Genomic DNA, 115,343 nt, shown 5'->3' with positions numbered 1-115,343 from the left:
TAAATTAAGCGGCTAGCGCCCCTGCTGTCTGCGGTACAAATATGCATTTCACAACTAAGCCATTGTAGCAAGCGTGAAATAGATTGTCAACACTTAAATTACTTAGCTACGCTGTTTGCATCTACTTTTACAGCAGGTCCCATTGTAGTAGTAACGTTAAGTGATTTGATGTAAGTTCCTTTAGCAGAAGATGGCTTCGCTTTAAGAACTACTTCGTGGATCGCTTCTAAGTTTTCAGCAAGTTGGCTGTCATCAAAAGAAACTTTTCCGATTGGCGCGTGGATGATACCTGATTTGTCTGCACGGTATTCCACTTTACCAGCTTTGATTTCTTGAACAGCTTTTGTTACATCAAATGTAACTGTGCCTGTTTTAGGGTTTGGCATTAAGCCTTTTGGTCCTAATACGCGTCCAAGTTTACCAACTTCACCCATCATGTCAGGAGTTGCAACGATTACATCGAAGTCAAACCATCCTTGTTGGATTTTTTGGATATATTCAGCATCGCCGACGAAATCTGCGCCAGCTGCTTCAGCTTCTTTAAGTTTTTCGCCTTTAGCGAAAACCAATACGCTTTGAGTTTTACCAGTTCCGTTTGGAAGCACTACTGCTCCGCGGATTTGCTGGTCGTTCTTGCGCGTATCAATTCCAAGACGGAAAGCTACTTCTACTGTTGCGTCAAAGTTAACTGTGCTAGCTTTTTTCGCAAGTTCGATTGCTTCTTTTACATCGTACAATTTTGAACGGTCGATTAATTTTGCTGCTTCTTGCAGCTTTTTGCCTGTTTTAGCCATTTTAAATGTCCTCCTTGTTGTGGTCGAGCGGTTTTAAACCTCCCACGATTAAAGGCTGCGCGGTTCTGGCGAACGCGCGCAACCCATCCAAAAACAACTACTGTATTAGTCTTCGATTGTAATGCCCATGCTGCGAGCAGTACCTTCAACCATCAACATTGCAGCTTCAACTGAAGCAGCATTTAGATCTGGCATTTTAGTTTCTGCGATTTCGCGAACTTGGTCGCGTTTCACAGTCGCTACTTTATTGCGGTTCGGTTCGCCTGAACCTGATTCAATACCAGCTGCTTTTTTCAATAGAACAGCAGCGGGCGGAGTTTTCGTAATGAATGTAAATGAACGGTCTTCAAATACCGAAATCTCAACCGGAATGATCAGTCCTGCTTGTTCAGCAGTACGTGCGTTGAACTCTTTACAGAAGCCCATGATGTTAACACCTGCTTGACCCAATGCTGGACCAACCGGCGGCGCTGGATTAGCTTTTGCTGCAGGGATCTGCAATTTTACAACTTTAATCACTTTTTTAGCCACGAAACACACCTCCTTAAGTCCGTGATGTGGTAATAGGGTTTCCCCTCCCACTCAATATCTGTCTGTCAACTTTGTTGATAGAATTAGCTAAATTGTACAAATTGTCCTATGACAGTCTGACCTATGAAATAATACCACTTCTTCACCATAATAGCAAGTGGCTTTTATATTTTTTGAACCTGCTCGAAATCAAGTTCCATTTTTGTCTCCCGGCCGAAGATATCGATTGAAACTTTTACCTTGCCTTTTGTTTCATCGATTTCTTCCACTTTGCCTTGGAAGTTCGCGAATGGCCCTTCCATAACTTCGACCACGTCGGCCACAGCAAAGTTGATATCCACTTTGCGCGCTGTCATGCCCATCTGTTTCAAGATGAACTCAACTTCCTCATCCAATAAAGGCGTCGGTTTCGCGCCTCCGCCTGATGAACCGATAAATCCGGTTACACCTGGTGTATTCCGTACAACATACCAAGATTCATCTGTCATGATCAATTCCACTAAAACGTATCCCGGGAAAGTTTTGCGCATAACTGTACGTTTCTTTCCGTCTTTGAAATCCGTTTCCTGTTCTTCGGGAATGATGACGCGGAAGATTTTATCTTGCATGCCCATTGTTTCTACGCGTTTTTCCAAGTTTGCTTTTACTTTGTTTTCATAACCTGAATACGTATGGACCACATACCAATTTTTCTCCATAATCGTGCGGACTAGACGTCCATCCCTCCTTTTTTGCCAAATGAAAAAACCCGTTCTCTAAGAATGACGGGCTATTTTTTATGCGTTATTCTTGTTGAATACCTAAAATCAAAGTGCCAAGAACCAACGGAATAATTCCGAGATGCCAGTATCGACTAATGCGAAGAAAAGAGCCATAAAGATTACAGTTGAAAGAACAACTACTGTGTAGCGAGTCAGTTCTTTGCGTTTTGGCCAGCTTACTTTTCTCATTTCCGAAACGACATTTTTAAAGAAACCACCAATGTTGCCCATTGTTTTAAAAACCTCCGACTTTCAAAATTACTCTATATCGTCCGGCATTCAATTAAAATTCATAAGGTTTGTTGATGCACGGTATGCCCATTGCAGTGAGCACAGAATTTTTTGAGTTCCAAACGTGTACTGCGCCCTTCTTTCGAAGGTACCGTATAATTACGGGAAGCACATTTCGAGCAGCTTAAAACCATTTTTTTAGCCATTTTTCTCACCCTATTCGAGTTTGCAGCTTTTTCAAGGTTATCACCTTAAAACGGAGCTGTCAACTAGGCCTTAGGACATCTGGGTCTCGTCAAATTGAAGATGCCGCTCCAGTTTTCGTTTAACTCGCTGCAGCGCATTATCAATCGATTTAACATGCCGTTCCAATTTATCGGAAATTTCCTGATACGATTGACCGTCCAAGTACAAAGCCAGAACTTCCCGTTCCAAGTCACTCAGCACTTCACCCATTTTTTCTTCCATATACAAAAACTCTTCGTTATTGATCATCAACTCTTCAGGGTCATCTACACCAGTCCCAGTCAAAACATCCATCAACGTCCGATCCGACTCTTCATCATAGATCGGCTTATCCAAGGAAACATAGGAATTCAGCGGAATGTGCTTTTGCCTTGTCGCCGTTTTGATCGCCGTGATGATTTGGCGGATAATGCACAATTCGGCAAAGGCTCGGAAAGAAGACAATTTATCACTTCGGAAATCGCGGATCGCTTTGTATAAGCCAATCATCCCTTCTTGGATGATGTCTTCCTTATCAGCCCCTATTAAGAAATAGGAACGGGCTTTCATGCGAACAAAATGCCGAAACTTTGTAATCAAAAAATCCAAGGCTTCGGTATTTCCGCTGTGGACCAAACTGACAAGTTCTTCATCTGTCATTTCTGTGAATCGGTGCGTTTGAACTTGCTCATGATTTACCACGGCTATCCCTCCGGTTGCGTGAACCTCGATAACTTCAGTATACATGAAGAAAAAATTGAGCGTCAACCAGTCATTTCAGTCCACGTCGCCATTTTTCGAAAATTTCTGCCACTTCTTCGGATAGATGAATTTTTGAGAATGCACGCTGCTCTTGGATTTCTTTCACTTTTTTCGAAATATTCCGTTGAATTTCTTCCATCTCAATTTCCAGTTCCCTGGCTGAAATACGAAGAGCCCCTTTGCCAAAAATAACCCGTTGTTCGGTTTGATCAGAAGTGGCTACATAAATTTGGTCTCTGCGGTTGCTTAGACTCGTAGCCAACTTTTCAATCCGTTCATCCGCCGTTTCACTTTCCCGCGTAAAGATAACTTCAACTTCATGGTGCATATTCTTTGCTTCGATTCCCGGGACCAGATGCGCATCAAAAATGATGATGACCCGCCAGCCTTTGTAACTTTTATACTCAGCCATCCGTTCGATCAAACGGTCCCTGGCATCTACAAGCTTGTCTTTTTTTAATTCTCTAAGTTCCACCCAGTCTCCAATGATGTTATAGCCATCAACCAGCAGAATATCCATGGAATCACCCGAGTGGATGGCGCTTTCGATAAACTTCGTACATCAATAAACTCGCAGCCACTGATGCATTAAGCGAAGTCACATGCCCGACCATCGGCAATTGGTAAAGGAAATCACATTTATCGCGCAAGATTCGGCTCATGCCTTTCCCTTCGCTTCCGATGATCACAGCAAGCGGTAAGCCTGCATCCATGTTGCGGTAATCCGTAGACTCTTTTGCATCCGTCCCGGCAATCCACACGCCGCGTTTTTTCAATTCATCTACCGTTTGGGATAGATTATTGACACGCACGACCGGCACGTGCTCAATGGCGCCCGTTGATGACTTGGCAACAACGGCCGTCAAACCGACTGCCCGGCGTTTTGGAATTACGATGCCATGTACGCCGATTGCATCCGCAGTCCGCATGATTGACCCTAAGTTATGCGGATCTTCCAATTCATCTAAAATCAAAAAGAAAGGATCTTCTGAACGCGCTGCCGCTGCTTCGAATAAATCATCCAGTTCGGCGTAATTATAAGCAGCCACGGCTGCCGCGATTCCCTGATGGTTGGAATCCGTCAATCCATCCACTTTCTTTTTCGGCACAAACTGAACCAGGACCCCTTTTTCTTTTGCTAACTGCAGCAATTCCGTAATCCCTTTTTTCTGGACGCCTTCAGCAATCCAGATTTTATTGACATCCCGGTCAGCGCGCAAAGCTTCCAGTACGGGATTTTTGCCGCCGATAATTTCCGGTGTTAGTTCCTCAGTCATTTGACCGCTCCTCTCAGCTCTTCTATTGTGTTAATCGCATAGGCGATGATTTCATCGACCCGCTCCTGCTCGCCTTTTAAATACTGCCAGCCAAGGACCGCTTCGAAAGCGGTGCTGAAATTATAAGTTTGGACATCGGTGTTTTTCGGCACCGACCCTGATTTCGCATTTCGCCCTCTTCTCATTACAGCCAATTCTGCCTCGGTTAAAAACGTTTCCTCTGTCATTTTCTTTAATACTATTGCTTGCGCTTTTGCCGAAACGAAGGTGGTGGCTTGGCGGTGCAGAATATTGGGTTTGACGCGTCCAGAGCGCAGCAGATGTTCACGAACAGCCTGCTCGTATACAGCATCGCCCATATAAGCGAGAGCCAGTGCGTTCATCTGATCGACGTCCTGATTTCGTAAAACATTCACACCTTTACCCCCTTTTCCAACGCGTGCCTTGCGCCGTATCTTCTAAAATGATGTTTTTCTCTTTGAACAAGTCACGGATTTCGTCAGCTCGCGCAAAGTCGCGGTTCTTGCGGGCTTCAATGCGCTCTGCAAGCAGCGCTTCAATTTCCGCATCCAATAATTCTTCTTTCTGTTTGAACGGCAAGCCTAAAACGCCGGCCAATTCGTCGAATAAATTCAAGAAGGCTTCAAGCACTTCCGTCGAAGTTTGTTTTTCCAGTAAATACGTATTGGACAACCGCGATAAATCAAAGAGTTTTGAAATCGCATTGGCTGTATTGAAATCATCATCCATCGTTTCAACAAACTCTTCTTTAATGGCATTCATTTTAGCCAGCCAAATATCTGAATGGTCCCCGAGGCCCGCCGAAGTTTCCAAACGGTGCTTCAAGTTTCCATAAGCCGTCCGCAGGCGCTCAAGTCCGGCAATGGCGTCTTCGACCAGCTGCTGGGAATAATTGATCGGATGGCGGTAATGCACAGACAGCATGAACATGCGAAGGACCTGCGCGTCCAATTCTTTTAAAATGTCATTTACCAAAACGAAGTTATTCAGCGATTTCGACATTTTCTCGTTATCGATATTGATATAGCCATTGTGCATCCAGTAACGGGCAAACGTCTTGCCGGTATAAGCTTCAGACTGGGCAATTTCGTTTTCATGATGCGGGAAAGTCAAATCCTGTCCGCCTGCATGAATGTCGATAGTATCGCCCAGATGCTCGCGCGCCATGACCGAGCATTCAATATGCCAGCCTGGACGCCCCTTGCCCCAAGGACTCTTCCATGAAATTTCGCCCGGCTTTGCCGCTTTCCATAAAGCGAAATCCAAAGCATCTTCTTTCTTGTCGCCGGTTTCAATCCGTGCACCTACCTTTAACTCATCGACCGATTGATGTGATAATTTTCCGTAGCCTTCGAATTTACGCGTCCGGTAGTAGATGTCCCCTTGCGATTCGTACGCATAGCCTTTTTCCACAAGCGCCTCGATAAAATCAATGATTTGCGGCATATGGTCCATGACACGCGGATGCACATCCGCTTCGTCGCAGCCCAGCGCTTTCGTATCTTCAAAATAAGCCTGGATAAAACGTTCCGCGATTTCCGGCACTTCTACACCTAATTCATTGGCAGCCTTGATCAGTTTGTCATCGACATCCGTAAAGTTGGACACGTACGTAACGTCATAGCCGCGGTAAGTCAGGTAACGGCGAACCGTGTCATAGACGATAACCGGACGCGCGTTGCCGATATGAATGTAATTATAGACCGTTGGACCGCATACATACATTTTTACTTTTCCCTCTTCTAAAGGAATAAATGCTTCTTTTTGACGCGATAGCGAATTAAAAATTTGAATTGCCATTCGATTGCCCTTCTTTCTTTTATGCGTTTTTTAATCGTTCAATTTCCCGCTTCAGTTCAGCTATTTTCATTTCCATGCTTTCGCATTTATCCATCATCGGATCCGGCATATCTTGATGATTCAGATCCGGCTTCACTTTCACGCCGTCCTGGATCACCACTTTCCCGGGAATCCCTACAACCGTCGCATTGGCCGGAACGCTTTTCAGCACAACGGATCCTGCGCCGACTTTTGAATTTTCACCGATGACGATCGAGCCGAGGACCTTCGCGCCTGTAGCGACCAACACATTATCTTCAAGCGTCGGATGGCGTTTGCCGCGTTCTTTTCCCGTTCCTCCGAGCGTCACACCTTGGTACAAGGTGACATTATCACCGATGATACACGTTTCACCGATGACTACCCCCATGCCGTGGTCAATGAAAAACCGGCGGCCGATCACCGCTCCCGGATGGATTTCGATGCCCGTGAAAAAGCGGCTGATCTGCGAAATGACACGGGCAATGAAAAATAATTTCTTCTTGAAGAAAAAATGCGCTAAGCGGTGTGCCCAAATGGCATGCAGCCCCGAATAGGTCAAGATGACTTCCAGATAGCTTCGGGCAGCCGGATCCTGCTCAAACACAACGTCAACGTCTTCTTTTAAAAATTTCCACAAACTCACTCTCTCCTTTCTTGTGCAAAATAAAAAGCGCCTCTGCCATAAAAATGACAGAGACGCATGATTGCGCGGTTCCACTCTGATTAGAAAGGCGTTTGCCCTTCTCTCTCGAATGCCTTTAACGCAGGCGATACGTCTGGTCTACTTGATTCGACTCAGCACTCGGAGAGGCATTTCAACGCAGCAGCGGCCCGGATCATTTTCAGCCGGTGATGATCCTCTCTTTAGAGCTTGCTGCATTTACTTCTTCTCGTCAACGATTTACTAATAGTAAGTTCATTTTACACGCTTGCCGCCATAAGTCAATTTCTTGCACTCTCTGCGGCAACTACTCTCCTTATGCCTGTGCGAATTTAGCTAGGCGTGCAATGGTTTTTTCTTTTCCTAAAAGCGCAATGGAATCCGGCAATTCCGGTCCATGCATTTGCCCTGTCGTAACAACGCGGATCGGCATGAATAAATTCTTGCCTTTATGGCCAGTCGCTTTTTGGACAGCTTTGATCGCTGCTTTGATTTCCGCAGGTTCAAATGCTTCCAGGCTTTCAAGCTGCTCGATGAACGAAGCCATCACTTCCGGCACTTGCTCGCCAGCCAACACTTCTTTCTCTTCTTCGCCGAACGACAATTCTTCTGTGAAGAACAGATCCGAAATTTCCGTAATTTCAGCACCGTAGCTCATTTGATCATGATACAAAGCAATCAGCTTTTCAGCCCAAACAGTTTGTTCTTCTGATAATTCTTCAGGCAGTTTGCCCGCTTTCTGCAAATGAGGAAGCGCGAGTTTCACCACTTCATCAAGCGGCATTTGCTTGATGTATTGATTGTTCATCCACATCATTTTTTGCTTATCGAACATGGATGGCGATTTAGAAAGGCGTTTCACATCAAAGATGCGGATCAATTCCTCTTTCGAGAAAATTTCTTCTTCCCCTTCTGGAGACCAGCCAAGCAATGCAAAGAAATTAAACAAGGCTTCCGGAATATAGCCAAGGTCTTTGTATTGAGAAATGAACTGAAGAATCGACTCATCGCGCTTCGACAATTTCTTGCGGTCTTCGTTAATGATTAAGGTCATGTGTCCGAACGATGGATAATCCCATCCAAAAGCATCAAAAATCATCATTTGCTTCGGCGTATTCGACAAATGCTCTTCTCCGCGGAATACGTGAGAGATTTTCATCAAATGATCATCAATTACAACAGCAAAGTTATAAGTCGGGATGCCATTTGTTTTCACCAGCACCCAGTCACCCACATCTTTCGATTCGAATGAAACGGGTCCACGGACCAAATCTTCAAATGCATATGTTACGTTAGCCGGCACTTTCATGCGCAGCGTGTAAGGCATGCCTGCCGCTTCTTTTTCTGCCACTTCTTCTGCGCTTAAATTGCGGCATGTTCCGCTATACTGAGGGGCAGCAATTCCTGCCGCTTTTTGCTCTTCACGTTCAGCTTCCAATTTTTCAGGCGTACAGAAGCATTTATAAGCCGTTCCTTTTTGAAGCATTTCATCAGCATAGCCTTTGTAAATATCCAAACGTTCCATTTGGCGGTAAGGGCCGTATTCGCCGCCGATATCAACGGACTCATCGTATTCCAAACCAAGCCATTTTAAATTATCCAATTGCGATAATTCGCCTGTTTCGATATTGCGGGCAATATCCGTGTCCTCGATGCGGACGATGAACTTCCCGTTGTTGTGGCGTGCGTATAGATAATTAAAGAGCGCTGTCCGGGCTCCGCCGATATGTAAATGGCCAGTCGGGCTCGGAGCATAACGTACGCGTACTTCTTGTGTCATGTTTTTTCCTCCTAATTGAATAACAGTATGTTCTATTTTATCACTCTGGAGCATCCAGCGGAAGCGGGCGTTTTGTCAATAAGATGACTGCAAGTGCAGCGATCCCTTCTTCGCGGCCAGTGAATCCCAGGTGTTCGGAAGTTGTGGCTTTCACATTCACCTGTGAAATGTCCGCTTCCAATAAGCCTGCAATCGACTCGCGCATCTGCTCAATATAAGGGGCAAGCTTCGGTTTTTGTGCAATGACGGTGCAGTCGACGTTGCCCAGTTCATAGCCTTGTTCTTTTACATATTGCCAAATATGCGTGAGCAGCTTACGCGAATCCGCATCTTTGAATTCAGGGTCCGTATCCGGGAAATGCTTGCCGATATCGCCGCCACAAATCGCGCCAAGCGCTGCATCTGTAATGGTATGCAACAAAACATCTGCATCTGAATGGCCGAGCAAGCCTTTGTCATGCGGAATTTCAATGCCGCCTAAAATGAATGGGCGCCCTTCTGCTAATTGGTGAACATCGTATCCTTGTCCAATTCGTATCATTTTTGTTCCTCCTGTTTCCGGTTCTCTAAAATAGCCTTGCCGTAAATTAAATCTTCCGGTGTAGTCATTTTTACATTTTCGTACGTACTCTCCACAATTTCAACCGGATGTCCTAAGCGCTCCACGAGCATCGCTTCATCCGTTCCCAAAAAGCCATCTTTGGCCGCTGCCTGTGCAGCTGCCAAAATCAAGTCATATCGAAAAGCTTGCGGAGTTTGAATCATCCATAATTGCTCGCGGTTGACTGTTTCAGTAATGATGCCATCCCGTGCTTTTTTAATCGTATCTTTTACCGGTACAGCCGCAATCGCTGCTCCAGAAGCACGAGCGGTTCCCACCAGTTCCGAAATGACTGACGGGTCGATGAACGGCCTCGCTGCATCATGGACCAACACAACGCCACAAGGCGGAATCGCTTCAAGACATGCTCTAACACTGTCTTGCCGCTCCATTCCGCCTTCTGCATAGCCATGGACTTTCGTAATGCCGTATTGGTTGACGCAAGTTTCGATCAGTTCACGCTCATCCTTTTTGACAGCGAGCCAAATACTCTCGCAATTCGGATCCTGCTGGAACACTTCCAAGGTATAAAGGAAAATCGGTTTATCGAATAACTCGAGTAATAATTTATTCTTATTTGCCTTCATCCGTTTCCCACTGCCAGCAGCAGGAAGAACGACTGTATAATTCATATTGTGCCATCCTTTATCCATTCATTGTGACTTGGCGGCCTTCTCGCGGTTTCGCGAAAATCATCCGGCCCGCCGAAGTTTGAAGCACACTCGTTACCGTAACATCAATTGCTTGCCCGATAAACCCTTTGCCGTCTTCAATGACAATCATTGTACCATCGTCCAAGTAAGCAACCCCTTGATTTTGCTCTTTGCCGTCTTTGATCACGACCACATGCATATCTTCACCAGGGATCACGACCGGTTTCACCGCGTTGGCCAAGTCGTTAATATTTAAGACCGGAACATTGTGGAGCTCACAGACTTTATTTAAATTAAAATCATTTGTGACGACTTGCCCGCCCATTTTTTTAGCGGCGCGCATCAGCTTCAAATCCACTTCGCTGACTTCGTCAAAACTTTCTTCCGTAATCATAATAGCACCTTCGCGTTCACTTTGAAGGCGTTTCAAAATATCCAACCCTCTGCGCCCGCGCGTTCTTTTCAAAGTATCGGAAGAATCGGCGATATGCTGCAGCTCCGACAACACGAATTGAGGAACGACAAATGTCCCTTCCATAAATCCAGTCGCGGAAATATCGGCAATCCGCCCGTCAATGATAACACTCGTATCCAGAAGCTTATAAGAAGTCTTTTCAACGGCTTCCTCAATTTCCGGTTTTTTCGATACCACTAGACGTTGAGGCGTCAGCATTGCAATCATTTCTTCCCTTTTTTGGAAGCCCACTTGGAAGCCTAAATATCCCAATACCACCGACAAGATGATCGGAGCCGCTGTCGCCACTACCGGAATATCAATCGTGTTCAATGCAAAACCGATCAAGAAAGCGACAATCAACCCAATGATGAGTCCGACTGTACCAAACAGCAGATCCGGAGTGGGGGCATGAAGAAGCCTTTCCTCCATCCACTTCATAAACCTAACGATGGCATCCGCAAACAATAGAGACAAAAGAAAGAAGATAAGTGCACCAATCAAAGCAGATGCAATTGCATTATTGACCCAGGGATTGTCAAGAATAGGAATAAGTTCAAAACCGTATGGTAAAAATAGAATCCCGACAGTGGCACCAACAAGCAAAAATAACACTTGAATAATTCTTTTTAGCATAGACTCCACCTCCTTTATAATAATTATACACATTTTGGTGACGAAACGCTCTGCAGACCCTTTCAGGAAATTAGCTAAAGAAAAAGGAGGCAAATTGCCTCCTTTATTGTGGGAAAATCTCTTTTAACGCATCATTTACACTTTCAACGCCGACTACTCGGATTCCCTCCGGATAATCCCAGCCGCCAAGATTCGAAGCTGGAATAATGGCCCGTTTAAACCCTAATTTCGCAGCTTCCTGAACTCGCTGTTCAATACGGGATACCCGTCGGATCTCCCCTGTTAAACCTACTTCACCAATTATACAATCATAGACATTCGGCGCGAGATCGCGGTAACTTGAAACAATGCTCGCAAGTACGGCCAAGTCGATCGCCGGCTCGTCCAATTTTACGCCGCCTGCAACTTTAATATAGGCGTCCTGTGCCTGCAGCAACATGCCCATCCGCTTCTCAAGCACAGCCATTAAAAGCGACACCCGGTTTTGATCGATTCCCGTAGCCATCCGCTTCGGATAGTTAAAGCTTGAAGGCGTGACCAATGCTTGGATTTCAACCAAAATCGGACGCGTCCCTTCCATGGATGCTACAACAGTAGAGCCTGCTGCCCCGCTTGAGCGTTCTTGAAGAAATAATTCAGACGGATTCAGCACTTCTTTCAATCCGCCTTGCAGCATTTCAAAAATCGCGATTTCATTGGTCGACCCGAAACGGTTTTTGACACTTCGCAAAATCCGATACGTATGATGGCGTTCGCCTTCAAAATACAAAACGGTATCCACCATATGCTCTAAAATTCTAGGGCCGGCAATCTGCCCTTCTTTTGTTACGTGTCCTACCAGGAAAATAGCAATATTCTTCGTCTTAGCGATCCGCATTAATTCAGCCGTGCTTTCCCGAACTTGGGTCACACTGCCGGGAGCAGATGTCACTTCCGGATGGTGTACCGTCTGGATGGAATCGACAATGACGAAATCCGGTGCCACTTCTTCAATCGTATGATGGATCAATTCCAAATTGGTCTCCGCATAGATATAGAGTTCCGAAGAAGAGGCATTCAAACGCTGTGCCCGCAATTTGGTTTGGCGAATCGATTCTTCACCGGAAATATACAAGACGCGGCTTCCACTGTTCGCAAGCATCGCAGATACCTGCAGCAGCAAAGTCGACTTCCCGATTCCGGGATCTCCACCGATTAAAACAAGCGATCCGGGAACAATCCCACCGCCGAGTACACGGTTTAATTCTTCAAGTTCGGTTTCTACGCGCGGCTCTTCTTTTGTCTCAATGGCATTTATGGAAACCGCTTTTTGCGGAACTGCAGCCGAATGCTGAAACGCTCCTCGCGTTCCTTTAGGTGCAGCCACTTCCACTTCTTCCACCATCTGATTCCATTCTCCGCAGCCTGGACATTTCCCCATCCATTTAGCTGACTCATAACCGCACGACTGACAAACAAACTTCGTCTTTTTCTTAGCCATGGGTACCTCCTTTTCCAAATAAAAAACGCTCGCCGAAACTCGGCGAGCGGAAAATTTACCTTACTTCACTTCCGTAACCGCTTCATTGGTGCGAACAACGAATTCGTCGTCCTCCACATCAAATACAATGCGCTGACCTGCAATCGCTGTGCCTTTTAACAACTCTTCAGACAAACGGTCTTCTACATATTTTTGAAGTGCGCGACGAAGAGGTCGTGCTCCGTATTCAGGATCATACCCCTCTTTGGCTACTTTTTCAAGCGCAGCGTCTGTCAGTTCCAAATCAATGTTTTGTTCTTTCAAACGCTCCGTTAATTGCTTAGACATCAAGGTCACAATTTCGCGAAGGTTCTCTTTCTCAAGAGAATGGAAGACGATCATGTCATCAATACGGTTCAAGAATTCAGGACGGAAGGCTTTCTTCAATTCAGCCAACATTTTGCCCTTCATGTCTTTATAATCCGTTTTCGCATCTTCTAAATTGAACCCGACGTATTTATTGTATTTCAATTCTTCAGCACCGACGTTAGACGTCATGATGATGACGGTGTTGCGGAAATCTACTCGGCGTCCTTTGGAATCAGTCAAACGGCCATCTTCAAGCACTTGCAAGAGAATGTTGAAGACATCCGGATGCGCTTTTTCAATTTCATCGAGAAGGACGACAGAATAAGGTTTTCTGCGGACTTTCTCAGTCAATTGGCCGCCTTCTTCATAACCGACATAACCTGGAGGCGAACCGACAAGGCGTGAAGTCGAATGTCTTTCCATGTATTCGGACATATCGATGCGGATCATGGCGTCTTCATCACCGAACATTGATTCAGCTAGCGCACGCGCAAGCTCCGTTTTACCTACACCAGTAGGCCCAAGGAAAATGAATGAACCAATTGGACGTTTCGGATCTTTCAATCCTGCACGTGCCCGGCGAATCGCTTTAGAGATGGACGTTACCGCCTCTTCTTGGCCGATGACACGATTATGCAGAATTTCTTCCAAGTTCAACAATTTATCAGATTCTGTCTGAGCCAATTTCGATACTGGAATGCCTGTCCACATAGACACAACGGTTGCAATATCTTCCATTGTCACTTCAGACTCTTCTTTGCCTTGCTTTTCTTTCCATTCTTTTTTCGTTTTATCCAATTGATCTTTCAATTTCTGTTCAGCATCACGAAGCGAAGCCGCTTTTTCAAATTCCTGGCTTTGCACCGCTTCATTTTTCTCGGAACGAGCCGCTTCTAACTTCGCTTCCAACTCTTTCAAATCTGGTGGAGTCGTATACGAACGAAGACGGACTTTAGATCCTGCTTCATCAATCAAATCGATCGCTTTATCCGGCAAGAACCGATCCGAAATATAACGGTCAGACATTTTTGCTGCTGCTTCGATGGCTTCATCCGTAATTTTCACACGGTGATGCGCTTCATAGCGGTCACGAAGCCCTTTAATAATCTGAATCGATTCATCAACAGTTGGCTCATCTACTTGGATCGGCTGGAAACGGCGTTCTAAAGCTGCATCTTTTTCAATGTATTTACGGTACTCATCTAAAGTCGTTGCACCGATACATTGCAATTCACCGCGAGATAAGGACGGCTTCAAGATATTTGACGCATCAATTGCACCTTCTGCACCGCCAGCACCAATCAAGGTATGAAGCTCATCGATGAACAGAATCACATTGCCGGCTTGGCGAATTTCATCCATCACTTTTTTCAACCGGTCTTCAAACTCGCCGCGGTATTTTGTACCTGCGACAACTGTTCCCATATCTAAAACCATTACGCGTTTGTCGCGCAAAGTTTCCGGTACTTCATTATTTACAATTTGTTGTGCTAATCCTTCAGCGATCGCTGTTTTACCGACGCCTGGTTCCCCGATCAATACCGGATTGTTTTTAGTCCGGCGGCTCAAGACTTCAATAACACGTGTGATTTCTTTGCTGCGTCCGATCACTGGATCCAAGCTGCCTTCACGCGCTACTTGCGTCAAATCACGTGCCAAACCATCAAGAGTCGGCGTGTTTGCAGAAGCATTCGGGCTGCTTCCTGTAGACGCTTGTTCATTGCTGCCTAAAAGCTGCAAGACTTGTTGGCGTGCTTTATTCAAGCTGACCCCGGCATTTCCAAGAACGCGTGCCGCTACACCTTCACCTTCACGGATCAAGGCAAGCAGTAAATGTTCCGTTCCGATATACGAATGGCCCAGTTTACGGGATTCATCAACCGAAAGTTCAATCACTTTCTTCGCTCTTGGCGTATAGTGAACGATTGGGCCTACATCTTTCTCACCGACACCAACCAATTCTTTAACGCCTTCTTCGATCAATTGCGTGTTCACTTCAATCGCTTCCAAAGCTTTAGCGGCGATACCGCCACCCTCACGAATTAAACCTAATAGGATATGCTCAGTACCAATTGACTCGTGCTTCATACGAATAGCTTCTTCTTGGGCTAATTGAAGAACTTTTTGTGCGCGTTGTGTAAATCGATTAAACATCATGCAAAATCCTCTCCTCTGTTGTTAGTAACATCTTCATTATTTAAACGGTCCCGGAACAATTTGGCTCGGGCATAGTCTCTTTCCTTCGGCTGCAGCGGCTTGTCTGAATAGCGCTGTAAAAAAGCAGGCTGCATAAACACCATCAGCTCATTCAATATGGACATGTCCATGCCTTCAATCATTTTCAAGTCGATGCCAAGACGGACATCGGAGAGACAAGTGGCCGCTTCTTCTGTTGTCAGCAACCTTGCATTGGTCAGCGTGCCAAGCGAGCGATAAATTCGGTCTTCCAGAACAACTGGAGAGTTGCTTAAAATAGCTTCTCTTGCCCGGCGCTCTTGCTGGATAATCTGATCTGTCATATTTTCCAGATCCTGCAGAATCTCATATTCTGATTTCCCAAGCGTAACCTGGTTGGAAATCTGATAAACATTCCCAAGCGCTTCACTGCCTTCTCCGTAAATACCTCTTACTACCATTCCTAAACGTGATATAGCTGGAATAATGCGAGTGATTTGATGAGACATGGTCAACGCTGGCAAATGGAGCATGACAGATGCGCGCATTCCAGTTCCTGTATTCGTCGGACAACTTGTTAGATATCCATACTTTTCATGAAAAGCGTAAGATAAGTGTTTTTCGAGTAAAGAGTCTAACTCATTCGCTCGTTGATAAGCTTCCTGTAAATGAAAGCCTGACTGCAAACTTTGAATACGCAAATGATCTTCCTCATTTACCATAATACTGAGTTCCTCATTTTCCGAAATCAATACTGACCCCGAATGAGTGCCTTTTGCTAAATAAGGGCTAATCAAATGCTTCTCTACTAAAACTTCTCTTTCTAATTGAGGAGTTTCTTGAATACTAATATGAGTAAAGGAATGTTTCAATTCTTTTCCCTTATCGAGCAAGACAGCAGATATTTCCTTGTCTACTTTCAAAGCCTCATCTTCCGTATAAGCATAAGGAAATTTAAAATTGTTCAAATTTCGGGCCAGTCTAATTCTAGTACTCATTGCAATATCTACATTCTCACCGTCATTCGACATCCAACTGCTTGCCCTTGGCTGAAGAAAGCGCTCAATTGCCATCAGAAGCACCTCCTTCCAGCTGAACATTAAGAGCTTTTACCTGATCCCTTAACTTTGCAGCCTCTTCGAAATTCTCCTGCTCAATTGAAGACTTCATTTGCTTACGCAGCTCTTCAATCTCTTTTTTTATTTTTAAGGTACTTCCATAAGAAGCGGGTATTTTACCAGTATGCTCACTATTTCCGTTATGAAGTCTTTTAAAGATCTCATCCAATTGAGACTCGAATACTTCGTAGCATTCAGCACACCCGAATTTACCTAACTTTAGAAACTTATTAAATGTAAATCCACAGGACGGGCAAACAGCCACTTCTTTTTTTATTGGATTTGGAGAAGTTTGCTGGTTTGGAAACCAATTAGACAGTAATTGATGTATCGCTAGAGGATCCTGTTCAAAAACAATATTGAAATTGTGGTTTCCTGCTGCACATACATGGCATAACTGTCGTTCAGTCATTTGCCCATTGATATTCTGTTTTACTATCACGGAGGCAGGCCGTTCGCCGCATTGATCGCAAATCATATTACCACTCCTTACATGTTCGGCTGATGCTTTAAGGTAAACAGCATAGCAATTAATATTCTTGCTCTAATTTCATCACGGACCGGCAAAGGCATCAGCAATGTCGATCGGTCAACAGCACTCAAAATCAAGTTGGCCTCACGCTTAGAGACAATCTCTTCATCAAGCAACCGAAAGACAATGTCTTCAGCCATATTTTGTGTCGCACCCTGCTTCAATCGCTCAATAATCTCAGCAATAAAATCTGCCTTTTGATGAAAGCGAATCCGCTTAATTCGAATATAACCGCCTCCGCCTCTTTTGCTTTCAACGATATATCCACGGTCGACAGTAAAACGAGTATTTATAACATAATTAATTTGCGAAGGAACACATTGAAATTTTTGAGCAACTTCGCTGCGCTTTATTTCAATATGTTCTCTATCGCTTAATTCGATAACTTCTTTTAAATAACCTTCAATTACATCAGAAATATTCCGCATCGTCATCACCTCTTCGATACTAATATGTCAAAACTGACTTTGACTATATTTGACTTAATTATACACTATACATTTTGTGCATTTCAAATAGTATGATTCGATGCCAAAATAATTAAAAATGTCCCGAGAGTGATTCCCGAGACATTAAATGATTTTATTCTTGTTCAAGTATTTTTTTTACAAAGTCTTTTGCGTGGCTCGATGCTGACCTTGTTTCTTCTTCACGATATTCGGTTGTCCACTTTACGCCTTCTCTCCAAATTTCCACTACATCACCCTCTGAGACATTGTGCGTGAAATCGGCTACTGGAAAAGTAAAATGTTCCTTTTCTCCATCAATTGAAATGAGTAAAGCTGAGCGTTTATCAATGGTTTCTACTTTATATAAACCTGCTTTCATGATATTCACCTCATTTCAGTTTCCCCCGAATTGAAGTTTTTTAATCCTAAATTTTCTTGAATTATATAAGATAGTTTTACTTTTTATTTTAATAAAAACACAAAAAAGCCGTTACCGGCTACGGTAACGACTTTCCATGTGCCCAGCGACGTCCTACTCTCACAGGGGGAGACCCCCAACTACCATCGGCGCAAAAGAGCTTAACTTCCGTGTTCGGGATGGGAACGGGTGTGGCCTCTTTGCCATCATCACTGGACTATTTTTTTCAGAGTGACTTGTTCACTCAAAACTGGATATTCGACATTGAATACAGGAAACGCGCGCTTCAGAAAGCAATTTGGTTAAGTCCTCGATCGATTAGTATTCGTCAGCTGCACGTGTCGCCACGCTTCCACCTCGAACCTATCTACCTCATCGTCTTTGAGGGATCTTACTTGCTTGCGCAATGGGAAATCTCATCTTGAGGGGGGCTTCGTGCTTAGATGCTTTCAGCACTTATCCCGGCCACACATAGCTACCCAGCGATGCCCTTGGCAGAACAACTGGTACACCAGCGGTGTGTCCATCCCGGTCCTCTCGTACTAAGGACAGCTCCTCTCAAATTTCCTGCGCCCGCGACGGATAGGGACCGAACTGTCTCACGACGTTCTGAACCCAGCTCGCGTACCGCTTTAATGGGCGAACAGCCCAACCCTTGGGACCGACTACAGCCCCAGGATGCGATGAGCCGACATCGAGGTGCCAAACCTCCCCGTCGATGTGGACTCTTGGGGGAGATAAGCCTGTTATCCCCGGGGTAGCTTTTATCCGTTGAGCGATGGCCCTTCCATGCGGAACCACCGGATCACTAAGCCCGTCTTTCGACCCTGCTCGACCTGTACGTCTCGCAGTCAAGCTCCCTTGTGCCTTTACACTCTGCGAATGATTTCCAACCATTCTGAGGGAACCTTTGGGCGCCTCCGTTACTCTTTAGGAGGCGACCGCCCCAGTCAAACTGCCCGCCTGACACTGTCTCCCACCCCGATCAGGGGTGTGGGTTAGAATTTCAATACAACCAGGGTAGTATCCCACCGACGCCTCCTCCGAAGCTGGCGCTCCGGGCTCAAAGGCTCCTACCTATCCTGTACAAGTTGCACCAAAATTCAATATCAGGCTACAGTAAAGCTCCACGGGGTCTTTCCGTCCTGTCGCGGGTAACCTGCATCTTCACAGGTACTATAATTTCACCGAGTCTCTCGTTGAGACAGTGCCCAGATCGTTACGCCTTTCGTGCGGGTCGGAACTTACCCGACAAGGAATTTCGCTACCTTAGGACCGTTATAGTTACGGCCGCCGTTTACTGGGGCTTCAGTTCGCACCTTCGCTTGCGCTAAGCACTCCCCTTAACCTTCCAGCACCGGGCAGGCGTCAGCCCCTATACGTCACCTTACGGTTTTGCAGAGACCTGTGTTTTTGCTAAACAGTCGCCTGGGCCTATTCACTGCGGCTCTCTCGGGCTGTAACACCCTACCAGAGCACCCCTTCTCCCGAAGTTACGGGGTCATTTTGCCGAGTTCCTTAACGAGAGTTCACTCGCTCACCTTAGAATTCTCTTCTCGCCTACCTGTGTCGGTTTGCGGTACGGGCACCTCCCGCCTCGCTAGAGGCTTTTCTTGGCAGTGTGAAATCAGGGACTCGAGGATGAATCCTCTTGCCGTCACAGCTTAACGTATCAGGAATGGGATTTGCCTCATTCCACGCCTCACTGCTTGGACGCGCACAACCAACGGCGCGCTCACCTTATCCTTCTGCGTCCCCCCATTGCTCAAACGGCGGGGAGGTGGTACAGGAATATCAACCTGTTGTCCATCGTCTACGCCTATCGGCCTCGACTTAGGTCCCGACTGACCCTGAGCGGACGAGCCTTCCTCAGGAAACCTTAGGCATTCGGTGGACGGGATTCTCACCCGTCTTTCGTTACTCATACCGGCATTCTCACTTCTAAGCGCTCCACCAGTCCTTCCGGTCTGACTTCAACGCCCTTAGAACGCTCTCCTACCACGGACCTCAGATGAGGTCCATCCACAGCTTCGGTAATCCGTTTAGCCCCGGTACATTTTCGGCGCAGTGTCACTCGACCAGTGAGCTATTACGCACTCTTTAAATGATGGCTGCTTCTAAGCCAACATCCTGGTTGTCTAAGCAACGCCACATCCTTTTCCACTTAACGGATATTTGGGGACCTTAGCTGGTGGTCTGGGCTGTTTCCCTCTTGACTACGGATCTTATCACTCGCAGTCTGACTCCCAATCATAAATCACTGGCATTCGGAGTTTGTCTGAATTCGGTAACCCGGGATGGGCCCCTAGTCCAAACAGTGCTCTACCTCCAGGATTCTAAACGATTGAGGCTAGCCCTAAAGCTATTTCGGAGAGAACCAGCTATCTCCAGGTTCGATTGGAATTTCTCCGCTACCCACACCTCATCCCCGCACTTTTCAACGTGCGTGGGTTCGGGCCTCCAGTAAGTGTTACCTTACCTTCACCCTGGACATGGGTAGATCACCTGGTTTCGGGTCTACAACTGCATACTCATTCGCCCTATTCAGACTCGCTTTCGCTGCGGCTCCGCCTTCTCAGCTTAACCTTGCATGCAATCGTAACTCGCCGGTTCATTCTACAAAAGGCACGCCATCACCCATTAACGGGCTTTGACTACTTGTAGGCACACGGTTTCAGGATCTGTTTCACTCCCCTTCCGGGGTGCTTTTCACCTTTCCCTCACGGTACTGGTTCACTATCGGTCACTAGGGAGTATTTAGCCTTGGGAGATGGTCCTCCCGGATTCCGACGGAATTTCACGTGTTCCGCCGTACTCAGGATCCACTCGGGAGATCCGAACCTTTCAGCTACAGGGCTGTTACCTTGTCTCGCGGACCGTTCCAGGTCGCTTCGCTTAAATTCGGATTTTGTAACTCCACAATGAGTGTCCTACAACCCCAAGAGGCAAGCCTCTTGGTTTGGGCTGTTCCCGTTTCGCTCGCCGCTACTCAGGGAATCGCATTTGCTTTCTCTTCCTCCAGGTACTTAGATGTTTCAGTTCCCTGGGTCTGCCTTCTCATGTGCTATGTATTCACACATGGATACCGCCCCATTAAAGGCGGTGGGTTCCCCCATTCGGAAATCTCCGGATCATCGCTCACTTACAGCTCCCCGAAGCATATCGGTGTTAGTGCCGTCCTTCTTCGGCTCCTAGTGCCAAGGCATTCACCGTGCGCCCTTTCTAACTTAACCAAGTGGTTTGTTAAAAAGTGGATCCCAATTGGGATCGTGCTTACATGAATTGCTTGTTTTCATTTGTTTCAATGTCGTTTTATCCAGTTTTCAAAGAACAAGTTCATTTATAAAAAATGATTGGTGGAGCCTAGCGGGATCGAACCGCTGACCTCCTGCGTGCAAGGCAGGCGCTCTCCCAGCTGAGCTAAGGCCCCAAGAAGAAAAATTATGGTGGGCCTAAATGGACTCGAACCATCGACCTCACGCTTATCAGGCGTGCGCTCTAACCAGCTGAGCTATAGGCCCTCTTGGGAATATCAAAATTGAAAAATTCACATGAATCCTTCAAAACTGAACGCAAAACGTCAACACAAGATCTGGAGATCTTGTTTCCGAATAAATCCTTAGAAAGGAGGTGATCCAGCCGCACCTTCCGATACGGCTACCTTGTTACGACTTCACCCCAATCACCTGTCCCACCTTCGGCGGCTGGCTCCCGTAAGGGTTACCCCACCGACTTCGGGTGTTACAAACTCTCGTGGTGTGACGGGCGGTGTGTACAAGGCCCGGGAACGTATTCACCGTGGCATGCTGATCCACGATTACTAGCGATTCCGGCTTCATGCAGGCGAGTTGCAGCCTGCAATCCGAACTGAGAACGGTTTTCTGGGATTGGCTCCCCCTCGCGGGTTGGCTGCCCTTTGTACCGTCCATTGTAGCACGTGTGTAGCCCAGGTCATAAGGGGCATGATGATTTGACGTCATCCCCACCTTCCTCCGGTTTGTCACCGGCAGTCACCTTAGAGTGCCCAACTGAATGCTGGCAACTAAGATCAAGGGTTGCGCTCGTTGCGGGACTTAACCCAACATCTCACGACACGAGCTGACGACAACCATGCACCACCTGTCACCGCTGTCCCCGAAGGGAAAGCCTTGTCTCCAAGGCGGGCAGCGGGATGTCAAGACCTGGTAAGGTTCTTCGCGTTGCTTCGAATTAAACCACATGCTCCACCGCTTGTGCGGGCCCCCGTCAATTCCTTTGAGTTTCAGCCTTGCGGCCGTACTCCCCAGGCGGAGTGCTTAATGCGTTAGCTGCAGCACTAAGGGGCGGAAACCCCCTAACACTTAGCACTCATCGTTTACGGCGTGGACTACCAGGGTATCTAATCCTGTTTGCTCCCCACGCTTTCGCGCCTCAGCGTCAGTTACAGACCAGAAAGTCGCCTTCGCCACTGGTGTTCCTCCACATCTCTACGCATTTCACCGCTACACGTGGAATTCCACTTTCCTCTTCTGCACTCAAGTTCCCCAGTTTCCAATGACCCTCCACGGTTGAGCCGTGGGCTTTCACATCAGACTTAAGGAACCGCCTGCGCGCGCTTTACGCCCAATAATTCCGGACAACGCTTGCCACCTACGTATTACCGCGGCTGCTGGCACGTAGTTAGCCGTGGCTTTCTGGTGAGGTACCGTCAAGGTACCAATAGTTAGTTGGTACGTGTTCTTCCCTCACAACAGAGTTTTACGATCCGAAAACCTTCGTCACTCACGCGGCGTTGCTCCGTCAGACTTGCGTCCATTGCGGAAGATTCCCTACTGCTGCCTCCCGTAGGAGTCTGGGCCGTGTCTCAGTCCCAGTGTGGCCGGTCACCCTCTCAGGTCGGCTACGCATCGTGGCCTTGGTGGGCCGTTACCCCACCAACTAGCTAATGCGCCGCGGGCCCATCCTGCAGTGACAGCCGAAACCGTCTTTCCGTGAAGCCTCAGGTGAGGCTTCAAACTATTCGGTATTAGCACCGGTTTCCCGGAGTTATCCCGATCTGCAGGGCAGGTTGCCCACGTGTTACTCACCCGTCCGCCGCTAAACGCTTGGAGCAAGCTCCAAGTGTTCCGCTCGACTTGCATGTATTAGGCACGCCGCCAGCGTTCGTCCTGAGCCAGGATCAAACTCTCCATTATAGAGTAGTATTGATTGCTCAATGCTGGCGCATCGCCGCCTCCGAAAAGACGGGCGATTCGCTTTGATCTGGCAAAAGCCTGATCAGTAAGTTGTGGCGCGGGACCAGAAGGTCCGTTGCCGATATTGTTGACGTTTTGCTGTTCAGTTTTCAAGGTTCATTATAAAAATTGGTGGAGCCTAGCGGGATCGAACCGCTGACCTCCTGCGTGCAAGGCAGGCGCTCTCCCAGCTGAGCTAAGGCCCCATTGAATGGTCGGGAAGACAGGATTCGAACCTGCGACCCCTTGGTCCCAAACCAAGTGCTCTACCAAGCTGAGCTACTTCCCGAACTTAAATGCTGAGTGTAAAAATATGGCGCGCCCGAGAGGACTCGAACCTCTAACCGCTTGATTCGTAGTCAAGTACTCTATCCAATTGAGCTACGGGCGCTTATTCATGATGAAAACCTGACGGTTTTTTCTGCAAACAAAGATGGTGCCGAGGACCGGAATCGAACCGGTACGGTAGTCACCTACCGCAGGATTTTAAGTCCTGTGCGTCTGCCAGTTCCGCCACCCCGGCATGGGTCGGCTTTGAATTGCTGCAAAAAATTGGAGCGGAAGACGGGGGTCGAACCCGCGACCTCCACCTTGGCAAGGTGGCGTTCTACCACTGAACTACTTCCGCAAAAATGGTGCGGGTGAAGGGAGTCGAACCCCCACGCCCGAAGGCGCTAGATCCTAAGTCTAGTGCGTCTGCCAGTTCCGCCACACCCGCGTGGCAATAATGAAATTAAAATGGTGAGCCATGAAGGATTCGAACCTTCGACCCTCTGATTAAAAGTCAGATGCTCTACCAACTGAGCTAATGGCTCTCACGAAAAGTGGTGCCGGAGAAAGGACTTGAACCCTCAACCTACTGATTACAAGTCAGTTGCTCTACCAGTTGAGCTACTCCGGCGAAAGAGAAAAAATGGTGGAGGATGACGGGATCGAACCGCCGACCCTCTGCTTGTAAGGCAGATGCTCTCCCAGCTGAGCTAATCCTCCAGTATGTATGCCCAGCGACGTCCTACTCTCACAGGGGGAGACCCCCAACTACCATCGGCGCAAAAGAGCTTAACTTCCGTGTTCGGGATGGGAACGGGTGTGGCCTCTTTGCCATCATCACTGGACTATTTGATTTTTGAAAGACAAGTTTTATTATACCAATTCTGACCGGTATTTCAAGCTTTTTTTAAAAAAACTTTTGCCTTATTCTTTCAAAACTGGATATTCGACATGAAACAAAGGAAACGCGCTCTTCAGAAAGCCATTTTGGTTAAGTCCTCGATCGATTAGTATTCGTCAGCTGCACGTGTCGCCACGCTTCCACCTCGAACCTATCTACCTCATCGTCTTTGAGGGATCTTACTTGCTTGCGCAATGGGAAATCTCATCTTGAGGGGGGCTTCGTGCTTAGATGCTTTCAGCACTTATCCCGGCCACACATAGCTACCCAGCGATGCCCTTGGCAGAACAACTGGTACACCAGCGGTGTGTCCATCCCGGTCCTCTCGTACTAAGGACAGCTCCTCTCAAATTTCCTGCGCCCGCGACGGATAGGGACCGAACTGTCTCACGACGTTCTGAACCCAGCTCGCGTACCGCTTTAATGGGCGAACAGCCCAACCCTTGGGACCGACTACAGCCCCAGGATGCGATGAGCCGACATCGAGGTGCCAAACCTCCCCGTCGATGTGGACTCTTGGGGGAGATAAGCCTGTTATCCCCGGGGTAGCTTTTATCCGTTGAGCGATGGCCCTTCCATGCGGAACCACCGGATCACTAAGCCCGTCTTTCGACCCTGCTCGACCTGTACGTCTCGCAGTCAAGCTCCCTTGTGCCTTTACACTCTGCGAATGATTTCCAACCATTCTGAGGGAACCTTTGGGCGCCTCCGTTACTCTTTAGGAGGCGACCGCCCCAGTCAAACTGCCCGCCTGACACTGTCTCCCACCCCGATCAGGGGTGTGGGTTAGAATTTCAATACAACCAGGGTAGTATCCCACCGACGCCTCCTCCGAAGCTGGCGCTCCGGGCTCAAAGGCTCCTACCTATCCTGTACAAGTTGCACCAAAATTCAATATCAGGCTACAGTAAAGCTCCACGGGGTCTTTCCGTCCTGTCGCGGGTAACCTGCATCTTCACAGGTACTATAATTTCACCGAGTCTCTCGTTGAGACAGTGCCCAGATCGTTACGCCTTTCGTGCGGGTCGGAACTTACCCGACAAGGAATTTCGCTACCTTAGGACCGTTATAGTTACGGCCGCCGTTTACTGGGGCTTCAGTTCGCACCTTCGCTTGCGCTAAGCACTCCCCTTAACCTTCCAGCACCGGGCAGGCGTCAGCCCCTATACGTCACCTTACGGTTTTGCAGAGACCTGTGTTTTTGCTAAACAGTCGCCTGGGCCTATTCACTGCGGCTCTCTCGGGCTGTAACACCCTACCAGAGCACCCCTTCTCCCGAAGTTACGGGGTCATTTTGCCGAGTTCCTTAACGAGAGTTCACTCGCTCACCTTAGAATTCTCTTCTCGCCTACCTGTGTCGGTTTGCGGTACGGGCACCTCCCGCCTCGCTAGAGGCTTTTCTTGGCAGTGTGAAATCAGGGACTCGAGGATGAATCCTCTTGCCGTCACAGCTTAACGTATCAGGAATGGGATTTGCCTCATTCCACGCCTCACTGCTTGGACGCGCACAACCAACGGCGCGCTCACCTTATCCTTCTGCGTCCCCCCATTGCTCAAACGGCGGGGAGGTGGTACAGGAATATCAACCTGTTGTCCATCGTCTACGCCTATCGGCCTCGACTTAGGTCCCGACTGACCCTGAGCGGACGAGCCTTCCTCAGGAAACCTTAGGCATTCGGTGGACGGGATTCTCACCCGTCTTTCGTTACTCATACCGGCATTCTCACTTCTAAGCGCTCCACCAGTCCTTCCGGTCTGACTTCAACGCCCTTAGAACGCTCTCCTACCACGGACCTCAGATGAGGTCCATCCACAGCTTCGGTAATCCGTTTAGCCCCGGTACATTTTCGGCGCAGTGTCACTCGACCAGTGAGCTATTACGCACTCTTTAAATGATGGCTGCTTCTAAGCCAACATCCTGGTTGTCTAAGCAACGCCACATCCTTTTCCACTTAACGGATATTTGGGGACCTTAGCTGGTGGTCTGGGCTGTTTCCCTCTTGACTACGGATCTTATCACTCGCAGTCTGACTCCCAATCATAAATCACTGGCATTCGGAGTTTGTCTGAATTCGGTAACCCGGGATGGGCCCCTAGTCCAAACAGTGCTCTACCTCCAGGATTCTAAACGATTGAGGCTAGCCCTAAAGCTATTTCGGAGAGAACCAGCTATCTCCAGGTTCGATTGGAATTTCTCCGCTACCCACACCTCATCCCCGCACTTTTCAACGTGCGTGGGTTCGGGCCTCCAGTAAGTGTTACCTTACCTTCACCCTGGACATGGGTAGATCACCTGGTTTCGGGTCTACAACTGCATACTCATTCGCCCTATTCAGACTCGCTTTCGCTGCGGCTCCGCCTTCTCAGCTTAACCTTGCATGCAATCGTAACTCGCCGGTTCATTCTACAAAAGGCACGCCATCACCCATTAACGGGCTTTGACTACTTGTAGGCACACGGTTTCAGGATCTGTTTCACTCCCCTTCCGGGGTGCTTTTCACCTTTCCCTCACGGTACTGGTTCACTATCGGTCACTAGGGAGTATTTAGCCTTGGGAGATGGTCCTCCCGGATTCCGACGGAATTTCACGTGTTCCGCCGTACTCAGGATCCACTCGGGAGATCCGAACCTTTCAGCTACAGGGCTGTTACCTTGTCTCGCGGACCGTTCCAGGTCGCTTCGCTTAAATTCGGATTTTGTAACTCCGCAATGAGTGTCCTACAACCCCAAGAGGCAAGCCTCTTGGTTTGGGCTGTTCCCGTTTCGCTCGCCGCTACTCAGGGAATCGCATTTGCTTTCTCTTCCTCCAGGTACTTAGATGTTTCAGTTCCCTGGGTCTGCCTTCTCATGTGCTATGTATTCACACATGGATACCGCCCCATTAAAGGCGGTGGGTTCCCCCATTCGGAAATCTCCGGATCATCGCTCACTTACAGCTCCCCGAAGCATATCGGTGTTAGTGCCGTCCTTCTTCGGCTCCTAGTGCCAAGGCATTCACCGTGCGCCCTTTCTAACTTAACCAAGTGGTTTGTTAAAAAGTGGATCCCAATTGGGATCGTGCTTGCATGAATTGCTTGTTTTCATTTGTTTCAATGTCGTTTTATCCAGTTTTCAAAGAACAAGTTTGAAGTCACAAAACAGGCTCACGCCTGAAGGGTGAACCTTCAAAACTGAACGCAAAACGTCAACACAAGATCCGGAGATCTTGTTTCCGAATAAATCCTTAGAAAGGAGGTGATCCAGCCGCACCTTCCGATACGGCTACCTTGTTACGACTTCACCCCAATCATCTGTCCCACCTTCGGCGGCTGGCTCCACTAGGGTTACCCCACCGACTTCGGGTGTTACAAACTCTCGTGGTGTGACGGGCGGTGTGTACAAGGCCCGGGAACGTATTCACCGTGGCATGCTGATCCACGATTACTAGCGATTCCGGCTTCATGCAGGCGAGTTGCAGCCTGCAATCCGAACTGAGAACGGTTTTCTGGGATTGGCTCCCCCTCGCGGGTTGGCTGCCCTTTGTACCGTCCATTGTAGCACGTGTGTAGCCCAGGTCATAAGGGGCATGATGATTTGACGTCATCCCCACCTTCCTCCGGTTTGTCACCGGCAGTCACCTTAGAGTGCCCAACTGAATGCTGGCAACTAAGATCAAGGGTTGCGCTCGTTGCGGGACTTAACCCAACATCTCACGACACGAGCTGACGACAACCATGCACCACCTGTCACCGCTGTCCCCGAAGGGAAAGCCTTGTCTCCAAGGCGGGCAGCGGGATGTCAAGACCTGGTAAGGTTCTTCGCGTTGCTTCGAATTAAACCACATGCTCCACCGCTTGTGCGGGCCCCCGTCAATTCCTTTGAGTTTCAGCCTTGCGGCCGTACTCCCCAGGCGGAGTGCTTAATGCGTTAGCTGCAGCACTAAGGGGCGGAAACCCCCTAACACTTAGCACTCATCGTTTACGGCGTGGACTACCAGGGTATCTAATCCTGTTTGCTCCCCACGCTTTCGCGCCTCAGCGTCAGTTACAGACCAGAAAGTCGCCTTCGCCACTGGTGTTCCTCCACATCTCTACGCATTTCACCGCTACACGTGGAATTCCACTTTCCTCTTCTGCACTCAAGTTCCCCAGTTTCCAATGACCCTCCACGGTTGAGCCGTGGGCTTTCACATCAGACTTAAGGAACCGCCTGCGCGCGCTTTACGCCCAATAATTCCGGACAACGCTTGCCACCTACGTATTACCGCGGCTGCTGGCACGTAGTTAGCCGTGGCTTTCTGGTGAGGTACCGTCAAGGTACCAATAGTTAGTTGGTACGTGTTCTTCCCTCACAACAGAGTTTTACGATCCGAAAACCTTCGTCACTCACGCGGCGTTGCTCCGTCAGACTTGCGTCCATTGCGGAAGATTCCCTACTGCTGCCTCCCGTAGGAGTCTGGGCCGTGTCTCAGTCCCAGTGTGGCCGGTCACCCTCTCAGGTCGGCTACGCATCGTGGCCTTGGTGGGCCGTTACCCCACCAACTAGCTAATGCGCCGCGGGCCCATCCTGCAGTGACAGCCGAAACCGTCTTTCCGTGAAGCCTCAGGAGAGGCCTCAAACTATTCGGTATTAGCACCGGTTTCCCGGAGTTATCCCGATCTGCAGGGCAGGTTGCCCACGTGTTACTCACCCGTCCGCCGCTAAACTGGAAGGAGCAAGCTCCCCCAGTTCCGCTCGACTTGCATGTATTAGGCACGCCGCCAGCGTTCGTCCTGAGCCAGGATCAAACTCTCCATTATAGAGTAGTATTGATTGCTCAATGCTGGCGCATCGCCGTCTCCGAAAAGACGCACGATTCGCTTTGATCTGGCAAAAGCCTGATCAGTAAGTTGTGGCGCGGAACCCGAAGGTCCGTTACCGATATTGTTGACGTTTTGCTGTTCAGTTTTCAAGGTTCATGTTTATCACCAACTCGTAATGGCGACTTTTAAATATTACCAGCTCGTTAACCAGAAGTCAATAGCTTTTTAAAAATATTTTTTCGTGATTCAATTACTAAAAACACGACATCAATTATTGTAGCACCTCTTACACTTCAGCGCAACACTTATTTTTAAAAAATAATAGAGCTCTGAAATAGTACTATTTCAGAGCCCTATCTTATATAGCATCAAAGAGATTAATCACGAGGACGCATTTGCGGGAACAACAAGACGTCTCTAATAGATGCTGAATTAGTCAATAACATAATTAAGCGGTCAATCCCAATTCCTAATCCACCAGTTGGCGGCATGCCGTACTCCAATGCTTCTATGAAGTCTTCGTCCATTTCATGAGCTTCATCATTACCTTCAGCTTTTTCGATTAACTGCGCTTCAAAGCGTTCACGCTGATCTATAGGGTCATTTAACTCAGTGAAGGCGTTAGCGTGTTCACGACGAACAATAAACAACTCGAAACGGTCAGTAAAACGCTCGTCTTCTGGATTTTTCTTAGCTAATGGTGATATCTCCACAGGATGGCCGTACACAAATGTAGGTTGAACCAATTCTTCCTCAACCTTTTGTTCAAAGAACTCGTTTAAAATATGTCCTACTTCCATAGTAGGTTTTATTTCTACGTTGTGTTCTTTAGCTAAGGCTTGAGCTTGTTCTTTGGTCATTTGCTGCCAGAAATCTGCTCCTGTGTACTCTTTTACTGCATCTGCCATGTGCAGACGTTTCCAGCCTGGCGCTAAGTTGATCTGATCTTCGCCATATTGGACAGTAGTCGTGCCGAATACTTCTTGTGCAACATGAGCGATTAGGTTTTCCGTCAGCGCCATGATGTCTTTGTAATCTGCATAGGCTTCATATAGCTCAAGCATTGTGAATTCCGGGTTATGGCGAGTAGAAATTCCTTCGTTACGGAATACGCGGCCGATTTCGTATACTTTTTCTAATCCGCCAACGATTAAGCGCTTCAAATGCAACTCAATTGCAATCCGAATATACAATTCCATATCTAGTGCATTATGATGCGTAATAAATGGACGCGCCGCCGCTCCTCCGGCAATCGAATGTAACATTGGCGTTTCCACTTCTAAAAATCCTTGGTTATCCAAATAGCGGCGCATCGATTGGATGATGCGGCTGCGAAGGATGAACGTTTCTTTGCTTGTTTCACTTGTAAGCAAATCCAAATAACGCTGGCGGTAACGCTGTTCAACGTCTTTCAAGCCATGGAATTTATCTGGAAGCGGGCGAAGCGCTTTTGTTAAAAAGACAAATTCTTTCGCTTTAACGGATAATTCGCCTACATTTGTTTTAAAAACGGTTCCTTTGACCCCAACGATGTCACCCAAGTCTACTGAATTGTAGATTTCGTATGACTCATCGCCGATGGCGTCTTTGCGAACATAAATTTGGATTTGGCCTTGCAGATCTTGAACATGCGCAAATCCTGCTTTTCCTTTTCCGCGTTTGGTCATAATACGACCAGCAATCACAACTTCGTGTGGATTTTCTTCAAGTTCTTCTTTGGAAAACTCACCGTATTGATCGATGACTTCTTGAGAAGCGTGCGTACGTTCAAAACGTGCGCCAAAAGGATCCATTCCTTGTTCTCTGAAAGCCTGCATCTTTTGCCGTCTCACCAATAATTGATCGTTTAACTCTTCTGACATGTCCTACACTCCTTTATTTATAAAAACCACGCTCGTTCGTGTATTAATCTATTGTACACAATTTCTCTTCAATCTACATAGAAAGCTGCCATAAATTTGAGGCGGCTTGTACTTTCCGCTTGAATTGCATCTTTTTTTATCTTTTATTATCCAATAAAGTCTTCAAGACTAATGTATGTTTTCCATAAACGGACGCCTTGCGCCGATGGTTTGACTTCATCCTTTAAAAACGCTGCAATCTCTACTAAGGGGATGAGCACGAAATCTCTTTCGTACATGCGTGGATGCGGAACGACAAGCCGTTCTGTCTGAATCGCCTCTTGATTATAAAGCAAGATATCGAGGTCTATGGTCCGGGGGCCCCACCTGATGAGGCGCTTTCGATCCAAACTCTGTTCAATTTCTTGGCATACATCTAATAAGTCGATTGCTGTCATGTCGGTGTGAAGACAAACTACCATATTCAAAAACGGCTCCTGGTCTGTATAACCGACAGGATCTGTTTCGTACAAAGAAGAAATGCTTTGTACCATAATTCGTGGATGCTGATCCAATAATTTCACGGCTTGCTTCAGCATATCGAAACGGTCTCCCATATTCGAGCCTAGCGAGAGGTAACTGATATTCATGCGAACTCCCCTCGTGTTAAGTCAATCGCGACTGATTTGTAATGGCCCGGAATCGGAGGGTCGGGTTTAATCAACTGCACCCGAATTCCTTTAACAAGCGGAAATTCCGATAAGATGCGGCTTGCCACTTCTTCCGCGACAGCTTCTACCAGTTTTTTCGGTTCGCCTTCCACTACAGATTTACACGTTTCATAAACTTCTCCGTAATGCACCGTATGTTCCAGCGCATCCGTCTCGCCTGCCCGCCTTAAATCAACCGCCAGCGAAACCGTCAAACGAAAGCGCTGACCGAGTTTGGTTTCTTCCGGAAAAACTCCATGATATCCGTAAAACTGCATCTCATTTAGATGAATAAAATCCATTACTCCACCCCTTTATAATTTCGTTTACCAGTTAAGACATCCATCATATGCACCGTACGGCTTGTTTCTTTCACATCATGAACTCTGACGATATGGCAGCCTCGCTCAACGCCATAGCACACCGTCGCTAAAGATCCTTCTAAACGTTCGGCAACAGGCAAATCCAATACTTTACCGATCAGCGATTTACGGGAAGTTCCAAGCAGCACAGGATAGCCAAGCGCAACGAATTGATCGAGATGCTGCATCATTTCAATATTTTGAGCAGTCGTTTTCCCAAAGCCAATACCGGGATCTAGCCATATGTGCGCTTTTTGGACTCCCGCATCCAAAGCGATCTGGATGCTGTTCTCCATATCTTTCTGTACATCTTCCCAGAAATTAACGTATGACGTATCGTTACGGTTGTGCATTAGAATGATTGGCACATTCCACTTGGCTGCAACGGCTGCGATTTCCGGTTCGTATTTAGCTCCCCAAATATCATTGATAATGTGGGCGCCAGCTGCAATCGCCGCCTCTGCCACTGCCGCTTTATAGGTATCGACGGAAATAAGAGCATTTACCTCTTTGGCCAAAGCCTGGATAACCGGTACAACCCGATTGATTTCTTCTTCATCCGAAATCATGGTATAGCCCGGCCGGGTTGATTCACCGCCGACATCGATAATATCCGCTCCATCCTCCACCATTTGTTTAGCACGAAAGACTGCATTTTCGATGGTCGTGTAATTGCCTCCATCCGAAAAAGAATCCGGTGTAATGTTCAAAATCCCCATTACCCACGTTTTTTCTTCGAAGTTGATCTCCATTATGTACACCTGCACTTTCTAGTAGTTTCCATTGCCTTATCTTAACGCGAATGAACCCCTTTTTGCCACACAAAAAAGAGTATGCCAGAAGCACACTCTTTTTTCAGAAACACTTATTTTTCTTCGTCGAATTGGTAAAGCGGCGTGCTCAAATAGCGTTCGCCATTTGACGGGATGATTGCCAATACTTTTTTCCCTTTGCCCAGGCGTTTTGCTAATTGAAGCGCTGCATAGATCGCCGCTCCAGAAGAAACGCCGCCTAAAATGCCTTCTTCACGAGCTGCTTTGCGAGCCGTTTCATAAGACTGATCATTGGTTACTTGAATGATTTCGTCGTAGATTTTCGTATCTAAGATATCTGGAACAAACCCTGCGCCGATTCCTTGGATTTTATGCGGGCCTGGCTTGCCGCCTGAAAGAACAGGTGAATCTGTCGGTTCTACAGCCGCAATAAGGATTTCAGGATATTTGTCTCTTAACACTTGGCCAGCTCCGGTGATTGTACCGCCTGTACCGATCCCAGATACGAAAGCATCTAGTTGGTCACCCATTGTTTCCACGATTTCCGGACCCGTCGTTAAACGGTGGATTTCAGGATTTGCTTCGTTTTTAAATTGCTGCGGCATAAACCAGCCATTTTCAGCTACTAATTTTTCTGCCGTTTTGATGGCGCCATTCGGTCCGTTCATGCCGTCAGGGCCTGGAGTCAATACAAGTTCAGCGCCGTAAGCACGCAATAAATTCCGGCGTTCCATGCTCATCGTTTCCGGCATAACCAATACAGATTTGTAGCCTTTAGCAGCAGCAATCATTGCTAAGCCGATACCTGTATTTCCACTAGTCGGTTCAATAATCGTGTCGCCTTCTTTTAAATCGCCGTGCTTTTCAGCAGCTTCGATCATCGCTAATGCAATGCGGTCTTTCACACTGCTGCCCGGGTTGAAATATTCCAATTTCAAATAAACTTCTGCATCCTCCGAACCTGTCAGACGGTTTAACTTTACGATAGGTGTTTGGCCGATCAAGTCAGCCACAGAATTTCCAATACGCGCCATTTGTCAACACTCCTAATCCCTACTAATTTTATCTGCATTATACTTTCTTCATCGTATCAGTGTTTTTGGAACTCTGTCAAATTGTATGAATCGTTCAAAAAGGAGGCATCCCAAATTAATTTCGGGACACCTCCTTATCGAATTCATTAACAGCAAGGGGCTTTCCAATAAGTTTTTGCTCATTGAAAAACCCCTCATTTCACTCGCTATAAAACCATTCGGCATCAAATTCGTTCCAAAATGCTTCAGGCGTTACCGATTGCGGCAATTGCTCCAATGCCAGCTCGCGGCTAATATGCCCTGAAACTTCCTTGAAAGAAAAAGTTTGTCCATCCGCTTTTTCTGTAACAGTGATAATCGCGATATCTCCATTTTCCAAGGTCAACGGTTTTGACCATTTTCCGATATCCAATGAAGACGCTGTTTCAGAGATGACCGCATCAACAGAGGATTGCTTCGGAGAGATATACCCGATATCTCCTCCCAAACTGCCGCTCGCTGTATCAATCGAAAGCTCTCTCGCTAAAGCTTCGAAAGAAGAGCCGTCTTCAAGCTCAGCAATGGCTTCTTCTGCTTTTTGCATCGAATCGACCACCATCATGCGTGTACGATACGCATCTGGTACATCGTAAAGCGATTGATTTTCTTCGTAGAAGGCTTTGATTTGCTCCTCTTCAACGACGACGTCTTTTGTCAGCACTTTCTCTAGAATCAATTGCGCTTTCAATTTGTCACGTACCCGCTTCGAATCTCCTGCAAAAAGAGCGGTTTCGGTGCTATCTTGCGCAGAGCGCAGCATGGCCAGTTCAAGGTCCACTTCTTTATCCGTGACTTTGATGTCGTATTCCTTGGCCGCTGTCTCCATCACTTTCTGGTTGACCAATTCAAGCAAGGTATCCCGGCCGTGCTGGTCTTCCATTGCCGCCAACCACTCTTCGCGCGTGATTTCGTCACCACTGACAGAAGCCACTTCTTCATTGCTTCCGCCTTTGTCATTCGGAATCAGCCAAGCAATAAACCATAGTAAATTTCCGAGAAATAAAATGAGCAACAGGACAAGCAACGGCCCTGTTTTTAATTTTCGTCTTGGGCGCCCGGGTTCTGCCGGTGAAGGTGCGGGCCGCCGGCGATTAAGATTGGAGCTCATCGATGAACGCTTCTAATTCCTCTTTAGAATACTGGTACGTTTCCAGGCAGAAATGGCACTGGGCCTCAGCCATTCCATCTTCGCTGATCATCTGTTCAAGTTCCTTTTGCCCAAGGCCAATAAGCCCTGCTGCAAATCGTTCTTTTGAACAATTGCATTCAAATTTCACCGGCATTGTATCTAAGATCTGAATATTTCCTTCTCCAAGCACTTCTTCTAATATTTGCTGCGGGTTCAATCCGCGTTGAATCATTTTGGAAACCGGCTCAATCGAAGCTAAGCGTTTTTCCAATTGGCTGATGACTTCGTCTTCGGTATCCGGCATCAACTGAATGATAAATCCGCCTGCTGCCAAGATGGAATTGTCCGTATCGACTAAGACACCCAAACCGACAGAAGAAGGCACTTGTTCAGACACTGCGAAATAATAAGTGAAATCTTCCGCAATTTCCCCTGAAACGATCGGGCTCTGGCCCGTGAAGTTTTCGCGAAGGCCTAAATCTTTCACGACCGAAAGCATCCCTTCTTGCCCAACTGCCCGGCGCACATCCAATTTCCCTTTTTCATTCAAATCAAAATGCGTCTGCGGGTTTGTGACATAGCCGCGCACGCCGCCTGTCGCATCGCTGTCCACTAGGATGGTGCCAATCGGGCCTCCGCCATCAATTTTGATGGTGACTTTATTGTCTCCTTTGAGCATTGCCCCAAGCATAACGCCTCCCGTCATGGTGCGCCCTAATGCAGCCGAAGCTGTCGGCCACATCATGTGGCGCCGCTGCGCTTCAGCGACCGTTTCAGTCGTATCGACTGCAAAAGCACGGACACTTCCGTTAAAAGCCAATCCGCGCACTAAATAATCTCCCACTGTGATCGTTCCTTTCTTTACGCTTGATTGCGTTTGTATATTAAATATAACCCTTTTAACGTCAAAAATGGGTCCACTTTATCGATTATGGCGGATTCGTTGGCAATTAGCGAGGCCATTCCGCCTGTTGCAATTACGGTTGGCTTCTTCCGGCTTTGCGCTTTCATGCGGCTGACAATGCCTTCTGCCTGGCCTACATATCCATAGACGATGCCCGATTGCATGGCGGCCACCGTATTTCGGCCCACGACATGGGACGGCTGAATGATTTCGATGCGCGGCAATTTTGAAGCACGGTCATAGAGAGCTTCTGTTGAAATCCCAATGCCTGGAGCAATGGCGCCTCCCATATACTGCTCCTGTTCATCGATATAGCAGTACGTCGTCGCTGTCCCAAAGTCTACAATGATAAGCGGAGCCGCGTATTCGTGGATGGCAGCCACGGCATTGACAATCCGGTCTGCCCCCACTTCTTTCGGATTATCGTATTTAATATTCAATCCCGTCTTAACGCCCGGACCAACCACTACAGGGGCCAGGTGGAAATACTTTTGACACATCCGCTCCAACGAAAACATAATGGGCGGAACAACTGAAGACATGATAATGCCTTTAATGTCGTTAAACGCCAAACCTGCATCATTCAATAAAGCTTTGATCTGCATGCCGAATTCATCTTCTGTTTTATGGCGGACTGTTTCTAAGCGCCAATGATAAGCAAGTTGCTCTCGCTCATAAATGCCTAAAACAATATTGGTGTTGCCGACATCCATTACTAAAATCATATTTACGTCCCCATTTATCAACAATTTTTCCAACACATCATACCATATTTTTAGACAAATTTGAAAATGCCTCGTTCAAATTCGTTTCCCATTTGAGCGAATGAAAAAAAAGCTGCTTGCCGTCCCCTTTAAAGGATTCAGCAAACAGCTTTTTGATTTCATTTTACTTACGGTCTTCCTGGATTGGTCCGCGCGCTTCGCCTGTTTGGCCTTCTTTTGGCAAATCGCCTGCCGAAGGATCAGAAGGAGCACCGATTGCATCCGGATTTACTTCGTTGTCTTTTTTCAGATTCGGTGTAGTTGAATCATCGCCGAAATCTCCGTTTAACGCTTCATACGAGCGCTCAGGAAGTGTTCCGTGTTCTTTCAAGTGAAGAATTTGAGCCGCATCCAGCGTTTCAACTTCAAGCAATGTAGTCGCAATCAATTCAAGCAACTCTTTCTTTTCAGTCAGAATTTCTTTCGTGCGGATATACTGCTCTTTGATGATGCGTTGGATTTCTTGGTCAATCTCGAAAGCAATTGCATCTGAGTAGTTTTGTTCTGAGTTGAAGTCACGGCCCAAGAAGACGTTTCCGCCTTGCGCCTGACCGAATTGAATCGGCCCAATCTTATCACTCATCCCGTACTCAGTTACCATGCTGCGTGCAATAGCTGTCGCGCGTTGGAAATCATTGTGGGCACCAGTAGAAACTTCACCAAAAATCAAATCTTCCGCTACACGGCCACCAAGCAAGCCGGCAATCTTATCGAGCAATTCCGGTTTCGTCATAAAGTAACGATCTTCTCTTGGAAGCATGACAGCATAGCCGCCTGCTTGTCCACGAGGAACAATGGTTACTTTGTGCACAACATCTGCATCATCCAATGTCAAGCCGACAACGGTATGGCCAGATTCGTGGAAAGCCACGATATTGCGTTCTTTTTTCGAAATGACACGATTCTTTTTAGCAGGTCCCGCAATAACACGGTCAGATGCTTCATCCAGATCGGACATATCGATTTTCAATTTATTGCGTCTTGCAGCAACAAGTGCCGCTTCGTTTAAGAGGTTCTCTAAATCCGCTCCTGAGAAACCAGGTGTACGTTGAGCGATAGCTTTCAAATCAACGTTTTCCTCAAGCGGTTTATTGCGTGCATGAACTTTCAATACTTCTTCGCGGCCTTTTACGTCTGGACGTCCAACCGTAATTTGGCGGTCAAAACGGCCTGGGCGCAGAAGTGCCGGATCCAGGATATCTGGACGGTTAGTCGCTGCAATGATAATGACGCCTTCGTTTGCGCCGAAACCATCCATTTCAACTAGCAATTGGTTCAAAGTTTGTTCGCGCTCATCGTGTCCGCCGCCGAGGCCAGCGCCACGTTGACGCCCTACTGCATCAATTTCATCGATGAAAATGATACAAGGTGAATTCTTTTTCGCATTTTCGAAAAGGTCACGAACTCGGGAAGCCCCGACTCCGACGAACATCTCAACGAAATCCGATCCACTGATTGAGAAGAACGGAACACCCGCTTCTCCGGCAACTGCACGAGCCAAAAGTGTTTTACCAGTACCCGGAGGACCGACAAGCAAGATCCCTTTTGGAATGCGTGCACCGATATCAGCAAATCTGCGTGGATCTTTCAGGAAGTCAACCACTTCCACAAGTTCCTGTTTCTCTTCGTCTGCCCCGGCAACATCCGGGAAGCGGACTTTATGCTTTTGATCGTCATACAGCTTCGCTTTGCTTTTACCGAAGTTCATCACTCGGCCGCCACCGCCGCCTTGTGATTGGTTAAGCAGGAAGAAGAAGAGGATGAAGATGATGATGAAAGGAATGATCCCCGTGAAGAATGAAACCCAACCGCTTGTCTGCGGAGCTTTCAAGTAATTTACTTCAACGCCATCTTGTGCTTTTGCGACAGCATCGATTTCAGCTGTCAATGCTTCGTTTTCCAATGGAATATTGGTAATGAAAGATTCGCCTTCTTCATAGCCGGCCATCTTCCCTGTTACTTCATAAACCATGGCATCTGGCTGAATGGTTACTTCCGTGATTTCGCCACTCTCCAGCGCGTCCAGAAATTCGTTATATCCTATATTTTTAGTCGGTTGGTTACTATTGTTAAATGTTCCCAAGATACCGATAATAACAAGGAAAATCAGTAAATAAAATATGGTGTATCGAAATATCCGATTCATCCTAAGCCTCCTCACAAAGTTTCCCAAAACTATACTAAATACTAACATAGGAACATTTAAGCATACAACGAAAAGCCCTTGCCGTTGCCGACAACTCCAACGTCTGTGACCAACTCTTGACTATTCTTCTTCCCCGCTGTAAACAGAAGGTTTTAGAACACCGATATACGGCAAGTTACGGTATTTTTCAGCGTAATCCAATCCGTATCCGACCACAAATGCATCCGGAACTTCGAATCCGATGTAATCCGCTTTCAAATCCACTTTGCGTCCAGACGGTTTATCAAGCAATGTAACGATTTTAATGGAATTTGCTTTCCGGTATTTAAATAGATCCACCAAATAACTAAGTGTCAATCCACTGTCAATAATATCTTCAATGATGAGAAGATCACGGCCTTCCACACTTGCATTCAAATCTTTGATGATTTTTACTTCACCTGAAGAAACTGTCGCGTTGCCGTAACTTGAAACATCCATGAAATCCATTTCCACATAGCTGTCCATACGCTTCATCAAATCTCCCATAAACGGCATTGCGCCTTTTAATACGCCAATCGCCAAAGGATATTTGTCTGCGTAGTCACGCGCTAAAATAGCACCTAATTCTTTTGCCTTTTCCTGCAAACGTTCTTCAGTAATCAATACTTCTTCAATGTCTTTCTCTAGCATGGTGGACCTCCTATAATCCGCTTTTTGCGATCTTAACATATTGTTCAATTAATACCCAATCGTCTTCCGGCCGCTTTTTGCGGCTAAAAAAACAAGAATGGCGTAAACCTGGCACTAGCAGAACATCACCTTCTGCCGCTGCAATGACTGGCCAATTTTCCCGTTGCAGAGTAGGCACTTTTTCGTCAATCATCAAGCGTGCCACTTTTTTGGGGTGCTCCATTCCAGCAAGCTGGATGCGATCTCCCGGTTTTCGGTTCCTCAACACCATCGATGGCCTTTTCGCGGAATCGAAATACCAATAGGCGGCATGTTCTTCGTTGATTTGGCTGACCGGCACTGCTTTGTAGCGAAAACCATTCATTATTTCAGACCACTCCGTAGATATAGTGGAAATAACTCGTTGTTTCGGTTCAACCGATAAACGCCGGCCGAATAAAACCGTGTCGTACTCGCGAACCATCTGATAATGACCTGGCAAATGCAAAAAAACAGTACCTGACGAACTTCCCATCATTTCTCGGATTTGTTCTGCCAACTGCTTATTAATCGGCACTTCCTGCTCATTATATAGATAATTTAATAGTAGTAGAACCATTCTTTTTTGTAAAGCAAGTGCTTCTCCTGCGAACTTTTCCGCCGATAAAGAAATGCTTTCCTCATCGAAAACAGCTATTTCCTCCAATTTTATGCGGGCAAGCTCTTCGATGAACTGCCGGTCTTCCTGGATCGTTTCCGCAAGTTCTGCGAAATGTTCGGACGCTCGGGGGTTCTCTTTTTTCAAAAGAGGCAAGATGGTATGGCGCACACGATTTCTCGTATAAGCCGTTTCTGCATTGCTGGAGTCTTCCCGATGGTTGATCTTTTCTTCAGCTGCATAGTTTGCCACTTCATCCCTCGTCACAGCGAGCAGCGGACGAACCAATTCACCGACTCCAAAAGGACGGCGCACCGGCATTCCGAAGTTGGCCGTTTCAAGCGTTCCCCGTAGACCCGATAGAAGAATGGTTTCAAGCTGATCGTCTGCATGATGGGCAGTCGCTAATTTATTGGCGCCGCTGGTGTTAAGAATTTCAGCGAAATACGCATAGCGCTGTTCCCGGCAAACTTGCTGTTTGTTGCCGCCTTCCGCCTTTAAGATGGCAGGAATCGGGATGTCCCGGCTAAAACAGCGGATGCCCCATTCCCGGCACAGGCTTTCTGTGAAAATCCGATCCTGCAAAGACTCTTCTCCTCGCAGCATATGATTTACATGTACGGCAGAAAGTCGAATGCCGTAATGCTGTTCGTGGGTTTTCAAGAAATGCAGCAAGACCAATGAATCGATTCCTCCAGAACACCCCACCAATACATGGTCTCCTCGTTCAAGCAAACGATGGCTCTCAATATAATCCATCAATTTCTGATGAAATGTGTTCATGAACCGGCCACCTCTTTTTGTTTCAATTTCAGTGTTCCAATACGCAATCAAATTATTTTCAAGTTGCAATTGACACACCATCTATTCGATAGTATGATATTAAATGTTCGTTTAAACAAGGCGGCGTAGCTCAGCTGGCTAGAGCGTACGGTTCATACCCGTGAGGTCGGGGGTTCGATCCCCTCTGCCGCCATCATTCTTTTTAGAAGCAGCATCCACACCGGATGCTGCTTTTTTTCATGCCAAAAAACCTTCTATTTGCTTGCGGTGATGGGCGTCATGCTCAAGGATGCCAGCAAAATACGCTGCCGGATCCATTTCTCGCTGGCCGATGTGAAAACGGGAATGCCATTTTGCGTCTGCCATGCCTTCAATTTCCTGTACCAACAAGGCACGCTGCTTTTGGGCATGGCCCAGCACTTCCTGGAATTTCATTGAAGCTACCGGTTTTACTGCGGCTTCATTAAATGCATCCACATCCGGCAATCTTTCCACTTCCGCACCTTGCTCCATTTGGGGCAAACGCTGCTCCCTCATAAAACGGTCCCATTCAGCCAAATGCATAATGATTTGGGCAATCGACCATTTCCCTTCAGCAATCGCGGTGTTCGCTTCCGCTTCCGTTTTCACCGAGGTATTCAGTGAGGCTAAAAAAACTTCATAATCATTCATGCCATTAATCAGTTGCGTTTTTTCCATCCTTGCACCCCTCCAGCTTTGTTTTATAAAAAAAACGCTTCCCAATTGAGAAGCGTTTCAGTTTAAATTGTTAAGCTGTATTGAAGCATTTTCCTATGCTATTAAAACAGCTAGCAAGTTAGCCTCTTCTTGCACCGCGGCCACCGCGTTTAGATTCTGTAGCGCGTTTTAAAGAAGTCAAATTGTCTTCGCTTTCTTTTAGGAACTTCGCCATTTTTGTTTCAAAGTTCTCTTTAGGAGCACGCTCAAACGAACGGTTGTTGCTTGGACGTGGACGTTGTGGGCGGTCTGGACGCTGTGGTGCGCCTTCTGGCTGAGGCTTCGCTTTACGAATTGAAAGACCGATTTTTCCATCAGCTTCCACATTCATAACCTTCACTTCTACCATTTCGCCAACTTTAAGATGGTCATTGATGTCTTTAACATAATTGTCAGCGACTTCACTGATATGCACGAGGCCTGTTGCACCGGTTGGAAGCTGAACGAACGCTCCAAAATTTGTAATACCTGTAACTTTACCTTCTAACTTGCTGCCTACTTCAATCGACATAAAAAAAATGCTCCTCCTTAAAAATTAAAATGACACCGACTTGGGCCATAAACTCTTTATAACGGGCACTTGTCCCACTTTTTATTATAACCATCAAAAAAAGAGTGTCAACTGACTACTCTTTTTCATTGGCTTTTTCTTTTGTTTTTTGGTCCTCATTTGGAAGGGTAAAAATGATTTCCCCGTCCTCAGATAAAAAGTATTCTTTACGCGCTAATTTCGCAATATATTCATCATCGTTCAACAACAAAATCTGCTCTTCGAGTTTCTTCTGCTCTTTTTCCGCTTTTTCAAGCGAAGCTAGCGTTTCCGCACGCATTTGCTCTTTTTCAGAAATGGTCTGGGATTGGGCATAAATAGTGGTGCCGATCCAAATGCTCGCCATGAGCACCAAAATGCCGAAAACAGACAGACGTCTGAATAACCGAACTTTATGTGCTTGATGACGCTTTTCTTTCCGTTCAACCGAGCGGACATAGTCATTGCGAATTGAAGCGACTTCGCGATTTTCCGACGGCTTTTCTCTCTTCAAACTCATGACTCTTCCCTCCTCCGACTCACTTTGTTGCCATTATACATGAAAAACCCAGTAATTATAAGGTTTTTTTGCAATTCTTACTACTTTTGAAACATTTCTGGGAAAAAAATTACTTGAGTATTCATTTTAATTAATAAAAATACTGTTGACTTAATTTTTATACATTATATAATAAGAGACATTATTTAAAAATGCTTGATTTAATCTATAAAATTAGTTTTTCTACAAATAACGATTTATAAATATGCATTATTAATGAATAAAGAATGGAGTGAAAGTATGACAGGTTTGTTGACACTTTCGAACGGAATTAGCTTCAAAGGGCAGTGGTACGGCGCTAAAACAACCATTCAAGGCGAAATTGTTTTTTTCACGGGCATGACGGGATACGAAGAAGTATTGACTGACCCTTCCTACAAGGGACAGATCATCGTGTTTTCTTATCCATTAATCGGCCAATACGGCATCCAAAGCCAGCATATTCAATCAGAGAAGATTCAGGCAGCTGGAATTGTCGTAGTGGAGCTATACGAAGGGCCTTTAGAAAAAGGGGCTATTTCCCTCGGTGACTTTGCAGCAAGGGGCCAAGTTCCGATTTTAGCCGGCGTAGACACCCGCTCCATTATTCAGATTGTCCGCGAATACGGGACGATGCAGTCAGAAATGAGCCCATTCACTTCTTCCCTAATTTCGTGGAACCCCATCCAAACCGACTTTTTCCCGGAACACCAACATACAGAAGAAATTACAATATTCGGCGATGGAGACATTCACATCGGGTTAATTGATTTCCATTTTAAATCTTCTATATTAACGGAATTGCTGCAGCGCAAATGCAAAGTCAGCATTCTTCCCTATAATTTGCCGACTGAGAAGCTGGATGCGCTTCAACTGGACGGCTTGCTGTTTTCTAACGGCCCTGGCGACCCCGCTGCCTTAGCCCCACTGTTTCCGGTTTACCGGGACTGGGCAGAACGCTATCCCACTTTCGGGATTTGCCTCGGCCATCAGATTATCGCTTCCGCTTTCGGCGCCCGAACGACGAAATTGCCTTATGGCCATCGCGGCGCCAATCACCCAGTCATCCATACAAAGACGCAGAAAGTGACAATGAGTTCCCAAAATCACAGCTACGTCGTAGAAGATGCAAGCATATCGGAAACGCCGCTTTCCATTCTTTATAAAAACGTCAATGACGGCAGCATCGAAGGATTGAGCCATCCCGAACTTCCGCTGCTGACGGTCCAATTTCATCCGGAAGCAGCGCCAGGACCCGCTGAACATCAAGAACTATTCAGCCAGTTTCTTGCATTAATCCAACAGAAAAAGAAGGTGACCTTACATGCCTAAACAGCCCGCAATCCAAAAAGTACTAGTGATCGGTTCCGGCGCTATTGTCATCGGACAAGCTGCCGAATTCGATTATTCAGGAACTCAAGCCTGCCTTGCCTTGAAAGATGAAGGCATCGAAGTGATTCTCGTCAATAACAACCCGGCCACAATCATGACAGATAAAACCATTTCCCATAAAGTCTATTTCGAACCGCTGACAGTCGACAGCCTTACCCGCATTCTGGAAAAAGAACGGCCCGATGGCTTGCTGGCTACAGTGGGCGGCCAAACCGGATTGAATTTAGCAATGGCTTTATCGGATTCCGGCGTCCTCGCCAAATACGGCGTCTCGCTGCTTGGCACCGATATGGATTCGATCAAGCAAGCAGAAGACCGTGAACAGTTCCGTGCACTGATGAATAAATTGGAACAGCCTGTCCCAAGCAGCGATATCATTTATTCCATTGAAGAAGCATTGAAATTTGCCGATACAGCCGGCTATCCATTGATCGTCCGCCCTGCCTATACTTTGGGCGGTTTTGGCGGCGGCATCGCGGCAGATGAGGCTGCATATGTCTCGCTTGTTGCCCAAGGTTTAAGCGCGAGTCCTATCCAGCAATGCCTGGTAGAAAAAAGCATTGCCGGCTACAAGGAAATTGAATATGAAGTGATGCGCGACCAAAACGGCACCTGCATCACAGTCTGTAATATGGAAAATATGGATCCTGTCGGCGTACATACAGGCGACTCGATTGTAGTGGCTCCGAGCCAGACATTGAATGACCGCGAGTACCATATGCTCCGTACTGCATCGATCAACATTATTGATGCACTCGGGATTGTCGGTGCCTGCAATGTCCAATTCGCCTTGCATCCTGAAACTTCCGCTTATTATTTAATCGAAGTCAATCCCCGGGTCAGCCGTTCTTCGGCACTTGCTTCTAAAGCGACCGGCTACCCGATTGCAAAAATTGCAGCTAAACTGGCGATCGGATACACCTTGGATGAATTGAAAAATCCAGTGACCGGCACTACATTTGCGAGTTTTGAACCTGCACTCGACTATGTCACCGTGAAAATTCCGCGCTGGCCTTTTGATCAATTCCACCAGGCGAACCGCACACTCGGGACGCAGATGAAAGCGACCGGCGAAGTGATGGCCATTGAACGCAGCATGGAAGCCGCTTTCCAAAAAGCGATCCGCTCGCTCGATATGCCGCTCGACGGTTTCCGCTTGCCGGCACTCGCTGAATTGCCGACAGCGACTCTAGAAAAGATGGCCTCAGAACCGGACGACCGCCGGCTCTTCGTGCTGTTCGAATTGCTGATCCGCAATAAAACCGTAAAGCAAGTGCAGGAAATGACGGCAATTGCCCCTTACTTCTTATACGTTTTGAAGCGCATCGTTGATGAATGGCATAAATTGCATTTATTGTCCTGGAACAGTATGACCTATAGCCGCTTAAAGCAAGCGAAAGCGCTCGGTTTCAGCGATAAGCAATTAGCCGATCTGTGGCATGTCTCTCCGGCTGAAATCTGGGGCCAGCGCAAAAGCTGGAGCCTATTCCCTTCTTACCGGGTGATTGATACGTGTGCAGCGGAATTCCGTTCGCAGACCAATTACCTGTATTCCACTTGGAACGGCCAGGCGGACGAACGAAAGTCTACGAAGAAAAAAGTGGCAGTGATCGGGTCAGGCCCTATCCGGATCGGACAAGGCATCGAATTCGATTATTGCTGCGTGCATAGCGTGCTCGCCCTTCAAAAGCATGGCTATGAAGCCATTATGATCAATAACAATCCAGAGACGGTATCCACCGATTACGAAATCGCGGATGCGTTGTATTTTGAACCGATGACGGCTGAAGACATTTTGAATGTGCTCGACTTCGAAGGCATCACGCAAGTCATCGTCCAGTTCGGCGGCCAGACTTCACTGAATGTGGCAGCGGAACTGGAAGAGGCAGGCATCACAATTCTTGGTTCCGAAGTGGATCTATTGGATCAAATGGAAGACCGGGAACGATTTTATGGATTTTTGGAATCGATCGGCCTGCCTGTTATTCCAAGCTTCACGGCTGGGACGCCGGAAGAAGTTCAAGAGTTTGCCGGCATTCTCGGCTATCCGGTCATGCTGCGTCCGTCTTACGTCATCGGCGGCAAAGGCATGACGGTTTTGCATGACGAGCAAGAATTACAACAATGGCTGATGCAAACGGCCATGTCTTACCCTGTGCTCGTGGATCATTTCATTACCGGAAAAGAAGTGGAAGCGGATATTTTATCGGATGGAGAAAATGTTTGGATTTCCGCTGTCTTTGAGCATATTGAAGGCACCGGCGTCCATTCCGGCGACAGCATTTCCATTACGCCGCCAGTTTCCCTGTCTTCCGAAGCACTCGCAAAATTAACAGCGACCGCACGGCATATCGCAGGCAATATGAAATACACGGGTTTATTCAACATCCAGTTTGTTTACGAAGACGATCAATTATTCGTCATGGAAATAAACCCGCGGGCTTCCCGTACTGTGCCGATCAGCTCAAAAGCCACCGACGTCCCGCTTGTGCAATTGGCGACGGCATTGATGCTTGGTGTACCTTTTGAGGAACTCGGCATCGAGGAATTATACAATGGACAACCGGAATATACCGTAAAGGCTCCGGTGTTTTCACATATTAAACTGCCTGGCCTGTCCGCGGTCCTCTCACCTGAAATGATGTCGACGGGAGAAGTCATCGGCAGCAGCCGGGACTCCACTCTCGCGATGCAAAAAGCGCTGGACGGTGCATCTCAGCAACTGGCTTCACTAAAAGGCGGCGGCACCATTTTCATTACCGAAGCCTCGCTTCCGCTGATTGACGAGAAATTCTGGAAAGATCAAAGCTTCGCCTTTCAAACAGAAGCAGTGACGCTGTTTGAAGAGTGGCTGAAAACGGACGATAAGAAAGCGTATATCGATTTAGTCCCTGATCCCGATAAAATCCAGGCAGCTGCAGCTGCTGTCCACCGTCTTCACGTTTGGACGCGCACAGAAACCATCGGTGCTTTTCAAGAACATGTCAAAGCGATCAACGGAAACACGAAAGGAGTGCTTGTACAATGACAACGATTTTGCCCTATGCCCCACAGATTGCCCAAAAACACATGCTTTCGCTAAAAGATTACAGCAGCTCAGAGATTTTGGATTTGCTTGAGCTGGCTGCAGAATTGAAGAAACCAGAAAACAAATACCTGCCTTTATTGGAAGGCAAAGTGCTCGGCATGATTTTCGAAAAATCGTCCACCCGTACACGTGTGTCTTTTGAAGCCGGCATGCTGCAGCTCGGCGGCCATGCGATGCATCTCAGCACACGGGACATCCAGATGGGGCGCGGCGAAACGATTTCAGATACCGCACAAGTCTTATCCGGCTATCTCGATGGCATCATGATCCGGACATTTGACCAGGCAACGGTCCAGGAAATGGCGGACCATAGTTCGGTGCCGGTCATCAATGGATTAACAGATGATTTTCATCCTTGCCAAGTGCTTGCCGACCTACTGACGATCCAAGAACATTTCGGCAGCTGTGCAGGAAAGAAAATGGCTTATATCGGCGATGCCAATAATATGGCGAATTCACTGATGATCGGCGCGGCTAAAGTCGGAATGGACATCTCCATCGCGTCTCCTGCCACTTATGCACCGAAATCTGAAATGGTTGAACTAGCTCAAACGATTGCACTGCAAACTGGGGCAACCATACAGATTACAATCGATCCCGTCGAGGCAGTCAAAGGCTGCGACGTGATTTATACGGATGTCTGGGCGAGCATGGGCCAGGAAGCGGAAGCGCTGGAGCGTCTGGAACATTTCCAGGGGTATCAAGTGAACGAAGAACTGGCAGCGCATGCGAACCCGGATTATATCTTTATGCATTGCCTTCCTGCCCACCGCGAAGAAGAAGTATCGACCGCGGTTCTTGAAGGCCCGCACTCAGTCGTTTTCCAGGAAGCCGAAAACCGCTTGCATGCACAGAAAGCCTTGCTTGTTGCCTTAATGGCCGATTAATAAACACAAAAAAGCTGTTCCGGAAGCGTTTGGCTTCGGGAACAGCTTTTCATTTTTCAAACCCTCACGCTTCGTCATCGATGAATTCGGGTTCAATTTTATCCAGCTTTTCTTCTTTTAAGATGGTGTACATATTGGCCGTTTCTTCTTTACGGGCATTTTCTTTCAGCATATCCACACGTACCGTGACCACTTTTTGGCCGAAGCGGATTTGCAATTCGTCATTTTCTTTGATGACCGAGCTTGCCTTTGCTTTATTGCCGTTTACGGTAATCCGTCCTTGGTCAGCTACTTCTTTAGCCAACGTACGGCGTTTGATCAAACGGGAGACTTTCAAAAATTTATCCAGACGCATCGTCATTCTTCCCTTCTTGCCAATGTTTTGGCTTCGTTCCAAAATTCATCTAATTGCGCTAATGTATAGTCGCTGAAATTGCCGCTTCCTTCGTTGACGCGCTTTTCGACATGGCTGAAGCGCTGCTGGAATTTCTGGTTGGCATGGACCATGGCCTGTTCAGGCGACAATCCATAAAAGCGGGCAATATTGACGAGAGTAAATAGCAGGTCGCCCAGTTCATCGAGCTGCCGCTCTTTAGAACCTTTCGCCGTTTCCTCCTGAAATTCCTGCAATTCTTCTTGGAATTTCTCCCAAGCCCCTTCTGCATCCGACCAGCTAAAGCCAACTTTGGCCGCTTTTTTCTGGTAATTATAAGACGTCATCAACGAGGAACTGAAGCGCTCCTGTCCGTCCAGAATGGAAGCCGTCTGCGGTTTTTCCTGGGCTTTGATCGCTTGCCAGTTCGATACGACTTCGTCTGACGTGGCAGCTTCCACATCGCCGAAGACATGCGGATGGCGCCGGATCATTTTCGCGCTGACTGCTGACAAGACATCTTCCAACTGGAAATAGCCGTTGTCCTGGCCAATTTGTGCATGCAGGAATACTTGAAGCAGCACATCGCCCAATTCTTCGGCTATCGCTTCGTCATCTTCTTCCTCAATCGCCTGGAGCAGCTCGTGCGCTTCTTCCAATAAATACGGGCGCAATGATTCTTGCGTTTGCTCGCGGTCCCATGGGCAGCCTTCAGGGCTTCTTAAACGGGCGACAATCTGGCGGAACGTCTGCCATTCCTTTAGGCGATCCATTTGGTCCACGGCCGGCGGCACATAAATCGTCGTTAAATTATCCACTTCCGCTGCACGGTCCAGTTCATAGAGCGGAACCTTCCGCAGCACTTCGTTTGCTGAACCCGCCGCGGTCACGATGGTCACTTCGTAGTCTTCCGGATATTTTTCCATTAGCGTCAACTTCACTTCCGATGCACTAAAGGAATCGTAGACTTGCGCAATTAACACATGCTGCGTCATATTGACGTCGTCGCTTGCCATCGCTGTGCCATCGAGCAGCTGGAACCCTTCAATCGGGTCGATGCGGAGCGCTCCGAAAATCGGATCCAGAAAACTTTGCCCGCCTTCAATCACTAAGCGGAAACCTCCATCTTTTTCGGCTTCCACTAAATATTGAACCGTCTGCTCGGCGACCAATGGATGGCCCGGTACGGCATAAATGACCGATTGCTCTTTTGCTAAGGCAATCAGCGTATCTGCAATTTCTGCATAGACCGGGGCAAAGGTATCGTGTTTTTCGTAAACGGCATCGAAAGAGTTAAAACTCATGCCCTCTTCGGCCAATTCCTGCAAGACGGGATGGTCTTCCGTCCGCACATACAACTTCGAAGCATTCTTTAATTTTTTATAGACGCCAAGCGGCAGTTGATCCAAATCTCCTGCGCCCAGCCCGATTACATGGATGGTGTTCATATACGATCTCCTTTTTTTCTGGCGTTCAATTTCAATTGAAGCCCTGCCAGTTTCCTGCCGAACGGAATGATAAACCATTCTCTTTCCGTGATGATGCGGCTGCGCGCCACCACAACCAGAAACACAGCCGCACCGAGAAGAACGGCCGTCACGGCGATAAAGGCAGCAGACAAGCGGCTCCTGAACCCGTCGAAGACGACGCCATCAGCAAACCATGACCAACCGGTGACTGCAAATGCCATTGCCGCAGAGGCAGCTAAAATCCAGCCGTAATAGCGAGTGGGCGCCAATCGGATCGGCCAGACACGTTTAAAATACAGCAACAAGCCGAAAACGATGAATACGAGCCCGAGATTTCCCGCAAGCGCAGCACCTGTCACTTCCCATAGCGGAATCAACAGCCAATTGCCGATGATTTTGATCACGACGCCACCCGCTAATAGCCAAGCAGGAATTTTCACTTTTCCTAGTCCGTAGAGCAAGGAAGTCAAAACCAGCAATAATGCCATCCAGACGATCTGCCAGCTGAAAACGATCAATGCCGCTGATTCCTCACGGGTTTCAAACAGCATTTCATTGACATACGGCATGACCAATGACAAACCTACCGCTGAAGCAAAAGCAAATAAAAACGATACGCGGAAAGCCAATTGCGCATAGGCTTGAGCCGGTCTTCCGGTTGGTTTTTTCGCCATTTGGGCAACAAGCGGCACGATGGCAAGTGCAAGCGATGTCGCCATGAGAATGCCGAATTGCACGAGCGGCTGTCCTCTATCGTAGACCCCTTTTTGCTCCATTGCCGAAATTCGGTCGATCCCCGCCTCAGTCAGCAGACGAAACACGGAAAACGAATCGACCAATTGAAAGAACAGCAGGATCAATGAACTCATGCTGATGCTTAAACTGATCACCGTCATTTTTTTTATGATCAGCCATGGACGGACCGCTGTTGAAGATGGTTCTCTTCGATTGTAAGAACGACGGAAATAATAGACAAGCAAGAGTACTGCTGCCAGTTCTCCCACAGCGGCACCGAGTATGGCCATGCTTCCCGCCGCATACAACGAATAGCCCGCCATGACCACTAGCCATGAACCGAGTAAAATGACCGATACCCTGATCGCCTGTTCCATCACTTGCGCATAGGCGACGGGCTGCATATGGTTTCGGGATTGGAAATGCCCTTTCATCACAGCAATCGGTGCCATCAGCAATACCGCTAAAGCGGCAATTTGCAAAAGCGGAGCAAGGTTCCGGTCGCCCATCCAACCGGCCAACCCTTCCGCTCCCAAAAACAGCACCAAAAAAACCACTAGCGATACAGCCGCAATAAAACCGAGAGAGATCCTTAAAATCACACCATGGTCCTGTTTTTCTGAATCAGCGAGCAGCTTTGAGACGGCTACGGCAAAGCCATAGGAAGTCCAGACACTGAAAATGCCGACAAACGGATACACTTGCTGGTAAATATAAAAACCTCGGTCACCGACTAAGTTCTGGAAAGGCACGCGGTAAATGGCACTCAGCAATTTGACGATAAAGCCCGCCATCGTCAAAAGGACTGCGCCTTTCATAAATGTTTTCATTGTTCCTTCATTCGCCAACGGGCTTCACTCATTCCCTCTACAAATTAACTGACCGGCTTTTCTTCCCGAAGCGATTCCGGAAGCAGCTTCATTATGCCTTCAAGCACATCAAACGGATGATGCTTCTTGGTTTTGTTTTCATCAATGGTCATCACCAGCTGCTGTCCAGCCATACTGAAACCGACAGCGCGGCCGTAAGCTGCCGATTCTTCGACGAGCTTGCCGCCATTCATCGCAGAAGTGCCTTCTGCTGATAGCTTGATTGTAATAATTTTTCCGGTTTGCTTGATCGACTCGACACCGGTCAGGCGCGCCCAAACTTTCATGCGCGCCACACTCAGCAAGCGATCGGTCTCAATCGGCATATCGCCGAACCGGTCGATCAATTCATCTTGTAGTTCGGCAACTTCCTCTTCTGTTTCGATGCCTTTGACGCGTTTATACATCTGGATTTTCTGGTAGCCGTCCCCGATATAACTGTCAGGAATGTAAGCATCCACATCAAGCGAAATCTCGACTTCCGGAATCTCCTCTTTCTTGATGCCGGTGCGGCGCTCTTCGATGGCCTGCTCCAGCATCTGCGAGTACAGATCAAAGCCGACGGAATCAATAAAGCCGTGCTGCTGCGAACCGAGCAGATTTCCAGCACCGCGAATGGACAGATCCCGCATCGCAATCTTGAAGCCGGATCCAAGTTCCGTAAATTCCTTGATGGCCATGAGGCGTTTTTCCGCTACATCGGTCAGCACTTTATCGCGCTGGTACATAAAGTACGCATAAGCGACACGGCTTGAACGGCCGACGCGGCCACGCAATTGATACAATTGCGATAAGCCCATACGGTCCGCATTATGGACGATCAAGGTATTGACGTTCGGAATATCGATCCCGGTTTCAATAATTGTCGTCGTTACGAGCACATCGTAGTCGCCGTCCAGGAATCCGAGAATGACAGACTCCAATTCCGTTTCCGACATTTGCCCATGGGCATGTCCGATACGTGCTTCCGGCACCAAGGCTTGAATTTCCTCCACTTTCCGGGTCATATCATCCACCCGGTTATAGAGATAGAACACTTGGCCGCCCCGTGCCATTTCACGTTCAATCGCTTCGCGCACAAGGGCACCGTTATGTTCCATGACATAACTTTGCACCGGGAAACGGTTGGCCGGCGGTGTTTCGATAACGGAAAGGTCACGTACGCCAATCATGGACATATGAAGCGTCCGCGGAATCGGTGTCGCCGTCAATGTCAAAACGTCCACATTCGTTTTCATTTGCTTAATCTTTTCTTTATGGGTAACCCCGAAGCGCTGTTCTTCATCGATGATCAGCAGCCCTAAATCTTTATAGCCAATGTCTTTGGATAAGATACGATGCGTTCCGACGACGATATCAACTGTACCGTTACGTAAGCCTTTAGCGGTTTCGGTTTGCTGCTTTTTCGAACGGAAGCGGCTCATCAGCCCAACCGTAATCGGGTAGTCTTTAAACCGTTCGCTCATCGTTTCAAAATGCTGTTGGGCGAGAATCGTCGTTGGCACTAAAAAGGCCACTTGCTTGCCATCAAGCACTGCTTTGAATGCGGCACGAATCGCCACTTCGGTTTTGCCGTAGCCGACGTCGCCGCATATCAAACGGTCCATTGGCCGTTCTTTTTCCATATCGCGCTTTACTTCGGTGATCGAACGCAGCTGATCCACGGTTTCTTCATAAGGGAATTCCGCTTCGAATTGGCGCTGCATGTCCTGTTCTTCGGAAAACGCATAGCCTTTTAATGCTTCGCGTTCCGCATAGAGTTTAATGAGGTCATCGGCAATATCCTGAACCGCAGCGGAGACTTTCCGGTGCGTCTTCTTCCATTCCGCTCCGCCCATCTTATGCAGCTTCGGTTCTTTTTCTTCAGAAGCAATGTACTTCTGGATTAAATCGATTTGGTCGACGGGCACGAATAATTTATCATCCGCTTTATAGACAATGTGCAAATAATCTTTATGGACGCCGCCGATTTCCAAAGTTTCAATGCCGACATAACGGCCAATGCCGTGATGGATATGGACAATATAATCGCCAGGTTTGATTTCCGAATAGCTTTTAATGCGCTCCGCATTGGTCAGCTTTTGCGGGCGCGTCTTTTTCTTCGCCTGCAGTTTGAACATTTCCGCATCCGTGATGACAGCCAAGCGCTGAAGCGGCATTTCAAATCCGCCGGACAAGTCGCCATCGACTAAATACATGTGGCCGCCTTGAACGTTTGTCGCAGCCGTGATGATTTCCGCTTCCATTCCGTAGTCTTCAAGCACCGAACGGACTTTCCGCATCCGCTCTTCGCCTTCTGCGATGATAAACACTTGGAACTTAGCTAGCGTCCAGCGCTCCACTTCCGCTTTCAGCAAATTCATCTGTCCGTGGAAAGACTGCATCGGCTTGCACGAATACGTAATCGATTTCTTCACTTGAATCGACGGGAATGTCCGGACGAATAAAGAAAGAAAAGCAACTTGCTGTTTTGTTTTCTGGAGCACTTCACGGAACGTATACGATAGCGGGAGGTCCTGAAGGAACTTACCTTCTTCGAGCAGCGAAACGATCCAATCGCCTTCTTCCCGCTCCAAGGTTTCGGTCATTTCCTGGATTCTGCCGAGTTCATCAAAGAAAATGACGCCATTCCCCGGGAAATAATCGCCTAAGAATGCCGATTGGCTGTCCACCAATGCTGCATACTTCGCCACTTGATCCGGTACATTGCCTTCCCGAAGCATGTCGATATCATGCTGGATATGCTGAAGCAACGCTTCTTTTGTGTCGTCCGCTTTCACTTTTTTCAATGTAGCAGCTAGCTTCTCCTCGATTTTCTCTGCCAATTCCAGCTTTTGCAGACGCGTCAGCACCAATTCACTGGCCGGCAAGATGCACAAGGATTCCATCTTATCGAGTGAACGCTGGTCTTCTGCTGAAAACTGGCGGATGGAGTCGACTTCCGTATCAAATAGCTCAATGCGGGCTGGGTGTTCAAAATTCAAAGGATAAATATCCAATATTCCGCCGCGCAAGGCGAATTCGCCTGGAGTCGTGACCATCGGCGTACGTGAATAGCCCATCGCCACCAATTTCCCAATCCATTCTTCTGCATCAATTTCATCTCCGGTATGGGTACGCAAGGTTGAAAATCTCCATTGCTCATGGGATGGCATCAACTTCCGCATCCCTGCAACCGGCGTGATGTAAATGCCTTTTCCGACATTTTTCATGTGATCCAGCGTATCAATTCGGTGGGCGCGCAGTTCTGGGCCGGAGAATGATACATCTGCCGCTATTAATTCATCTGCCGGATAGAGATGGACAAGCTCTTCCCCCATCAATTTGACCAAGTCATCATAAGTGCGCTGTGCATGCAATAAATTCGGCGCTACAACCAATAATGGGGTATTCGATTCAGCCCAAACCGTCTGATAAAAAATAGGGCGTGCACTGCCGGACAATCCCGAAATCAACTGGTGGTCCTGCCCTTTTTTCAAGTCTGCAATCAATGCCTGCGTATGAGAATCCCCAGCAAACGATTTTAATATACGATCCATCCCGATTCCCCCTTTCAAAATAAACAGTGTATTCGTGATTTTCCTGCCTCATTCAGAAACAGAAAAAGCTCTGGACGCTGTTTGCGCCAAAGCGAAATTCTATTTAACGGCTGCATTATAATCATTCATGACCTCAAGATACGGTTTAGAAAGCCATAACTCACAGGCTTCTGCGCTTTTCTTGATCGCTTCGGAAATTTCCGGAGCCTCGGATTCCGAGAAACGCGCGAGCACGTAATCCGGCACTTTCATCCCGGCAGGCGGGCGGCTGATGCCCACACGCATGCGATTGAATTGCTGAGTGCCTAAATGCTGAATGAGCGATTTGATGCCGTTATGTCCCCCGGCACTGCCTTTTTGGCGAAGCCGCAGCTGCCCGGTAGGCAAATCCAGATCATCATAAATAACCACCAAGTCTTCAATTGCCACATCGTAATAATCCATTAAAGCGCCGACACTCTCACCTGACAAATTCATATAAGTCAGCGGCTTCAATAGCATGACTTTTCCCTCCGGCCGGTGGATGATCGAGTACATTCCTTTGAACTTCGACTGAGTCAAAGGGGCATTCCATTTGGATGCCAAATAGTCGATTACTTGAAAACCGACATTATGCCGGGTCGATTCATATGCTTTCCCGGGATTTCCCAGGCCCACAATCAATTTCATAGCCATCTTCCTTTGCTGTTTTCACTGCTTCACATTTTACCACAAATACTTATTAAAACAGAAAAATAGGGGCTGTCTCTCGACAGCCCCTTTTCTTTTTTGATTAAGCTTCTTTTTCGCCGTCTTCAGCGTCGCCATTGATTACTTCTGGTTCTCCAGCTGCATCTTCAGCAGGCGCTTCAAGTTCATCCAACTCTTCTTGAGAACGAGGAGCTGTAACAGAGACTAAAATGAAGTCATCTTCATCTAAAATTTCATACGAAACGTTTCCACGGATATCGCCGACTGTCAATGTATCGCCAATCGCCAAGTTGGAAACATCCACTTCTACTGCATCCGGAATGTCAGAAGGCTTCACTTTGATGGTCACTTCGCGGTTAGGCTGATTGACAACGCCACCTTCTTTTTCTCCTGGAGATTCGCCGACCATATGGACCGCCGCTGAAACTTCAAGTTCATCAGACATGTTAATCGCTAAGAAATCGACATGCTCAAAGTTTCCTTTTAACGCATCTCTTTGGAAATCATTCAATACTACGTTTATGGATTTTCCATCAATCTCTAAGTTGATGACGCCATTGCGTCCAGATTCACGCAAGGTTTTAATCAAATCAATTTCTGATACCACTAAAGGAGTGGTTTCTGTCTGGAAGCCGTAAACGACTCCAGGAACATCACCTTTTCCTCTTAATTCAGTTAACGATGAATGCGGTGTACCGCTTTCTCTTTTTTGTGCTGTAATTTTTGTGCTCATATTCTTCATCCTCCAGTTTAATTATGCATAGTGAGTATTTACCCTATCTTGCAAAAGCCAAACCTTTCAGGAAAACGAGCTGTATAAACAGCGTAAAATTCATTTACTCATTTAAGTGAAATTCCGCGATGTAGCTGCGAATCGATTTGTGGTTACCCATTCTTCATTTCAGCTTACCGAGGTTTCAAACTTAGTCAAATAATGTGCTGACAGATTTTTGTTCGTGTACGCGGACGATTGTTTCAGCCAATAATTTCGCAACAGACAGCTGCTTGATTTTTGGTGATTTCTTTTCTTCCGGCAACGCAATTGAATTCGTGATGATCAATTCTTTGATGACAGAATCGTTGATGCGGCCGACAGCAGGCCCTGAAAGAACCGGATGTGTACAGCATGCATAGACTTCTTTTGCTCCGCTTTCGATCAATGCGCTTGCAGCAATTGAAATCGTTCCAGCTGTATCAATGATGTCATCGATGATGATGGCCGTTTTGCCTTCCACATTCCCGATGATGTTCATGACTTCCGCTACGTTCGGACGCGGACGGCGTTTATCGATAATCGCGATCGGCGCTTTCAGGCGATCCGCCATTTTGCGGGCACGCGTTACACCGCCATGGTCAGGAGAAACAACGATAACGTTTTCCAAATCGATGCCGCTTTCTTTTAAGAAGTAGTCTGAAATAAGAGGCACAGCTACCAAATGATCAATCAGGATATCAAAGAATCCTTGAATTTGAGGAGCATGCAAATCGAGTGCAATGACACGAGTCGCTCCTGCAGTCTCTAATAGGTTTGCTACCAATTTAGCCGTGATCGGTTCACGTGAACGGGCTTTGCGGTCTTGGCGCGCATAGCCGTAATAAGGCATTACAACGTTTACTGTACGAGCAGAAGCACGTTTGACAGCATCGATCATAATTAATAATTCCATCAGGTTTTCGTTGACCGGCTGTGAAGTAGATTGAACGATGAAGACATCATAGCCGCGGATGCTTTCTTCGATATTGATCTGGATTTCACCGTCGCTGAAATGGGTGACTGAACTTTTTCCTAATGGCAAACCTACGTGCTCTGCAATTTCCTCTGCTAATCCTTGATTGGAATTCAATGAAAAGATTTTCATTTTAGTGGTCGCTGCATCAATTTGATAACTCATTACGTGTGTAGCCTCCTATTTTTTCAGGTTTAATTTACTGACATAGCCTTCTTTGTTTTCTTGCCGAGCGCGTGCAATAGCTAAGGAATCTGCTGGAACGTCTTTTGAAATCGTTGATCCCGCTGCGACAAACGACCCTTTGCCGACCGTCACCGGTGCAACCAAGTTGGAATTGCAGCCAATAAACGAATCGTCTTCAATCGTTGTCAAATGTTTATTTTTACCGTCGTAATTGACTGTGATGCTGCCGCAGCCGATATTGACGTTTGTTCCTACAAGGGCATCTCCGATATAGCTTAGGTGGGAGACTTTGCTGCCGTTTCCGACATTGGATTTCTTCACTTCGACAAAATTGCCGATTTTCACTTCATTGCCAAGCTCTGTTTCCGGACGCAAGTGCGCAAATGGACCAATTGCTGTATCTTCTCCGACTTTGCTGTCGTAGACATGCGAAGAACGGATTTCTGTCCGGCTGCCGATCGTGCTGTTGCTTATATGGCTGTTGGATGTAATGATGCAATCTTCACCAATTACTGAATTTCCTTCAATCGTTACATTCGGCTGGATGATCGTATCTGCTCCGATTACCGCTTCTGCGCTGATATAGGCAGTTGCTGGATCGATGATCGTCACGCCTGCACGCATGTGCTTTTCAGCGATGCGGCTGCGCATGATTCCTTCAGCTTGGCTCAAAGCGACACGGTCGTTGACACCAAGTGTTTCTTCAAAGCTATCCGTCGCGTAAGCCGCAACCACTTCGCCTTGTTTTTGAAGGATTTCAATGACGTCTGGCAAGTAATATTCGCCTTGGGCATTGTTATTTGACACGTGTTTCAATGCATCAAAAAGTGCTTCATTGTCGAAGCAATAAGTGCCGGTATTGATTTCTTTCACTTTCTGCTCTTCTGCAGAAGCATCTTTTTGTTCAACGATTTTTGAAACGCCGCCTGTTTCATCGCGAAGAATTCGGCCATAGCCGGTTGGGTTCTCGGCAATCGCAGTTAAAATAGTGGCTTTCGCAGTTGTCTCTGCGTGATGGCTAAGCAAAGCTTCCATTGTTTCCGGACGGATCAACGGTGTATCGCCGCAAACAACTAAAGTCGTTCCGGGCAAACCTTCGATCATGGAAGCTGCCTGTTGGACGGCATGCGCCGTTCCAAGTTGTTCTTCTTGCAGCGCATACTCGCTTTTTTCTCCGAGCTGCTGCTGCACTTTTTCAGCACCGTGGCCGACGATCGTAACAATTTTTTCAACACCCAATTGTTGTACATTGTTAGCAACATGCTCTACCATCGGCATGCCGCAAACAGGGTGAAGCACTTTATAAAGCTTTGACTTCATGCGTGTTCCTTGCCCAGCAGCTAAAATGACTGCGTATGTATTTGTCATATAGTCGATCCTCCGTCTGTATGTATTTATTATCTATTTTTCCATATTCCCTGTTCTGCCAACACGTTAACTAAATCTCCAAAAAAAAACGCCGATTCGACGATTTGGACTTTGCGTATGGAAGCAGAACACGTTAACAAGCGATTGATGAGTAAAAAAGTGCTGATTTGAAAGCTTCTGTTGAATGTCAAACTCCTGCACTATCCTTAACTATATCCGAAAAACCTTGATTTTTCAAGGTTTCGGGGCATGACAATCCGATGACATTATTTCACGAAAATAAAAAAGAGCCTTTCAATGGGCGAAGGCTCAAGAGGTGGCTCAATTAAACACCGGCTTCTTCAAAAACCGGATCATTTTCACTTTGCTGGTAAGCAGTTAATACAGCAGTCTGTAATTTATTGCGCGTGCTGGAGTTGATCGGATGGGCAATGTCTCTAAACTCCCCATCTGGTGTCCGTTTACTTGGCATTGCCACAAACAGCCCTTCGTTGCCATCGATCACCCGGATATCATGTACAACAAATTCGTTGTCCAACGTGATGGAAGCGATAGCCCGCATCCGACCATCCGTTTGTACTCGCCGAAGCCTTACATCAGTTACTTCCATTGTTTCACCACCTCTCTTCTAAGTTGCAAAATAGAATGCTCTTAAGGTAATTCGATGCAAAGGACTAAACTCCTTCATAAATTACAAAATTTATTAGAAAATTTAATTAATAAACAGAAAAGCGGAAAGAGCCGCTTAGCTTCGGCAGCCGTAAGACAGACCGCGAGGAGGCTGTTGCCGCCGCAGTGGACTGACTTACGACCGAGAAGCTGGCTCTTACAGCTGGACAATAACGAAAAGCGGAAACCGCCCGTTCAGATTCGCCGGGCATAAGTCAATCTGGCTGCCGGAGCTGGACAGAAAGAAATGCGGAAACCGCCCGTCTGAGTTTTACGGGGTACAAAAGAGCAAAGAAAAAACCACCCCGAAGGATGGCTTATTCAGCAAGTGCTGCAATGACTTCAATTTCAACTTTTGCATCTTTTGGCAACCGTGCCACTTCTACAGTAGAGCGGGCAGGTTTATGGTCGCCGAAATACGAAGCATAGACTTCGTTCAGCTCAGCAAAATCATTCATGTCTTTAATGAATACCGTGGTTTTGATCACGCCTTCAAGCGAAGAGCCTGCTTCTGCCAGGACAGCTTTCAAGTTGGCGAATACTTGATGCGTTTGGTCGACAATCGACCCTTCCACCATTTCCTCTGACGGCGTCAATGGAATTTGGCCGGAACTGTAAAACAGATTTCCTGCAATCACACCTTGCGAATATGGGCCAATTGCTGCGGCTGCTTGATCGGTTGCTACAAATTTCATGTTAAAACCCTCCATTTGTAAAATAGTTTCCTTCTTCAAGAGCAATTTTGCGTTCTTTTTCACTGACTTCACGCAATTTAACCAATGATAGGTATTTCTCAACAAGTTGTTCATCTGAATGCTCGGCTTCGACGAGTACCGCGACTCCGGCAAGGGTGCATTCAAATTCTTCCAATAAATTCTTCATGCCATTCATCGTTCCGCCGACTTTCATAAAATCGTCGGTGATCAAGACACGCTGACCGCTCTTCATGCTCCGCTTCGACAACACCATGGTCTGGATGCGGCGAGATGAACCTGACACATAATTGATGCTGACTGTAGATCCTTCTGTTACCTTGCTGTCTCGTCTGACAATGACAACCGGCACATTCAAATGGCGGGCGATAGCATGGGCAATCGGAATGCCTTTTGTAGCCACCGTCATGATGACGTCAATTTTTTCATCGGCGAAAGCTGTTGCAAACACTTTGCCGACCCGGTTCATGATGCTTGGATTGCCAAGCACATCGGTCATGTAAAGATAGCCCCCCGGCAATAGCCGGTCCGAATGGCTTAATTCTTCGATCAATTCATCCATAATGGCTTTGATTTCTGGCTTTTGCAGTTTCGGTACGTATTTTACGCCGCCTGCTGCTCCCGGCACGGTCATCAATAACCCAATTCCTTTTTCTTCAAAGGTCTCTTTAACAATCCCCAAATCTTCGCTGATCGAAGACTTAGCGGATTCGTAAAGATCCGAAAAATATGTAAGAGGAATTAACTTATGTGGATGTTCCAAAAGATAATGCGTCATATCAACTAAACGTTCACTGCGCTTCCACTTCATACTACCCTCTCCTAAACACGAATGATTTATAGAAAATTTACCATAAATATACGTATTTAAGCAAGGGGATCCCGTTCGCCAATCAAACGCACGGCATAGACTTCTGCGCAAAATCCTCTTAAACCGTTGTAAATACGGGGAATCCGGGCTTCCTGGTGAACCAAGCCGAAGACGGTCGGACCGCTTCCGCTCATTAATACAGCATCTGCACCAAACTTCTTCATTTGTTCTTTGATCTGTGCCACTTCCGGATACAGATTTAAGGTCACGCTTTCCAATGCATTGCCAAGATTGTCGCACATGGCTTGGTAATCGCCAGTCTCCAACGCTTCAATCATCGCTTGGGTATTCGGATGCTCCGCTTTTGTAACATCAAAAGCCCCGTAGACATCTGCCGTCGAAACGCCAATCGTCGGTTTCGCCAATATCACCCAGCAGTTCGGCGGTGTCGGCAGCTCCTGGATGACTTCTCCACGCCCTTTGGCTAGCGCTGTGCCTCCGTATACGCAAAACGAGACGTCTGATCCGATTTGCGCGCCAAGCTCTGCGAGTTCATCCAACGACAAGTTTAATTGCCATAATTGGTTTAATCCCTTCAAAGTGGCAGCTGCGTCGCTGCTTCCTCCAGCAAGGCCGGCTGCTACAGGAATCTGTTTGTCCAAAGAAATGATGACTCCCGACTTGATATGGAACTTATCTTTTAGCAACTGGGCGGCTTGATAAGCCAAGTTGCGCGAATCGTTTGGGACAAAGCGGTCAGCGGATTCAATATGGATTCCGCTTTCTGTCGCTTTCAAGCCGATGCGGTCAGCCAGGTCGACAGTTGTCATGATCATTTCGATTTCATGGTAATTGTCCGGCCTTTTATGTAAAACATCTAACGTTAAATTGATTTTGGCAGGCGCCTTTACGTAGAGCATTCCACTGCCTCCTTTACTATTCTGATGAACACTATTTTAACACAAGCGGCTCGAATAGGAAGAATTAAGAAAATCTGAAATCCAGTAACCCTGAAAAAACAAAAAAATCCACGAACCTGTTCAAGCAACAGGTGTGGATTTTACAAAATATAAATATGAATTCATTATCTAACAACAAGTTCTTCTTCTGTTCCTTCATAAACAGTAATCTCTACTGCTTCTGTCAGGATGTCTGCGTAGCTGTAAGACACACGTTCAAATGCATGCTCATCTTGATCAAGCTCAATTACGAACACGGAGTGATACGTTTCCCGCAAAATCCCGGCACGTTCCACCGTTTTCTTGCGTCCTCCGTTTGCCTTCAAAATCAATCGTTTCCCTAAATGTAGATCTAACGATTTTTTAATATCCGCCAAAGTTTTGGGCATCTTGTCTACACCTCACTATAAATAAATTATAGCAAAATACGACTATTTTGTCAAGCAAATTTAATATTTTATCAGCGTTGTATAGTTACTGTCAATATTTTTTTATCCGAAATATCTTTTTCGAGAAGCTCATGTGCCAATTTTGTAACAAGCTTCCGCTTTTATTTGAAATATGCGTAAAGCTTATCTGCAAGCAAACCGAATTCCTTAATCGTCAAGGTTTCTCCCCGGCGCGAAGGCTCAATCCCGGCTTCTTCCAACGCTTTCAAAATGAATTCCTTTTTCTCTTTGCCCAGTGGCATCGCCGATTGAAGGTTGTTTAAAATCGTTTTTCTCCGTTGGACAAAAGAACCTCTTGTAACCGTAAAGAAAAAATCTTCATCGATGACTTTGACTTGCGGCTCCGGACGCTTGGTCATCCGAATCACAGCAGAATCCACATTCGGCTGCGGCAGAAAGACCGTTTTCGGCACCGTTAAAGCCATTTCCGCTTCTGTGTAGTATTGGATGGCGATGGACAACGATCCATAAGCTTTGCTGCCAGGCTTTGCCGTGATACGCTCCGCCACTTCTTTTTGCAGCATAACAACCAAGCCCCGGATCGGCAGTTTTTCAAGCAATAGCTTCATAATGATCGGTGTCGTGACGTAATAAGGCAAGTTCGCCACTACCATGATGTCTTCATAGCCGGCTAATTCTTTTTCAATCTCTGCAAGGACGTCCGCTTTCAACACATCTGAATGGACGATGGAAATATTGTCATAAGGCGACAGCGTATCTTCTAGAACCGGCAAAAGCCGCTGGTCGATTTCGAACGCCAGCACTTTCCCAGCATCTCTTGCCAAATGCTCGGTTAAGGCACCGATGCCTGGCCCGATTTCAATAGCCGCTGATTCTTTCGTCAAATTCGCCTGGCCCACAATTTTCCGTAAAATATTCGGATCGATCAAAAAGTTCTGGCCTAAACTTTTCTTCACTTTCAAACCGTATTTGGCCATAATCTCCTGGGTCCGAATGGGTGTTGCAATATCTTTAGTCATCAAAGTTCCTCCTGATTTACCGCTTGTACCGCTTCTATAAATTGCGCTTTTGTAATCCCGAACATGTGGAGCCGCTTTTGAAGCTGTTTTCCGTTCGTATAGCCGATCTGCAAAAGCTCTCCTATTCGTGTTCTGCGTATTTTAGCTTGAGGATGCGCAACAAGCGCTGCATCGATCAAGTCTTCCATTGTAATCTCTATCGCGCTGTCTTTTTCCCGCGGCGTGTAAATTGCGGACAATGCTTCTCGAATGTCTTCATCACACGCATGTTCGATGCCAAGCCCTTTGCCATTCTTCGCAATGGTCTTTTCTTTCGCAAGAAATGCATGTTTCACTTGAGGCACATATTCTTCAATAATAGCACGGATTCGCTGCCCTGGATAATCAGGGTCTGTAAATACAATAACGCCGCGCTTTTCTTGAGCATGGCGAATACGCTGAAGCGTCTCTTTGGAAATGGCTGAGCCATTTGTTTCGATTGTATCTGCATCCACTGCACGCTTAATAGCCACAGTGTCGTCTTTGCCTTCTACAACGATGATTTCATTAATCTTCATTCGTCTTCCTCTTTCCTGCCTATCTTGTTCCATTTTACACGCAGCCGCCTGAATATGTAAAAGGCTTTCCCGGATAGGGAAAGCCTTTTCGGAAAATCTTTCTATACTAATTAAGGACTTTAATTTTTACTTGCTTGCGTCCGAAAGCCAATGCATCCGATTGGCTTGGAACGAATAAGTCGATTTTATTTCCTTTGATCGCACCGCCTGTATCGCCAGCCACCGCATAGCCATAGCCTTCAACCCAGACTTTTGAGCCTAGGGGAATAACGTTTGGATCTACAGCAATCACTTTTAAGCCGGGATTGGCTTTTAAGTTGATGCCTGTAGCCGTAATGCCGGAGCATCCTGCACAGCTAGCCGTATAGGCAGTTGCAGATACATAAAACTCTTTGCCGCCCGATGGCGCTGCATTAGCTGCAGCAGCCGTTTTGACGACTGCCTGTTTGGAAGAAGCTTTCTTAGCGGGAGCTTTGGAATCTGCTCCACGGGAAACGCTTGCTACCACTACTTTTGTTCCGACCGCTACTACGTGTTTCTTTGGTTCTTTAACTGTTTTTTCTTTTTTCAACGCGCGTTTTACTTCTTTGCCGTTTTCTTTGATCACTTCGTACGTTTTCGCAACGACTCCATTTTCACCTTTTTGAACAAGTTTCTTTTTCCCTTTTAGAAGCGAAGCGTCTTTCTTCGTTTCTTGGGCAAATTCCACAGAATCCTCAACTACATCGGTGACCTTTTCGACGCGAACTACTTTTACTTTCGAATTTGGAACGACCATTTCATCCATTCCATTTTCAACCCGGTCAAGTTCGCCTAAAGAAATCTTGTGCTGTTTTAAAAAGTCAGCGACCGTAGTCGAAGTGGACCATACTTTTTTCTCTTCCAAACCATCAAGGATTGTAACCTCGTATGCTTTTTCTACAGAAATCGCTGTATCCGCATCTACCTCTTCTTCTAATGCTGGTGATACTTTGTCGTGCTCTGTTACTTCAATGTCCGCTTTCGCTAAAATTGCTTCCACTGTATTATCTGTTGTCCAAGCAGCTTGTTGTTTGCCGTCTACTTCGACTTTATATTCTTTTGCCTGTTCCCATTCGATCGCTACATCCTCTTCGATGGCAGCATCCATGGATTGGCTTAAATAATCATGTTCACTGACTTGGATTTCTTGTTCTTCAAGAAATGCCCCTACTGAGTCCGCATGTGTCTTAACTTCTGTCGTTTTTCCATTCGCTGTCATTGTTACTGTGTTTTTCGTTCCTTCATAAATAGCGAACGTCAAAACAGCAGCAAAAAGTAAAACAGTCGCGATGGCAACAACTAAAGATTTTCCTTTGAACACATTTACGGACTTACTATTATTTGCTTTTTCTGTCAAAAATAACTCCTCCTCATTCACTTGAGTGATTATATAGTCTCGAATTCAAGGTGTCAACTTAAAGGCTTTTAGGGACAAGCACTACATTTTCCCCAAATAAAGGCTCAGCAAGAATTAAATCATCCTGCTGAGTATCTGGGTTCATCATTTCAACTTAAAAAATTGCTCGGCGTTCTTGGTTGTTTTTTCTCCCACTTCTTCTATCGTCAATCCTTTTAAGCGGGCAATTTCCTCGGCCACCAAAGGCACATAGGAAGGTTCATTTCGTTTGCCGCGGTAAGGATGCGGCGCCAAATACGGGGCATCTGTTTCGATCATCAAATGTTCGATCGGAATCAGTTCGGCTACTTCTTTCGGCTTCTTGGCATTTTTGAATGTAACAGGACCTCCTAACGAAATCATGAAATTCATGTCAATGCTTTCACGGGCAGTTTCGACGCTGCCGCTGAAGCAATGCATCACGCCGCCTACTTCTTCGGCCTTTTCTTCTTTCAAGATGCGCAACACATCTTCTGTTGCTTCTCGGTTATGGATAATAATCGGCAACTGAACTTTCTTTGCCAACTGAATCTGTTTCCGGAAAACTTCCTGCTGCACTTCTTTCGGCGATTTGTCCCAATGATAATCCAAACCGGTTTCGCCAATGCCGACCACTTTCGGGTGGGCTGCCAATTCTTCAATCCACTGCAAATCTTCAGGCGTGCAGTCAATGGCGTCGACCGGATGCCAACCAACCACTGCGTATATAAAATCGTATTTCTCCGTTAGGTCCATTGCTCTTTCGATCGTTTTGCGGTCAAAGCCAATAACAATCATTTTTGTAACATTGTTTTCTAATGCACGGTCAATGACTTCTTGTAAATCTTCATCGTATTGATCTGCATTTAAATGTACGTGGGTATCAATAAACATATTCATTCTCCTCACATTAATCCTTATTTTAATGGTTTATCCTATTTCTTTCTTCACACCAATATTACATTTGTATAACAAAACATGTTTTTTCGATATCAAAGTACACTTTTCCTGATAAATATTAACCAATTTAAGCCAAAATAAAAAATGGCCTGCATCAATAAACAGGCCATTTTATTATTTTTTTGTTGTCTGTGCATTCTGGCAATTTACTTAACTTGAGCACCGTTCGGCAGTTTCTGATCAACTTCCGCTAAGGTCAAATAGCCGTTTTTCTCTCCAGCTAAAATCATTCCTTGCGACAGTTCTCCACGAAGTTTCACCGGTTTCAAATTCGCCACAACAATCACTTTTTTGCCGACTAATTCGCCGGGTTTGTAATGCTCGGCAATGCCAGATACTACTTGGCGCTGCTCATATCCCATATCAAGTTGAAGCTTTAATAATTTCGACGTTTTCGGCACCGGTTCACAAGCTGTGACCGTTCCGACCCGCAAATCGACTTTCATGAAATCATCGATGGTGATTTCTGGAACGTCCGGCACTTCCGGAGTTTCTTCTATTGTTTCTTCAACTTCTGCAGGGGCTGTGTCTCCGCGCATTTGGTCACGGATATAAGCCACTTCCGGCTCTACTTCAAGACGCGGGAAGATCGGCGTTCCTTTTGCTGCCACTTTTGTGCCCGCTGGAATTTTACCGAAGCTATCCAATGTCTCCCATGCCAGTGACTCTTCTGTTAAACCAAGCTGTTCAATAATTTGTTTAGGGGCATTAGGCAAGAACGGCTGCAGCATAACTGCTGTCATGCGCAAGCTTTCTGCCAGATGAGCCATCGCAGAAGCCAATTGATCTTTTAACGCTTCATCTTTTGCCAAAACCCATGGCTGCGTTTCGTCGATGTATTTATTCGTCCGGGAAATCAATACCCAAATTTCGCTTAAGACCATGCTGAACTGCATTTTTTCCATATGCTGTTCATACGTTGCAACCGTCTGTTTCGCCACTTCTTGCAGCACGCCGTCAAATTCCGTTACTTGCCCTTGAATTTGAGGAATTTCCCCATTGAAGTATTTATTGATCATCGAAACTGTCCGGTTCAAGAGATTTCCTAAGTCATTCGCTAAGTCATAGTTGGTGCGTTCTACGAATGATTCCGGTGAAAAGACGCCGTCAGAGCCGAATGGCAGTTCACGCAAAAGGAAATAGCGGGTTGCATCCAAACCGTAACGTTCAACCAGCATTTCCGGATAAACGACATTGCCTTTTGATTTCGACATTTTGCCGTCTTTCATCATGATAAAACCATGCGCAAAGATTTTCTTCGGCAATGGCAGATCAAGTGCCATCAAGAAAATCGGCCAATAGATTGTATGGAAACGGACAATGTCTTTTCCGACTACATGCACATCTGCCGGCCAGTATTTATTGAATGCCGAATCGTCGTCCGATCCATATCCAAGAGACGTGATGTAATTGGATAAAGCATCTACCCACACGTAGATAACATGTTTTGGATCTCCAGGAACCGGGATGCCCCAATCAAAGGAAGTACGTGAAACCGAAAGATCTTCCAGACCCGGCTTGATGAAGTTATTAATCATTTCATTTTTCCGTGATTCCGGTTCAATGAACTCCAAATGATTCTCGTAGTAATCCAATAAGCGGTCGGCATATTTCTTCATATTAAAGAAATACGACTCTTCTTTCACTTTATGGACCGGGCGTCCGCAATCCGGACATTTTCCGTCCACTAGCTGCGCTTCCGTATAAAACGATTCACACGGTGTGCAGTACCAGCCTTCGTACTGCCCTTTGTAAATATCGCCATTATCCAAGAACGTCTGGAAAATCTTTTCGACGCCTTTTTTATGGCGATCTTCAGTCGTACGAATGAAATCATCATAAGTGATGTCCATGATCGACCATACGTTTTTAGCTGCCGCTGCCATGTTGTCGACATATTCTTGCGGCGCAAGGCCTGCTTCTTGCGCTTTCTCTTCAATTTTTTGGCCATGCTCGTCCATTCCCGTCAAAAACCGGACGTCAAAACCACGCAAGCGCTTGTAACGGACCATTGCATCGGACGCGACTGTCGTATAAGCCGTTCCGATATGGAATTTTCCGCTTGGATAATAAATGGGTGTAGTGAGGTAAAATGTTTTGTTTTTAGCAGTCACGAAAAATTCCTCCAGTTTCTTTGTATAGTTCTTATTTTAACGAAGTCGACAATTTTGTACAATCTTTCAATTCCTTCACCCTTTTTCGACAAAATAAATACAAATTATCCCATAAAAAAAGGCGGTTTTAAGCCTTTAAAAGGAAATTTCAAAAATAGAATAAAAAAATGAAAAAATATATCAAATTAGCGTCACAAATTAGCAAAATTTATTATGATTTCGATAGTTTTATATTGACCAAATTGCCAGTAGTTGGTATGATTTATGACAGGAAGTGGTAAATGTCGAATTTTGACGAAAACATCCGACAAATTTGAGGGGAGATTATAAACATGAAATCAACAGGGATCGTACGTAAAGTTGACGAATTAGGCCGCGTTGTTATTCCAATTGAATTACGCCGCACACTAGGGATTGCTGAGAAAGACGCATTGGAAATTTACGTAGATGACGACAAAATTATATTAAAAAAATACTTACCAAATATGACTTGCGCTGTTACCGGAGAAGTTTCCGATGAAAACATGCAACTTGTTGGCGGTAAGCTGATTTTGAGCAAAGAAGGCGCAGAAATGCTCGTTAATGAGATTCAGAGCAATCTTAAAAAGTAAATCAGATAGAAAAACCGAAACGCATGATGCGTTTCGGTTTTTTTTGATTCCTGCAAATGGCGCCGTTTTTATCAGACATGATACTCTTGGTACACGTCGCGTTTCGACATTTTTCGCTCCACTGCGACTTCTTTGATAGCCTCTTTCGAGGAAAGGTCTTTTTTCTTCATCAATTCTTCGACATGTGCAGAAATCGACAACGATTCCCACCATTGCTCCTGGATTTCAAGTTCCGGCGAATCATTTCCTTCTATTATAATGCAAAATTCACCACGGATGGTATTCTCTTCAGCCCATAAGACAGCTTCTCCAACCGTGCCTCGCAGAAACTCTTCAAACTTTTTGGTCACTTCGCGTGCCATAACAATCTGCCGGTCGTCTCCGAATGCTTTTTGCACCGATTTCAAGCTTTCCTTTAAACGATGCGGCGCTTCATAAAAAATCAGCGTTTCCTGTTTTTGGCTGAGCATTTCCAGTTCAGCCTGCCGCTCTTTTTTATTGCGCGATAGGAATCCATAAAAAAGGAATGGCTGCGGCGAAATGCCCGATGCAATCAAAGCGCTGAGTGCAGCATTGGCTCCTGGCACTGGCACCACAGGGAAGTCTTCCGCTACTGCCCGGCGGACAATGTCTTCCCCTGGATCGGAAATGCAAGGCATGCCGGCATCGCTGACGAGCGCAACGGACTTGCCTTCCTGCAAGTACGAAAGAATTTTAAATCCGCCGCTTTCCTGGTTATGTTCATGGTAGCTGACAAGCTTCGTATGGATTTCAAAATAATTGCAAAGCTGTTTCGTATTGCGGGTATCTTCCGCAGCAATAATATCCACTTCTTTTAATATGCGGATCGCCCGTACCGTCATGTCCTCCAAATTGCCAATTGGTGTGGCTACGAGATAAAGCGTGGCTTTGTTTTCCAAAAAACTTTTTTGAGATTTCATCGGCTCTCTCCCTTCCCTTCAGCAATATAACGGACCTTCTTCGGCTTCGGCAATTGCTTAAAAGCATATTCCGCCTTCATCGCCAGCGGTTTCGTGTCAAAACGTTCATGATGAATCATTTTTACAGGCCCTTTAGCTCGGGTATACTTCGCGCCTTTTCCTGCATTATGTGCTGCCAAGCGTTTCTCTAAATCATTCGTGTAGCCGGCGTAGTAGGAACCGTCTGCACATTCCAATACATAGAAATAATGATTATTTGTCTCCATAAAGCAACGCTCTCACTTCTTCTGTGTATTCGCCTTCGGAATTATAGACAATCAGCGGCGGAAGGATTTTCAAATCCGGCTTGCCGTCTTTAATCCCTTCAATCAATAAGGTATTGGCTTCTTTTCCTTCTTTCGGATACACGAGGCGAATGCGTTTCGGCTCTAATCGATTCGCCCGCATAGCAGAAATGATATCAATCAGCCTTCCCGAACGATGGACGAATGCCGCTTTTCCGCCTTGCTTCAATAGCTTGCTCGCGGCATTTACAGCTTCATCCAATGTCAAATGGAGTTCATGCCGGGCAATCGCCATATGCTCACTGATGTTCTTATCGCTCATTTCATGGGCTGGAAAATAAGGCGGGTTGCATGTGACCACATCGTATTTTTCGATTCCCAAGCGTGCCGGGATTTCTTTAACATCGCCTTCGATAATTTCGATTTGTTCCGTTAAGTTATTATACGCAACGCTTCTGCGCGCCATATGGACCAACCGCTCCTGCAGTTCCACACCGATAATCGACGATTCCGTCCGGGCACTCAAGAATAGTGGAATGGCACCATTTCCCGTACACAAATCGACGATTTTCCCACGCTTCAAAGGAACGTAAGCGAACCGTGCCAAGAGCACCGCATCCAACGAAAACGAAAACACCGAAGGGCTCTGGATAATCCGTAAATCTTCTGCCAATAAATAATCGAGCCGTTCGTCATCTATCAACATTTGTTTCAACTCCTCTAAAGAAATGCGCAAGCGCCCATCTGAGGCAGGCAACCTAAGTTCCTTGTCGCAGCCATCCTGCTTTAAGGCAGAACACGCAAGTCTGCATTCTCCATTTTCTTATTTAATAACAAAAGGCTGCCGCCACACGGAGTGTCGGAAGCCTTTCGGTTAAACTGGCATTTTAATTTTGTTTGTTTAAGAACGATAAACAAAACAGGCAATCGTCGCCTTTTCTGGAACTGCCGAAATGAACATTGCAGACATGATACCCTTCATGGTAAAGGCGCGCTAAATTATCATAGCCTTCTCCGATGTCCATGACCGCTTTTTTCAATTTCACTGGATCCACTACTGCTGTTTCAGGAACAGCTTTATGAAGTTCATCCAGCCGTGCACGCAGATGATGATTCTCTAGCTGCAGTGCATGATGCTCTTCCATTGTATGGGCCACTACCGCTTTCAATTCGCGAAATTGTTCTTGCATTGACTCGAGTTGCTGTTCAAAATCCATCACCGTGTCTAAAAAGTTCTTTTCTTTCACTTAAACCACCTCACGCTCTCGTTCCTTGGCCCATTATCTCACTTAATGCATATTCTAGTGTCTGTTCTTGCTCAGAAAGACGGATTTTTAAGACGCGCTCCAAAATATTCATGCTGACTACACGGCCGTCTCCATCCGGAGTGGATACACGTGCGCCTACATCCGGCATTTCTTTTTTCGCTGTTTCGTATTCATCGTTTTCGTATTTCAAGCAGCACATCAAACGGCCGCATAAACCTGAAATCTTCGAAGGATTCAACGATAAGTTTTGGTCTTTCGCCATTTTGATCGAAACCGGTTCGAAATCGCCGAGGAATGTTGAACAGCAAAGCATGCGGCCGCATGGACCGATGCCGCCAAGCATTTTCGCTTCATCACGTACGCCGATCTGGCGCAATTCGATGCGTGTCCGGAAAATGGACGCCAAATCTTTTACCAAGTTGCGGAAATCGACACGGCCTTCAGCCGTGAAATAGAAAATGACTTTATTGCGGTCAAATGTATATTCCACATCAACCAATTTCATCTCCAAGCGATGCTCTTCGATTTTTTCCGTTCCCATCTCGAACGCACGGCTCGCTTCCAGGCGGTTTTCTTCTACCTGTTGGCGATCGCGGTCGCTTGCTACGCGCACCACTTGCTTAAGCGGCAATACGACGTCATGTTCTTCAACTGTCTTGGTGGGAACGACGACTTTGCCGTATTCCACACCTCGTGCAGTTTCAACGATGACGTAATCGTCTTTTTCAATCACAAATTCTCCTGGGTCAAAATAATATATTTTACCCGCTTTTTTAAAGCGGACACCAATTACGTTATACACTCGCTTACCCCTCCTGCAGATTTAGCATTAATTGCTCCATCAACAGTGTCCGGTTCATATTGCGCGGCAATTGCTGCTTAGCTTGCAAAACAGCCTGCAATTGCTTAGACAATACGTTAAACGAACGCTGCAACGCCATCTGCTTCCAAGTTTCTTCCATGTCTGGATATGTTCTTGCCGTCTCGAGACCCGCTTTTACTGAAGCAATGTCCCGATATGCAAATAATAACATGTCCAGCCCTCTTTCGGCATCCTCTTTTTCTTTAAATAAAGGAAGCCATTCCGATTGAAGCAATAAAAGCGCCTCGTGGACATTCTGGCTGGCAACATCGACTAATTTTAACACAAGCTTGCGCTGTTGGATGAAATCTTCATCTGAACCTAGCTGAACTGCTTCTTCCGTGCTCTGCGTCAACATGCTGACCGTCGCCGCCATTGAAGCGGTCATGCCATCTTGCACCAACTTTTCCATCACTTTTTTCCTCGATAACGGTTGGAAAGACACCAGCTGGCAGCGGGAACGGATGGTTGTCATGATGGCATTTAAACGCTCTGTCAGCAAAATGGCCGTTACGTTGAATTCTGGCTCTTCTAAGAACTTCAACAACGCGTTGGCAGAAGAATTATTCATACGGTCTGCTTCTTGGATCACATATATCTTACGGCCGGAACTAAAGCCTGTTTTATTCATCTTGAAGATCAATTCCCGGATTTGATCGATTTTGATGTTTTGGCCATCCGGTTCTATGAAGAGAATATTCGGATGGTTGCCGGAATTATAAAGCTGGCAGCTTCGGCATGTTTCACATGGAACATTTTCTAAAGGAGTTTCGCAAAGCAAAAGCTTCACGAAAAAATGTGTGATTTCGGTCAATCCGGAACCTGCAGGGCCTTCGAACAGATAGGCGTGGGCCAATCGATCCTTCGCGTAAGCACCTTGCAGCCTTTTCATCACGACCGGCTGCATTTCTTGAAACTCTTCAATTGTCTTCTGCACATTTTCACCTTCAGCCTCTGTAAAAAATCCCGTGTTCCAAATGGAGCACGGGTGTCTTGTATAATAGTTGACTGGCAACCGTGAATGCTATTAATGGGATTCTAGAAATGGTGGAATTGCTCGATTGGCAAGACGAAGATCGTGGCTCCGCCTACTTCTACTTCTACCGGATACGGGATATACGAATCGGCATTTCCGCCCATCGGCGAAACCGGCGCGACCATTTGTTCACGTGAACGGCAATTATCGCGGATCAAATCCATCAATTTCGGTACAAGGCCATCTTCCACCCCGATTAAAAAGGTGGTATTTCCTGAGCGCAAAAACCCTCCTGTACTGGCAAGTTTTGTAGCCCGGAAATCATTTTTGGTTAAGGCGTTGGATAATCGGTTACTGTCTTGGTCCTGCACAACTGCTACGACGAGTTTCATCAGCACTCACTCCTTTTTATAGTCTTTCTATAATTAGTATACCATGAATTGTAAACTTCATAAGTCAACATTCCATACATTTTCATCGCTGCAACTGCCTTCATTGCGGATTTTTGATAAAAGCTTCCACTTTCTGCAAAGCTTCTTGAACTACCTGTGCTAATTCTTTTGATGCGTCAATCACTTGAATGCGTTCCGGGTATTGTTCCACCAAAATCTGGTACCCTTCTCTGACAGAGAGGTGGAATTTCATCGACTCCAAATCAAGGCGATTCACTTCTCTGACCAGATCTTTTTGGATACGGCTAAGGCCGATTTCCGGATCGACGTCAAAATACAAGGTTAGATTCGGCATATAATCGTCGATTGCGAATTTGTTGATGGAGTAGATTTCCGCTATCCCAAGCCCTCTTGCATGCCCTTGATAAGCCAAACTGCTGTCTATGTAGCGATCGCATAAGACGATTTTCCCGGCATTTAATGCCGGAATGACTTTTTCGACCAAATGCTGTCTTCTGGCAGCCGCATACAATAAAGCTTCTGTACGGCCATCCATTTTCGTATTCTTGCTATCTAAAATGACGTGGCGGATCTCTTCGGCAATTTCAATGCCTCCCGGCTCTCTTGTGCATTCGACTTCGAATCCCTGCTGCTGCAGCGCTTCCGCCACCAGCTTCAAGACCGTCGTTTTGCCTGAGCCTTCTCCGCCTTCTAATGTAATCAAATAACCCACTATTCATTCACCCGTTTTCCTGATGTTCTACTCCTTTAACTATACAGGAAAGGCGCGGCTTAATACATTGTAAGCCTTGTCCTTAAATGAAAAAACAGATGCCAAGCGCACCTGCTTTTGCCTTTTACTCTTCATCTTCTGCCACTCGGTAAGCTTCATTGTATAAAACAAGCTGGCTATTGATTTCGGGCTCACCTTTTTTGCGTTCTACATAATGATAGCGCCCATGCGCATCCTGTTCCCTCGCTTTTACGTTATCCTGCAACGACACGTCCAAAATATGCTTTACTTGGTTTTTGATCTCCTTATCGTAAAGCGGGAAAAGGATTTCAATGCGGTTTTCCATATTGCGGGTCATCATATCGGCCGAAGACAAAAATACCTTTTCCTTGCCGTTATGGTGGAAATAATAGATGCGGCTATGCTCCAATAGCCTGCCGACGATGCTAATCACCCGGATATGATCGCTAATTCCCTTAATCCCTGGACGCAGACAGCAAATGCCCCTTACGATCAAGTCCACTCGAACACCCGCAATCGAAGCCTGATACAATTTTTTGATGATGGTTTTATCGGTCAAGGAGTTCATTTTAGCGATAATGCGGCCGTTGCCATGCTTTTTCTGAAATTCGATTTCATCTTCAATCAATTGGATAAAGTCATGCCGGATCGTAAAAGGGGCGACTGAAAGATGGTGGAATTCCGGCTTTTCGGTATAACCGCTTAAGTAATTAAAGAAGTTCGTCGCATCCACACCGAATTCCTTTTTTGAGGTAAATAAACTCATATCCGTATAGACTTTGGCGGTCTGGTCGTTGTAATTCCCCGTCCCTAAGTGCACAAAGCGTTCGATGTGGTCGTCTCTTTTTCTCACCACCAGCGTAATTTTGCTATGCGTTTTCAGATGGGTCATTCCGTAAATTACATGGCATCCTGCTTGTTCAAGCTCTTTTGCCCATTGAACGTTGTTTTCTTCATCAAAACGGGCCTTTAATTCGACGAGTACCATCACTTGCTTGCCTTTTTCAGCTGCTCGCTTTAACGCCTTGATGATCGGAGAATCACCGCTTACCCGGTAAAGCGTCTGTTTGATGGCAAGCACTTCCGGATCATCAGCAGCTCCTGAAACAAATTCGACTACCGGCTCGAAAGACTGGTACGGATGGTGGAGAAACAAATCCTTTTCCATGACTTTTAAAAAAATATTTTCATTGAACGCAAGATCTGGTGATGGCTGGGAAATACGGGCACTATAGATTAACTTTTCATGGGTTTTCTGCATCGTTTTATAAAAGTTGAAAAATAGAGTCAGGTCAAGCGGTCCATGGATTTCATAAACATCTTTTTTATGCACTTCCAGTTCATCCATCAAATACGGCAGCAGTTCCTGGTCAAATCTTTCTTTTTGAATTTCCAGCCGGACAGCTGCTCCCCATTTGCGCTTTCTCAACTCTTTTTCAATTTCTTTCAGCAAATCACGTGCGCCTTCTTCGTGGATGGTCATATCTGCATTTCGAGTAATCCGGAATACCGATACCGATTTAACGGTAAAGCCATGAAACAGCTTCCCGATAAAGTGGCTAATGATGTCCTCGAGCAAGACGATGCGTTCTTTTCCTGCTTTGGCATCCAATTGCACTAAACGGTCGATGACAGAAGGGACTTGGACAATGGCCGTCTTATAGCGCACTTCAGCTTCTTCATTACGGTCTTCCAAGACGACCGCCAAATTGATGCTCTTATTGAGAAGCATGGGAAATGGCCGGTAAGCGTCGATGGCCATAGGCGTCAACACCGGAAAAATCTGTTCATCGTAATAACGCTCCACAAACTCCAAATCATGCGGATTCAATTCCTCCATTTTGAAAAACTTGACGCCTTCGTGCTTCATCGCAGGAATCAATGCATTTTGAAGGGTCTCATGCTGCAGTTCCACCAATTGATGGGTTTTATTCGCAATTTCTTTTAATTGAAGCCTCGGAGACATGCCGGCTTTGTTTTCCGGCTTGCTAAAGCCCACTTTCACTTGGTCTTGCAGCCCTGCTACCCGAACCATGAAAAACTCATCCAGATTCGAGCTGAAAATGGCCAAAAACTTAAAGCGCTCTAATAACGGGTTTCGCTTATCCAACGCTTCCATCAACACACGCTCATTGAAAGCCAACCAGCTAAGTTCCCTATTGTTATAGTAAGAAGGGCTATTCAACGCTTCCTCCTGCTTGTTCATCGTTTTCACCGTCACCGCCACCTTTACCTGCAATTTTCCGCTCTTTCAATTTTATCATGTTGAAATTAGTGGTTGCTCCCTAAAGGCTGATTTGATTGTTAAGATAATGTAAATTGAAAATCGATATTTTTCTTCAACTGCTTTTCCAAATGCTTTTTCTGCTTTTCTGCCTGGTATTGTTCTGGTTTCCAGTCATTATTGCATTCGACATTGAACAATAAACCGTCTGCAGCCGGATCGACATGGACAGATTCAATAATATTGCGTTTTGTCGCATTCAGACTATAAGCGAGCTTGACTATAGCGCCAAAAAGGCTGTATTTTGCCAACTCTTCTTTTGAATACCAGTCTTGGTAGAGGGCTGCATTCCGTTTGAACACTTCTTTATTTTTAAAGGAAGCAACCAAAGCGACAGTCAGCCGCTCTTTATGAAGCAATCCGTCGATGGTGCGGTTCGCCAGCAAATAGAAGGTATGCTGGTTGCTCGCTTCCGCATCGATATAAGTGCCTAAGTTATACAACGCACTGCCAAGACGGATGAATTTCAAATCCTCTTCATTCAATTCGAGCAGCCCAATTCTCTCCAATTCGTGCGCAATCATCAATGCGTACGTACTGACATGGGTGGCATGCGTCAAATTGATGTCGTAATCACTCGCTAGCTCATAAAAGCTTTCTTCCATGACATTCGGGAAAATGGACAGCTCGAAGTCTTTTGTCAATTCTTCATAAAACACGCCGTCTCTCAGTCCTTTTCGGCTCAAGACAAAGGTTTCAGCCTTGATCAAATCCATGAGGCAAGAAAAGACTTCAATGGCTGGAATGATAATATCGGAACGGTCTTTTGAGAGTCCTTCTACTTTCTGTACTTCAGAAAAATCCAAGGATAATAGCATCGCATTCATCTTTTTGACTTCGCTGATGGACATCATGTATTGATGAATGCCTGCGACCGGGTATTCAATATACTCCTGGTGAACCTGAGCCAGATTCCGGGCACTTCCCCCGATGCCGATCAATGGCAATTTTTTATCTGCCAGCCACGGCAAGCTCGCAAACTGCTCCTGCAAAAACTTCCGAAGCTTCCGCAATTCATCTTTTGTTGGCATATCACCTTTGATAAACTGTTGTTTTAAAGACAAAGCCCCGAACGGAAAACTATAGAAATAAATCAATTTGCGATTTTCGAAAAACGTAATCTCGGTACTGCCTCCGCCAATATCCACCGTAATCCCGTCCTTGAAAGGCGTTGAATTGACAACTGCCAAAAAGCCATAATTGGCTTCTTCGTATTCCGACAAAATCCGGATTGAAAAGTCTGTTTCTGCCTCTACGCGGTCGATAATTTCCTGTTGATTATTGGCTTGGCGAATCGCTGCAGTAGCGACGCATTTCACTTCTTGCAAATTATGATGCCGCGTGACTTCCTGGAAACTCTGCAAAGTATGTACCAGGACATCAATTCCTTCACTTCCCATTTCTCCTGACGCTGTCAAATAATTCCGCAAGCGCGCGACCGCCTTGACGTTTTCGCTTTCCGTCAATCTTCCACTTTTATCCCGCGTATAAATGACCAATCGCATCGTGTTAGATCCGATATCCACAATTGCGTACTTTTCCTCACTCATCATGATCATCACTTCCTGACTGTAGAATTTCGTATACTCCTCCATACCCATTTCTAAGCCCTCATGGACGATATTTTTCAGGAAGCACCCGAATTAATTTTTCAGAAAGCCGATGTTCGCCTTGAATCTGTGCACCTGTTGCTATATAGTCCATCAAACTCTCTAATTTATCGGTGCTCCATCTCTCCCCTGCCAACACGAGCGGAATTCCAGGAGGATATGGCACAATCATGGCTGCCGATATGCGCCCCTGGGCCTTCGTATAAGAAATCCATTCCCCTTCACCCTCCAGTTCAGCAAACGTCGCTTCAAGCGTACTTAACGCCTCTTGCGACTTCACCGTCACATCCACTGCTTTACGCGGAACTTCTTTTAGTTTTTCCAAAGCGCCTTTGACTCGCCTTCTCACCTCTGCAAACGAAAAACCGTGCTCTCGCTTCAATAAAGGCAAAATCAATAATACTTGATAAGGATCGGCCAGCTCGGCATGGATCCCTTCTTGCTCTAATTGTTCCTTTAACTGATACCCGCTGTGATAAGGTACACGAAGCATCAATTTCAACGGATCATCAGCTTCGTAAACTTCTAGATTCGGCAAGCTTTTCAAGCTTTCTACAAATTGGTGGCGCTTTTCTTCAAAACTCTTTTTGTCTGCTTGGGAATAAGTTTGTATGTAGGATCTCGCATCATCCAATGATGCCATAATGACATAAGACGGACTGCTGGATTGAAGCATCCGCAAATACTTCCTTACTTTATCTACGGCAATGAGCGACCCTTGGATATGGAGAAACGATCCCATTGTCATGGCCGGCAATGTCTTATGTGCGGAATGGACGACCGCATCTGCTCCCATCGTTAAAGAGGATATAGGATAAGGGGCTCCTAATTGAAAGTGAGCTCCGTGGGCTTCATCCACCAAAATCGGCATCCCTTGTTCATGGCACAATTCAATGATTTTCCCCATTTCGTTTGAAGCCATTCCATAATAATTCGGATACGTGAGAACTATAGCTTTTGCATGTGGATATTCTCGAATCACCGCTTCGACATCCGTTAACCTTACCCCTCCAGCAGTCAATGATGTTTGGTCCCATTCAGGCGATATGAACACTGGACGGGCTTTTGCAAGCTCCAAAGCATGGAAGATGGATTTATGTGAATTTCTTTGGACGATTACATGATCTCCTTCTCCGCAAACCGCATAAATCATCGCCAAATTCCCAACAGTTGAACCATTCACTAAGAAAAAGCTATGCTCGGCGGCATAAGTTTCAGCTAACAGTTGCTGTGCTTCTTTGATGACTTCTTCCGGGTAATGCAAATCATCCAAGCCGGTGAGCTCTGTCAAATCATATGGAAGTACTTGTTTAAAGTCGGCTGGCAATCCTGAAAGCATCCCGTTTTTATGCCCAGGCACATGAAAAGAAAAGGGTCGCTTCTGTTGAAATTCGGTTAATGCTGCTACTAATGGTTTTTGCTGTGTCATAATCGCCATCCTTATTTGCTTTAATATAGTCCATTATACAGAAATCCTTCCTTCATTTTAAAACCGACAGATTCATCCATATAAATGAACGCACAAAAAAAGCCGTTACCGGCTACGGTAACGACTTTCCACGTGCCCAGCGACGTCCTACTCTCACAGGGGGAGACCCCCAACTACCATCGGCGCAAAAGAGCTTAACTTCCGTGTTCGGGATGGGAACGGGTGTGGCCTCTTTGCCATCATCACTGGACTATTTTTTTCAGAGTGACTTGTTCACTCAAAACTGGATATTCGACATTGAATACAGGAAACGCGCTCTTCAGAAAGCCATTTTGGTTAAGTCCTCGATCGATTAGTATTCGTCAGCTGCACGTGTCGCCACGCTTCCACCTCGAACCTATCTACCTCATCGTCTTTGAGGGATCTTACTTGCTTGCGCAATGGGAAATCTCATCTTGAGGGGGGCTTCGTGCTTAGATGCTTTCAGCACTTATCCCGGCCACACATAGCTACCCAGCGATGCCCTTGGCAGAACAACTGGTACACCAGCGGTGTGTCCATCCCGGTCCTCTCGTACTAAGGACAGCTCCTCTCAAATTTCCTGCGCCCGCGACGGATAGGGACCGAACTGTCTCACGACGTTCTGAACCCAGCTCGCGTACCGCTTTAATGGGCGAACAGCCCAACCCTTGGGACCGACTACAGCCCCAGGATGCGATGAGCCGACATCGAGGTGCCAAACCTCCCCGTCGATGTGGACTCTTGGGGGAGATAAGCCTGTTATCCCCGGGGTAGCTTTTATCCGTTGAGCGATGGCCCTTCCATGCGGAACCACCGGATCACTAAGCCCGTCTTTCGACCCTGCTCGACCTGTACGTCTCGCAGTCAAGCTCCCTTGTGCCTTTACACTCTGCGAATGATTTCCAACCATTCTGAGGGAACCTTTGGGCGCCTCCGTTACTCTTTAGGAGGCGACCGCCCCAGTCAAACTGCCCGCCTGACACTGTCTCCCACCCCGATCAGGGGTGTGGGTTAGAATTTCAATACAACCAGGGTAGTATCCCACCGACGCCTCCTCCGAAGCTGGCGCTCCGGGCTCAAAGGCTCCTACCTATCCTGTACAAGTTGCACCAAAATTCAATATCAGGCTACAGTAAAGCTCCACGGGGTCTTTCCGTCCTGTCGCGGGTAACCTGCATCTTCACAGGTACTATAATTTCACCGAGTCTCTCGTTGAGACAGTGCCCAGATCGTTACGCCTTTCGTGCGGGTCGGAACTTACCCGACAAGGAATTTCGCTACCTTAGGACCGTTATAGTTACGGCCGCCGTTTACTGGGGCTTCAGTTCGCACCTTCGCTTGCGCTAAGCACTCCCCTTAACCTTCCAGCACCGGGCAGGCGTCAGCCCCTATACGTCACCTTACGGTTTTGCAGAGACCTGTGTTTTTGCTAAACAGTCGCCTGGGCCTATTCACTGCGGCTCTCTCGGGCTATTCACCCTACCAGAGCACCCCTTCTCCCGAAGTTACGGGGTCATTTTGCCGAGTTCCTTAACGAGAGTTCACTCGCTCACCTTAGAATTCTCTTCTCGCCTACCTGTGTCGGTTTGCGGTACGGGCACCTCCCGCCTCGCTAGAGGCTTTTCTTGGCAGTGTGAAATCAGGGACTCGAGGATGAATCCTCTTGCCGTCACAGCTTAACGTATCAGGAATGGGATTTGCCTCATTCCACGCCTCACTGCTTGGACGCGCACAACCAACGGCGCGCTCACCTTATCCTTCTGCGTCCCCCCATTGCTCAAACGGCGGGGAGGTGGTACAGGAATATCAACCTGTTGTCCATCGTCTACGCCTATCGGCCTCGACTTAGGTCCCGACTGACCCTGAGCGGACGAGCCTTCCTCAGGAAACCTTAGGCATTCGGTGGACGGGATTCTCACCCGTCTTTCGTTACTCATACCGGCATTCTCACTTCTAAGCGCTCCACCAGTCCTTCCGGTCTGACTTCAACGCCCTTAGAACGCTCTCCTACCACGGACCTCAGATGAGGTCCATCCACAGCTTCGGTAATCCGTTTAGCCCCGGTACATTTTCGGCGCAGTGTCACTCGACCAGTGAGCTATTACGCACTCTTTAAATGATGGCTGCTTCTAAGCCAACATCCTGGTTGTCTAAGCAACGCCACATCCTTTTCCACTTAACGGATATTTGGGGACCTTAGCTGGTGGTCTGGGCTGTTTCCCTCTTGACTACGGATCTTATCACTCGCAGTCTGACTCCCAATCATAAATCACTGGCATTCGGAGTTTGTCTGAATTCGGTAACCCGGGATGGGCCCCTAGTCCAAACAGTGCTCTACCTCCAGGATTCTAAACGATTGAGGCTAGCCCTAAAGCTATTTCGGAGAGAACCAGCTATCTCCAGGTTCGATTGGAATTTCTCCGCTACCCACACCTCATCCCCGCACTTTTCAACGTGCGTGGGTTCGGGCCTCCAGTAAGTGTTACCTTACCTTCACCCTGGACATGGGTAGATCACCTGGTTTCGGGTCTACAACTGCATACTCATTCGCCCTATTCAGACTCGCTTTCGCTGCGGCTCCGCCTTCTCAGCTTAACCTTGCATGCAATCGTAACTCGCCGGTTCATTCTACAAAAGGCACGCCATCACCCATTAACGGGCTTTGACTACTTGTAGGCACACGGTTTCAGGATCTGTTTCACTCCCCTTCCGGGGTGCTTTTCACCTTTCCCTCACGGTACTGGTTCACTATCGGTCACTAGGGAGTATTTAGCCTTGGGAGATGGTCCTCCCGGATTCCGACGGAATTTCACGTGTTCCGCCGTACTCAGGATCCACTCGGGAGATCCGAACCTTTCAGCTACAGGGCTGTTACCTTGTCTCGCGGACCGTTCCAGGTCGCTTCGCTTAAATTCGGATTTTGTAACTCCGCAATGAGTGTCCTACAACCCCAAGAGGCAAGCCTCTTGGTTTGGGCTGTTCCCGTTTCGCTCGCCGCTACTCAGGGAATCGCATTTGCTTTCTCTTCCTCCAGGTACTTAGATGTTTCAGTTCCCTGGGTCTGCCTTCTCATGTGCTATGTATTCACACATGGATACCGCCCCATTAAAGGCGGTGGGTTCCCCCATTCGGAAATCTCCGGATCACAGCTCACTTACAGCTCCCCGAAGCATATCGGTGTTAGTGCCGTCCTTCTTCGGCTCCTAGTGCCAAGGCATTCACCGTGCGCCCTTTCTAACTTAACCAAGTGGTTTGTTAAAAAGTGGATCCCAATTGGGATCGTGCTTGCATGAATTGCTTGTTTTCATTTGTTTCAATGTCGTTTTATCCAGTTTTCAAAGAACAAGTTTGAAGTCACAAAACAGGCTCACGCCTGAAGGGTGAACCTTCAAAACTGAACGCAAAACGTCAACACAAGATCCGGAGATCTTGTTTCCGAATAAATCCTTAGAAAGGAGGTGATCCAGCCGCACCTTCCGATACGGCTACCTTGTTACGACTTCACCCCAATCATCTGTCCCACCTTCGGCGGCTGGCTCCACTAGGGTTACCCCACCGACTTCGGGTGTTACAAACTCTCGTGGTGTGACGGGCGGTGTGTACAAGGCCCGGGAACGTATTCACCGTGGCATGCTGATCCACGATTACTAGCGATTCCGGCTTCATGCAGGCGAGTTGCAGCCTGCAATCCGAACTGAGAACGGTTTTCTGGGATTGGCTCCCCCTCGCGGGTTGGCTGCCCTTTGTACCGTCCATTGTAGCACGTGTGTAGCCCAGGTCATAAGGGGCATGATGATTTGACGTCATCCCCACCTTCCTCCGGTTTGTCACCGGCAGTCACCTTAGAGTGCCCAACTGAATGCTGGCAACTAAGATCAAGGGTTGCGCTCGTTGCGGGACTTAACCCAACATCTCACGACACGAGCTGACGACAACCATGCACCACCTGTCACCGCTGTCCCCGAAGGGAAAGCCTTGTCTCCAAGGCGGGCAGCGGGATGTCAAGACCTGGTAAGGTTCTTCGCGTTGCTTCGAATTAAACCACATGCTCCACCGCTTGTGCGGGCCCCCGTCAATTCCTTTGAGTTTCAGCCTTGCGGCCGTACTCCCCAGGCGGAGTGCTTAATGCGTTAGCTGCAGCACTAAGGGGCGGAAACCCCCTAACACTTAGCACTCATCGTTTACGGCGTGGACTACCAGGGTATCTAATCCTGTTTGCTCCCCACGCTTTCGCGCCTCAGCGTCAGTTACAGACCAGAAAGTCGCCTTCGCCACTGGTGTTCCTCCACATCTCTACGCATTTCACCGCTACACGTGGAATTCCACTTTCCTCTTCTGCACTCAAGTTCCCCAGTTTCCAATGACCCTCCACGGTTGAGCCGTGGGCTTTCACATCAGACTTAAGGAACCGCCTGCGCGCGCTTTACGCCCAATAATTCCGGACAACGCTTGCCACCTACGTATTACCGCGGCTGCTGGCACGTAGTTAGCCGTGGCTTTCTGGTGAGGTACCGTCAAGGTACCAATAGTTAGTTGGTACGTGTTCTTCCCTCACAACAGAGTTTTACGATCCGAAAACCTTCGTCACTCACGCGGCGTTGCTCCGTCAGACTTGCGTCCATTGCGGAAGATTCCCTACTGCTGCCTCCCGTAGGAGTCTGGGCCGTGTCTCAGTCCCAGTGTGGCCGGTCACCCTCTCAGGTCGGCTACGCATCGTGGCCTTGGTGGGCCGTTACCCCACCAACTAGCTAATGCGCCGCGGGCCCATCCTGCAGTGACAGCCGAAACCGTCTTTCCGTGAAGCCTCAGGAGAGGCCTCAAACTATTCGGTATTAGCACCGGTTTCCCGGAGTTATCCCGATCTGCAGGGCAGGTTGCCCACGTGTTACTCACCCGTCCGCCGCTAAACTGGAAGGAGCAAGCTCCCCCAGTTCCGCTCGACTTGCATGTATTAGGCACGCCGCCAGCGTTCGTCCTGAGCCAGGATCAAACTCTCCATTATAGAGTAGTATTGATTGCTCAATGCTGGCGCATCGCCGCCTCCGAAAAGACGCGCGATTCGCTTTGCTCTGGCAAAAGCCTGATCAGTAATGTAGGTCACGGGCACCCGGTGATGGAAGCAGCCTTGCTCCGATTGCCCAAAGGCAACCTTCGCAAAAGCCGTTCTCGCGCCAAGGCGCTCGTGACGTCTTTCGTTGACGTTTTGCTGTTCAGTTTTCAAGGTTCATGTTGCCACCAGATGTTATTCGTTTTTTGTTTCTCTCTTGGCGACTCCTATTATATTAAAGCATGTTTCCATAAGTGTCAACACTTTTGACGATAAATATTATATTTAAAAAGTATTCCACTATTGCTAATGAGTTTCTTCTATATAAGCGTTCGATAAAAAGCGCTTCGAACCTTTGTCGCTTATCTTCATTTTCAAGGTTTTAGCAATAAAAAGCAGCGCTTTGTTTTATAAGCGCCGGCCTTTTATCTAATCTTCACTTTTCGGTTTCTTGCTTCTTTCAGCAGAAACAGATATTTGCTTTCAATGATCTTTCTCTCCGTAATGACAAATAGATCGTAATCATCCGAGAGTTCCTCAAGCCTCTGGGCTTTCTGAAGACTTTGCTTTGTTTCAATGAACTGATCGATGAGCTGTTCATCGAATTCTTTTTTCAATTTCCCTCTTTTTGAAAACAGCATTCGTTAATCCCCTCTTCAGCCCTATTGACGGGCAGTAAAACTCCCACTTTTACAAGTGGGAGAATACTAAACTATAAATACGCATCTTGCCTTAGAGTTCACGCCGGCCTTCTAGAGCTTTCGATAAAGTCACTTCATCTGCATACTCCAGATCTCCGCCGACCGGAAGGCCATGCGCAATTCTCGTCGTCTTAATGCCGGATGGCTTCACGAGACGAGAAATATACATAGCTGTTGCTTCTCCCTCTATGGTCGGGTTTGTTGCCAGGATCAATTCCTTCACAGTCTCATCTTGAAGCCGCTTCAACAATGACGGTACGTTAATGTCTTCCGGTCCGATTCCATCCATTGGAGAAATCGCACCTTGCAGCACATGGTACAGCCCCGTATAATCGCGCATCTTTTCCATCGCAATGACATCTTTTGGATCCTGCACTACGCAGATAGTGGAACGGTCTCGACTTTGATCCTGGCAAATATGGCAAGGATCAATATCGGTAATATGCCCGCAATTCGAGCAAAAACTTAAATTCCGCTTTGCATCCACTAACGCTTTCGCAAAATCAAGAACGGTATCTTCTTTCATTCCAAGCACAAAAAATGCCAGACGGGCCGCTGTTTTCGGCCCGATTCCTGGCAATTTCATAAAACTCTCCATTAATTTCGAAATTGGTTCAGGGTAATGCATATCGTTTCCTCCTAGAACATGCCAGGAATATTTAAGCCCTTAGTGAATTTCCCCATTGTGGAATTCGCATGTTCATCCGCTTTTTTAAACGCTTCGTTTGTAGCTACGATTAATAAATCCTGCAGCATTTCAACATCTTCCGGATCAACAACAGATGGGTCTAATGCGAAATCTAGAACTTCTTTGTGGCCTGAAACGGTAACTTTCACCATGCCGCCGCCAGCTGACCCTTCAAATTTCAACGTTCCTAGTTCTTCTTGGGCCTCTGCCATCTGTTTTTGCATTTTCTGCATTTGTTTCATCATGCCTTGCATATTTCCGCCACCGCGCATAATTGTTTCCTCCTTAAGATTCGTTTAATTAGTCTTCTTGTACTTCCACAAAGTCTTTTCCGAAAAGCCGCTCAGCTTCAGCGATGAACGGATCTTCTTCCGCTGCTGCGCCTTCCGCCGAGAAAGGATGTTCTTCTTCCGACTCTGTCTGTCTTTCCTCTGCACCTGATTTCAATCCATTGCTCTTAATGAAGTCTTCTCGGATTTTCAGCCAGCTTTCATCCGGTACAAAGATGGGCGTATACGCTTTGCCTGTATACTGCTCAAGCAGCTGGCTGAAAGCGACAGAAAAGGTCTGGTTATCTGCTGCCATCTGACAATGAATATCATACTTGAATTTTAACACAAAAGCATCCGGTGAAGCCGCTACGGGCTCCGCTTCATTCAATAAAGCTGAATGGGATTTCTGCAATTGCGCCATGACCGTCGCCCAATTGGTTTTAATCGCTTGAATATCCGGTTTGGTCGCATTTTTCAAGACATCTTCAATCCGGCCAACCGGCGTTTTATAACTGCTTTGCGAACGCTGACGTCTTTTTGGTTCAGCTGCTGCCCCGGCCGGAGCCGCTGCTGAACCATTTTTCAGCTGCTGCTGAAGCTGGATGACCAATTGCTCCAGCTGATTCACTTTCGCTTCCAGTTCCGGCGAAGCGGAAACTTGGGAAGATGAACTTAACACGGGTGCATCAGCTTGCACCATTTTCAGCAAGGCTGTTTCCATATAGATTTTCGTATGGTTGGAAAAACGCATTTCCTGCTGCGTTTTCGTCAACACGTCAATCCATTCATATAGAGTCACCGGATTGAATTGTTTCGCTAACTCCTCAAAACGCGGTTCATGGCTTGCAAGCTCCAGCATATCGTGCAAATCAGGAGCTGTCTGGATCAATAAAAGATCGCGGAAGAATGTAATGAAATCTTCTACTAAACGAACCGGATCTTTCCCGTCCCGCACCAATTGTTCAAGCAGCGTGAGCGCTTGTCCGATGTCTTTTGCCACCAACGCTTCTGCAATATCGTAGAACATGTCCTGGCTGATGGAACCAGTCACCAAAAGGGCATCTTCCAAAGTCATTTCATCTCCACTGAAAGAAACCACTTGGTCGAGCAAACTAAGGGCATCCCGCATCCCGCCTGCAGCAGCTTGTGCAATCACTTTCAGCACTTGTTCGTTGTACGGAATTTCTGCATCCGTCAACACTTCGATCATGCGGTCTACAATATCCGCCTGTGTCAATCGCTTGAAATCAAAGCGCTGGCAGCGTGAAATGATGGTTAGCGGCAATTTATGCGGCTCGGTTGTTGCGAGAATGAACACCACATGTTCCGGCGGCTCTTCTAACGTTTTCAATAAAGCATTGAAAGCACTGTTGGATAGCATATGGACTTCATCAATGATGTAAATCTTAAAACGCGAATTCGCTGGAGAGAAACGGACTTTCTCGATAATTTCCCGCATTTCCTCTACACGCGAGTTGGACGCCGCATCAAATTCGATGACGTCTGTATTCGAACCTTCGGTGATGCTGCGGCAAGAAGCACATTCATTGCATGGTTCTGCAACGGGTGCCTGTTCACAGTTCAATGCCTTGGCGAAAATTTTAGCTGTACTTGTCTTCCCTGTTCCTCTTGGTCCCGAGAACAAATAAGCATGCGTGGTCTTATTGTAAAGGAGAGCATTTTGAAGGGTTTGTTTGATATGCGACTGACCTGACATTTCAGAAAAGGACTGGGGTCTGTACACACGATAAAAAGCTTGATACGCCAACGGTTTTCTCTCCTTTTGTAAAATCTGTTTTCGGTCCTTTTATTATACCATAAATAGGGGGTTCTTCTGAATGATTTCTCCCGGTGAATCCCCCTTGAGAACATACAAAAAACCTGCCCGCAATAACTTGCGGACAGGCTCTGAGTTTTAAAGTTAATGCCGTGCACCTTTCTTCGACTGTTGCACACAAGCGTTACCCTTGTCGTTGGCTCGATCTAGGCAACCCCGCGGCACATGAAAAGTTCCACTTAATGCTGCTTCCTTCCGGACCTGACATGGTTCATGGGTTCCCATTGCGCAGGACCCAGACGTCAACACTACGTGCAAGAGGCAGACCTTGCATACAAACAGCCTCAGAAAGGAATTCAGTCCTGCTAGAGCGGATTGCAGGTTACAGGACACCGCTACCTTCCCACCTAGCACGGCATTTACTAGTATACGAATATTTCTAAAAAAAATCAATCCGTAAGCTTTATTAAAATGAAATCCCGTTAAATTCCTTGTTCCAATCACGATTTTCCACGAAATTAAAAAAATCTCAAAAAAATTCTTTGAAAGTGTTGACAGCAAATATCAATCCGTGATAAATTAATTCTTGTCTGATACGGAGGAATACCCAAGTTTGGCTGAAGGGATCGGTCTTGAAAACCGACAGGGGAGTCAAATCCCGCGGGGGTTCGAATCCCTCTTCCTCCTCCATTTTTTGAATTTACACGCGCATATAAATTCGAGATTGGATTCGTTACGCAAGTAGCGAATTTTTCTTAACAGTTATATGTCTGAAGATTTTGATACATACTCATTCAAGCAGAGGGCTTACGCCTTCTGCTTTTTCTATTTCCTGGGAAATAAAGAACCCCTCAGGCTTTAGTGCCTAAGGGGGTTAAGGTTTATTTTTTTAATACAGCCGTTTGCTGAAGAAAGTTCCCGATGCGCTCAACGATTTTTTCCGAACAATCCGGATCGTTCATCAAATCATAGTCGCTGATGTTCAAGCGAAGTACCGGGCAGCCGTTAAAGCTGTTGATCCACTTTTCGTAGCGGTCGTGCATTTCCACCCAATACTCAACAGGCGTCTGCTGCTCCATCAAGCGGCCGCGTTCCTGGATGCGTCCAAGAATGTCCTCAAGCGATCCTTCTAGGTAAATCAGCAAATCCGGATGCGGGAAATACGGCGTCATGACCATCGCTTCGAACAGATTCGTATAGGTTTCGTAGTCGACATTGTTCATTGTGCCTTTTTCCCAGTGCATTTTCGCGAAAATACCGGTATCTTCGTAAATCGAACGGTCCTGGATAAAGCCGCCCCCATATTCGAACATCCGCTTTTGTTCTTTGAAGCGTTCAGCCAGGAAATAAATTTGCAGATGGAAGCTCCATTTCTCGAAATCATCGTAGAACAAATCCAAATAAGGATTTGTATCCACTTTTTCAAACGATGTCCGGAAATGCAAGGCATCTGCCAAAGCTTTCGTCATCGTCGACTTGCCGACACCTACAGTCCCTGCAATCGTTATTACTGCATCCGAAGGGATACCGTATTTTTCACGTAAATTCATATTGATAAGCTCCTTTGTTGTAGAGTTTCGTCCACTTTGCTTAAAATCAGCTGCAAGTCTGCTTCATTTTGGACGAAATCGATTTCATCTCCGTTAAAACGAAGAACCGGTATTTCCGGATGCGCCTGTTCAAAAACTTCGATGAAGGCATGGTAATCTGCAGCCAGCTGTTCCATGTATTCCGGCGTAATCATCTTTTCAAATTCGCGGCCACGCAGCTTGATGCGTTTCATCAATGTATCCAAGCTCGCATGCAAATAAATGATGACATTGGGTTTCGGCATATCCGCCGTCAAGATGCGGTAAATCGCTTCGTATTTGGCATATTCCGCTTCCGGCAATGTCCGCTTTGCAAAAATGAGGTTTTTAAAAATATGGTAATCCGCTACGACAGGTTCACGGTTCGAGATGAACTTTTTCTGGATATCGGATAATTGTTTATAGCGATTGCATAAAAAGAACATTTCCGTCTGGAAGCTCCACTCTTCAATATCTTCATAGAATTTATTGAGAAACGGGTTTTCGTCCACGATTTCTTTTAGCAGTTGGAATTGGTTTTGTTCAGCAATTACTTTCGTCAATGACGTTTTGCCAACGCCTATCGGACCTTCTACCGTGATAAATGGCACCGGCATGGGAAGTCCCCCTCTTTCTTTTCAAGTGTGATGCAATGCCATTTATTTTACCATAGACAGAACATGAAAAGTAGAAAAAAAACAGCCGTCCAGTTTAATGGATAGCTGCTTTGAAGGTTCCGCCGTGGACTTCCTGGGTGTCCATGATGGTGACAAATGCATTGGGGTCGATGTCTGCGACAATTTGTTTAAGCTTTGAAATTTCCAAGCGCGTAACGACGACATAAATGACATCTTTCGCCGATTCTTCAAACCCGCCCTTGCCGTGAAGTTTGGTGACGCTTCGGCCAAGACGTGAATTGATGGCAGCGCCCAGTTCGATGAACTCATCTGAAACGATCAGTACGGCTTTTGTATCATCTAAGCCTTGGATCACCATATCGATGGTTTTCGAAGCAATGTAATAAGTCAAAATGGAATACATCGCATGTTCCCATCCAAGTACAAATCCGGCCCATAGGAAAATGAAGATATTGGCAAACATAACGAATTCACCAACGGAAAAAGGCAATTTGCGGGTCAACAAAATACCGAGGATTTCCGTTCCATCTAGCGCCCCGCCGTTTCGGATGACGAGCCCTACCCCAGCCCCCAGAAGGAGACCGCCAAAAACCGTGGCAAGCAACGGATCATCAACCACTCCCGGAATCGGGTGCAGAGGAAATTCAATAATGGCCAGCGCGACAATTGCAAAAATCGAAGACATAAAGAAGTTTTTTCCGATGTGTTTGTATCCAAAGAAGAGGAATGGCAAATTGATCACTACCATCAAAATACCAAAAGGAATGGGCGTTAAATAGTCCAAAATCAACGAAATCCCGATAATGCCGCCATCAATGATCGAATTCGGCACTAAAAAAAGTTCGATTGAAACAGCAGCCATGGTCGCACCTAATAAAATAAGGCAAAAACGCCCGATCAAATGCCGAAAAGACTCCTTTTTATGTTCTTTTACCATCAAATCTCCCCTAATGTTCACCTTTGTCTTTTAGTCCATTTTTATTTTACCTTTTATCGGGACGTTTGTCTTGATGCGATGTGAAGAGAAGGTTCTAAAACCATAAAAAAATGCTACACTATCAAATAAGGAGCGATGTTTGATGAATGGCAGCGAATTAGATCATTTCTATATGCAATTGGCAATTGAAGAAGCTGAAAAAGCAGCAGCAAAAGGAGAAGTGCCGATTGGCGCGGTCATTGTCCGCGACGGGGAAGTTATTGCAAGAGCCCATAACCTGCGGGAGACGACACAAAACGCCGTTACGCATGCCGAGCTATTAGCCATCCAGGAAGCCTGTGAGAAACTCGGCAGCTGGCGTTTGGAAAACACCCAACTTTACGTAACGTTAGAGCCATGCCCGATGTGTGCCGGTGCCATCCTGCAATCCCGTATTCCGCGTGTGATTTACGGAGCGCGCGATGTGAAAGCCGGAAGCGTCGATTCGCTTTACCGTTTGCTGAATGACGACCGCTTTAACCATCAATGCGATGTGACGGAAAATGTACGGGCAGAAGAATGCGGCCAGTTGCTGACCCATTTCTTCCGTGCTCTCCGGGAAAAAAAGAAGAAGAAAAAGCGGGAGTCCTTATCTTAAAGGAGCTTCCGCTTTTTTCTCGTCTAAAAAATGGGCAATTAACTTGTTTACAATGTAAGATTGCTCATGATGCACCCAGTGGGTAGCTTCTCCGATAAAGACCAGTTCTCCGTCTTCACAGAAATTCAGGCTTTCTTTTGCGAGCATCGGAGATAAGAACTGATCCCCGAGTCCCCAGAGGATCCGCACGGGCACCCCGATTTTCTCTTCGGGCGTCTGCAGCATGCTGCCTTTTCGGATCGCCCGGTACCAATTGAGCATCGCCGTCAATGCACCGGGCTGCGCCCAAGCGGATTGATAAGCGGAAATCTCCTCTTCTGAAAAAGTATTCGGCCGGCTCGTCGACACCAAACTGCTGACCATCGTTTTAAAATAATCCGCTGCCAATGTTTTCTCAGGAAGCTCAGGCACTTGGAAAAAAGCGATATAGGAACTCTTCACCCATTGCGCCGGATTTTTCTTCATGACACGCGGCATTGCCTTTGGATGGGGGATGTTCACAGCAATCAGCTGCTCGACGTATTGCGGTTTGGTTGCAGCCAAATGCCAGGCGACCGCACCTCCCCAATCATGCCCGATCACCGTTGCACTCGTTCGTTCAAACCCTTCGATCAATCCTACAATATCATCGCGCAATAAATCCAATGTGTAGTTTTCAATGCCTTCCGGTTTATCGCTCAAATTATAGCCGCGCTGATCCGCCACCACAACGCGGTAGCCTTTTGCTGCAAGCGGTTCAATTTGATGAATCCACCCGTACCAAAATTCAGGAAAGCCATGCAGCAATACGACAAGCGGCCCGTTTTCGGGACCCGCTACAGCCGCATGAAGGGTAATGCCGTTCGTTTTGACAAATTCAAAAGAGACTTGTTCCACTTTTATCATTCCTTTCGATCAGCCTTTCCCCTTCTTTACCCGATTTCACAAAAATAAAGAGCCTGGAAACCTTACATTTCCAGGCTCTGTTCATTTATTTTATTTGATGACTTCTTTGCCGCCCATATAAGGACGCAGCACTTCAGGAATCAAGATGGTTCCGTCTTCCTGCTGGCAGTTTTCAAGCAAGGCTGCCACAGTACGCCCGATCGCCAAACCGCTTCCGTTTAAGGTATGCACAAATTCCGGCTTGCCATTTGCTTCGCGGCGGAATTTGACGTTCGCACGGCGCGCCTGGAAATCTTCGAAATTACTGCAAGAAGAAATTTCGCGGTACATTTCCTGGCTCGGAATCCATACTTCGATATCGTATTTCTTCGCAGCGGTGAAGCCGAGGTCGGCTGTGCACATTTTCAAGACGCGATAAGGGAGGCCGAGAAGCTGCAGCACTTTTTCAGCGTGTCCTGTCAATTTCTCCAGCTCATCATAAGAATCTTCCGGCTTCACAAAGCGCACCAGCTCGACTTTATTGAATTGGTGCTGTCTGATTAACCCGCGTGTGTCGCGCCCCGCAGAACCGGCTTCAGAGCGGAAATTCGCGCTGTATGAAGCAAAGGCTTGCGGCAGCATATCCCCTGATAGGATTTCGTCGCGGTAAAAGTTCGTCACCGGCACTTCAGACGTCGGAATCAGGAAATAATCCTCTTTTTCAATCAAGAACGCATCTTCTTCGAATTTCGGCAATTGGCCTGTGCCCGTCAAGCTGTCGCGGTTGACCATGTACGGCGGCAGCATTTCTTCGTAGCCATGCTCTTCCTGGTGCAGGTCCATCATGAAGTTGATAAGTGCACGTTCAAGGCGTGCGCCGAGCCCGCGGTAGAACACAAAACGGCTGCCTGTCACTTTCGCTGCACGTTCAAAATCGATGATATTTAAATCCGTACCCAGATCCCAATGCGGCTTTGCTTCAAACGTGAATTCCGGCTTTGTTCCCCACGTGCGGATTTCCACGTTGTCATCTTCAGAATCGCCGACCGGCACGCTGTCATGCGGAATGTTCGGCACGCGCATCATGATGTAATTCAAGCGTTCTTCCACTTCACGCAATTCATCATCGATCACTTTGATCTGGTCGCCGACTTCACGCATTTTGGCAATCGCTTCGTCTGCGTTTTCTTTATTGCGCTTCATGAGAGCAATGTTTTGAGTGGCTTCGTTGCGCTCCGCTTTCAATTTCTCTGTCTGGGCAATCAATTCGCGGCGTTTTGCATCCACTGTTTCAAAATCGTCCAACACGGAAATGTCTTCCCCGCGCTTCGCTAATTTCGTTTTCACTTCTTCAAAATTCGCACGTACAAATTTAATGTCTAACATGTAAATTCCTCCTTCAAATTTTCAGTCCATGGAAAAAAGGCAACAAAAATAGCCCCCATCCCTTGGTAAAAGGGACGAGAGCTACCCGCGTTGCCACCCTGATTGACCGGCAAAAGCCAGTCCTCTTCATTACATAACGGCCTTTAAACCGGCAATGGCTTATTTCGCCATGCAACTCAGGGGTGGATTCACACGCGCTTTTCACCGGTTCGCACCAACCACCGGCTCTCTTTGGAAAAACAGACGTCCTACTAGTTCCCATCAACGTTTCTACTTTTAAATTAATCATACTTTACTATAAATTGAATCGTTTGGCAAGAGAGCGTCCGTTGCGCGGGGAACCATGTTCAGAAAGTATTCCATGATCCGGTGATCATCGGTCAATTCGGGATGGAACGAGCAGCCGAGGAACTGCCCGCACCGCGCCATGACGATTTTGCCCTTATGTTCACACAGCACTTCAACCGAAGGACCGGCGCTGACGATATGAGGCGCCCGGATGAATACCGCTTCAAAAGCAACTTCCATCCCTTTGATGGATAGCGGTGCTTCAAAACTGTCCACTTGTCGGCCAAATGAATTGCGCTCTACTACCACGTCCATAACGCCGAGATGCGGCTCTTCGTATCCGACAACGGTACCTGCCAATAAAATCAATCCGGCACATGTGCCGAATAGTGGCTTGCCGGTTTTCGCGAACTCACACAACGGCTCCATCAATCCGTAGCGATCAATGGCTCGGCGTATCGCGGTGCTTTCGCCGCCCGGCAGAATCAGCCCATCTAATCCTTCTAAATCTTTCGGCCATTTCACCGCAACGGCTTCCGCCTTGCACGCTTCAATTGAACGCATATGCTCACGGACAGCCCCTTGCAAGGCCAAGACTCCAATTCGCTTCATCTTACCAGCCCCGCTCTTGCATACGTTCACCCGCAGCAATTGTGGACATTTCAATTCCTTTCATCGCGATGCCAAGGTCTTTTGAAAGTTCAGCAATCAATCGATAGTCTTGATAATGTGTTGTCGCCTCGACGATGGCATGAGCAAATTTTTCAGGATGATCCGATTTGAAGATGCCGGATCCGACGAATACTCCATCCGCTCCCAGTTCCATCATCAATGCGGCATCAGCTGGCGTTGCAACGCCGCCTGCCGCAAAATTAACGACCGGCAACCGCCCTAACCGTTTTACTTCTTTCAAAAATTCATAAGAAGCGCCTAAGTTCCGGGCTTCTGTCATCAATTCGTCTTCACTCATCGTCACCACTTTGCGAACTTCCGCATTCACTTGCCGCAAATGACGCACCGCTTCGACGATATTGCCCGTTCCCGGTTCTCCTTTTGTCCGGAGCATGGATGCTCCTTCACCGATGCGGCGGGCTGCTTCGCCTAAATTGCGGCATCCGCAGACAAACGGTACCGTATATGTATTTTTTAATAAGTGGAATTCTTCATCTGCTGGCGTCAATACTTCACTTTCATCAATATAATCGACACCCATCGCTTCCAGCACCCGCGCTTCCACAATATGGCCAATACGAGCTTTTGCCATCACTGGAATCGATACCGCCTTCATCACTTCTTCGGTAATGCGCGGATCCGCCATTCGGGCAACTCCGCCGTCTCTCCGGATATCCGAAGGTACGCGTTCCAATGCCATTACAGCCGTAGCGCCTGCAGCTTCAGCAATCCGTGCTTGTTCCGCATTGACCACATCCATGATGACGCCGCCTTTTTGCATTTCAGCCATTCCGCGTTTAACGCGATTTGTTCCTTGTTCACTCATTAAAAATCCCTCCTCTTTTATTTATATATTCAGTATAATAAAGAGTGACCCTATAAAAAGACTCAGTTCCTTATAAATTTAAAAGGTCAGATAGGAGAATTTTATGGATATGTTAATGTTCCAACTCAAACGCAACCACTCCATCCCCTTATATAAACAGCTTTACGAGGAAATCAAACAAGCCATCATCAGCGGCAAGATTTCGGTCGGCGTTAAATTGCCAAGCAAGCGGAAGCTTTCAGATTTCCTGGATATTAGCCAGACCACTGTTGAACTGGCTTATGGTCAGCTCGTCGCTGAAGGGTTTATTGAAGCGCGGGACCGGAAAGGTTATTATGCCCAGGCCATTGAAGAGCTGGCCTATTTGGATCTCCCTCAAGAAGAACCGGTTCAAGCGGAGCATTTCGTGTATCACTATGATTTCAACTCAGGGAAAATTGATACACAGTCCTTCCCTTTTGCCGCTTGGCGAAAAATCGCCAAAGAAGTGATGGACGAGGGCAATCACGAACTGCTTCTTTCCGGCCATCCCCAAGGAGATGAAGAACTTCGACAGGAAATTGCCCGTTATCTATTTCAATCGAGAGGCGTAGTCTGCGATAAAGAGCAAATCATCATCGGTTCAGGCACCGAGCAATTGATGCCCCTGTTGATACGGCTGCTGGATAAAAATATCGTCTACGGCTTTGAAAATCCAGGATATCCGCTTACACATAGCATTTTTGCCCACCATGACCGGAAAGCGGTGCCGATTGCGGTAGAAGAAGACGGCATCGATATTAGCGAATTAGAAGGCTCATCAGTGGATGTAGCTTATGTAACGCCGTCCCACCAATTTCCGAGCGGTTCGGTCTTGAGTGCAGCGAAGCGGGCCCAATTATTGAACTGGGCCGCTGCAAAGCCGGAACGGTTCATTATCGAAGACGATTACGACAGCGAATTCCGCTACACAAGCCGGCCCATCCCCGCTTTGCAGAGCATGGATTTGAGCGGACGCGTCATCTATCTCAGCACATTCTCGAAATCATTGATGCCCTCCTTGCGCATCGCCTATATGGTACTTCCAAAACGTTTGCTTACAGCGTATCAACAGACTTTTCTTCATTATTCGTCTTCCGTTCCGCGCACCGATCAACAAATCGTCGCTGAATTTATGAAAGACGGCCATTTTTCGCGCCACCTGAATCGCATGCGGAAGCTTTACAAGAAAAAATTGGAACGGCTGACTTCCATATTGGCCCCGTATGCGCCGGCAGTCACAGTTTCGGGTGAACAAGCAGGCATGCACATCGTCTTGACGGTGCAAACACGCTTATCTGAAAAAGATCTGCTTGAGCTGGCCAAACAGAAAAAAATCCGGGTCTTCGGTTTGGAATCATACGATATTTCTGGCCGAACGCTGACTCCCCCTAAAATTGTCCTGGGATTTGGCGGCTTATCGGAAGCTGAAATCGAACAGGGCATTTCAAAACTTATGCGCTGCTGGGGAATCGATCCCCTTTAAAAGCACAAAAAAGCAGTTCCCTTATTCAAAAGGGGAACTGCTTTTTATTAGAATAAACCTGTAACGAAATCAACTGCTCCAACCCACATGGTAGAGAAAAAGCTTCCGACTGCCTGCATCGATAGAGAGAACCAGTTGGCGCGCTCTACTTTTTCAGTCGTTACGACTTCAGCTGCAGCGTTTTTTCCATTTAGATAGCCATAATCTGTGCCTTCCATTTTTGCCACTTTAACGGAGCCGACCACTTTGTCTTTATCGACGCCTGCTTCCATTTCTCCATCCGTCAGCACGGACTCATCGATAACCAATTCCGGTTTGTAGGAATCTTTGTCGACTGTGCGGATCAACATCGTAATAGGTTCTTTGACTGCGATATTCACTTTGTCTTCCTTGCCCTTCGTAACAGGCAGTGTTTCTTTTCCTTCAAACTGATATCCGGCTGGTACAATTTCCTCTGTAGTAAATTGGCCAAAACCGAAATCAAATAACGCGCGTGTCGCATCAAAACGGGCTTTGTATGAACCGACGCCTTCACTATCGACCGCTTTCATGACAACAGCAATAAGACGTGTGTCTCCACGTTTTGCAGTACCTGTAAAGCTATGTCCTGCAAAATCCGTAGTTCCAGTTTTAAGGCCGTCTACACCTTCATATTCGTAGATCAAGCCAGGAAGCATGGAGTTCCAGTTTTCCATATTCGTTGCATCATCCGTGCCTTCACGGAAAACCTTTTGAGGAATCTTGGTCGTTTCTAACACTTCAGGGTAGGTGTCTAATAAGATCTTCGCCAATAGGGCAACGGAACTTGCCGGCATCACGTTTTCATCTGTAGGGCCTGTGCCTTCTGGCTGCATGCCCATCAAGTCTTTATTGCTCAATCCTGTAGAGTTGACGAATTTTGTATCTTTCAAGCCGAATTCAGCAGCTTTTTCATTCATTAAGCGAACGAATTCGCCTTCTGTCCCCGCAATTGTTTCAGCAATTCCGATTGTCGCTGCATTCGCAGAGTAGATCGCCATTGCTTCATACAACTCTTGGATTGTGTAGCTTTCATCTTTACGCAAAGGAACATTGCTTAAACGCAAGTCCTGGGATATTTTATAAGTGTAATCAGTCACTTTGTATTCTTGGTCCCACGTGATGCGGCCTTCTTCAATCGCTTCAAATAATAAATACTCAGTCATCATTTTAGTCATACTTGCAATTCCAAGCGGCGCTTCAGAATTTTGTTCGTATAATATTTTCCCTGTCTCAGCATCAACCAAAATTGCAGCATCCGCCATTATATTCAATGAATTCTCCGCTTTAGCTTGCTGCGGAATGATAATTGTCGTTAAGAATACAGCCATTACAGTAAGTAGCATTGTCATTTTTAAAACATTTTTCACCTGTATAAATACCTCCATCTATAAGTTTACCCATGCTATTCTATCATATTATATAGGTCCTGAAACAAAAACATGTAAAAAGCACCCTTTGCGCCTAAAATAAGACGAAAAAGGGTGCTAAAAGGTTTATTCATTATGAAATAGAATAGTTAGGCGATTCTTTTGTGATTTGAACATCATGTGGATGGCTTTCACGCAAGCCAGCGCCGGTCATACGGATAAACTGAGCTTCTTCGCGCAAAGTCTGCAAATCTTTTGTTCCGCAATATCCCATACCAGCACGAATGCCTCCCAATAATTGATGGATCGTATCAGATAAAGGCCCTTTATACGGCAGGCGCCCTTCAATACCTTCTGGAACTAATTTTTTAGCATCATCTTGGAAATAACGGTCTTTTGAACCTTTTTCCATTGAAGCAATTGATCCCATTCCGCGGTAAGTCTTGAAACGGCGTCCTTGGAAAATTTCGGTTTCTCCAGGGCTTTCAGTGGTACCTGCAAGCAAGCTTCCTAGCATAACGACATGTCCGCCAGCAGCCAAGGCTTTGATAATATCACCAGAATATTTGATGCCGCCATCTGCGATAATCGCTTTTCCATGTTTGCGTGCTTCTGTTGCACAATCGTAAACAGCTGTGATTTGAGGAACACCCACACCCGCAACTACGCGTGTTGTACAAATCGAACCGGGTCCAATTCCTACTTTAACAACATCTGCGCCTGCTTCAATCAATGCTTTTGTGCCTTCTGCAGTCGCTACATTTCCTGCAATGATGGTTAAATCGGGATACACTTGACGAATTTGCTGCACCATATCAAGAACACCTTTTGAATGTCCATGTGCTGTGTCTAAAACAATTACGTCGACAGAAGCTTTCACTAATTGCTCAACGCGTTTCATCGTATCGGAAGTAACGCCAACAGCAGCTCCAACAAGCAAGCGCCCATGGGCATCTTTAGCAGCGATCGGGAATTCAATTACTTTCTCGATGTCTTTGATTGTAATTAAGCCTTTTAATACGCCATCATTGTCAACGATCGGCAATTTTTCGATTTTGTATTGCTGAAGGATTTTTTCCGCATCTTCTAGCGTAGTACCGACTGGAGCCGTAACTAATTTTTCCTTAGTCATCACTTCATCAATCTGCAATGAATAATCTTGGATAAAACGCAGATCGCGGTTTGTAATAATTCCAACTAATTTTTGTTCTTCTTCGTTATTTACAATCGGTACGCCTGAAATACGGTATTTCCCCATCAAATGTTCCGCATCAAATACTTGATGTGTTGGAGTTAAGAAGAAAGGATCGGTAATAACACCATTTTCAGAACGTTTTACAGTAGTTACTTGTTCCGCTTGTTCTTCGATGCTCATGTTTTTATGGATAATCCCTAAGCCGCCTTGACGTGCCATTGAAATAGCCATCTTCGCTTCTGTTACAGTATCCATGCCGGCACTGATGATAGGTATATTCAACTTTATCGTAGAAGTTAATTCCACCGATAAACTTACGTCTTTCGGCAATACTTCTGATCGAGCTGGTACAAGCAATACATCGTCGAACGTTAAACCTTCTTTTACAAATTTAGACTCCCACATTATGGACACGCCTCCTGCTTCCTTTTAAATATTATTGTAAGGTTATCAGCGCCGCTATGCAGTGTCAAGGAAACCTGAAGAAGAAAAAGTATTCGGACTTCTTGATGAAAGCATTTTTTGATTTTTTCTTTCATTTTTAAAGGGAAACTTTGCGAAGCATAGGATTAACTATCTTGCCTTCTTTATGGTCAGAAATTCAGTCGAATTCCATCTTCCCACTACGCTTAAAAGTTTCAACTTGATAAACTGCACTCATTTTCAATCGTCTTTTCAATTTCTTTTAGAGTATATCCAAAATTAATGAGTTACAAGAAATTTGAATTAACAACAAAAAAAGCCGTTACCGGCTACGGTAACGACTTTCCACGTGCCCAGCGACGTCCTACTCTCACAGGGGGAGACCCCCAACTACCATCGGCGCAAAAGAGCTTAACTTCCGTGTTCGGGATGGGAACGGGTGTGGCCTCTTTGCCATCATCACTGGACTATTTTTTTCAGAGTGACTTGTTCACTCAAAACTGGATATTCGACATTGAATACAGGAAACGCGCTCTTCAGAAAGCCATTTTGGTTAAGTCCTCGATCGATTAGTATTCGTCAGCTGCACGTGTCGCCACGCTTCCACCTCGAACCTATCTACCTCATCGTCTTTGAGGGATCTTACTTGCTTGCGCAATGGGAAATCTCATCTTGAGGGGGGCTTCGTGCTTAGATGCTTTCAGCACTTATCCCGGCCACACATAGCTACCCAGCGATGCCCTTGGCAGAACAACTGGTACACCAGCGGTGTGTCCATCCCGGTCCTCTCGTACTAAGGACAGCTCCTCTCAAATTTCCTGCGCCCGCGACGGATAGGGACCGAACTGTCTCACGACGTTCTGAACCCAGCTCGCGTACCGCTTTAATGGGCGAACAGCCCAACCCTTGGGACCGACTACAGCCCCAGGATGCGATGAGCCGACATCGAGGTGCCAAACCTCCCCGTCGATGTGGACTCTTGGGGGAGATAAGCCTGTTATCCCCGGGGTAGCTTTTATCCGTTGAGCGATGGCCCTTCCATGCGGAACCACCGGATCACTAAGCCCGTCTTTCGACCCTGCTCGACCTGTACGTCTCGCAGTCAAGCTCCCTTGTGCCTTTACACTCTGCGAATGATTTCCAACCATTCTGAGGGAACCTTTGGGCGCCTCCGTTACTCTTTAGGAGGCGACCGCCCCAGTCAAACTGCCCGCCTGACACTGTCTCCCACCCCGATCAGGGGTGTGGGTTAGAATTTCAATACAACCAGGGTAGTATCCCACCGACGCCTCCTCCGAAGCTGGCGCTCCGGGCTCAAAGGCTCCTACCTATCCTGTACAAGTTGCACCAAAATTCAATATCAGGCTACAGTAAAGCTCCACGGGGTCTTTCCGTCCTGTCGCGGGTAACCTGCATCTTCACAGGTACTATAATTTCACCGAGTCTCTCGTTGAGACAGTGCCCAGATCGTTACGCCTTTCGTGCGGGTCGGAACTTACCCGACAAGGAATTTCGCTACCTTAGGACCGTTATAGTTACGGCCGCCGTTTACTGGGGCTTCAGTTCGCACCTTCGCTTGCGCTAAGCACTCCCCTTAACCTTCCAGCACCGGGCAGGCGTCAGCCCCTATACGTCACCTTACGGTTTTGCAGAGACCTGTGTTTTTGCTAAACAGTCGCCTGGGCCTATTCACTGCGGCTCTCTCGGGCTATTCACCCTACCAGAGCACCCCTTCTCCCGAAGTTACGGGGTCATTTTGCCGAGTTCCTTAACGAGAGTTCACTCGCTCACCTTAGAATTCTCTTCTCGCCTACCTGTGTCGGTTTGCGGTACGGGCACCTCCCGCCTCGCTAGAGGCTTTTCTTGGCAGTGTGAAATCAGGGACTCGAGGATGAATCCTCTTGCCGTCACAGCTTAACGTATCAGGAATGGGATTTGCCTCATTCCACGCCTCACTGCTTGGACGCGCACAACCAACGGCGCGCTCACCTTATCCTTCTGCGTCCCCCCATTGCTCAAACGGCGGGGAGGTGGTACAGGAATATCAACCTGTTGTCCATCGTCTACGCCTATCGGCCTCGACTTAGGTCCCGACTGACCCTGAGCGGACGAGCCTTCCTCAGGAAACCTTAGGCATTCGGTGGACGGGATTCTCACCCGTCTTTCGTTACTCATACCGGCATTCTCACTTCTAAGCGCTCCACCAGTCCTTCCGGTCTGACTTCAACGCCCTTAGAACGCTCTCCTACCACGGACCTCAGATGAGGTCCATCCACAGCTTCGGTAATCCGTTTAGCCCCGGTACATTTTCGGCGCAGTGTCACTCGACCAGTGAGCTATTACGCACTCTTTAAATGATGGCTGCTTCTAAGCCAACATCCTGGTTGTCTAAGCAACGCCACATCCTTTTCCACTTAACGGATATTTGGGGACCTTAGCTGGTGGTCTGGGCTGTTTCCCTCTTGACTACGGATCTTATCACTCGCAGTCTGACTCCCAATCATAAATCACTGGCATTCGGAGTTTGTCTGAATTCGGTAACCCGGGATGGGCCCCTAGTCCAAACAGTGCTCTACCTCCAGGATTCTAAACGATTGAGGCTAGCCCTAAAGCTATTTCGGAGAGAACCAGCTATCTCCAGGTTCGATTGGAATTTCTCCGCTACCCACACCTCATCCCCGCACTTTTCAACGTGCGTGGGTTCGGGCCTCCAGTAAGTGTTACCTTACCTTCACCCTGGACATGGGTAGATCACCTGGTTTCGGGTCTACAACTGCATACTCATTCGCCCTATTCAGACTCGCTTTCGCTGCGGCTCCGCCTTCTCAGCTTAACCTTGCATGCAATCGTAACTCGCCGGTTCATTCTACAAAAGGCACGCCATCACCCATTAACGGGCTTTGACTACTTGTAGGCACACGGTTTCAGGATCTGTTTCACTCCCCTTCCGGGGTGCTTTTCACCTTTCCCTCACGGTACTGGTTCACTATCGGTCACTAGGGAGTATTTAGCCTTGGGAGATGGTCCTCCCGGATTCCGACGGAATTTCACGTGTTCCGCCGTACTCAGGATCCACTCGGGAGATCCGAACCTTTCAGCTACAGGGCTGTTACCTTGTCTCGCGGACCGTTCCAGGTCGCTTCGCTTAAATTCGAATTTTGTAACTCCACAATGAGTGTCCTACAACCCCAAGAGGCAAGCCTCTTGGTTTGGGCTGTTCCCGTTTCGCTCGCCGCTACTCAGGGAATCGCATTTGCTTTCTCTTCCTCCAGGTACTTAGATGTTTCAGTTCCCTGGGTCTGCCTTCTCATGTGCTATGTATTCACACATGGATACCGCCCCATTAAAGGCGGTGGGTTCCCCCATTCGGAAATCTCCGGATCATCGCTCACTTACAGCTCCCCGAAGCATATCGGTGTTAGTGCCGTCCTTCTTCGGCTCCTAGTGCCAAGGCATTCACCGTGCGCCCTTTCTAACTTAACCAAGTGGTTTGTTAAAAAGTGGATCCCAATTGGGATCGTGCTTGCATGAATTGCTTGTTTTCATTTGTTTCAATGTCGTTTTATCCAGTTTTCAAAGAACAAGTTTGAAGTCACAAAACAGGCTCACGCCTGAAGGGTGAACCTTCAAAACTGAACGCAAAACGTCAACACAAGATCCGGAGATCTTGTTTCCGAATAAATCCTTAGAAAGGAGGTGATCCAGCCGCACCTTCCGATACGGCTACCTTGTTACGACTTCACCCCAATCATCTGTCCCACCTTCGGCGGCTGGCTCCACTAGGGTTACCCCACCGACTTCGGGTGTTACAAACTCTCGTGGTGTGACGGGCGGTGTGTACAAGGCCCGGGAACGTATTCACCGTGGCATGCTGATCCACGATTACTAGCGATTCCGGCTTCATGCAGGCGAGTTGCAGCCTGCAATCCGAACTGAGAACGGTTTTCTGGGATTGGCTCCCCCTCGCGGGTTGGCTGCCCTTTGTACCGTCCATTGTAGCACGTGTGTAGCCCAGGTCATAAGGGGCATGATGATTTGACGTCATCCCCACCTTCCTCCGGTTTGTCACCGGCAGTCACCTTAGAGTGCCCAACTGAATGCTGGCAACTAAGATCAAGGGTTGCGCTCGTTGCGGGACTTAACCCAACATCTCACGACACGAGCTGACGACAACCATGCACCACCTGTCACCGCTGTCCCCGAAGGGAAAGCCTTGTCTCCAAGGCGGGCAGCGGGATGTCAAGACCTGGTAAGGTTCTTCGCGTTGCTTCGAATTAAACCACATGCTCCACCGCTTGTGCGGGCCCCCGTCAATTCCTTTGAGTTTCAGCCTTGCGGCCGTACTCCCCAGGCGGAGTGCTTAATGCGTTAGCTGCAGCACTAAGGGGCGGAAACCCCCTAACACTTAGCACTCATCGTTTACGGCGTGGACTACCAGGGTATCTAATCCTGTTTGCTCCCCACGCTTTCGCGCCTCAGCGTCAGTTACAGACCAGAAAGTCGCCTTCGCCACTGGTGTTCCTCCACATCTCTACGCATTTCACCGCTACACGTGGAATTCCACTTTCCTCTTCTGCACTCAAGTTCCCCAGTTTCCAATGACCCTCCACGGTTGAGCCGTGGGCTTTCACATCAGACTTAAGGAACCGCCTGCGCGCGCTTTACGCCCAATAATTCCGGACAACGCTTGCCACCTACGTATTACCGCGGCTGCTGGCACGTAGTTAGCCGTGGCTTTCTGGTGAGGTACCGTCAAGGTACCAATAGTTAGTTGGTACGTGTTCTTCCCTCACAACAGAGTTTTACGATCCGAAAACCTTCGTCACTCACGCGGCGTTGCTCCGTCAGACTTGCGTCCATTGCGGAAGATTCCCTACTGCTGCCTCCCGTAGGAGTCTGGGCCGTGTCTCAGTCCCAGTGTGGCCGGTCACCCTCTCAGGTCGGCTACGCATCGTGGCCTTGGTGGGCCGTTACCCCACCAACTAGCTAATGCGCCGCGGGCCCATCCTGCAGTGACAGCCGAAACCGTCTTTCCGTGAAGCCTCAGGTGAGGCTTCAAACTATTCGGTATTAGCACCGGTTTCCCGGAGTTATCCCGATCTGCAGGGCAGGTTGCCCACGTGTTACTCACCCGTCCGCCGCTAAACGCTTGGAGCAAGCTCCAAGTGTTCCGCTCGACTTGCATGTATTAGGCACGCCGCCAGCGTTCGTCCTGAGCCAGGATCAAACTCTCCATTATAGAGTAGTATTGATTGCTCAATGCTGGCGCATCGCCGCCTTTTAAAAAAGACGCGCGATTCGCTTTGATCTGGCTAAGCCTGATCAGTAAGTTGTGGCGCGGGACCCGAAGGTCCGTTGCCGTTATTGTTGACGTTTTGCTGTTCAGTTTTCAAGGTTCATGTTGTCACTGCTTTTTCTCAGCAACTTTATTAGTATAGCTCAATTCAATTTCGATGTCAACAGTTTTATAAAATTTATAATTTCGTTTCAATCAAGTTGTTTTGAGGACGCTTATTAATATACCAAGTAAACAAGCAATAGTCAATAGGTTTGAGAAAAAACTTCTGCAAAGAGTAAAATCTTTTTCTTCAAGGAAACTTCTTCTTTATAGAAGCAGCTCTATTAACAAGACTCAATGAACAAAGTGTTCGCCCACTCTTTATTCAAGGCCAACTGATGAACGCTTCTTTGGACTTCTTTATTACTTTGCAGCTACTAACAATTTGATAGGCAAGAAAAAATCCCACTGGCAATCCAGTGGGATAAAAATTACTCTTCGTCTTCTTCTATTACTTCTTCAACTTCGATATTTTCATCAGCAACTACATCGTCCGCTTCTGTATACACATCCGCTTCAGCGCTTTCTTCAATCAAAGTTGCTTCGATATTTTCATCCGGATTCTCGGATTCTTCCGGAAGATCGATATCTTTTTTCACTTTAGCAACGGTAGCGACGGTCTCGTCTTCAGACAAGCGAATCAACCGGACGCCTTGAGTGCTTCTGCCAGTAGTGGAGATATCGTTCACATCCATACGGATCAAAATGCCATTGATTGTAATAAGCATGATATCTTCTGTGCCATTCACAGTACGAACAGCAACCAATGGGCCGTTCTTATCGGTGATTTGGCAAGTTTTGATTCCCATGCCGCCTCTGGATTGAACACGGTACTCCGCTTCTTTCGTTTGTTTCCCGTATCCTTTTTCCGTAATGACAAGAATGTTATCGCCTGGCTCAAGAATCTCCATGCCGACTACATTATCGCCTTCGCGTAAACGGATGCCCCGTACGCCGCTTGCAGTCCGTCCCATGCTGCGAATATCCGTTTCTGGGAATCGGATTAAGGCGCCGTCGCGTGTACCAATGACAATCTCTTTGGATCCGTCTGTCAATTTAACCGAGATCAACTCATCTTCTTCGCGCAAGCTGATGGCAATCAAACCGTTTTGACGGATGTTTGCGTAATTCGACACCGGCGTCCGTTTGCTCACGCCTTCACGTGTAGTAAAGAAGAAGAATGCATCTTCCTTAAATTCTTCTACTCGGATCACCGCTGTAACTTTCTCGTTCTTCTCGATTTCCAACAAGTTTACTAGAGGAAGGCCTTTAGCTGTCCGTCCGTATTCTGGAATGTGATATCCCTTCTTACGATAGACTTTCCCTTTATTGGTAAAGAATAAGATGGTGTCGTGTGTAGATGTATATAGAAGGTGTTCAACAAAGTCGTCTTCGTTGGTTCCCATTCCTTGTACGCCGCGGCCTCCGCGTTTCTGGCTGCGGTAGGTGTTCGCAGGCAAGCGTTTAATGTACCCATTGTGAGTCAACGTTAAAACAGAATCTTCACGAGGGATCAAATCTTCATCTTCAAACATTTCTGTTCCGCCTGAAGTGATTTCGGTTCTGCGTTTATCGCTGAAGCGCTCTTTCACTTCGAGCAATTCTTCACGGATGATTTCAAGGATGCGATGTTCATTCGCCAGGATTTCACGAAGCTCATCGATCAGTTTTACCAATCCTAGATATTCATCTTCAATTTTATCGCGCTCGAGTCCCGTTAAACGCTGCAAACGCATGTCTAAGATTGCTTGGGATTGGCGCTCAGATAAATTGAAATTGTTCATCAAGCCGTTGCGGGCTTCTTCGGTCGTTTGTGATCCACGGATCAATGCAATGATGGCATCGATATGGTCTAACGCAATGCGCAAACCTTCAAGGATATGTGCGCGGTCTTCCGCTTTCGTCAAATCAAATTGAGTTCTGCGGCGGATGACAACTTTCTGATGTTCTAAGTAATGATAAAGAACTTCTTTCAATCCAAGAACTTTCGGATGGCCATCGACAAGAGCCAGCATATTGATCCCGAAGCTTGTTTGCATCGCTGTTTGTTTGTACAAATTGTTCAATAGTACACTTGCACTTGCATCTCGGCGGACTTCGATGACAATACGCATTCCGTTGCGGTCAGATTCATCGCGCAAGTCCGTAATGCCGTCAATTTTCTTGTCACGCACAAGTTCCGCAATTTTTTCGATCAAACGGGCTTTATTCACCTGGTAAGGAAGTTCGTTTACAATAATGACTTCTTTGCCGTTCGCTTTTGTTTCAATATCGATAACTGAACGGATCATGATCGAGCCGCGGCCTGTTTCATAAGCTCGGCGGATTCCGCTTCGCCCTAGAATAATCCCGCCAGTCGGGAAATCCGGACCTGGGATGAATTCCATCAGTTCTTCCGTTGTAATGGCTGGATTTTCAGCCAATGCCAACACGCCATCAATGGTTTCGCCCAAATGATGCGGCGGAATATTGGTAGCCATACCGACGGCAATCCCTGAAGTTCCGTTTACCAATAAATTCGGGAATCGGCTCGGCAAAACAATCGGTTCTTTTTCTTGGCCATCGTAGTTGTCGCGATAGTCAATCGTATTCTTATTCAAGTCACGCAATAATTCCATGGAAATTTTTGACATTTTTGATTCAGTGTAACGCATAGCTGCTGCTGCGTCTCCGTCCACCGATCCAAAGTTTCCGTGGCCGTCTACCAGCATATAACGATAACTGAAATCCTGCGCCATCCGTACCATGGTTTCGTAAACAGCCGTATCCCCGTGAGGATGGTATTTACCAATAACGTCTCCGACGATACGTGCTGATTTTTTATAGGCTTTGTCTGACGTAATCCCTAAATCATGCATTGCATAAAGGATGCGGCGATGAACAGGTTTTAGCCCATCTCGCACATCCGGTAAAGCGCGGGAAACGATAACACTCATTGCATAATCCAAGAATGAGGTCCGCATTTCCGTGCTTATATTTATTTCTTCAACACCACTGCTAGGCCGTTCAGCCATATCCGCAGCCTCCTCTCAACTCTATATCACTTAAACGTCCAGGTTTTTAACGTATTTCGCGTTTTCTTCGATAAAGTTCCGGCGTGGTTCTACATCATCGCCCATTAGGATATGGAAAGTTTCATCTGCCACCATTGCATCCGTCAACGTAACTTGAAGCAATGTACGGACATCCGGATCCATTGTGGTATCCCATAGCTGGGTCGCGTTCATTTCCCCGAGTCCTTTATAGCGCTGAACATTCGGTTTCGGCGTGCTCGATAGATTCTCAAGCGCCGTCTTCAATTGGGCATCGGTATAAACGTATTCCACATGCTTGCCTTGCTTAATTTGGAATAAAGGCGGCTGCGCGATATAAATATAGCCAGCTTCAAGCAATGGCCGCATGTAACGGAAGAAGAACGTCAGCAGCAATGTACGGATATGGGCACCATCGACATCGGCATCTGTCATAATGACGACTTTATGGTAGCGGGCTTTATCCAAATTGAACTCTTCCCCGATTCCTGTGCCAAGGGCTGTAATGATATTGCGGATTTCAGCATTTGTCAGGATTCTGTCCAAGCGTGCTTTTTCAACGTTAAGAATTTTTCCGCGCAGAGGCAAAATCGCTTGGAAATGACGGTCGCGTCCTGATTTTGCTGATCCGCCTGCCGAATCGCCCTCTACGATATAGATTTCACTGATTTTCGGATCGCGTGAAGAGCAGTCAGCCAGTTTACCCGGCAAGCTGGAAACTTCAAGGACCGATTTGCGGCGCGTGAATTCACGTGCTTTTTTAGCTGCCATGCGGGCATGGGAAGCCATAATCCCTTTTTCCACAATTTTGCGCGAAACGGATGGATTTTCCAAAAGGAATCGCTCGAAGCCAGCTGAGAACAAGTTATTGACGATTGTACTGACTTCCGTATTGCCAAGTTTTGTTTTCGTTTGCCCTTCGAACTGCGGATCTGGGTGCTTAACAGAAATGATTGCTGTCAGTCCTTCACGCACGTCATCTCCCGTTAGATTCGCATCCTGTTCTTTCAACATGCCATTTTTGCGGCCATAATCGTTGATTACACGTGTCAAAGCAGTTTTAAAACCGGATTCATGCGTTCCGCCTTCATGTGTATTGATGTTATTAGCGAATGAAAAGATATTTGCCGCGTATCCGGCATTATATTGCATCGCTACTTCAATAGAAATGCCGTCTTTTTCAGACTCCACAAAAATCGCTTCTTCATGAAGCGGATCTTTTGTTTTGTTCAGATGTTCGACGTACGATTTGATACCGCCTTCGAAATGATAGACCTTTTCTTTTTCTTCGCCTTCGCGCTCGTCCCGGATCACAATCCGTAAACCGCGATTCAAATAGGCAAGTTCGCGTAAACGATGATCCAGAATATCAAATTCATAGACAGTCGTTTCCTTAAAAATTTCTGCATCTGCTTTAAAGCGGATTGTTGTTCCAGTATGGTTAGATTCGCCGATTACTTTAAGTTCTTCCGTAACCGCTCCTCGTTCAAACTTTATATAATGCTTTTTTTGGTCAAGGTTGACATAAACCTCAGTAACTTCAGATAAAGCGTTGACGACTGAAGCCCCAACACCGTGAAGTCCGCCGGATACCTTGTATCCGCCGCCGCCGAATTTACCGCCCGCGTGCAAGACCGTCATAATGACTTCTACTGCCGGACGGCCCATTTTTTCTTGCATGCCGACAGGAATTCCGCGTCCGTTGTCTTCTACACGGATCCAGTTGTCCTGCTCGATCGTTACTTGGATTTCATCGCAGTAGCCAGCCAGTGCTTCGTCTATACTATTGTCCACGATTTCCCAAACCAAATGGTGAAGCCCTTTTGAACTTGTCGAACCGATATACATTCCGGGTCTTTTGCGGACAGCTTCTAATCCTTCAAGAACTTGAATCTGATTTGCATCATAAGATTGTTTAAGTTCATTTTCTTCCATTGCCATTCCGTTCACCTGCTCTTCCCTACAACATTCTATTTCCAAATTGGCTTGCTATAAATTTGCTCGTTAAGATGCTTAACAATTGCTTGCGCCTTCAAAGGCGAACCATAGACGAATTCGTCGGTAACCACGTAAGACTTTACATGTTCTATCGGCACGAGCAGCCGCACAAAAGCAGCCGGCACGTAATTTTCATAATGGATGACAGCGATGATTTCCTTTATACGGATGCTTTGCTCTTTACTAATAGAAATGTAAATGAGCGTTCACTCCTTAACGGTCCCTTTCGATACTTCGAAAAGCAAGGCATTCTGGATCGTTTCATGATGGATGCCTTCCACACTGGTAGTGGTTACAAAAGTTTGGACCGACCCTTTGATGGTATTCAATAAATGGGACTGCCGATAATCATCGAGCTCCGATAACACATCATCCAATAAGAGGACAGGAGCCTCGCCGACTTCCTGTTTAATCAATTCGATTTCTGCAAGTTTCAACGACAACGCCGTTGTACGCTGTTGGCCTTGAGAACCGTAGGTCTGGACATCATAGCCATTTACAAAAAACTGCAATTCATCCCGGTGCGGACCGACAAGCGTGGAACCGCGTTCGATTTCGCGTTTCCGCAATTCTGCCAGTTTCTGCTCTAAAAAAGACGCCATCTCTTCAGGCGTCCATTCGGGCTTTAAACCGCTGATCGGTTGATAGCGGATTTGAAGTTGTTCCAACCCGCGGGAAATGCCGTGATGGATCGGTTCTGCCCATTTTTGCAATAAATCCATGAACTGATACCTTTTTCGGATGATTTTAACGGCAGCTTCAATAAACTGCTCTGTATAGACGTCAAACATCACGTCATTGATTGATTGTTTGCCGTAATGCTGCTTTAAAATATGATTTCTTTGCTTTAAAAGCTTTTGATAAATCAATAGATCGTGCAAATAGACAGGAGAAATCTGCCCAATTTCCATATCGATGAATCGCCGCCGTACTTGAGGGCTGCCTTTGACCAAATTAAGATCTTCAGGAGCAAACATGACCACATTCAACTGACCGATATAATCACTAAGCCGCCGCTGCTCTAAATGATTGACTTTCGCCTTTTTGCCTTTTTTTGACAATATTATTTCTAAAGGCAATTTACCGTATTTACGGTGCACATCAGCCTTTATTTTACCATATTCGGCGTCCCAGCGTATCAATTCTTTGTCATTTGACGTGCGGTGAGATTTTGCCATGGATAAAACATACAGCGATTCCATAATATTGGTTTTGCCTTGGGCGTTTTCACCGATGAATACGTTGATTTCCGGTGAAAACGACAAATCCAGGCTTTCATAGTTGCGGTAATTTAACAGTTCGAGACGGTCAATCCGCATCGAAGCTCATGCCTTCAGCAACAACGATACGAAACTCCCCAACCTCCGGAATTGCCACAGTATCTTCTGGACGAAGTTTCCGGCCTCTGCGATCCTCCGCTTCGCCATTCACAAACACTTCATGTTCACTTAAAAACCATTTCGCCATTCCACCCGAACTGATGGTATCGGTCATTTTCAATAATTGGCCTAATGTGATGTATTCTGTTTCAATTCCTATTTCCTTCAAAATGCACTCATCCTTCGATTCGTAGTCTATCCCTCTATTTTACCCTAAATAGGGTGAAAAGTAAAAAGGATAGCCTATATGGCTATCCTCGAGGGTGCTTTTCAATTTTAGTAGGTCCGGACAGGAAGAATCAGCTGCAAAATCGAGTCGTCTAATGCCGACTTCAAAATAAATGGACGCATCGCTCCTGTGAATTGGATCAGAACATCTTGTCCATCGATTGCTTTCAAGGCGTCCATCATAAATTTCGCACTGAATGAGATTTTCAACTCTTCCCCTTCAATGCTTTGCGCTTGAAGCTGCTCTTCTACTTTCCCAACTTCCGGTGAATTAGAAGAAACTTCCACTTCATTGCCAGCATTTGTGGAGAAACGGACAACATTATTGCGTTCTTCGCGTGCCAATAAAGAAGCGCGGTCAATCGCTTGCAATAATGAACGTCCATTTACGACAACTTCCGTTTTATATTCAGAAGGAATCAGGCGTGAAGTATCCGGATAATTCCCTTCTAATAAACGTGAGAAAAATAAAATATGCTTGGATTTAAACAGGACTTGCTGGTTTGTCATAACGATTTCAACCGGTTCTGACGTATCATCAAGGATTTTGTTCAACTCATTTAAGCTCTTGCCGGGAATGACGACACTGTATTCGCCTTCTGGCAGAGTCTCCAATTTGGTTTTACGGCGTGCTAAACGGTGGCTGTCAGTTGCTACACAAACCAATTCTCCGTCTTTTACCTCCCAATGGACACCAGTTAATACTGGGCGTGTTTCAGAACTTGAAACTGCAAAAACGGTTTCTCTGTTAATAGTTTTCAACAGATCTGCAGGAATTGAAAATAGACGGTCGTCTTGGATATCCGGCAATTGTGGATAATCCATCGCATCCAAGCCGATTAAATGGAATTCGGACTTACCAGAACGGATATGCGTTTGGAAATTTCCTGTAATCTCCACTTCTACTTCATTAGTTGGCAGTTTTCGGATGATTTCACCGAATACTTTCGCTTGAAGGACAATGCTTCCTCCTTGAGAAACTCCAATGATCTGCTCGCCATCTTCTTCTGCTGGAATAAACGTTTGGATCGTGATGTCTGAATCACTTCCTGTCAAACGCATTCCTTCTGATGAGACATCCATTTTGATCCCTGTCAAAATCGGAATCGTTGTTTTTGAACTGACTGCTTTCATTACATCATTTAAACCTTCAACTAAACGTTCACGCTTTATCTCAAATTTCATTATGGAACCTCGCTTATATATATATTTTATTTAGATCTTTAAAGTAATAATAGTAGTAGGGGCTGTGAATATGTGGATAACCCTGAAATAGTGAATAAAAGCAGCTTATCCACATGTAGATAGAATGTGCATAAACTGCTTTGTAACTTATCGGGTTATCCACAAGCGAATCACCCTTTGCCTAGCGCGCTTCTAATATCTTTTACATCTTGCTGGAGCTGCTGATTGTCTTTCAGCATTGTTGAAATCTTTTCATGTGCATGAATCACCGTTGTATGATCTCGTCCACCGAATTCTTCCCCGATTTTAGGCAGAGAAAAATCTGTCATTTCCCTTGATAAATACATGGCGACTTGACGTGGATAGGCAATATCTTTTGTCCGGCGCTTCGTTTTAAAATCTTCTAATTTCACATTAAACTGGCTGCCGACAGCGTTCTGGATGTCCAAAATCGTGATGACTTTCGGTTTCGAATTCGGCATGATGTCTTTTAATGCTTCAGCCGCAAGTTCAGCACTCATATCCCGATTGATCAAGGAAGAGTAAGCGACTACGCGGATTAAAGCCCCTTCAAGTTCACGGATATTCGAGTCGATCGAATTAGCGATATACGTCATGACGTCGTTTGGAATGTCCAAACCGTCGGCTTTCGCTTTTTTGCGAAGAATCGCAATCCGGGTCTCCAGGTCCGGAGGTGTGATGTCTGTAATAAGTCCCCATTCAAAGCGGGATCTCAGGCGATCTTCCAAAGTTGGAATTTCTTTTGGAGGCCGGTCACTCGAGATGATAATTTGCTTCGATTCTTCGTGGAGCGTGTTGAAAGTATGGAAGAATTCTTCCTGTGTCTGCTCTTTGCCTGCCAAGAATTGAATATCATCGATCAAAAGAATATCGACGCTCCGGTATTTATTGCGGAAATCTACGGTTTGGTTATCACGGATCGAGTTGATGAACTCATTCGTGAATTTTTCAGATGACAAATAAACCACTTTGGCATCCGGGTTGTGTTCGAGGACGTAATGTCCGATTGCATGCATTAGATGTGTCTTGCCTAGACCTACTCCCCCATAGATAAACAGCGGATTATACGCTTTCGCCGGCGCTTCGGCCACGGCGAGTGATGCAGCATGAGCAAAGCGGTTGCCGGATCCAATGACAAACGTATCGAATGTGTATTTTGGATTCAACATGCCAGGAAGAAATTCCTGATGCTCATTCTGACCGGGTTTAACGCGAGGTGCAGGAAGTTGAAAATCATCCATATCTTGATCTTTGGGCACGACAAATTTTATCAGCAGATCGTCACCAGTAAGGTCTGATAATATTCCAGTAATTAAATGCACGTAATGGTTTTCCAACCAATCACGTGCAAACGAATTAGGCGCTGAAATTGTGACTGTCTCATTCTGATAAGATAAAAGTTTTGTCGATTTCAACCAAGTTTCAAAACTCGGTTTGGAGATTTTGGTTTCAACTTGGGCTAAGACACTTGACCATAATTCGTCTAAGTGTTCCAA

89 protein-coding genes, 13 tRNA genes, 12 rRNA genes, 1 other RNA gene and 3 other annotated features (1 of these 118 running past the window's edge) are annotated in these 115,343 nt (G+C 46.7%); of the genes, 8 read left to right on the top strand and 107 right to left on the bottom strand.

Going from position 1 to position 115,343, the window contains the following annotated elements:
- Window positions 1-52: a sequence feature (ribosomal protein L10 leader region), on the bottom strand; it reaches 96 nt to the left of the window's first position.
- A gap of 46 nt (window positions 53-98) precedes the next feature.
- From rplA to tilS, 49 genes are all read right to left on the bottom strand, one after another.
- Entirely contained in the window at window positions 99-794 is a 696-nt protein-coding gene (gene rplA, locus AC2EXB_RS00575; protein ID WP_251480262.1) for a 50S ribosomal protein L1, read from the bottom strand.
- Window positions 795-899: 105 nt separating this feature from the next.
- A complete protein-coding gene (gene rplK / locus AC2EXB_RS00570; RefSeq protein WP_052654209.1) occupies window positions 900-1,325 on the bottom strand; it encodes a 50S ribosomal protein L11 in 426 nt (141 codons plus the stop codon).
- A gap of 164 nt (window positions 1,326-1,489) precedes the next feature.
- A complete protein-coding gene (gene nusG, locus AC2EXB_RS00565) occupies window positions 1,490-2,023 on the bottom strand; it encodes a transcription termination/antitermination protein NusG (protein WP_235197797.1) in 534 nt (177 codons plus the stop codon).
- A 108-nt stretch (window positions 2,024-2,131) separates the two neighbouring features.
- Complete coding sequence (gene secE / locus AC2EXB_RS00560) at window positions 2,132-2,317, bottom strand: preprotein translocase subunit SecE (RefSeq protein ID WP_235197796.1); 186 nt, start codon at window positions 2,315-2,317, stop codon at window positions 2,132-2,134.
- Window positions 2,318-2,376: 59 nt separating this feature from the next.
- The gene (gene rpmG, locus AC2EXB_RS00555; protein WP_397443529.1) at window positions 2,377-2,511 is read right to left on the bottom strand and encodes a 50S ribosomal protein L33; all 135 of its coding nucleotides are present in this window, start codon (window positions 2,509-2,511) and stop codon (window positions 2,377-2,379) included.
- 82 nt (window positions 2,512-2,593) lie between these two features.
- Window positions 2,594-3,244, bottom strand: a complete 651-nt coding sequence (gene sigH, locus AC2EXB_RS00550) for an RNA polymerase sporulation sigma factor SigH (protein WP_052654218.1) — start codon at window positions 3,242-3,244, stop codon at window positions 2,594-2,596.
- 70 nt (window positions 3,245-3,314) lie between these two features.
- Complete coding sequence (locus AC2EXB_RS00545; protein ID WP_251480266.1) at window positions 3,315-3,824, bottom strand: NYN domain-containing protein; 510 nt, start codon at window positions 3,822-3,824, stop codon at window positions 3,315-3,317.
- A gap of 4 nt (window positions 3,825-3,828) precedes the next feature.
- Window positions 3,829-4,581 carry a 23S rRNA (guanosine(2251)-2'-O)-methyltransferase RlmB gene (rlmB, locus tag AC2EXB_RS00540; protein ID WP_235197795.1) on the bottom strand — a complete coding sequence of 251 codons (753 nt, stop codon included), beginning with the start codon at window positions 4,579-4,581 and terminating at the stop codon, window positions 3,829-3,831.
- Window positions 4,578-4,997 (bottom strand): Mini-ribonuclease 3, encoded by a 420-nt coding sequence (locus tag AC2EXB_RS00535; RefSeq protein ID WP_483602969.1) that lies wholly within the window; start codon window positions 4,995-4,997, stop codon window positions 4,578-4,580. Before AC2EXB_RS00535 ends, rlmB begins: the two co-directional genes overlap by 4 nt.
- A gap of 4 nt (window positions 4,998-5,001) precedes the next feature.
- A complete protein-coding gene (gene cysS, locus AC2EXB_RS00530) occupies window positions 5,002-6,402 on the bottom strand; it encodes a cysteine--tRNA ligase (RefSeq protein WP_483602967.1) in 1,401 nt (466 codons plus the stop codon).
- Between the two features lie 19 nt (window positions 6,403-6,421).
- A complete protein-coding gene (cysE, locus tag AC2EXB_RS00525; protein WP_235197793.1) occupies window positions 6,422-7,060 on the bottom strand; it encodes a serine O-acetyltransferase in 639 nt (212 codons plus the stop codon).
- Window positions 7,061-7,112: 52 nt separating this feature from the next.
- Window positions 7,113-7,329: a binding site (T-box leader), on the bottom strand.
- A gap of 71 nt (window positions 7,330-7,400) precedes the next feature.
- Complete coding sequence (gltX, locus tag AC2EXB_RS00520; protein ID WP_483602965.1) at window positions 7,401-8,864, bottom strand: glutamate--tRNA ligase; 1,464 nt, start codon at window positions 8,862-8,864, stop codon at window positions 7,401-7,403.
- 40 nt (window positions 8,865-8,904) lie between these two features.
- A complete protein-coding gene (gene ispF / locus AC2EXB_RS00515) occupies window positions 8,905-9,405 on the bottom strand; it encodes a 2-C-methyl-D-erythritol 2,4-cyclodiphosphate synthase (protein WP_052654236.1) in 501 nt (166 codons plus the stop codon).
- Window positions 9,402-10,097: a 2-C-methyl-D-erythritol 4-phosphate cytidylyltransferase gene (gene ispD / locus AC2EXB_RS00510; protein ID WP_235197792.1), complete on the bottom strand. Its 696-nt coding sequence runs from the start codon at window positions 10,095-10,097 to the stop codon at window positions 9,402-9,404. The genes ispF and ispD overlap by 4 nt, the downstream gene beginning before the upstream one ends.
- Before the next feature lie 13 nt (window positions 10,098-10,110).
- Complete coding sequence (locus AC2EXB_RS00505; protein WP_483602963.1) at window positions 10,111-11,208, bottom strand: PIN/TRAM domain-containing protein; 1,098 nt, start codon at window positions 11,206-11,208, stop codon at window positions 10,111-10,113.
- Between the two features lie 103 nt (window positions 11,209-11,311).
- On the bottom strand, window positions 11,312-12,688 hold the full coding sequence (gene radA / locus AC2EXB_RS00500; RefSeq protein ID WP_235197790.1) for a DNA repair protein RadA: 1,377 nt from the start codon (window positions 12,686-12,688) through the stop codon (window positions 11,312-11,314).
- A 60-nt stretch (window positions 12,689-12,748) separates the two neighbouring features.
- Window positions 12,749-15,193: an ATP-dependent protease ATP-binding subunit ClpC gene (gene clpC, locus AC2EXB_RS00495; protein ID WP_251480279.1), complete on the bottom strand. Its 2,445-nt coding sequence runs from the start codon at window positions 15,191-15,193 to the stop codon at window positions 12,749-12,751.
- The gene (gene mcsB, locus AC2EXB_RS00490) at window positions 15,190-16,284 is read right to left on the bottom strand and encodes a protein-arginine kinase McsB (RefSeq protein WP_235197789.1); all 1,095 of its coding nucleotides are present in this window, start codon (window positions 16,282-16,284) and stop codon (window positions 15,190-15,192) included. The genes clpC and mcsB overlap by 4 nt, the downstream gene beginning before the upstream one ends.
- Window positions 16,274-16,807, bottom strand: coding sequence for a UvrB/UvrC motif-containing protein (locus tag AC2EXB_RS00485; protein WP_251480282.1), 534 nt, complete (start codon window positions 16,805-16,807; stop codon window positions 16,274-16,276). The genes mcsB and AC2EXB_RS00485 overlap by 11 nt, the downstream gene beginning before the upstream one ends.
- Window positions 16,808-16,818: 11 nt before the next feature.
- On the bottom strand, window positions 16,819-17,289 hold the full coding sequence (locus tag AC2EXB_RS00480; protein WP_483604696.1) for a CtsR family transcriptional regulator: 471 nt from the start codon (window positions 17,287-17,289) through the stop codon (window positions 16,819-16,821).
- 154 nt (window positions 17,290-17,443) lie between these two features.
- Entirely contained in the window at window positions 17,444-17,689 is a 246-nt protein-coding gene (locus AC2EXB_RS00475; protein WP_483602960.1) for a hypothetical protein, read from the bottom strand.
- A 140-nt stretch (window positions 17,690-17,829) separates the two neighbouring features.
- Window positions 17,830-17,945 (bottom strand): 5S ribosomal RNA (gene rrf / locus AC2EXB_RS00470).
- Between the two features lie 81 nt (window positions 17,946-18,026).
- Window positions 18,027-20,961: ribosomal RNA gene (locus AC2EXB_RS00465) — 23S ribosomal RNA — on the bottom strand.
- A 121-nt stretch (window positions 20,962-21,082) separates the two neighbouring features.
- Window positions 21,083-21,158 (bottom strand) — tRNA-Ala (locus AC2EXB_RS00460).
- Between the two features lie 14 nt (window positions 21,159-21,172).
- Window positions 21,173-21,249, bottom strand: a tRNA-Ile gene (locus AC2EXB_RS00455).
- Window positions 21,250-21,351: 102 nt separating this feature from the next.
- Window positions 21,352-22,902 (bottom strand): 16S ribosomal RNA (locus AC2EXB_RS00450).
- 169 nt (window positions 22,903-23,071) lie between these two features.
- Window positions 23,072-23,147 (bottom strand) — tRNA-Ala (locus AC2EXB_RS00445).
- A 6-nt stretch (window positions 23,148-23,153) separates the two neighbouring features.
- Window positions 23,154-23,230: transfer RNA gene (locus AC2EXB_RS00440), tRNA-Pro, on the bottom strand.
- Window positions 23,231-23,255: 25 nt separating this feature from the next.
- Window positions 23,256-23,332: transfer RNA gene (locus tag AC2EXB_RS00435), tRNA-Arg, on the bottom strand.
- Between the two features lie 43 nt (window positions 23,333-23,375).
- Window positions 23,376-23,464, bottom strand: a tRNA-Leu gene (locus AC2EXB_RS00430).
- A 30-nt stretch (window positions 23,465-23,494) separates the two neighbouring features.
- Window positions 23,495-23,569 (bottom strand) — tRNA-Gly (locus tag AC2EXB_RS00425).
- A 5-nt stretch (window positions 23,570-23,574) separates the two neighbouring features.
- Window positions 23,575-23,659 (bottom strand) — tRNA-Leu (locus AC2EXB_RS00420).
- Window positions 23,660-23,680: 21 nt separating this feature from the next.
- Window positions 23,681-23,756 (bottom strand) — tRNA-Lys (locus AC2EXB_RS00415).
- Window positions 23,757-23,766: 10 nt separating this feature from the next.
- A tRNA-Thr gene (locus AC2EXB_RS00410) sits at window positions 23,767-23,842 on the bottom strand.
- A 13-nt stretch (window positions 23,843-23,855) separates the two neighbouring features.
- Window positions 23,856-23,931: transfer RNA gene (locus tag AC2EXB_RS00405), tRNA-Val, on the bottom strand.
- 9 nt (window positions 23,932-23,940) lie between these two features.
- Window positions 23,941-24,056: ribosomal RNA gene (gene rrf, locus AC2EXB_RS00400) — 5S ribosomal RNA — on the bottom strand.
- A gap of 142 nt (window positions 24,057-24,198) precedes the next feature.
- Window positions 24,199-27,133, bottom strand: a 23S ribosomal RNA gene (locus AC2EXB_RS00395).
- A gap of 206 nt (window positions 27,134-27,339) precedes the next feature.
- A 16S ribosomal RNA gene (locus AC2EXB_RS00390) occupies window positions 27,340-28,890 on the bottom strand.
- The 16S, 23S and 5S rRNA genes sit together here with 11 tRNA genes alongside, the layout of an rRNA operon.
- A 380-nt stretch (window positions 28,891-29,270) precedes the next feature.
- Window positions 29,271-30,755, bottom strand: a complete 1,485-nt coding sequence (lysS, locus tag AC2EXB_RS00385; RefSeq protein ID WP_483602958.1) for a lysine--tRNA ligase — start codon at window positions 30,753-30,755, stop codon at window positions 29,271-29,273.
- A gap of 146 nt (window positions 30,756-30,901) precedes the next feature.
- Window positions 30,902-31,384, bottom strand: coding sequence for a 2-amino-4-hydroxy-6-hydroxymethyldihydropteridine diphosphokinase (gene folK / locus AC2EXB_RS00380; protein WP_235197785.1), 483 nt, complete (start codon window positions 31,382-31,384; stop codon window positions 30,902-30,904).
- On the bottom strand, window positions 31,381-31,746 hold the full coding sequence (folB, locus tag AC2EXB_RS00375; RefSeq protein ID WP_235197784.1) for a dihydroneopterin aldolase: 366 nt from the start codon (window positions 31,744-31,746) through the stop codon (window positions 31,381-31,383). Before folB ends, folK begins: the two co-directional genes overlap by 4 nt.
- The gene (gene folP, locus AC2EXB_RS00370; RefSeq protein WP_483602955.1) at window positions 31,746-32,558 is read right to left on the bottom strand and encodes a dihydropteroate synthase; all 813 of its coding nucleotides are present in this window, start codon (window positions 32,556-32,558) and stop codon (window positions 31,746-31,748) included. The genes folB and folP overlap by 1 nt, the downstream gene beginning before the upstream one ends.
- A 113-nt stretch (window positions 32,559-32,671) precedes the next feature.
- The gene (cysK, locus tag AC2EXB_RS00365; RefSeq protein WP_483602953.1) at window positions 32,672-33,613 is read right to left on the bottom strand and encodes a cysteine synthase A; all 942 of its coding nucleotides are present in this window, start codon (window positions 33,611-33,613) and stop codon (window positions 32,672-32,674) included.
- Between the two features lie 199 nt (window positions 33,614-33,812).
- The gene (locus tag AC2EXB_RS00360) at window positions 33,813-34,760 is read right to left on the bottom strand and encodes a peptidyl-prolyl cis-trans isomerase (RefSeq protein WP_483602951.1); all 948 of its coding nucleotides are present in this window, start codon (window positions 34,758-34,760) and stop codon (window positions 33,813-33,815) included.
- Window positions 34,744-35,625, bottom strand: coding sequence for an Hsp33 family molecular chaperone HslO (gene hslO / locus AC2EXB_RS00355; RefSeq protein WP_235197781.1), 882 nt, complete (start codon window positions 35,623-35,625; stop codon window positions 34,744-34,746). Before hslO ends, AC2EXB_RS00360 begins: the two co-directional genes overlap by 17 nt.
- A 17-nt stretch (window positions 35,626-35,642) precedes the next feature.
- Window positions 35,643-36,410, bottom strand: a complete 768-nt coding sequence (locus tag AC2EXB_RS00350; protein ID WP_483602949.1) for a type III pantothenate kinase — start codon at window positions 36,408-36,410, stop codon at window positions 35,643-35,645.
- 163 nt (window positions 36,411-36,573) lie between these two features.
- A complete protein-coding gene (gene ftsH, locus AC2EXB_RS00345) occupies window positions 36,574-38,595 on the bottom strand; it encodes an ATP-dependent zinc metalloprotease FtsH (protein WP_235197779.1) in 2,022 nt (673 codons plus the stop codon).
- Window positions 38,596-38,715: 120 nt separating this feature from the next.
- Window positions 38,716-39,267 carry a hypoxanthine phosphoribosyltransferase gene (gene hpt, locus AC2EXB_RS00340; RefSeq protein WP_235197778.1) on the bottom strand — a complete coding sequence of 184 codons (552 nt, stop codon included), beginning with the start codon at window positions 39,265-39,267 and terminating at the stop codon, window positions 38,716-38,718.
- 10 nt (window positions 39,268-39,277) lie between these two features.
- On the bottom strand, window positions 39,278-40,687 hold the full coding sequence (gene tilS / locus AC2EXB_RS00335) for a tRNA lysidine(34) synthetase TilS (protein WP_483602947.1): 1,410 nt from the start codon (window positions 40,685-40,687) through the stop codon (window positions 39,278-39,280).
- A gap of 119 nt (window positions 40,688-40,806) precedes the next feature.
- Between tilS and AC2EXB_RS00330 the strand changes: the two genes are divergently transcribed.
- A tRNA-Met gene (locus AC2EXB_RS00330) sits at window positions 40,807-40,880 on the top strand.
- A gap of 44 nt (window positions 40,881-40,924) precedes the next feature.
- Here the strand turns inward: AC2EXB_RS00330 and AC2EXB_RS00325 are convergent.
- The 3 genes from AC2EXB_RS00325 to AC2EXB_RS00315 all read right to left on the bottom strand — a co-directional run bounded on the left by AC2EXB_RS00325 (window position 40,925) and on the right by AC2EXB_RS00315 (window position 42,474).
- A complete protein-coding gene (locus tag AC2EXB_RS00325; RefSeq protein WP_483602945.1) occupies window positions 40,925-41,386 on the bottom strand; it encodes a DinB family protein in 462 nt (153 codons plus the stop codon).
- A gap of 118 nt (window positions 41,387-41,504) precedes the next feature.
- Window positions 41,505-41,936, bottom strand: a complete 432-nt coding sequence (locus AC2EXB_RS00320; RefSeq protein WP_235197775.1) for a S1 domain-containing RNA-binding protein — start codon at window positions 41,934-41,936, stop codon at window positions 41,505-41,507.
- 115 nt (window positions 41,937-42,051) lie between these two features.
- On the bottom strand, window positions 42,052-42,474 hold the full coding sequence (locus tag AC2EXB_RS00315) for an FtsB family cell division protein (protein ID WP_483602943.1): 423 nt from the start codon (window positions 42,472-42,474) through the stop codon (window positions 42,052-42,054).
- A gap of 279 nt (window positions 42,475-42,753) precedes the next feature.
- Here AC2EXB_RS00315 and AC2EXB_RS00310 point away from each other — a divergent pair, with 279 nt between their 5' ends.
- The 3 genes from AC2EXB_RS00310 to argF are packed head-to-tail and all read left to right on the top strand — an operon-like array spanning window position 42,754 to window position 47,859.
- Window positions 42,754-43,824: a carbamoyl phosphate synthase small subunit gene (locus AC2EXB_RS00310; protein WP_483602941.1), complete on the top strand. Its 1,071-nt coding sequence runs from the start codon at window positions 42,754-42,756 to the stop codon at window positions 43,822-43,824.
- The gene (gene carB, locus AC2EXB_RS00305; protein ID WP_483602939.1) at window positions 43,817-46,912 is read left to right on the top strand and encodes a carbamoyl-phosphate synthase (glutamine-hydrolyzing) large subunit; all 3,096 of its coding nucleotides are present in this window, start codon (window positions 43,817-43,819) and stop codon (window positions 46,910-46,912) included. The genes AC2EXB_RS00310 and carB overlap by 8 nt, the downstream gene beginning before the upstream one ends.
- Complete coding sequence (gene argF, locus AC2EXB_RS00300; RefSeq protein ID WP_483602937.1) at window positions 46,909-47,859, top strand: ornithine carbamoyltransferase; 951 nt, start codon at window positions 46,909-46,911, stop codon at window positions 47,857-47,859. The genes carB and argF overlap by 4 nt, the downstream gene beginning before the upstream one ends.
- 64 nt (window positions 47,860-47,923) lie before the next feature.
- On the opposite strand, the gene AC2EXB_RS00295 is transcribed toward argF, so the two are convergent.
- The 18 genes from AC2EXB_RS00295 to metG all read right to left on the bottom strand — a co-directional run bounded on the left by AC2EXB_RS00295 (window position 47,924) and on the right by metG (window position 68,423).
- Window positions 47,924-48,214, bottom strand: coding sequence for an RNA-binding S4 domain-containing protein (locus tag AC2EXB_RS00295; RefSeq protein ID WP_052654258.1), 291 nt, complete (start codon window positions 48,212-48,214; stop codon window positions 47,924-47,926).
- A 2-nt stretch (window positions 48,215-48,216) separates the two neighbouring features.
- Window positions 48,217-49,680: a bifunctional methyltransferase/pyrophosphohydrolase YabN gene (gene yabN / locus AC2EXB_RS00290; protein WP_483602935.1), complete on the bottom strand. Its 1,464-nt coding sequence runs from the start codon at window positions 49,678-49,680 to the stop codon at window positions 48,217-48,219.
- Entirely contained in the window at window positions 49,677-51,284 is a 1,608-nt protein-coding gene (locus tag AC2EXB_RS00285) for a putative polysaccharide biosynthesis protein (RefSeq protein ID WP_483602933.1), read from the bottom strand. The genes yabN and AC2EXB_RS00285 overlap by 4 nt, the downstream gene beginning before the upstream one ends.
- Before the next feature lie 26 nt (window positions 51,285-51,310).
- Window positions 51,311-54,844, bottom strand: coding sequence for a transcription-repair coupling factor (mfd, locus tag AC2EXB_RS00280; protein WP_483602932.1), 3,534 nt, complete (start codon window positions 54,842-54,844; stop codon window positions 51,311-51,313).
- Window positions 54,845-54,943: 99 nt separating this feature from the next.
- Window positions 54,944-55,513: an aminoacyl-tRNA hydrolase gene (gene pth, locus AC2EXB_RS00275; protein WP_235197767.1), complete on the bottom strand. Its 570-nt coding sequence runs from the start codon at window positions 55,511-55,513 to the stop codon at window positions 54,944-54,946.
- A 103-nt stretch (window positions 55,514-55,616) separates the two neighbouring features.
- The gene (locus AC2EXB_RS00270; protein ID WP_251480406.1) at window positions 55,617-56,267 is read right to left on the bottom strand and encodes a 50S ribosomal protein L25/general stress protein Ctc; all 651 of its coding nucleotides are present in this window, start codon (window positions 56,265-56,267) and stop codon (window positions 55,617-55,619) included.
- A gap of 190 nt (window positions 56,268-56,457) precedes the next feature.
- Window positions 56,458-57,426 carry a ribose-phosphate diphosphokinase gene (locus AC2EXB_RS00265; protein WP_235197765.1) on the bottom strand — a complete coding sequence of 323 codons (969 nt, stop codon included), beginning with the start codon at window positions 57,424-57,426 and terminating at the stop codon, window positions 56,458-56,460.
- A 15-nt stretch (window positions 57,427-57,441) separates the two neighbouring features.
- Entirely contained in the window at window positions 57,442-58,815 is a 1,374-nt protein-coding gene (glmU, locus tag AC2EXB_RS00260) for a bifunctional UDP-N-acetylglucosamine diphosphorylase/glucosamine-1-phosphate N-acetyltransferase GlmU (protein ID WP_483602931.1), read from the bottom strand.
- A gap of 325 nt (window positions 58,816-59,140) precedes the next feature.
- Window positions 59,141-59,425 (bottom strand): septation regulator SpoVG, encoded by a 285-nt coding sequence (gene spoVG, locus AC2EXB_RS00255; RefSeq protein ID WP_052649515.1) that lies wholly within the window; start codon window positions 59,423-59,425, stop codon window positions 59,141-59,143.
- 376 nt (window positions 59,426-59,801) lie between these two features.
- Window positions 59,802-60,179: a RidA family protein gene (locus tag AC2EXB_RS00250; protein WP_483602929.1), complete on the bottom strand. Its 378-nt coding sequence runs from the start codon at window positions 60,177-60,179 to the stop codon at window positions 59,802-59,804.
- Between the two features lies 1 nt (window position 60,180).
- Entirely contained in the window at window positions 60,181-61,008 is an 828-nt protein-coding gene (gene purR / locus AC2EXB_RS00245; RefSeq protein ID WP_235197762.1) for a pur operon repressor, read from the bottom strand.
- Window positions 61,009-61,064: 56 nt separating this feature from the next.
- Window positions 61,065-61,928, bottom strand: a complete 864-nt coding sequence (gene ispE / locus AC2EXB_RS00240) for a 4-(cytidine 5'-diphospho)-2-C-methyl-D-erythritol kinase (protein ID WP_483602928.1) — start codon at window positions 61,926-61,928, stop codon at window positions 61,065-61,067.
- 164 nt (window positions 61,929-62,092) lie between these two features.
- On the bottom strand, window positions 62,093-62,356 hold the full coding sequence (veg, locus tag AC2EXB_RS00235) for a biofilm formation stimulator Veg (RefSeq protein WP_052649519.1): 264 nt from the start codon (window positions 62,354-62,356) through the stop codon (window positions 62,093-62,095).
- 161 nt (window positions 62,357-62,517) lie between these two features.
- The gene (gene rsmA, locus AC2EXB_RS00230) at window positions 62,518-63,396 is read right to left on the bottom strand and encodes a 16S rRNA (adenine(1518)-N(6)/adenine(1519)-N(6))-dimethyltransferase RsmA (RefSeq protein WP_483602927.1); all 879 of its coding nucleotides are present in this window, start codon (window positions 63,394-63,396) and stop codon (window positions 62,518-62,520) included.
- Entirely contained in the window at window positions 63,396-63,953 is a 558-nt protein-coding gene (gene rnmV, locus AC2EXB_RS00225) for a ribonuclease M5 (RefSeq protein ID WP_483602926.1), read from the bottom strand. The genes rsmA and rnmV overlap by 1 nt, the downstream gene beginning before the upstream one ends.
- A 106-nt stretch (window positions 63,954-64,059) precedes the next feature.
- The gene (locus AC2EXB_RS00220) at window positions 64,060-65,331 is read right to left on the bottom strand and encodes a ubiquitin-like domain-containing protein (protein ID WP_483602924.1); all 1,272 of its coding nucleotides are present in this window, start codon (window positions 65,329-65,331) and stop codon (window positions 64,060-64,062) included.
- Window positions 65,332-65,475: 144 nt separating this feature from the next.
- A complete protein-coding gene (locus AC2EXB_RS00215; protein WP_235197759.1) occupies window positions 65,476-66,243 on the bottom strand; it encodes a TatD family hydrolase in 768 nt (255 codons plus the stop codon).
- Window positions 66,244-66,455: 212 nt separating this feature from the next.
- Window positions 66,456-68,423 carry a methionine--tRNA ligase gene (gene metG, locus AC2EXB_RS00210; protein ID WP_483602922.1) on the bottom strand — a complete coding sequence of 656 codons (1,968 nt, stop codon included), beginning with the start codon at window positions 68,421-68,423 and terminating at the stop codon, window positions 66,456-66,458.
- Between the two features lie 332 nt (window positions 68,424-68,755).
- Between metG and AC2EXB_RS00205 the strand changes: the two genes are divergently transcribed.
- Window positions 68,756-69,034, top strand: a complete 279-nt coding sequence (locus AC2EXB_RS00205; protein ID WP_052649525.1) for an AbrB/MazE/SpoVT family DNA-binding domain-containing protein — start codon at window positions 68,756-68,758, stop codon at window positions 69,032-69,034.
- A 71-nt stretch (window positions 69,035-69,105) separates the two neighbouring features.
- On the opposite strand, the gene rsmI is transcribed toward AC2EXB_RS00205, so the two are convergent.
- The 19 genes from rsmI to ffs all read right to left on the bottom strand — a co-directional run bounded on the left by rsmI (window position 69,106) and on the right by ffs (window position 88,756).
- A complete protein-coding gene (gene rsmI, locus AC2EXB_RS00200; protein ID WP_483602920.1) occupies window positions 69,106-69,975 on the bottom strand; it encodes a 16S rRNA (cytidine(1402)-2'-O)-methyltransferase in 870 nt (289 codons plus the stop codon).
- Window positions 69,972-70,241 (bottom strand): GIY-YIG nuclease family protein, encoded by a 270-nt coding sequence (locus tag AC2EXB_RS00195; protein ID WP_251480436.1) that lies wholly within the window; start codon window positions 70,239-70,241, stop codon window positions 69,972-69,974. The genes rsmI and AC2EXB_RS00195 overlap by 4 nt, the downstream gene beginning before the upstream one ends.
- Window positions 70,228-70,965 carry a tRNA1(Val) (adenine(37)-N6)-methyltransferase gene (locus tag AC2EXB_RS00190; RefSeq protein ID WP_483602918.1) on the bottom strand — a complete coding sequence of 246 codons (738 nt, stop codon included), beginning with the start codon at window positions 70,963-70,965 and terminating at the stop codon, window positions 70,228-70,230. Before AC2EXB_RS00190 ends, AC2EXB_RS00195 begins: the two co-directional genes overlap by 14 nt.
- Window positions 70,966-71,146: 181 nt before the next feature.
- Window positions 71,147-71,506: a DNA replication initiation control protein YabA gene (gene yabA, locus AC2EXB_RS00185; protein WP_260107713.1), complete on the bottom strand. Its 360-nt coding sequence runs from the start codon at window positions 71,504-71,506 to the stop codon at window positions 71,147-71,149.
- Between the two features lie 10 nt (window positions 71,507-71,516).
- Window positions 71,517-72,329, bottom strand: coding sequence for a PSP1 domain-containing protein (locus AC2EXB_RS00180; RefSeq protein ID WP_235197755.1), 813 nt, complete (start codon window positions 72,327-72,329; stop codon window positions 71,517-71,519).
- Window positions 72,330-72,333: 4 nt separating this feature from the next.
- Window positions 72,334-73,326 carry a DNA polymerase III subunit delta' gene (gene holB, locus AC2EXB_RS00175; RefSeq protein ID WP_483602916.1) on the bottom strand — a complete coding sequence of 331 codons (993 nt, stop codon included), beginning with the start codon at window positions 73,324-73,326 and terminating at the stop codon, window positions 72,334-72,336.
- A 101-nt stretch (window positions 73,327-73,427) separates the two neighbouring features.
- Window positions 73,428-73,757, bottom strand: a complete 330-nt coding sequence (locus AC2EXB_RS00170; protein WP_052649532.1) for a cyclic-di-AMP receptor — start codon at window positions 73,755-73,757, stop codon at window positions 73,428-73,430.
- Between the two features lie 100 nt (window positions 73,758-73,857).
- Window positions 73,858-74,490, bottom strand: a complete 633-nt coding sequence (tmk, locus tag AC2EXB_RS00165) for a dTMP kinase (RefSeq protein ID WP_483602914.1) — start codon at window positions 74,488-74,490, stop codon at window positions 73,858-73,860.
- Between the two features lie 124 nt (window positions 74,491-74,614).
- Complete coding sequence (locus AC2EXB_RS00160; protein ID WP_483604695.1) at window positions 74,615-76,717, bottom strand: RNA degradosome polyphosphate kinase; 2,103 nt, start codon at window positions 76,715-76,717, stop codon at window positions 74,615-74,617.
- Window positions 76,718-76,815: 98 nt separating this feature from the next.
- Window positions 76,816-78,345: an exopolyphosphatase gene (gene ppx / locus AC2EXB_RS00155; protein ID WP_483604693.1), complete on the bottom strand. Its 1,530-nt coding sequence runs from the start codon at window positions 78,343-78,345 to the stop codon at window positions 76,816-76,818.
- 61 nt (window positions 78,346-78,406) lie between these two features.
- On the bottom strand, window positions 78,407-79,834 hold the full coding sequence (locus AC2EXB_RS00150; protein ID WP_483602913.1) for an aminotransferase class I/II-fold pyridoxal phosphate-dependent enzyme: 1,428 nt from the start codon (window positions 79,832-79,834) through the stop codon (window positions 78,407-78,409).
- Between the two features lie 134 nt (window positions 79,835-79,968).
- A 5S ribosomal RNA gene (gene rrf, locus AC2EXB_RS00145) occupies window positions 79,969-80,084 on the bottom strand.
- 82 nt (window positions 80,085-80,166) lie between these two features.
- Window positions 80,167-83,100: ribosomal RNA gene (locus tag AC2EXB_RS00140) — 23S ribosomal RNA — on the bottom strand.
- A 206-nt stretch (window positions 83,101-83,306) separates the two neighbouring features.
- Window positions 83,307-84,857 (bottom strand): 16S ribosomal RNA (locus AC2EXB_RS00135).
- Between the two features lie 470 nt (window positions 84,858-85,327).
- Entirely contained in the window at window positions 85,328-85,543 is a 216-nt protein-coding gene (locus AC2EXB_RS00130) for a YaaL family protein (protein WP_483602911.1), read from the bottom strand.
- Between the two features lie 91 nt (window positions 85,544-85,634).
- Window positions 85,635-86,231, bottom strand: coding sequence for a recombination mediator RecR (recR, locus tag AC2EXB_RS00125; RefSeq protein ID WP_052649537.1), 597 nt, complete (start codon window positions 86,229-86,231; stop codon window positions 85,635-85,637).
- Window positions 86,232-86,242: 11 nt separating this feature from the next.
- On the bottom strand, window positions 86,243-86,563 hold the full coding sequence (locus AC2EXB_RS00120; protein ID WP_235197750.1) for a YbaB/EbfC family nucleoid-associated protein: 321 nt from the start codon (window positions 86,561-86,563) through the stop codon (window positions 86,243-86,245).
- A 28-nt stretch (window positions 86,564-86,591) separates the two neighbouring features.
- Window positions 86,592-88,331 carry a DNA polymerase III subunit gamma/tau gene (gene dnaX / locus AC2EXB_RS00115; protein ID WP_483602909.1) on the bottom strand — a complete coding sequence of 580 codons (1,740 nt, stop codon included), beginning with the start codon at window positions 88,329-88,331 and terminating at the stop codon, window positions 86,592-86,594.
- 159 nt (window positions 88,332-88,490) lie between these two features.
- Window positions 88,491-88,756: signal recognition particle sRNA large type (gene ffs / locus AC2EXB_RS00110), an RNA gene on the bottom strand.
- Between the two features lie 181 nt (window positions 88,757-88,937).
- On the opposite strand from ffs, the gene AC2EXB_RS00105 reads away from it, so the two are divergent.
- Window positions 88,938-89,030: transfer RNA gene (locus AC2EXB_RS00105), tRNA-Ser, on the top strand.
- A 191-nt stretch (window positions 89,031-89,221) separates the two neighbouring features.
- Here the strand turns inward: AC2EXB_RS00105 and AC2EXB_RS00100 are convergent.
- The 3 genes from AC2EXB_RS00100 to AC2EXB_RS00090 all read right to left on the bottom strand — a co-directional run bounded on the left by AC2EXB_RS00100 (window position 89,222) and on the right by AC2EXB_RS00090 (window position 91,486).
- On the bottom strand, window positions 89,222-89,890 hold the full coding sequence (locus AC2EXB_RS00100; protein ID WP_235197748.1) for a deoxynucleoside kinase: 669 nt from the start codon (window positions 89,888-89,890) through the stop codon (window positions 89,222-89,224).
- Complete coding sequence (locus tag AC2EXB_RS00095) at window positions 89,887-90,525, bottom strand: deoxynucleoside kinase (RefSeq protein ID WP_235197747.1); 639 nt, start codon at window positions 90,523-90,525, stop codon at window positions 89,887-89,889. The genes AC2EXB_RS00100 and AC2EXB_RS00095 overlap by 4 nt, the downstream gene beginning before the upstream one ends.
- A gap of 94 nt (window positions 90,526-90,619) precedes the next feature.
- Window positions 90,620-91,486 carry a YitT family protein gene (locus AC2EXB_RS00090; protein ID WP_483602907.1) on the bottom strand — a complete coding sequence of 289 codons (867 nt, stop codon included), beginning with the start codon at window positions 91,484-91,486 and terminating at the stop codon, window positions 90,620-90,622.
- A gap of 139 nt (window positions 91,487-91,625) precedes the next feature.
- On the opposite strand from AC2EXB_RS00090, the gene tadA reads away from it, so the two are divergent.
- Window positions 91,626-92,120: a tRNA adenosine(34) deaminase TadA gene (gene tadA / locus AC2EXB_RS00085; RefSeq protein WP_483602905.1), complete on the top strand. Its 495-nt coding sequence runs from the start codon at window positions 91,626-91,628 to the stop codon at window positions 92,118-92,120.
- Here the strand turns inward: tadA and AC2EXB_RS00080 are convergent.
- The 4 genes from AC2EXB_RS00080 to pdxS all read right to left on the bottom strand — a co-directional run bounded on the left by AC2EXB_RS00080 (window position 92,112) and on the right by pdxS (window position 96,156).
- Window positions 92,112-92,996 (bottom strand): alpha/beta fold hydrolase, encoded by an 885-nt coding sequence (locus tag AC2EXB_RS00080; RefSeq protein WP_483602903.1) that lies wholly within the window; start codon window positions 92,994-92,996, stop codon window positions 92,112-92,114. The two genes, tadA and AC2EXB_RS00080, sit on opposite strands and share 9 nt — an antisense overlap.
- A 99-nt stretch (window positions 92,997-93,095) precedes the next feature.
- Window positions 93,096-94,370 carry a serine--tRNA ligase gene (serS, locus tag AC2EXB_RS00075; RefSeq protein WP_483602902.1) on the bottom strand — a complete coding sequence of 425 codons (1,275 nt, stop codon included), beginning with the start codon at window positions 94,368-94,370 and terminating at the stop codon, window positions 93,096-93,098.
- Window positions 94,371-94,437: 67 nt separating this feature from the next.
- Window positions 94,438-94,644: a binding site (T-box leader), on the bottom strand.
- 11 nt (window positions 94,645-94,655) lie between these two features.
- Window positions 94,656-95,270, bottom strand: a complete 615-nt coding sequence (pdxT, locus tag AC2EXB_RS00070; RefSeq protein ID WP_483602900.1) for a pyridoxal 5'-phosphate synthase glutaminase subunit PdxT — start codon at window positions 95,268-95,270, stop codon at window positions 94,656-94,658.
- Between the two features lies 1 nt (window position 95,271).
- On the bottom strand, window positions 95,272-96,156 hold the full coding sequence (gene pdxS, locus AC2EXB_RS00065) for a pyridoxal 5'-phosphate synthase lyase subunit PdxS (protein ID WP_483602898.1): 885 nt from the start codon (window positions 96,154-96,156) through the stop codon (window positions 95,272-95,274).
- A 103-nt stretch (window positions 96,157-96,259) separates the two neighbouring features.
- On the opposite strand from pdxS, the gene pdxR reads away from it, so the two are divergent.
- On the top strand, window positions 96,260-97,660 hold the full coding sequence (gene pdxR, locus AC2EXB_RS00060; protein WP_483602896.1) for a MocR-like pyridoxine biosynthesis transcription factor PdxR: 1,401 nt from the start codon (window positions 96,260-96,262) through the stop codon (window positions 97,658-97,660).
- Between the two features lie 47 nt (window positions 97,661-97,707).
- Here pdxR and AC2EXB_RS00055 read toward each other — a convergent pair whose 3' ends face one another.
- The 11 genes from AC2EXB_RS00055 to dnaA form a co-directional block, all read right to left on the bottom strand.
- Window positions 97,708-99,048: a serine hydrolase gene (locus AC2EXB_RS00055; RefSeq protein WP_483602894.1), complete on the bottom strand. Its 1,341-nt coding sequence runs from the start codon at window positions 99,046-99,048 to the stop codon at window positions 97,708-97,710.
- A 133-nt stretch (window positions 99,049-99,181) separates the two neighbouring features.
- Window positions 99,182-100,648: an IMP dehydrogenase gene (gene guaB, locus AC2EXB_RS00050; RefSeq protein ID WP_483602892.1), complete on the bottom strand. Its 1,467-nt coding sequence runs from the start codon at window positions 100,646-100,648 to the stop codon at window positions 99,182-99,184.
- A gap of 369 nt (window positions 100,649-101,017) precedes the next feature.
- Window positions 101,018-101,133 (bottom strand): 5S ribosomal RNA (rrf, locus tag AC2EXB_RS00045).
- Window positions 101,134-101,215: 82 nt separating this feature from the next.
- Window positions 101,216-104,149, bottom strand: a 23S ribosomal RNA gene (locus tag AC2EXB_RS00040).
- 206 nt (window positions 104,150-104,355) lie between these two features.
- Window positions 104,356-105,905 (bottom strand): 16S ribosomal RNA (locus AC2EXB_RS00035).
- 530 nt (window positions 105,906-106,435) lie between these two features.
- Window positions 106,436-109,018, bottom strand: coding sequence for a DNA gyrase subunit A (gyrA, locus tag AC2EXB_RS00030; RefSeq protein WP_235197742.1), 2,583 nt, complete (start codon window positions 109,016-109,018; stop codon window positions 106,436-106,438).
- Window positions 109,019-109,048: 30 nt separating this feature from the next.
- A complete protein-coding gene (gene gyrB, locus AC2EXB_RS00025; protein ID WP_483602890.1) occupies window positions 109,049-110,977 on the bottom strand; it encodes a DNA topoisomerase (ATP-hydrolyzing) subunit B in 1,929 nt (642 codons plus the stop codon).
- Between the two features lie 263 nt (window positions 110,978-111,240).
- Window positions 111,241-112,353, bottom strand: a complete 1,113-nt coding sequence (gene recF, locus AC2EXB_RS00020; RefSeq protein WP_483602888.1) for a DNA replication/repair protein RecF — start codon at window positions 112,351-112,353, stop codon at window positions 111,241-111,243.
- Complete coding sequence (gene yaaA / locus AC2EXB_RS00015) at window positions 112,343-112,582, bottom strand: S4 domain-containing protein YaaA (RefSeq protein ID WP_052649554.1); 240 nt, start codon at window positions 112,580-112,582, stop codon at window positions 112,343-112,345. The genes recF and yaaA overlap by 11 nt, the downstream gene beginning before the upstream one ends.
- Window positions 112,583-112,689: 107 nt before the next feature.
- The gene (dnaN, locus tag AC2EXB_RS00010) at window positions 112,690-113,826 is read right to left on the bottom strand and encodes a DNA polymerase III subunit beta (RefSeq protein ID WP_235197741.1); all 1,137 of its coding nucleotides are present in this window, start codon (window positions 113,824-113,826) and stop codon (window positions 112,690-112,692) included.
- A gap of 170 nt (window positions 113,827-113,996) precedes the next feature.
- On the bottom strand, window positions 113,997-115,343 hold the full coding sequence (gene dnaA, locus AC2EXB_RS00005; RefSeq protein WP_235197740.1) for a chromosomal replication initiator protein DnaA: 1,347 nt from the start codon (window positions 115,341-115,343) through the stop codon (window positions 113,997-113,999).

The organism is Planococcus alkaliphilus (assembly GCF_057031095.1).
The sequence above is the reverse complement of the archived record's forward strand: the minus strand, read 5'-3'. Positions and strand labels throughout refer to the sequence as shown.

Excerpts from the sequence above, each read along its gene's own strand:
- AC2EXB_RS00270 (WP_251480406.1), bottom strand. The coding sequence starts at position 56,267 with ATGAGCACAAAAATTACAGCACAAAAAAGAGAAAGCGGTACACCGCAT.
- nusG (WP_235197797.1), bottom strand. The coding sequence starts at position 2,023 with ATGGAGAAAAATTGGTATGTGGTCCATACGTATTCAGGTTATGAAAAC.
- glmU (WP_483602931.1), bottom strand. The coding sequence starts at position 58,815 with ATGACAAATACATACGCAGTCATTTTAGCTGCTGGGCAAGGAACACGC.
- gyrA (WP_235197742.1), bottom strand. The coding sequence starts at position 109,018 with ATGGCTGAACGGCCTAGCAGTGGTGTTGAAGAAATAAATATAAGCACG.
- pdxR (WP_483602896.1), top strand. The coding sequence starts at position 96,260 with ATGGATATGTTAATGTTCCAACTCAAACGCAACCACTCCATCCCCTTA.
- recR (WP_052649537.1), bottom strand. The coding sequence starts at position 86,231 with ATGCATTACCCTGAACCAATTTCGAAATTAATGGAGAGTTTTATGAAA.
- AC2EXB_RS00100 (WP_235197748.1), bottom strand. The coding sequence starts at position 89,890 with ATGAATTTACGTGAAAAATACGGTATCCCTTCGGATGCAGTAATAACG.
- rlmB (WP_235197795.1), bottom strand. The coding sequence starts at position 4,581 with ATGACTGAGGAACTAACACCGGAAATTATCGGCGGCAAAAATCCCGTA.
- cysK (WP_483602953.1), bottom strand. The coding sequence starts at position 33,613 with ATGGCGCGTATTGGAAATTCTGTGGCTGACTTGATCGGCCAAACACCT.
- ispF (WP_052654236.1), bottom strand. The coding sequence starts at position 9,405 with ATGATACGAATTGGACAAGGATACGATGTTCACCAATTAGCAGAAGGG.
- AC2EXB_RS00360 (WP_483602951.1), bottom strand. The coding sequence starts at position 34,760 with ATGAGCTCCAATCTTAATCGCCGGCGGCCCGCACCTTCACCGGCAGAA.
- AC2EXB_RS00190 (WP_483602918.1), bottom strand. The coding sequence starts at position 70,965 with ATGTTGATAGATGACGAACGGCTCGATTATTTATTGGCAGAAGATTTA.
- AC2EXB_RS00350 (WP_483602949.1), bottom strand. The coding sequence starts at position 36,410 with ATGATTTTAGTAATGGATGTCGGCAACACCAATATTGTTTTAGGCATT.
- folK (WP_235197785.1), bottom strand. The coding sequence starts at position 31,384 with ATGAATATCAGTTACCTCTCGCTAGGCTCGAATATGGGAGACCGTTTC.
- AC2EXB_RS00475 (WP_483602960.1), bottom strand. The coding sequence starts at position 17,689 with ATGAAAGCAGGTTTATATAAAGTAGAAACCATTGATAAACGCTCAGCT.
- purR (WP_235197762.1), bottom strand. The coding sequence starts at position 61,008 with ATGAAGTGGAAGCGCAGTGAACGTTTAGTTGATATGACGCATTATCTT.
- veg (WP_052649519.1), bottom strand. The coding sequence starts at position 62,356 with ATGCCCAAAACTTTGGCGGATATTAAAAAATCGTTAGATCTACATTTA.
- AC2EXB_RS00315 (WP_483602943.1), bottom strand. The coding sequence starts at position 42,474 with ATGAGTTTGAAGAGAGAAAAGCCGTCGGAAAATCGCGAAGTCGCTTCA.
- ftsH (WP_235197779.1), bottom strand. The coding sequence starts at position 38,595 with ATGAATCGGATATTTCGATACACCATATTTTATTTACTGATTTTCCTT.
- secE (WP_235197796.1), bottom strand. The coding sequence starts at position 2,317 with ATGGGCAACATTGGTGGTTTCTTTAAAAATGTCGTTTCGGAAATGAGA.
- rnmV (WP_483602926.1), bottom strand. The coding sequence starts at position 63,953 with ATGAAGATTAATGAAATCATCGTTGTAGAAGGCAAAGACGACACTGTG.
- AC2EXB_RS00320 (WP_235197775.1), bottom strand. The coding sequence starts at position 41,936 with ATGTCGATTGAAGTAGGCAGCAAGTTAGAAGGTAAAGTTACAGGTATT.
- hpt (WP_235197778.1), bottom strand. The coding sequence starts at position 39,267 with ATGCTAGAGAAAGACATTGAAGAAGTATTGATTACTGAAGAACGTTTG.
- clpC (WP_251480279.1), bottom strand. The coding sequence starts at position 15,193 with ATGATGTTTAATCGATTTACACAACGCGCACAAAAAGTTCTTCAATTA.
- pdxT (WP_483602900.1), bottom strand. The coding sequence starts at position 95,270 with ATGAAGCGAATTGGAGTCTTGGCCTTGCAAGGGGCTGTCCGTGAGCAT.
- gltX (WP_483602965.1), bottom strand. The coding sequence starts at position 8,864 with ATGACACAAGAAGTACGCGTACGTTATGCTCCGAGCCCGACTGGCCAT.
- tadA (WP_483602905.1), top strand. The coding sequence starts at position 91,626 with ATGAATGGCAGCGAATTAGATCATTTCTATATGCAATTGGCAATTGAA.
- carB (WP_483602939.1), top strand. The coding sequence starts at position 43,817 with ATGCCTAAACAGCCCGCAATCCAAAAAGTACTAGTGATCGGTTCCGGC.
- spoVG (WP_052649515.1), bottom strand. The coding sequence starts at position 59,425 with ATGGAAGTAACTGATGTAAGGCTTCGGCGAGTACAAACGGATGGTCGG.
- ispE (WP_483602928.1), bottom strand. The coding sequence starts at position 61,928 with ATGCTCTACGTAAAGGCGCCTGCCAAAATCAATTTAACGTTAGATGTT.
- mcsB (WP_235197789.1), bottom strand. The coding sequence starts at position 16,284 with ATGGCAATTGAGCGCTTTCTTCAGCCAAGGGCAAGCAGTTGGATGTCG.
- AC2EXB_RS00545 (WP_251480266.1), bottom strand. The coding sequence starts at position 3,824 with ATGGATATTCTGCTGGTTGATGGCTATAACATCATTGGAGACTGGGTG.
- yabN (WP_483602935.1), bottom strand. The coding sequence starts at position 49,680 with ATGAACACCATCCATGTAATCGGGCTGGGCGCAGGAGATTTGGATCAA.
- AC2EXB_RS00205 (WP_052649525.1), top strand. The coding sequence starts at position 68,756 with ATGAAATCAACAGGGATCGTACGTAAAGTTGACGAATTAGGCCGCGTT.
- pth (WP_235197767.1), bottom strand. The coding sequence starts at position 55,513 with ATGAAATTGATTGTGGGCCTGGGAAATCCCGGGAAAGCATATGAATCG.
- AC2EXB_RS00480 (WP_483604696.1), bottom strand. The coding sequence starts at position 17,289 with ATGCGGAATATTTCTGATGTAATTGAAGGTTATTTAAAAGAAGTTATC.
- AC2EXB_RS00250 (WP_483602929.1), bottom strand. The coding sequence starts at position 60,179 with ATGAAATTTGTAGCAACCGATCAAGCAGCCGCAGCAATTGGCCCATAT.
- AC2EXB_RS00150 (WP_483602913.1), bottom strand. The coding sequence starts at position 79,834 with ATGACACAGCAAAAACCATTAGTAGCAGCATTAACCGAATTTCAACAG.
- AC2EXB_RS00160 (WP_483604695.1), bottom strand. The coding sequence starts at position 76,717 with ATGAACAAGCAGGAGGAAGCGTTGAATAGCCCTTCTTACTATAACAAT.
- AC2EXB_RS00120 (WP_235197750.1), bottom strand. The coding sequence starts at position 86,563 with ATGCGCGGTGGCGGAAATATGCAAGGCATGATGAAACAAATGCAGAAA.
- folP (WP_483602955.1), bottom strand. The coding sequence starts at position 32,558 with ATGGAGATCAACTTCGAAGAAAAAACGTGGGTAATGGGGATTTTGAAC.
- rsmA (WP_483602927.1), bottom strand. The coding sequence starts at position 63,396 with ATGACTAAAGATATTGCAACACCCATTCGGACCCAGGAGATTATGGCC.
- lysS (WP_483602958.1), bottom strand. The coding sequence starts at position 30,755 with ATGTCAGAAGAGTTAAACGATCAATTATTGGTGAGACGGCAAAAGATG.
- argF (WP_483602937.1), top strand. The coding sequence starts at position 46,909 with ATGACAACGATTTTGCCCTATGCCCCACAGATTGCCCAAAAACACATG.
- AC2EXB_RS00215 (WP_235197759.1), bottom strand. The coding sequence starts at position 66,243 with ATGTTTATTGATACCCACGTACATTTAAATGCAGATCAATACGATGAA.
- mfd (WP_483602932.1), bottom strand. The coding sequence starts at position 54,844 with ATGGATCGTATATTAAAATCGTTTGCTGGGGATTCTCATACGCAGGCA.
- folB (WP_235197784.1), bottom strand. The coding sequence starts at position 31,746 with ATGGATTTTATTCATCTAAATGAGATGCAGTTTTACGGATATCATGGA.
- guaB (WP_483602892.1), bottom strand. The coding sequence starts at position 100,648 with ATGTGGGAGTCTAAATTTGTAAAAGAAGGTTTAACGTTCGACGATGTA.
- AC2EXB_RS00195 (WP_251480436.1), bottom strand. The coding sequence starts at position 70,241 with ATGGAGACAAATAATCATTATTTCTATGTATTGGAATGTGCAGACGGT.
- pdxS (WP_483602898.1), bottom strand. The coding sequence starts at position 96,156 with ATGAGTGAACAAGGAACAAATCGCGTTAAACGCGGAATGGCTGAAATG.
- AC2EXB_RS00095 (WP_235197747.1), bottom strand. The coding sequence starts at position 90,525 with ATGCCGGTGCCATTTATCACGGTAGAAGGTCCGATAGGCGTTGGCAAA.
- gyrB (WP_483602890.1), bottom strand. The coding sequence starts at position 110,977 with ATGGCAATGGAAGAAAATGAACTTAAACAATCTTATGATGCAAATCAG.
- ispD (WP_235197792.1), bottom strand. The coding sequence starts at position 10,097 with ATGAATTATACAGTCGTTCTTCCTGCTGCTGGCAGTGGGAAACGGATG.
- ppx (WP_483604693.1), bottom strand. The coding sequence starts at position 78,345 with ATGAGTGAGGAAAAGTACGCAATTGTGGATATCGGATCTAACACGATG.
- rsmI (WP_483602920.1), bottom strand. The coding sequence starts at position 69,975 with ATGAAATCTCAAAAAAGTTTTTTGGAAAACAAAGCCACGCTTTATCTC.
- AC2EXB_RS00170 (WP_052649532.1), bottom strand. The coding sequence starts at position 73,757 with ATGAAACTCGTCGTAGCAGTTGTGCAGGACCAAGACAGTAACCGATTA.
- cysS (WP_483602967.1), bottom strand. The coding sequence starts at position 6,402 with ATGGCAATTCAAATTTTTAATTCGCTATCGCGTCAAAAAGAAGCATTT.
- tilS (WP_483602947.1), bottom strand. The coding sequence starts at position 40,687 with ATGAACACATTTCATCAGAAATTGATGGATTATATTGAGAGCCATCGT.
- AC2EXB_RS00505 (WP_483602963.1), bottom strand. The coding sequence starts at position 11,208 with ATGCTAAAAAGAATTATTCAAGTGTTATTTTTGCTTGTTGGTGCCACT.
- AC2EXB_RS00295 (WP_052654258.1), bottom strand. The coding sequence starts at position 48,214 with ATGCGTCTGGATAAATTTTTGAAAGTCTCCCGTTTGATCAAACGCCGT.
- radA (WP_235197790.1), bottom strand. The coding sequence starts at position 12,688 with ATGGCTAAGAAAAAGACGAAGTTTGTTTGTCAGTCGTGCGGTTATGAG.
- AC2EXB_RS00485 (WP_251480282.1), bottom strand. The coding sequence starts at position 16,807 with ATGATTTGCGATCAATGCGGCGAACGGCCTGCCTCCGTGATAGTAAAA.
- recF (WP_483602888.1), bottom strand. The coding sequence starts at position 112,353 with ATGCGGATTGACCGTCTCGAACTGTTAAATTACCGCAACTATGAAAGC.
- AC2EXB_RS00130 (WP_483602911.1), bottom strand. The coding sequence starts at position 85,543 with ATGCTGTTTTCAAAAAGAGGGAAATTGAAAAAAGAATTCGATGAACAG.
- rpmG (WP_397443529.1), bottom strand. The coding sequence starts at position 2,511 with ATGGTTTTAAGCTGCTCGAAATGTGCTTCCCGTAATTATACGGTACCT.
- dnaN (WP_235197741.1), bottom strand. The coding sequence starts at position 113,826 with ATGAAATTTGAGATAAAGCGTGAACGTTTAGTTGAAGGTTTAAATGAT.
- AC2EXB_RS00325 (WP_483602945.1), bottom strand. The coding sequence starts at position 41,386 with ATGGAAAAAACGCAACTGATTAATGGCATGAATGATTATGAAGTTTTT.
- AC2EXB_RS00310 (WP_483602941.1), top strand. The coding sequence starts at position 42,754 with ATGACAGGTTTGTTGACACTTTCGAACGGAATTAGCTTCAAAGGGCAG.
- rplA (WP_251480262.1), bottom strand. The coding sequence starts at position 794 with ATGGCTAAAACAGGCAAAAAGCTGCAAGAAGCAGCAAAATTAATCGAC.
- serS (WP_483602902.1), bottom strand. The coding sequence starts at position 94,370 with ATGTTAGACATTAAATTTGTACGTGCGAATTTTGAAGAAGTGAAAACG.
- AC2EXB_RS00265 (WP_235197765.1), bottom strand. The coding sequence starts at position 57,426 with ATGAGTTATCAAATTGATGCAGCGACCACTAAAATGAAAATCTTTTCA.